Below are 97,871 nucleotides of genomic sequence, written 5' to 3' on the forward strand. Positions count from 1 at the left end.
GGGGAGAGCCAGATCACGTCGGTACCTAAGCTTTTAATGTAATCGAGCTTTTCAATCACACCTTTTAAATCACCGCCGTGGAAGGTGCCGACTTCTTGCTTGCCATCTTTATTGCGGCCATAACTGGTGTCGTTACTCGGGTCTGCGTTGTTGAATCGGTCGACCATTACAAAGTAGATATTCGCGTTGTCGTAGGTAAACGGATGAGTGTGGGGTGCGGTATCCACTGGTTCAAGCAGCACTAAACCGCCACTTGCTTTAGATGGTGTCAGAGTGACACTGCCTTGTTGGACGGTGACCGTTTGGCCGGAATAGGCATCTTTGAGTGTGGTTCCATCCGCAAAGCTATCCCTAAGCTGTAACGTAACCGGGCCATCTGTGTGCTTCTCACATTGCACAACCGGTATTGGCCGCTTAAATGCTTGCTTTGTGCTCTTTTTGGCCTTGCGAGCAATAGACAAGGTGTGATTGTCTTGATCGAAGGCGAAGGAATAGTCACCCGCAAAACGAATTTTTATGTCGAAGTGTGTGTCTTGGTTACAGTTGAGCGAAAGTGGCTTGCGAAACTTCACTTTTTGCTTATCTGGAGCCTGACAGCGTCCAGGCAGGTCGGAAATAGTCAGTTGATAATTTTGTTTGGTTAAAGGAACAACCAAGGGTTGCTGTGCACTTAATGGAAAGTCACGGCTGGTGGTCGTAGTTGAAATGGAAAGCGTCGGTTGTGCTGAGGCAGCAGCACTGGCCAGCAACAACCCGATGGCTGTGGTTAAGGTCTTTTGTTTCACTGGGCGTCCTTGTTTTTATGATATTTCTCTGATCATAAATCGAAGGTAAAGCTTTGACATCATTCCTAATTTCTACGCCCTAAAACTTGTCTTTGTTCACACTTTAACCGCAGGGGAGGAGTGATTAATGTGAGTTATTTCTCTTCTTTTGGGTGCCTTTGAAGAAAAGCGATCATTGCCGCTTCATCCAGGTAACCGTCGGACTTTTTATGCGCTCTCAGATATTGGTAACCTGAAATCAGCATCCGGTGTTGGTCTGGGTCAAGAGGGGATTTACCATACAGATAGCGATAAGCCATCTCGTACGCTTCCATATCTACGACTTCGGCCTGACGGTACAAGTAACCGCAACCAGTAGCTAACCACTCCAGAGAGCAGTTGGCCCGCATCGCGATCTGGTTTGCTTTGGCTAAGCTGGGTTCGCTGCCTTTAAGATATTTTCGGATTAACCCCTCTGAAATATCCACGCGTCTTGCAAAACCACTGACACTTTCTTCACCGATGAGCGTTTTTAGACGTTCTGAAAAACTCATTTTTCGTACTCCAGTTCGAATTTATCGACAGTATACGTTGAGCCTATTCGTAAACAAGCTTAGTGTGTAGGGAGATATTTTAGGAGGTAAAATAATGGTGTCGAAAGTAACCATCGCCCCACAAGGACTGGAGATGTCTGAGCTGGTTCAGGGGTATTGGCGATTAGCCGAGTGGAATATGACTCCACAGCAGCGTTTGTTGTTTTTGAAACAGCATATCGAAATGGGAATCACAACCGTGGACCATGCCGATATTTATGGCAACTACGAATGCGAACAGCTATTTGGGGAGGCTATCAAGCTAGAGCCCTCGATCCGCGATCAAATTGAAATCGTGACGAAGTGTGATATCAAGTTATGCGGTGATAAAACACCAGAGCGTAAGATCAACCACTATGATACGGGCGTCGCTCATATCTACGAGTCGGTCAACAACTCGCTAGAACGTTTAAATATTGATTGTATTGACGTGCTGCTTATTCATCGCCCAGATGCGTTGATGGATGCGGATGAAGTCGCAGAGGCATTCAGTGAACTGCATAAAGTCGGTAAGGTGAAACACTTTGGTGTGTCTAACTTTAGCCCGCGTCAGTTTGAGCTTTTGCAATCACGAGTCTCTAAACCGCTGGTGACCAATCAGGTTGAGATCAACCCAATTAACTTCGATGTGGTGCACGATGGCACGCTAGATCAACTTCAGATGAACCGAGTACGTCCGATGGCGTGGTCGTGCCTTGGTGGTGGTAGCATCTTTACCGGTGAAACTGAGCAAGCCGCGCGTGTTCGTGCTGAGCTAGAATTGATTCGCCAAGAAGTCAGCGCCGAGAGTATCGATCAGGTGATTTATGCCTGGGTACGCCGTTTGCCATCGAAACCGTTGCCTATTATTGGCTCGGGTAAAATTGAACGAGTGGCTGCTGCCGTTGCTGCGCTCGATATTGAGCTGACTCGTGAGCAATGGTATCGCGTTTGGGTTGCGTCAAAAGGCCACGGGGTGCCATAGAAGCAAACTCTTGATAAACGAAAAAGCCAGCACTTAGTGGCTTTTTCGTTCACTTAACTTTTCCAGCGAGGGATAGGCTCAGACAAAGTGAGCGCTTCGTTTGTCATGCGGTGGAATGTCGCTAAGTCGTCGGGTTTAATCGGTTTCGCGTAATAAAACCCTTGGATGTATTTCACGCCCAGTATTTCAAGCTGCTCTATCTGCGCTTCAGTTTCTACCCCCTCTGCGATGATCTTCATATCTAAGTCGTCAGCCAGTTGAATCATGGATTTTAACACGGGTTTAATGTTTGACTCTGTATGCAGGCTTTTGATGAAAACTTGGTCAATCTTTACCACATCGAACTTAATCATCCGCACTAAATTCAGCCCAGAATAACCAGTGCCAAAGTCATCAATCGCAATTGCAAATCCAAGCTCCTGAATCGCCTTTAGGTTCACTAGGGCAATATCAAGCTGCTCACTACACAGTTCCACATTTTCGGTTAGCTCCAACAAAATACGGCCAACGTAGTTTGGGTAGCGGCGTTTATAACGCTCTAAGAACTGTACAAATTCAGGTTGGACAATCTGGTATCGGCTGATGTTGATACTGATGTAACTTTCGTTTAAGTAATCTGGGTTGCTCTTAAGAAAACGCGAGATCTCTTTAAACATGTACTTAGTGATTCTATCTATCGCGCCCAGTTTTTCCGCCAGTGGTATAAATTGCTCTGGTGACATATTCCCTTGAACAGGGTGATTCCAGCGGACTAGGGCTTCACTGCCCACTAACTTACGAGAATGAATATCAACGATTGGCTGCAAATAGAGCTCAATTTGTTCTTCTTTTATCGCCGTCAGCAGTGAATATTCAATCGAAAGCCTCGCTAAGGTTTGATAACGGATGATGACGTACAATAGCGACAGTACCAAGGCAATCAGTGCCGTTTCGCCAAGATTCGAGACATACTGATGTTGATAGGAATCGAAGGTCAGAAAAATAGAAATCGTGAATGGGTAGAGTTTTGATTGGAAGTGGAAGCGATTACTCGTATCAATTTTGGCTTCGTCAGTATTGGATTGAATAACGCTGTTTAAGATCTGAATGTCGTAGCCATATTGCCGGGATTCGAAGCTTGGAGAAACGAGCTCCAAGAACTGCTCCGGATGAAGTAACGCATTAATACCACTCTCTTTGTCGTTGGCCGCGTAAACAAATAGGGTTTGCAGTTTGTTTTTGGATTCTTTGAATGACACTGTGATGCGTTGCGGTGATGCTTGAATTCTCTGCCAAGTGGAGGTGAACAGGCGAATGTTTGTGGGGCCTTCATGACTGGTGCAGTACACGACACCACTTTTATACAGGCCGATTTCTTTCAAGATCCGTGAATTGAAGACTTTAGCTTGTAAGTCTGATTTATCTTGAACGCTGCAATCTCCGCCAACTTCGGCCTCTAATACCTGAAGTTCGTCGGCAATGTTATCGATGTAGTGCTCTAGCTGGCCAATGGCGTTGTTTCCATCAGACAGAACTTGATCGCGCAGTTGGTGATAACTGACCGCTGCACTCAAAAGAAAGATGAGTACGAAGATCCCGATGATCGGAGCAAGATGTGGGAAGTGGATAGAAACTGCTTTGACCACTTTTACCAAGTTTGGATTATTTTGCGTCATTCAGATTTTTTTGTCTTACAGTTTCCTTCACTATAAAAGGTATGTTGGTAAACATGCTAGCGAAATTAATGTGTTAGGCATTAGAACACGCAAAAATAGTGTATTTATAGTGAAATTCTCATTTTTGAGAATAAATATAAAACTTATTTTTTACTAAAAACTCAGTAGCTTAGTGGTGGGAATGCCCATAAATGAGACATGCATATCATTGTGCTCCAGATTCATTGATAGATGGAACAGAATGCATAGATATGCATTTGGACTTTGTTAAGTCCTCTACTGAAGGGGTAAAGAGAACGAAGAAGCCCAACGGGAAAGCCAACGTTGGGCGCTAAACAGAGCGGTTAGCCAATAATGATTTGGCCCAGCACATAGCCAAGGCAGCATGCACCAATAACACCAATAAGACCAACAGACATAAAGGAGTGGTTGAAATACCACTTACCGATTTTGGTGGTGCCTGATGTATCAAAGTTCACGGTGGCAATATCTGACGGGTAATTTGGAATAAAGAAGTAGCCGTATACCGCAGGCATAATACCAATCAACAATGCAGGATCTAATCCTAGCCCTAAGCCGACCGGAAGCATCATACGCGCAGTCGCAGCTTGAGAGTTCACCACCACAGAGACAATAAATAGTGCCAAGGCGAAGGTCCAAGGGTAGTTGGTTACCATCTCGACAATGCCTGTTTTAAATTGAGGCATCGCGTATTGGAAGTAGGTGTCTGACATCCAAGCAATACCAAAGATGGCAATGGCAGCGACCATACCTGACTTAAATACTACTCCATTAGGGACATCACGCGGGTCGGTTTTGGTGGCGAGCAAGATAATACCGCCAAAGCAAAGCATCATCATTTGGATGATGACAGACATCTTAATCGGTTTTTCGCCATCAACAATGGTGCGTATTTCAGGCACCATCGCGATGACAACGATCATAAGAATAGAAGCGATGAAAATCAGCACTGAGTTACGTGCAGAGGTGGGTAACACTTCATCCAGCGAGGTTGCAGTAGTACTTTCGATGCGTTTTTTCCATTCAGGATCTTTTAAGCGCGCTTGATACTCAGGATCGTCGTCCAGCTCTTTACCGCGTTTTAAACTGTAAAGTGACATCAATAGTGTGCCGAACAGCGTGGCAGGCACCGTGACCAAAAGAATGGACAGCAAAGTAATGTCGTGCTGAATATCCGCCAATTGCGCCAAGTAATAAACGACAGCGGCAGAGATTGGCGACGCGGTAATCGCTATCTGGGAAGCCACGGAAGAAGCGGCCATTGGTCTCTCTGGACGAATACCGTTTTTCAGTGCTACGTCACCGATGATCGGCATGATGGAGTAAACCGCGTGACCTGTACCTAAAAGGAACGTCATAGTGTAGGTGACAAAGGGAGCAATAAGCGTCACGCGTTTAGGGTTTCTGCGCAGCAGCCTTTCCGCGACTTGTAACATGTACTTTAGTCCGCCAGCAGCTTCAAGAATCGAGGCACAGGTAACGACGGCTAAAATAACCAGCATTACAGTAATGGGTGGAGAGGTTGGTGGCATCTTAAAAATGAATACCTCGATGACCAAACCAATCCCGGAGACAACCCCCAGGCCAATCCCGCCGTAACGTGATCCGATATAAAGCATGATCAGCAGGAATAGGAATTCAAAATACAGCATAGCAACAATCCCTTTTAAAATATGAAGATAGGATTATTGTCTTAGGTGCAGTTGGAAATTAATGATTGCTACTTCACACATACTCAATGATCAAAAATGGAAAGAAATTATTCTGCAGTAATTCACGAAAACAGCGCTGAAAGTTTCGAAAATGTAGTGGCACGCGATCTTTGAATGTAATCAAAACGTGACGTTTTTGGTGTGCTAGCGCGTGTTTTTTGGGGCATGGGTTGTTGTGGCTTTTAATCTTGAAAATTGACTGCCATATAAAGTTCAAGTTCTGAATTATTCAGGTCATTAAATCGACATATTTCGCTGTCTACAATCATCTCAAACAAGACTTATTTTTGAACGTCAGTTGAGATGTGATAATGAGTAATGCAATAAAAACATCCGTTACCTCCGCGTTGGACTCCATCGGTTTTAGCTCACCTACCAACAGCAGTGCTGAAACACTGAACAGTGAACGGCGCAGGTTAGAAAAAATTGCCGTCTCATCGCAATTCAAAAATGGCAAAGCGATTGCCCGCATGCCCAAGGTGCAAAGCCCAGAAAGCATGTTATCTGTGATGTGGAAGCTGGTATGCGGCCGCAACCGTTTAAAGCCTCAAGTTGAACTTCCTTATCTATCGGTCGACACTTTGACATTGTCGGAACGAAGCCAAGAACCACGTGTAACTTGGCTAGGGCACTCGAGTTTGTTTATCGAGTTGGATAAAACGCGAATCCTTATCGACCCGGTGTTTGAACACGCATCACCATGGATAGCTAAACCTTGGTTTGACCGCAACGTCAGTACGCCAATCAGTCGAGAAAAGTTACCAATGCCCGATGTGATTGTGATTTCCCATGACCATTATGATCACCTTGAAGAGTCGACTGTTAGGTTTTATGCCGAAAAGGGACTGCAGTTTTTTGTTCCTCTAGCGGTCGGGCGCCATTTGGAAAGGTGGGGAGTGGATCCGGATAACATCCTTGAGTTTGACTGGTGGGACGAAGTGACATTTCATGGGGTAAGGTTTGTTGCCACACCCGCTAACCATAACTCTGGCCGCACGGGTTTTGATTCCAACTCAACCCTTTGGTGTTCGTGGGCGTTGAAGAGTCGAAGTGGCTCGCTGTTTTACAGTGGTGACACGGCTTACGATAGCCATTTTAAACAGATAGCCGACAGGCTTGGTCCGTTTGATATGGCTTTTGTTGAGGTGGCCGCCAACGTAAAAAATGGTACTGGTTTTCCAGTTGAAAACTGGGGGCACATGCAGGCAAAGCATACTATTCGTGCATTTCAAGATCTGAATGCAAGGCAGCTTTGCCCGATTCATTGGTCAACTTACGAGTTGTTTTCACATCAATGGGATGCGCCGATGAACGACTTGATTGAAGACGCAGCGGAAAGCAAAGTCGAGTTAGTGACGCCGATGGTAGGCCAAACCATAAAAGTGCATGGCAAGAATATGACGTATCGTTGGTGGGAAGAGGTTGCATCAGAGTCGGCAACTCAAAGCCAACCCGTACTGAGTTCCGTTGCCGTTTCGGACTAGCAAGTCAGACACCAATCTGAATAAGCTGGGAAACATCGACTTATTCAGATTGGTTATCCACGATTAATATTCGTTAGAAACCTGCTGGTGTAGGACGTTAGGTGCCTGAGTTAACGCGCTTTCAACTGGTAATGAGTCAACTTTAATCGTCTGAGTAGGGAAGGCGATTTGAGCGTCATGTTCTTTAATGATTTGCATGATTTGAAGTAGCACATCTTGCTTCACTTTGTGGAAGCGAATCCAATTGACTGTCTTAGTGAAGGTGTAGACCATCAAGTCTAACGATGACGGGCCAAAGCCATTGAAGTTCACGATAAGAGTCTGGTTGGCGTCGATATCTGGGTGTTGCTCTAGCATCGATTTTATTTCACTCACGATGGTGGCCACCTTGGCGCCATCATCGTAACGAATACCAATATTTTCATAAATGCGGCGGTTGAGCATCCGAGATGGGTTTTCCACCACGATATTGCTGAAGATGGAGTTCGGGACATAAAGCGGACGCTTATCAAATGTACGGATGATCGTCATTCGCCAGCCAATACGCTCTACAGTGCCTTCTATCTGGCGATCAGGCGATCGTACCCAGTCACCGACTTTGAATGGGCGGTCAAAATAGATCATCATGCCGCCGAAAAAATTAGACAGTAAATCTTTGGCGGCGAAACCGACAATCAAGCCACCCACACCACCGAAGGTTAGCAGCCCAGATAAGCGCAGCCCAAATGCTTGCATGACCGTCAGTGTGCCAATCACGATAAAGAATAACCGCGCGACTTTAGCAACCGCTTGAATGGTGGTGTCATCGCGGTTCTTTTGCGTTAGCGCGTACTCTTCAATATTGGTGATTAAGCGCATCGTGGCCCAAATGAAAATACCAATCACCAATAACAATTTGAGTGTACTTAACCAGTCGAGTTTAGAGCTAAAGTGATCCTCTAACACAAATCCCAGAGAGACCGTTGCAGGCCAACACCAGATAAAGGTACTGATTGGCGTCTTGATAGCTGCTAAGACCATGTCATCCCAGTGGAAACGCGTCTTCACCACTAAGATCTCTAGTCGGCTGTAGATGAGTCGCCAAGCTAGCCAAGCCAAAAAGCTGGCAATGGTGATAAGTAGAACGTTTGAGTCCCACTTTTCCAGCATAGTTAGAACAGATTCAGGCAAAAAAGAGAGTAACTGATTCATAGTGCTCATCGTGACTTTTGAAATATGAAACCAGTATATACATGGTGCTATCAAGTTTCAGTAGGTGTGGGTGTCTTAGGTCTGAATTTAAGGTAATGGATGAGAAAAGAGTGCGAGCCAGAAAGGAGAGGAAGGGGCTTATTTGCTGCTAAAGTGCTCACTTAATGCAGCACGGCGGTTTTTGGCTCCGCCGTCTTTGACTGAATCTTCGTAGCCCTCTTTTACAAATCGTTGCCTTGGGCTATTGGGTTCCATTCTTTTGAGTTGGGGGGAGTCGAAGGTGCCCGTGATCTGGTAAACCGATGTTCCTTCCCCGGTAGTAACGTACACGTTTTTACCGTCAAACTCGAAATGAGTGGCGATAAGGCGCTCGTTACGCAGGACTCCACTCTCACCCAGTTCCAGTATTTCCGTATTGTACGGTGGAGTACCAATTTCAACCCAGCGACCATAGACGTGTTTGGGGTTGATGTAATCTTGATAACTGAAATAGAGCAGAGAAGAAAAACCGATGGTTAAGGAAATAAAGAGCGTAGTTAACAATAACTTCACGACTTTTGCTTTATCCATGACGACATATTAGACCCGAAAATGAGTACACGTGATGACACACTGTTAGCTAAATGAATAAATTAAGCTTGTAAGAGATTGAGTGGTAACGCAATTAATCATAGGTAGAAGTTTGACCCTTAGTCCAAACTTTCACCCGTATATTCTCACCTTGTCGTACAAAGGCATAACGCGATGCCATGACCAGCAAGCCAGTTTTTTAAGCAAGTTATTGATAACGCTATTGCTCAGTAAAACGAAATACTATAAAAAGTTAGGTCATAATTGGACGTTACCCGAAGGTGGGTACTCATGGAGGAAGTAATGATTAAGGTAAACAGCTATTTTGAAGACAGTGTTAAGTCACTTGGATTTGCGCAAGGTGAAGAGCAATCGAGTGTGGGTGTCATGACAGCAGGTGAGTACACATTCGGCACGGCCGCCCCAGAACGCATGACGGTGGTAAAAGGTGAAATGATCGTGAAGCTTGCGGGTGAAAACGACTGGGTGACTTACCAAGCGGGCGAGTCTTTTAATGTAGAAGGCGACTCTTCTTTTGAACTTCGTCTGCCTGTGACAACAGCTTATCTGTGTGAATATCTCTAAGATTTCATAGATTTTATGCAATGACGCTGCGTGTGAAAAACGCGGCGTTTTTTTTATTTTATCTTCTGAAAACCTGTCGCTGACTTCTTCTTTTCCTTTTGTGCTTTATTCGGAAATGCCGAATGTTAATCCAGTAATTATCAGCTTTATCAACATAACTGTCGGCTATACTTAGATTATCCAGGGAAGCGGATGTAAGGAGATAGCTATGGCAGTGGTCCCCAAACACTCAGATCGTCACACAGGTTATGATCCTAGACAGGACATGACACCTGAGCAGCTTCATCGGTTCGGTAAAGTCGCGCGCAAAGCACAAAAGCGTCGGGATGAAGTGGCGGAAAAAGATTCTATTATCCGAGCAGCTAGGGAAGCCGCATTTAAACCCGTTCTCAGGGTCAAAAGAGAGAAACCTAATACAGTGCGTTACGCAATTTGGCTGGTTGTCGTGATGGTGTTGTCATTATGGCTCATGTACATGGCTGGTTAGATATGGCCAGCCTTGATTCATTGGCAAGGATTGCTTATGAAAAAATCGCCTCTCAAGTGAGAGGCGATTTTGCTTTATTTGGCCACTAATCCGTAAGGCACCCGAGAGAAAATGTGTGGCTGTTCTGTGACAGTTGGGGCTTGGTTTACGCTCTGCCAGTCGAGCAACATAACCGCGAGTACATTGCGATGTTCACCATGGGACAAGTCAAAGTTGCCACTGACAGAAGGAATCATCCCTTTTTCTTTATCGATGGCTTGTTGAATAAATTGGCGTGTTTTTTCAACCACCGGATCATTTTCCAGTCCCGCTAGTAAAAAGCTAATGCCAACTTCGGCAATGATGTCTTCTTTGGCTCTAAGTAAAATGGTATCAATATTGTTGCGGAAATAATCGTAAATCCACTGATACTGCTTTTCGCTGACACGACGCTGGTAATACCCCGAATCGGCAAAAATAATATGAGTTAAACCGTAGAGTTTATTGCCATACTGTTGGTCAGAAAGCGTTTTATCCATCTTGTCCGGATACGTAGCTTGGAATGCCTGAATAAATGGTTCAACCACATCTTGCTCACCAAGCTGGCGCAGCCAGAATACTTGATTGGCCAGTTGAGCCGCCCAGGCTTTTATCATTTCATGGTTGGTGGCGTATTTTTTAAAATCGTAGCGGCGAATGACTTTGCGCAGCTTTTCATCTTCTTTGTGTTTTAGGCCGTATTCATTGGCTCTCGCCATTGAGCCCAGTAGGTCGACGCCAAGGTATAAATACTCTGGCATTTGCTTGGTAATGGCATAACGTCTTTTACTTCGTTCTCCAGTTTCACCGATGTAACCCGCGACTCTTTTTTCTGAATGAAGCGCAATCTGTTTCGGCATGTGTACCTCAGCGGCAAAGTGATTCAGTCGACTCGCGACTCTCGCCATGTCACTCCAAATAGCGGCTTTGTACTTATCATCTAACGTTTGCCTGTACATGCGCAGCCCATAGTGCCCCTCTTTAAAGGCGGACAGTGTATAGAGTTGGGGCTCGTAGGTTTGTTTAATGGTATTTGCGGATTCTTGATAGTTGCTGGTGGCCCAAGCAAAGGGGATAAGCAGTAATCCGAGGATGAAGGCGAGTATTCTTTGGCGCATAATATTTTCCATAACAATCAAGCGAGTTGGAGATTCTTTCTCATAAAGACTCTTTGGGCTCGCCAGTCTCTTTAGATTAGCAAACCGTGAGACTAAGCGAGTAGCGATTCGTTGCAACATAGCAAGTATTTCTTCTAGTGATGTAAACGCGCTGTCAGATAGACGCAAATATTATTGTATGCCATATGAAGGGCGAGGTATCCCGCAGGGCGTGAAGAGGTTAAAGTTTCTAAAGCGTTACGGTCGGGTTTTGTTAATTAATAGTGAAATGGTGAGTGAATTCATGTATTTTCCCAGTGTTGAGCATGGCTATTATCAATCAAATTAACATGTGACAATGGTATTTTTTAAGCTTGTATATTGGACAGATGCGGCGCGGAGTCGTCTGGGGTAGGGATGGGTTATCGTTTAGGTAAACACTGGCGTGTTTTAACCTTTTTCGTTTTACTGACTTGTATTTCGATTGTTTTGGTTGAGTACCTAGAAAGAGGGCAAAAGTCGTTTTTGCGCGACAGCTTACGCGTGCGTGCAAAAGAAGAACTGTCTACCATCCGCTCTCAATTAGAATCCACGGTTGTTTCAGATATCTACGTGGCAAACGCCTTAACAACGTTAATTGCGGTCAACCCTGATGTGGATTTATCCGGTTGGGATTTGATTGCCGCGAACATCATGCGCAAAAGTAACAATATCCGGCTCATCGGTTTAGCGCCTGACAACGTGATTAGCCATGTCTACCCAATGGAAGGGAATGAAAGTGCAGTAGGGCTAGACTATAGAACGGTGCCCGATCAGTGGCGAACGATAGAAAAAGCTACAGATCTACAAGAGATCTATATTGCTGGCCCTGTGGATTTGGTTCAAGGTGGTCGTGCGCTGATTGCGCGTGTGCCTATTTATTTAGACCCGCCCTATAACACCCGTTATTGGGGCGTATGTAGCAGCATCATTGATCTAGATTCTCTTCTTAAAGACGCCGGCGTAGCGGATTTTGAGAGTCGTTACAACTTTGCTATTCGAGGCTTAGATAGTGAAAGTTGGGAAGGTGATTTGTTTTATGGTGCACAGTCAACGTTTGACCAAGCCTTTGGTATTGAATACGTTAATTTCCCCCATGGTGGCTGGGTACTCGCGGTCTCTGAAAAAGATGATCTTCTGCAACACAGTACATGGTATCGAGTCCATACTGCGCGTTTGATCGGCTATCCGATTTTGTTTATTTTGCTGTTCTCTTTTGGCCAAATATATCGTTTGTATACCGTGGCTAACCGCCGTTCCTTGCAAGATGAACTGACCAGAATGCCTAATCGACGTTACTTTATGTATACGATCGAGTCTTATTTCGAATCTGCGAAAAAAGGCCAAAATGACAAAGCAAATTTTGCGTTGCTCAATATTGACCTCGATAAGTTTAAGCAAATTAATGATACCTATGGCCACGCGGCTGGCGACGAGGTACTTAAAGCGACTGCTGAGCGAGCTAAAAGCGTATTGCGTACGTCTGACGTAGTGGCGCGCATTGGTGGTGATGAGTTTTTAATCCTGCTGCCTCGCCCTGGTGACAAATCAGCGGTAGAAGAGATTGCGAAAAAGCTGGAAAAAGCAATCAGTCAGTCCCCCATCTTTTATGAGAGTAACCTCATCAATATTCACGCCAGTGTTGGTTATGTGTTGTATCAATCGCAATTCGACAGTGTCGAAGATATGCTGCACGCGGCGGATATAAAAATGTACGAGATCAAGCATTGTAAGCCTCTGACTGCTTAGCTGAGAGGCTAATTACTGCGCATAAGTTGTCAAAGCATGCTATAGAAAAAGAGAGAGATCTGTTTTGAGGTAGCTATGCGTAATTTAACACAATGGCTCTCAGATTATGGGGAAAGCCACAAACATCCGGTTAACAAGAAAATCCACACCGTTGCTGTGCCTGGTATTTATTTGTCAGTGGTTGGTTTGATTTGGTCAATTCCGTCCGTTTCGGTCTATGGTACTTCGATAAACTGGATTTGGGTCGCCATGATCCCTCTGATGGTGTTCTACTTTAAGCTGTCATTAAGCGTGTTTATGATGATGCTTGGTTTCACCCTAGCTTGTGTGTCACTGATTTGGTCACTGGAGCAACTTCAGTTATCGGTTTTTATGGTGTCGCTTTTTCTGTTTGCCATCTTCTGGTTGTTGCAATTCATCGGACACAAAGTTGAAGGAAACCACCCCTCATTTTTTGATGATTTTACCTATTTGTTGATTGGGCCCATTTGGGTGTTCCGAAAACAGTAGAGTAAGAACCTACCATCTAGAATCAGACACACTTTCACAATAGTGTGCGCGTTGTCACAACCTTTACTCTGTTATAAAACCAATTATTAACAAAATTAAAACTTGTGATGAGTGTCATGGAAAACGTTTTCTTGTTACCGGTAACATATAACTCAACGTTACCGGTAACATATAACAATTAACCGGATCACCAATCAGCTGGTATAAGCTAGATTGAAGACATGAAACAAAAACAAGGACACCCCCTACTATGAAAGCGATGACCAAAACCTTGCTTGCTGCCTCTATCACCGGACTGTTTTCTGTCTCTGCACTTGCGGCTGACTTTAAACTTAAAATTCAGTCTTCCGATCCATCAGGCGACTTGAACTTCCAGGTTCAACAAAACTGGGTAGATCGTGTTGAAAAAATGTCTAACGGCCGAATCGATATTGACTTATTGCCAGTCGGTGCGGTGGTTAAGCACACTGAAACGTTAGGCGCGATCAAGATGGGTATTCTTGATGGTCAAGTCACCGCGACGGGTTACTTCTCAGGTAAAGATCCTGCGTTTGGCTTGATTGGTAACATGGTGGGTGCGTGGTCTGACACAACGCAACTACTGCAATACATGAACTACGGCGGTGGTAACGAGCTGATGACTGAGCTTTACGCGCCTTACGGTGTAAAGTTCGTTGGTGCTTCTACAACAGGCGTAGAATCGTTCATCTCTAAAAAGCCAATCAATGGCGTATCTGACCTTAAAGGCCTAAAATTGCGCGCACCAGAAGGTCTGGTTCAACAAGTGTTTGCGGCAGCTGGCGCAACCCCAGTTAACCTACCTGGTTCTGAAGTATTTACTGGGTTGAGCAAAGGCGTTATCGACGCAGCAGACTACACGGTATTTTCGACCAACCAAAAAGCAGGCATGAACGACATCGCAACGCACCCAGTTCAGCCAGGCTTCCACTCGCTACCGCTTATCGATATCTCTATATCTCAGAAGAAATGGGACAAGATGCCAGAAGACCTGCAGACCATTCTGCAAACGTCAGTACGTGACTTCTCTTACGATATGACCACTCAGCTAAAAATGGCTGACCAAGCAGCGGTAAAAGAAGCGCAGGCTAACCCAGAAATCACTATTCATAACTGGTCTGACGAAGAGCGTAAGAAGTTCCGTGAGATTGCAAAATCACAATGGAAAGAGTTCTCTGAGCGTTCACCAAATGCTAAGAAAGTGTATGACTCAGTAACCACATTCCTAGAAACAAACGGTCTTCTGTAAGCCAACAAGTTCTGTTGAGCTTCTCTTAGGAGGGCGGTGGCCCTCCTTGTTTTTTGGGAAATGATGTAATGACTGATAAAACCCCACACGCTCCTCATGAGCAAGAAGAGCAGCCAAGAAATTTTCTTGATAAAGCGATTATTAAAATCAGTAACGTACTGAGCTGGTTCTTCATTTTTACGGTACTGATTTCTTTTTACGAAGTACTGATGCGATATGTGTTTGATGCACCGACAACATGGGTGCATGAGACGGCTTCCTTTATTGGTGGTGCTCTATTTATTGTTGGCGGTATTTACGCTTTTGCGGCGAACAAACACGTGCGAGTGGTATTGATCTACGACTCGGTTTCCAATCAAACGCGCAAGTACCTTAATCTGGTGCATCACATCGTTGGCTTAGCATTTGCGGGGATGCTAGCGTACGCCTCTTACTCTATGGCGATGGAAGCATGGTTTACTCCTTGGGGCGAATTGCGCCTCGAAACCTCAGGTTCAGTGCTGAATGCGCCTTATCCTGCGCTGCTTAAAGGTCTGATTTTTGTCGTCCTTTGTATTCTTGTTGTTCAGTACGTATTGCACCTAATCCAAGAGATTATGGGTCTAAGGAAGAAAGACGATGTTTGATTTATCTTCTATTGGCATCGCATGGGGTAGTTTACTCATGCTGGTCATGATGATCGGCCTATTACTTACCGGTATGCAGCTGGCATTCGTGACGGGTTTTGTTGCGATTTTCTTCACCCTTTGCTGGTTTGGGCCAGACGCATTACCGCTTATTGCAAGCCGTACCTACAGCTTTGCTTCGGGCTACGTATTCTTAGCCGTACCTATGTTCGTGTTGATGGCGGCGCTTCTAGACCGCTCGGGTATTGCAAAAGACCTGTTTGACGCAATGAAGTCGGTCGGGCGAAAAGTGCGCGGTGGCGTTGCAGTGCAAACTCTATTGGTTGCGGTACTGTTGGCATCAATGTCGGGTGTAATCGGCGGTGAAACAGTGCTACTTGGCATTCTGGCACTGCCACAAATGCTGCGTTTAGGCTACGACCGCAAACTGGCGATCGGTACTACCTGTGCGGGTGGTGCATTGGGTACTATGCTACCGCCAAGTATCGTTCTTATCATCTACGGCATGACGGCGAGCGTGTCTATCGGTGACCTGTTTAAAGCGTCATTTTTGCCGGCGTTTATTCTGGCGGGTTGTTACATCGGTTACGTACTGATTCGTTGTAAGTTGAATCCTGCTCTTGCGCCAATCCCAAGTGACTCTGGCGAAGACGAAGAGCCTCAGGTGAGCTACTTTAAAGCGCTGTTCTTCCCGCTGCTTTCTGTCGCTGTAGTACTTGGCAGTATCTACACGGGTGTGGCGTCAGTGACCGAAGCATCGGCGTTAGGTGTAGTCGGCATCATGATCTCTGCTGTCATTCGTGGCGAGATGAATTTCAAAATGCTCAAAGAGAGTGCCATCGCAACTATGCGTACCTGCGGCATGATCATGTGGATTGGTATCGGTGCGAGTGCGCTGGTGGGGATCTACAACCTAATGGGCGGTATCGATTTTGTTGAAGAGGTCATTCTTGGCCTAAGTGGCGGAAGCGCATTGCTGACTCTACTGATCATGATGGCGATTCTGTTGGTACTGGGTATGTTCCTTGACTGGGTAGGCGTTGCGCTACTGACGATGCCAATCTTTGTACCAATCGTGATTAGCTTGGGCTACGACCCAGTCTGGTTTGGCGTTGTGTTCTGTCTCAACATGCAGGTGTCTTTCTTGTCGCCACCGTTTGGTCCGGCTGCATTCTACCTGAAATCTGTTGCGCCGAAAGACATCAGCCTTGGCGAGATCTTCCAGTCGCTGCTGCCATTTATCGGCCTACAAATCTTTGTGTTAAGCCTAGTGATCATGTTCCCTGAACTGGCCATGTGGTGGAAATAACCACAACCGAATTTTGAATTAGCAACACACCCATTTGGGTCACACAGCCTTCAGTGACAGCTGAAGGCTAAGGATAGTATTGTCCAATGAAAGCGAAAAAAATCTTAGTTATGGGCGTATCAGGCTGCGGTAAAAGCCTGATTGGCAGCGAGATTGCCAAGGCGCTGGGCTTACCTTTTCATGATGGTGATGATTACCATCCTAAAGCGAACGTGGAAAAGATGGCGCAAGGCATTCCGCTCAATGATGATGACCGCATTGGCTGGTTGGAAACGCTCAACCGCATTTATGTGGAGAACGACGCAGCGGTGATCGCGTGTTCGGCACTTAAGCCTGCATACCGCGATATTTTACGACGTGATAATGACGAGTTAGTGATCGTCTATCTGCAAGGTGATTTCGAGACGATTTGGTCGCGACATCAGCAGCGCGCTAACCATTACTTCAACGGTGAGGTAATGCTTAAAAGCCAGTTTGAAGCGCTGATCGAACCAGAGCAAGACGAAGCACTGTTTATTGATATTTCGGCTGATGTACCACAAGTGCTTGCTGCCGCATTAAAAGCGATAGAGGAGTTAGACAATGGCGCAATCTAACATCGCGATGATTGGCTTAGGCGTGATGGGTAAAAGCCTCGCGCTAAACCTGGTTGATCACGGCTTTGATGTGACTGGGTTTGATATTAGCGACAAGCATAGGCAAGCCGCACTTGCTGATGCCAAGGAGCTGATGCAGCAAAGCGAGAAAGGGCAGTTAATCACCGTTGACAGCTTGGTAGAGCTTCTTGGTTCGCTGAGTAAGCCACGAGTGATTGCACTGTCTGTTCCGGCGGGCGAGATTGTCGATAATGTCGTGCAAGACTTACTTAACGCAGGCTTAAGCAGCAAAGATATTGTTATCGATACTGGCAATAGCCTATGGACTGACACCGAGGCTCGTGAGCAACGTTACCAAGGTCAACTGCGCTTTTTTAGTACCGCAGTCTCAGGCGGGGAAGTGGGAGCGCGATTTGGTCCAGCCTTGATGGCAAGCGGAAACCGAGAGGCATGGAACTACATTGAACCGATGTGGCATGCAATCGCAGCGAAAGTGGACACGCAAGGTTTACCAGTCGGTCCGTTTGACCAAGGCGAGCCTTGTGCCGCGTATTTGGGCCCTGCGGGGGCGGGCCATTACGTGAAGATGGTGCACAATGGAATCGAATACGCAGACATGCAATTGATCTGCGAAGCGTATCATTTTATGTCCGACGTATTGGGCATGAGCTCTCATGAAGTCGGTGACACTTTTGCCGAGTGGAATCAAGGCGTACTCAACAGCTATTTGATGGAAATCAGTGCGGATATTTTGCAAACGCCAGATCCAGTGACAGGCAAGCCTTTTGTCGAGGTTGTCTTGGATAAAGCGGGTCAAAAAGGCACTGGTCTTTGGACGGCGGTGAACAGTTTGCAAGAAGGCGCGCCAGCTCCGACTATTGCTCAAGCGGTGTTTGCGCGTGCGCAAAGTGGACAAAAAGCCGTGCGCGTAAAAGCGAGCGCTGTGTTGAAGACTCAATTGGTAAAAGACCACAATCTAGATAAACAGCAAACTCTGGATGATCTGCGAGACGCACTTTATTGCGCCAAGCTCGCGGTATACGCACAAGGGTTTGACTTGATGAAGAGCACTTCTGAAAAAGAAGCGTGGCAGTTAGATTTTGCGCAGATCGCCAAGATCTGGCGTGCAGGCTGCATTATCCGCGCGGCATTTTTGCAAGAAATCACCAGCGCGTATCAAGCGCAGGGTGAATTGGACAATCTGCTGTTTTCGAGCCATTTTGTGCAAGAGGTTGAAAAGCGCTCATTAGGCTGGCGTAAAACGGTCGCGAATTCTGCACTGAGTGGTGTGCCTATGCCGGGTATCAGTTCTGCACTGGGTTACTTCGATGGACTAAGATGCGAGGTGCTGCCAGCGAATCTGTTGCAAGCACAGCGGGATTTCTTTGGCTCCCACACTTATTCAAGAGTGGATGAAGCCGAAGAGCGTAAATTCCATATCACCTGGAGTGAGGAAAAAAGAGCTCAAATTAGCCTATAAATACAAGCGTTCACCTAAGGTGAGCGCTTTTTTGTTATCCACACCAACGAAAATGTTTGTCGTGATAGGTACAATGTTACCAGTAACACAATAAGCAGAATAAAAAACAAACAATGGCCATAAAGAAAAAACGTCCAACGTTGCAAGATATCGCAGACCGGGTAGGGGTGACTAAGATGACAGTCAGTCGTTGCCTACGCGACCCAGCTCAAGTTTCCGAAGCAATCCGAGAAAAAGTAGAACAAGCGGTTGAAGACCTTGGCTACATCCCCAATCGAGCGCCTGATATTCTCTCTAACGCAAAATCGAACGCGATTGGTGTGTTGGTTCCATCGTTAACTAACCAAGTATTCGCTGAAGTGATCCGTGGCATCGAATCGGTGACCACACCTGCTGGCTATCAAACCATGATCGCCCACTACGGCTATAGTGAAGAGCTGGAAGAGCAGAGCATTGCATCACTGCTGTCATACAACGTCGATGCGATCATTCTCTCTGAGAACGTACACACCGATAAAGCACGTAAGATGCTGCAGACCGCGTCTATCCCAGTGGTTGAGATCATGGATTCTTACTCGCCACGTATCGAGCAAGCCGTCGGGTTTGATAACACCCAAGCCGCCAAGGAGATGACTCAAGCGATGCTCGCGCAAGGGCGTGAACATATCGCCTACTTTGCGGCGCGAATGGATGAACGAACGCGGCTGAAAATGGAAGGCTATCGGCAGGCTCTGGAAGAAGTGGGTAAAACCGAGATCACTTTACAAACGGAAGATGCTTCCTCATTCACGCTCGGCTCTAAGCTGTTAGGCGAGGTGCTAGATAAGTATCCGTATGTTGATGGGATCTTCTGTACCAACGATGATTTAGCGATCGGTGCGTTGTACGAGTGTCAGCGCCGCGGAATATCGATCCCTGAACAAATGGCGATTGCAGGCTTCCACGGTCACGACATCAGTCAAGTGATGATCCCTAAATTGGCGACTGTTATCACCCCAAGAGAAGAAATAGGAAAAGTGGCGGCTACACAACTGATCGAGAGATTAAAAGGTCACCAGGATTGGTCTGCATGTATCGATTTGGGCTATCAAATTGAAATTGGTGAAAGCGTGTAGTTTGCATAATGCACAAGCCTGGTTTTAGCAAAATGAAACAAATTTGCAAATTGCAATCGCTCTATGCACTGTGTTTTCATGAAACAGGTGATTAATTGGCCTAAAACCGTCTATTTAGGCCATTTTAAAAGTTGGCACGCGAACTGCATTATATTAATTGACCCTTATTAAGCCGAGGGTCACCTAGCCAACTGACGTTGTTAGTGAACCTTTTTGTTCACAATCAAATACAGCCAATCACGAATATTGTGATTGGCTATTTTTTTACCTATTGATCCCCATCTTCTTGTCCATCCTGACAACCGTTATAGCAACTCGGTTTTCTTGGGCAGACTGCACCACGTGAACAAATCACACGAGCATCTGACTGAATACCACGCTCAATCCAATTGATATTGAGTATCTTCGCGATCGTCGTGAACTCTTTCTGAATATGCCTTGGAATTGCCGCTGTACCACCATTGCCGACACAGAGTGATTTCAGCTCTTCAGCAATTAATCTGGCGTCGCCTCCTTGTGCATCAATCGCTGGGTTTAAATCAATACCCGCACACAGTACGCGATTGTTCCCCGCAGGGTCGATCATGTTGACGGATTCGCAGCAGTAGATCCTGGGTTCATCACCGACGTTGAGAATCGAAATTTGCGCAGAACTACCGTTTTTCGGCTCAGACAATCTTCTGAATACCGCCCAGTGTTGGCAAGGGTCGTTGACTTTGCGCATGTTACCCCAAGGCAGTGGGATACCATTACCACGATAAACCGCTTTGAGCTTATTCTGCCCGTAAGCATCAAAGTAGTGCCAATGCGGGTAGGGTGACACAACTGTCATCCTGCGCATCGCAACAGAAGGTGATACGCCGGCTTTCTTGTGTACATCGATCTCGTAACCGCTTCTGTCTAACAACTGGCGAAATGGCACTTTCGGGCAGAGTAGCGCACCAGCAAAAAAGCTCGACTCAAAATCACGCCATGCTTGGAGTATGTCTTGAGAATTCAACTCAGAGGTCGGATTGGCTTGTGAGTTCTCTTCCCAGCTGTTTGCGTGGCCAACAGAAAGCACGCTCTTAAGGCCTTCTTTGTTGTGCAGAACACAATGGCCGAGGTAAACCGCCAAATCGTATTTCAGACGGGTAGGGTACTGCTTAAGGATTTCGTTCAGATAAATAAAACCCGGTGGCTCAAAGAAAGACGTAACGATCTGTTTTGCACTCACGCCGAGTTCATCAACAATGTCTTGTGGCGGGCGAGATATCCAGCGAATGGTCAGTCCCATGCTGCGGGCGATATCCATCAGATCTTCTGCTGACAGGTTTAAACGCTTTAAACCCACTTCTTCGGCGGCGCGTTCAAGATCAGGGAAATGGTTCTGGTTGCTTTCTTGGTGAGCGCGAATCAATAAGTGCGCAAACTGGCGACCCGTAATCCCAGTTTGTGACAACATTTCAGGAATCGCGATTTGCAGAATATCGTTAGAGAACAAAAAGCTAGGCTCTAACGCCATACCGCTTATTCCGCCGCGATTGCCTTTATCGGGCGTGATGTCAGTTTGCTCGGGTTCGTCATCCAAAAACCACGCGGGATCTTTTTGAAAAACTTCGGCGATCACTTCCAACATATCGATGCTAGGAACGCGTTTTCCGCGCTCGATCATCGATAAGTAAGAAACCGACGGTGCGTACTCAGGGTTGACTCTGATACACCTAGCCGACAGGTCTTCCATCGTTAAGTGATTGCGTTTCCTAAGGTTCCTTATCTTCGTCCCTAAAAAATGGGACTGACGTATTAGACTTTTCGACAGCATCATTTTGTAAAATTCACAGTGTAAAATTTTTGTTGTGAAATTGTATTAAAAAATTCACTAGTATAGAAAGTAAGCAAGGTCACAAAACGAACATGAATAAAACGTAACTGTGAGAAACTTGCTCCAGGACATAAAGTTGTGAAACATCCGCGAGGGAAACGCCATGAACATGCTGACAATCGATAAAACAGAAATCCAAAAACACGACATGCCATTTATCGCTGAAGCAGTCTTCGCGGTAGAGAAAATGGACTCGAAGCAAACTTCAGAGAAGCAAGTAAAAGCGAAACAGCTGCTTGACCGCTTGTTCCCATTGGAAGAAGGCTCTCACCAAGACGTGACTGCATACGTTATTGATTATCGCCACGTAATGGCGTACTTCAAAGATGGTCGTCACAGTGGCTTGAAACACCCGAAACACTTTGTTGCTTTCAGCGGTGAAAAAGAGTCTCCGGCTTCAATCTTGTTTCGTGACGGAACGGGCAGCCACGTAGAGCTAACGTTTGGTAAGCAGAAGGGGACAGGTTGTGTACAATTGGTACAAATTGCCGATATCCAACTAGAAACCTGCACTATGTTCCCACAAGGAGTGTCAGAAGTAGCAGCAATGCGTCACTGGATTAGCCTAGTGAAAGGTGACGAACAAGGTAAACCAAGAGCATGTACCGAAGAAAAAGAGTACACAGCGAAAAACGGTGATGATTACCAGCTAGAGTGTTGCTACACCATGGGTCAGTAAAAGAGCCAAAAACAAAAAAGGATACGCACTGCGTATCCTTTTTTGTTTGTAAATCTGAAATTAAAAGTGCAATTGAATCACCGATGTAACGACTGCACCTGGGCGACGAACGCCTTCGATCTCAACTTTGATTTCGCGCTCAATCTCCAACCCTTTTCGAACAGGCGTTACCTTCGACAGTGTACTAACTGCGCGAACACGGTTGCCCGCTTTTACAGGGTAAGGGAAACGTACTTGATTCAAACCAATATTCACCACCATTTTTGCGGTCGGGAATAGGTTCTGTTCGGGATCAACACTGTCAGTTAGCTTTGGTAGCAAAGCCAGTGTTAAGAAACCGTGCGCAATTGTCGTTTTGAATGGTGATTCAGTTTCAGCACGCTCTGGATCGGTATGGATCCACTGCATATCTTCAGTCACTTGGCCAAATTGGTTGATACGTTCTTGCGATACGTCCAGCCAATCACCAACATGGATCACTTCACCCAGCTTAAGTTGCAGCTCGTCATAAAGCGCTTGAGCTTCCGGCTTAAGCTCAATTGATTTTGGCTTTGCCGCTACTGGCGTGTCTATTTCTGGCTCTTGAAGTTCATCATTCACCGCTGGTTTCTGAAGATCACGCAAACGAGTAAACAAATGGCGGTTGTTTGCTTTAGTCAAAAACTCACCCCAGTACTCACGCATAGTTGGGGATACCCACTGCATGAACTCTGAATGTTGCTTTGAATCTGATTCACCACGATGTTTAAACAAGTCAGCGACTTTCATAAAACCTCTGAAATTTATTATTTATTCCGGTTAGTGACGTAATTTTGAAACACTTCACAATCTTGTGCAATTGTTTTCGGGCGTACACGTGTTGCGTGAACAGTGTTTTTTTAAATACTATCAATTACTTATAAATAAAACACTATTTTATTAGACCATTGCAGATAGAGTTATAACTCTACAAAAATAGGCGTTGTAGCCTGTTGCAAGTATAGAAGTGATTGATATGAATGCTTAGTTTATCGCCACTTGAACAACTCAATGTAAATTAGTGCTTTACAAGATGTGGGTTTAAACCTAATATGCGCCCCGCACCGGAGAGATGGCTGAGTGGTTGAAAGCACCGGTCTTGAAAACCGGCATACGTTAATAGCGTATCTAGGGTTCAAATCCCTATCTCTCCGCCACATTTATGAAGCCCGAGCCCTTATTATATAAAGGCTCGGGCTTTTTCGTCGTGTTAGATTTTTTGGCATGGTACGTACAAGTGATACGATCATGTTTTTACTCAAAGACCGCAACGCTACTTATTACGCTCGTTACTGCTTTTCAAAAAAGCTCATTTCGTTAGGTTTCCCTCAAGAAATACGATTTTCTCTTAGTACTAAAAAGCGTTCAGAGGCAATAGATAGACTTATGTTGATCATGAGCCACATACGCAGCTATATGGCGGATTGCGATACGGAAGAGAATGTTCAACTCGTAATTCAAAATTTAAAGACTGAGCTACAGGCGATCCGCGCAAGTAATTTTACTCCTGTCATACATAAAGCCCCCCAACCTGTAGAGCCTGTATTACCTGTATTGAATGATGTGGTAAAGCCACTGATGAATGAAAGACTGCTAAGTGATTTCATTCATTCTAAGCGGGCAGAGAGCATTCTTCCTCGTACTATTCAACAACTAGAATCGCGGATCAGAGCTTTTTTTAGCTTTTCTAAAGCTGGCATATTACAAGCTACAACAAAACAAGCGATGGAATTCCGAGACGACTTATTAAAGTCGGGTAAATCTGAAAAGTCCGTCATTGAATACCTTGCAGCAGCTCGACAGTTTTATAAATGGCTAAAGCTCCGAGGTGATGTAGAGAAAAACGTATTTGACGGCGTGACGGTGAAAAGAAAACCTTGTAGAGCCTCTGACGAGAGGCAGAGATGGATGGAGGACGACCTACGCAAGCTATTTAAGCATCCTGCGCTGCAAAGCCTTCCTCGTCGTGTAAAGCGTACTCAAAGCCAACATGAAGACTATTGGATCCCTTTGTTACTATTGCATTCGGGAGCGCGTGTATCTGAAGTCTGTCAATTAGATACGGCTGATATAAAGTGTGTTGATGATATCTGGTACATCGATATTAATACAAATGGTCAGGATAAGCGCTTGAAGTCAAGCTCAGCCAAGCGCCGAGTTCCATTGCACCCTAAGTTAATTGAACATGGCTTCCTGCGATACGCGCAAAATAGATATGAGAACAAACAGCAAAAATTATTTAGTTTTAAGCCAATTGGCGCTTATAAAGATTGGTCGAAAACTTTCGTGAATCGCTTTAGTAAGGTACTTGATGATCTGGGCTTCATACCTTCTCGAAGACCCAGTCTCCATAGCTTGCGCCACACATTCATTGATGAGCTGCAACAAAATGGAATCGCTGAGCATCTTGTCGCAGATCTTGTGGGGCACAGGAAAACAAACCTAACGTTCAACCGCTATGGGAAGCAGATTAACCTTTCATTACTTGATCAAGCAGTTAGGAGCCTAGATTTGTGGTGAAAGCTAGCTAAATTTTTAGAGTGATAGTACTGACTTTGTTTTTTGGCTATAAGATGAGCTTGCTTACGTGAACAACTCATTTGTGCCCCATAACTGTTTAGCTAAGGATTCCTGACCACACTCTCATGTCAGGTCTTGACCTACATATACTAATAGCAGATTATGAGTCTAGTTGAGCACTTATAATTATACAGACATGTTCAGCAATTTATGAATGGAAGGAAGAATAAGACCTATAGAACAGTGAACTAATATTTATGCTTGCAAGCAAAGGGATTTGGCATGTCGGTTATACGTCACATTGATATACAAAATTTTAGATCAATTAAAAATCTATCTTGGAATCCAAAGCCTGGACTTAACTGTCTAATCGGACCAGGGGATTCTGGTAAGTCGACAATTTTAGATGCCATTGATTTGGTTCTAGGTGCACGACGCTCTTACTCATTCAACGATGCAGATTTTTACCAACTAGATACTTCATCTCCTTTGACTATCACAGTGACAATTGGCGAGCTTGATGATGAGTTAAAAAATGTTGAACGATACGGTTTTTTTCTTCGAGGCTTTAATTTTGAGACCAAAGAAATCTTTGACGAGCCACAACCAAATTGTGAAACGGTTCTTACCTTCAAGCTCTATGTAGATGCAGACTTAGCACCTGATTGGCGACTATACTCTGATCGTGCCGATGCAGATGGTCTTGAACGTAGATTACCTTGGAAACACCGAGAATTACTGTCTCCAGCCAGACTGGGCACCACATCACATCAAAATCTCGCATGGGGACATCGTTCAGTATTAAACAAACTTTCTGAAGATACCTTAGATGTATCTTCAGTTCTTGCCCAATTAGGACGGCAAACCCGTGAAGCCTTTGCTGCACAACCAGTACAAGGGGTCACAGAGGTTTTGACCCAAGTCCAGCAAATCGCCAACGGACTTGGTGTACCGCTCGGACAACTTAGCGCGCTTCTTGATGTCAATGGAATATCCATGTCCAATGGTGCCATAAGCCTCCACAATAGTGATGGGACACCTCTAAGGCAATTAGGGACTGGATCTTCACGCTTACTCATTAGCGGCCTGCAAAAGGCTACTAGCAGCTCTAGTATTCTGATCGTTGATGAAGCCGAATATGGTCTTGAGCCATACCGTATTAGTAGGCTACTTAACGAACTAGGATCAAAGGACATCGAGCCCCAAAAGCAAGTATTTATAACTACTCACTCACCTTATGTACTTAGAGAGCTACAAGCTGCCCAACTCCATGTTCTAAGAAAACAATCCATAGCTGCTCAGGTATTTGAATTCCCACTTTACTCCCATCACATCTACAGTCTTTTGGGGGGAGAGCAACAACAAGCAACACTAAGAGCTTGTGCAGAAGCATTCTTCAGCAAAGCAATAATTGTCGGTGAAGGAAGCACTGAAGTTGGTTTTATCAGAGGTTTGGATCTTTACAAGCAAGACAATCAACAGCTCGGAATTCAATCTAAAGGAGGGTTTTGTACTGATGGCGGCGGTGGTGATAACTACTTTCAGCGAGCTAAGGTATTTGCGAGTTTAGGTTACCCTGTGGCCTTACTAAAAGATTCCGATATAAATTCTCAGGCACACCAGGCACAGACTGAACAATGTACACAGGCAGGTGTAACAATTTTTGAATGGGGACATGGTATGTCTACCGAAGGTGCAATTTTCAGCTGGTGTAGAGTAGATATTTTGCCACTACTTGTAAAAGTAGCTGCTGACTTAAACGGGCACCAGGAAGTTGACCAGCACATTAAAAATAAGTCGAACAACCAATATGATTTGGCCGCATGTTTATCCAACCCACTGGATGAAATGAGAGGTTCTTTAGCCCTTGCTGCTGGCCACTATAAATGGTTTAAAAACATCACAAAATCTGAAACCATCATCAGGAATGTCGTTGCCCCTAATATGCCATTATTTAACGAACATTTTCAAAGTATCCTCAATGGCTTACTCAATTGGGTAGAAGCTAATGGAGATATTCGATGAACGTGGAAACCGTTCTTGATACTAATAGAGGCGCAATTGTTGCTCCCGCTGGTTGCGGTAAAACCCATATAATCACGGAGACATTATCCGTGAATAATACCAAGCCTATATTGGTGCTAACGCACACCACTGCTGGAGTTTCTGCATTAAAAAAAAGACTGCGAAAGCTATCAGTGCCAACGTCGAACTATGTTATTACTACCATTGATGGATGGGCACTTCGTATTGCCAATAGTTTCCCAATGACCTGCCCTGTTCATCATTCACCTGAAATGCCCCAGCTTTTTTATCCAGAAATTAGACAAACTGTTTTAAGGTTGCTAAATACAGGCAGCATTAGTGACATCCTACAATCATCATATTCACGCCTGCTCGTTGATGAGTATCAAGACTGTGACGTTAATCAGCACAATCTAATTGCTTCACTTTCAAATATTCTCCCGACAGTTATTTTTGGTGACCCTATGCAATGTATTTTTAACTTCGGAGGTCCAATGCCTGATTGGGGCAGCGGAGTTCTGAAGCAATTTCCACTGATAGGTGAATTAAATACACCATGGCGTTGGAACAATGCTGGAGCACCGTTGCTTGGACGGTGGATACTTGAAACAAGGGAGGCACTAAAACAAGGGACAAGAGTTGACCTTAGAACATGTCCTGCCCATGTAATATTGCACCAACTGACAGACGTAGTCCGAACGGACATAACTAATCAGCATAATGCACAACACTCTATTTTAAATCACTACCCAACTGATTCTCTATTGGTAATAGGTAGTTCAATGGATGAACGTTCAAGGCATGGTTATGCTCAGGGTAATTCGCGAATTGAAGTAGTTGAACCAGTTCAACTTGCAAGTGTAACTAGTGCTGCAAGCCAATTTGATGACAATACAGGGGTAGCTCTTTCAGCCTCTATTTTGCAAGTTGCTAGTACTATGATGACCAATGTTGAAATGGCAACCACATCGAAACGAGTAGATAGTATTCTCAATCGTCGAAATAGGACTCCTGCAACAACTACTGAGCAAGCACTTTGCAACGTAGCGATTAATAGTTCTCGCTCCAACATCTTAGCAGCACTACAGCATCTAGAGTTAAAACCTGGTACTCGTGTTTACCGTAAAGGCGCATACAACGCTTTAAAAGACTCTTTAGCTCTTTCAATAACTTCTCCAACAATAAGTATCTTTGAAGCAGCGTCAGCAGTAAGAGAGCGCTTACGTCAGCAAGGAGATCAACGAATACCTAATCGAGCTATTGGTTCAACCCTTTTGCTCAAAGGCCTTGAAGCTGATCATTGCATGATTCTTGATGCGCAAGCTCGAGGAATGAACGCAAATCATTTATATGTAGCACTCTCACGTGGAGCTAAAACTATCACAATATTTTCTCGTGATGTTTATATTCCATGAGGTGATGTTAACTGAGGATAGCAAACACGCCTTTGTCCACCAATGTTTCAGCTTCTCATGACCCCTACTAAATATGACTGCCAAACTTCATGTTGACCAAAAACACTGGAAGGAGGTCATCATGAGAAAGTTATCTTCTGGAAAATGCAGTGGCATCAAAAGACCATTTAAGCTTGAAGAGATCTGGCGGATCAGAACTAGGCTGGAGATTGAAAACGATCTGATGCAGCTCGCACTACTGAACCTAGCTATAGATAGCAAGTTAAGGGCGAGTGATTTACTAAAGCTACACGTTTACGATGTTTCTTCGCAAGGCGTTATCTATGAAAGGGTTCAGTGCATCCAGCAAAAAACGGGCACCGATGTTCACTATGAGATTACTCCGAGAACACAGCAAAGTATTAGCCGATGGATTTTTGCAGCATCCCTAGAGGCAAGCAGTTTTCTATTCCCGAGCAGCCGACGCTCTGGGCAACCTATCAGCTACTCATTCTATCGTTCAATCATCAGGAACTGGGCTGTAAAACTGGGATTGAATGCTGACTACTACGGAACTCATTCCATGCGCCGTACCAAAGCCACCTTAATCTATGCCAGAACAAAAAACATCAGGGCCGTACAGATCTTACTTGGACATTCGAAGCTAGATAACACAATTCGATACCTTGGTGTTGAGCTAGAAGACGCTCTGAGGCTGTCTGAGAAAACAGATTGCTGACAAATAGGAGCCGCTACAGGCTTTTCGTCTGAAAAGCCTGTGCCCCATTGTCATTTTCGCTCATAAAATCGCTTGCTCTTCTAGTTCCAAATTTTCCTCAATAAAATTCATCTGAAAGGAATGCAACTCACTTCGTAGTTGCTAATTAAAAATGATTAATTAGCAATTACCTGTCTGAGGGTATGCTGAAAATGATTTTGAGTCACTTCGGGACAAAAGAGTGACGCTTTGTGTCTACGTCACGGGCTGCTTGTTTGTGTTGCAGCTTCGGCTATTTAAGAAGTCGAGTTGAGTTTTGATCTCCTTCTCTAACTCACCGACATAGATTAATGATGTCTCGATATTAGCGTATTTTCCGCTTCTGCTTGCACTAAACCAATTGAATGACCCCACCGCCATATACCGATCATCAGCAAAAACGCTTTTACTATGGACACCATTTATCACATTGATAACGATACCAAGCTGTTCCAAGGTCGCGCAGCAATGTTGAAACGCTTTTACTTTATTAGTATCCGGGTGGTTTGCGACCGTGGTATTGAAATGTCTGTCGGTGTGTATGGTTATCTGGACACCTTTGTGCAGTGCTGTTTTTAGTAGTTCTAACTGACCAGTTGATTGCAGTTTGTCTAGCAGTAACCAAGGCGAGACGATATCTATTTTTCGTTGTACTTCCCTCAGCAGTTTTGATAAGAACGCATCGTGCTCTTCGGCATTGGTTAGCAGTTTCGGATGGCCGCATATTTGTAATAAATCGGGGCGTTGACCAACACTAAACTCAAGCTCATTTCGCTCGTCAGTGAAGAGATACTTGGCGAGTAATCCTCGTGGAGAAGATGATGGCGCAGCTTCAATGATATCCAAATCACCAAACACCAAGAATGCATCTTTGGCTCGAGAGACAGCGACGTTGAGCATTGACGGATCCATATCGATAAACCCGCCATCGTTGTGTCTGGTGTACACCTGGGAAAAAATAATGATTTTGCGTTCAGCACCTTGAAGAGAGTGAACGGTGCCAACGGTTAGTTGGTCATCCCCCTTGCCTGCTTTGATATCGAACTCACCACACGCGGTCTTGATCTGGTTCACTTGAGCTGAAAATGGAGTAATGATACCCACACACTTGGCCAGTGGCTCGCCGTAGTAATTCTCTATTTCAACCTTATTGGCATGTAGCCATGCAGCGATAGTTTCTGCTTCTAACTTATTGCGTCGGCTGCCGCTAAATGATTCCGCGATACCGTCGACGTGCAAATGACTGAAAGGAGAGTAGAGGCTATCTTCGGTCGCTTGTCCTCGCTTGGGGATCAGGATACCTTGATAGCAAAGGTCATTGCAGTATGAGATTAATTCATCGTAGCAGCGTCTATGTTCTTGCAAAAACATTCCAGGCTCAGCTTCCGGCATATAATGAAAGCGGCTTGCTTGTTGCGCTACATGCATCACACTGCCAGTCACTACACTTCGGCCTTCCTCTTGAATGACTGTGTATTCATCATCAGAGCTGATAACTTTATGCTGCTTTAAATTACCTCGGTCAATTGATGAGCACACATTTCTAATCGGCGGGATTTGGTAAATATCACCAATCACCAACGCTTTTTTGGCTAGTGAGAACGAGGCTGCGGCAACTTCTGGAGCTACTTGGCCTGCTTCATCAACGATCAAAAGGTCGATTTCATTAAGCAGATAGTCAGTTTCAAATTCATTATTTCCAACGTGAGACTGGTAAGTCATATGAGAAGGCAGAGAATGGAACGTTGATACAATGCAAGGAGTAAGCATCATTCGGCGTTGCCAGCGAGGACGAACTGTTTTCAAACCTGTTTTCCGGGCCTGCTTGTTCAACTCTTGACCCAAATCTCGGCAACTGAGCAGCCAGCATGCTTCCCAGTAATGGACCGCTAAGCGGAACATTCGAAAACGGGTCGTGATATCTAAAACCGAATCGATGTCAGTCAGTTGTGGAATAGTTTGCTCTGGAGAGTCTTCAGTAAAGTTATTGATAGAATTAAGCCAATTCAGTTGTGATTGCTCAAACTCTTGATACTGCTCTAGCCAAGATTGATACCGATTTTTTTGATCATCAAAATCGTCTTTTTTACTAGAAAATACTTGCTTGAGTAGGCTCTCAAATCGGTCTGATGACAGATTTTCAATTTGCTCTTCATCGTGCTCAATAAGGTTATACATGAAACTCCTGCGCTGGAGTTCAAGTTTATTCTTAATTGGCGGTAACCACTTAAACAGAGTTAACCATGTAGATTCATTGCCGAGGTAGCTTCGCCACGCAGTTAACTGTTCTTTGGCGTTATCTTTCAATGCTTGCGCATTAGAAACGGCTTGTTGTTGATCTGCCAATGTTTGTTGGGGATTGTTCCCCAGCCGAGAATGGATGTCATTTAGTTGGCGGTTGTAGTGATGCCAATTGTTTTGGATGTGATCTAACTGGTTTTGATGTTGGCGCAATTCGGCAAGGAGATACGCTTTAACTTGCGTTACATCAGCAAAATTCTGTTGTGGAAACGCCTGTTTTGCTCTATCCAAATAATGCGCTTGGGCTTGATCGAGAAAATCCAACTGCTCGACTTTTTCATAGAAATGCTTAGTTTGGTAACTTTTGGCTGCTTCCAATTCTCCATACGCCGATGGCAGGTAGCCACCATAGCTAAAAATGTCGGGCAACCATCGGCCTGATAGTTCGTCGTCGCCTTCATCGAAGTCTTTACCAAAGGCATCAATGATGTTGGTTACTGCTTGATTATTAGTCGATGCCGCAATGATTAGCGGCGGCTGACTCTCTTTTAGCGCAGATTCAATCCACAGTGATGCGACTACAGATAGAACAAACGTTGTTTTACCTGTGCCAGGAGGACCATTTACCGCAAGAATATCGCCTTCTTGCATGGCTAAGGTATGGGTCAAGGCATCGCATTGCGCTTTAGTTAGCGGGAATTGACTATTTGAGTGGCCAAAACGCGAATGCACTGTCTGAGATACTTCAATACATTCATCGTGGTTGGTTACTGTTTTTGCCGCGTAACTATCAAGCAGAGGCAAGGCTGTGCTTGAATTGCTCAGGTTATCGTACAGTTTTAAAATATGCCTTGAAGCTCCCAAGCACTCGCTGATTTTGTTGACTAAGCCACGACTTTCAATGTGTTCGTAGAACTGCTTGATTCGGTTTCTATCGCAGTAATCGGCAAATAGTTTTTGGGTGAGTCCGTAGTAGTTGTGCCAATCTTTTTGATGGTTCTGATACTGTTCTTCTTGTTCGAATTTGGCTGGAATACTTTCAGTAGACTGCGCTGGAATTTCATTTGTTGTTAGGAATTCATCGAGCTTATCGACGTCAGCGATAGTAAAGGTGTCATTTCCTTGAGGAGCAAGCAAATCACGAGGTATGAATGGCGTGGTGTTGGGAAATAGTAGTCCTTCACGATTGACCCATAAAGAGCAGACAATTGGTGTCAGTACACCAGGCATATTGCCGCTGTAATCTTTCCCATGAACTTTCCGAAGATAATAGGTGACCGGTCGATGATGAATTTGTACGGCGGTTAGGGTATCTGCTTCATTGCGAAACAGATCTTCTAGCAATGTAGAATCAGGTTTAAGCTTACCTTCTTTGAACTCGTCGGTTGTCGTTCGCACATAATTTTTCAGGTCTTGCTTTTTTAATGCACCTTTCGCGCTATCGGCATCGGCAAGAGAATTACGCCAATAGTGAATCCAGCCCTGATTATTCATACCCGGTCCTTGAAATTTTTGCGATAAGCATGTGATTTTAGTCGAATATCCCCTTGCCAAGGGAGTGTTTTTTGTTAGAACTTTGAACAATTTCTGACTTGTCGATCTTTTAGTCATTCGGATGATGACTATTCGAGCCGTCGAAGAATTGGGGCAGGGGTATTAAAGTCTATTTCTCCTAATGTTATATGAATTTAATGATTAATTATGTGAATGTTTGGCTGCTGGTGACTTATGCATGTATAAACAACTAAAATGTTGTTTTTATGCTGATGGACAACTTTTAAGTTGTATTGGTGGCTTCTGGAAGTTATCGCAAACATCGCACTTGTTGGGCAGGTCAAATCCAGAGCATTGCTGCGTGATTAGTGCGTGAGGTACACGTTTGTCTGTTCTTCACAGCTAAATCAGAACACTTTTGCATTTATATTCATCTTAGATTTAGGTAATTGATGAAACCGCAATAAAAAACTAATGTGCTTGGAGTAATCGTTAGCTGCAGACCTAACTGATTTCTGTCCAGATTCGTGCTGACGGGCTAGATCACCGTAACGTAATTCTGCCCCATTATGTGTTTCGCTTGACAAACGTTTAAGTCAAACAAGCAAGAATTGACTTACTTTTTATCATACTTATCATAATGTTGCCTATGTGAAAACTGGGGTCGGCATTCATTATACCGTTTCAGGTGTTAATGAGTGGACGCATAACAATGATTGTTTCAGGCAAGAAAATCGAGTAAGTGCTGCCCAAGTTCTGCCCTGAGCTCCCCCCACCTTTATTGAATATTCCAATAAAGCTCTTAAGCCAAGTAAAGAGCCCATGTTGTTTATGGACGGCGTTCAATATTCACTCCCCATCCTAGAGAGAATCATTCGATGTAACATTACCAGAAGTTGCAGACTCGCTGGTGCACAGAGTTACCGATAATTTTCAGCTATTCGAATCTGCATCTTCGAGTTGAAAGGGTATACCACTTACCACGCCTTGAATATCAGCGTTCTATTCTCTTGTTTATCCACATCGCAAAATCCAAAAATTACATTCATAAACTGGAGTGATAGCGATCACCATTATATAAAATATCAATAAGGTAGCTTGGTTTAATAGCCTATTATTGCATACGGAATTTGAATGCAACAAATATCGCACTGAGCAATTTTTCTAATAAATAATTAAGGACAAGATCGGATGAACACACGTTGGTTGTATAACAACAAAACAATGGTGGCTGCGGCAGTCACTGCAGCGTTAATCACGGGTTGTGGTGGAGGTTCTGACGCATCTCCCGACGCAAAAGACCCAACCCCAGCGGCAGACTTTACCGTAACTGCGTTAGACGGCTACTTGCACAAAGCAAGCGTTAAAGTCGATAGCGATAACAATGGTGTATGCGAAACAACCCTTGGCACGACAGACAACAAAGGCCAATTGAAAGTCGATAGCCAATATAAAGGCAAACCTCTTTGTGTTACGGCTACCCCCGGCACTACGGTTGATATAACGCGCGGGCTTGTTGAAAAAGCTTTCACGCTTAAAGCGCCAGCTGGCGCGGTTGTTGTTAACCCACTGACTAACTTAGTCGTAGAGAAGCTAGAAAAAGATCCAACGTTAAACTTAGCTTCAGCGCAAAAAATCGTTATTGACGCTTTAGTTGAAAGTGGCATTCAAGTCGACAATGATGATGCCTTCGGTGACTATCTTTCTGACGCTAACTCGCCACAGGATGCACTGAAAAATAAACAGCTCGAAGTTATTGGCGAAGTACTGGTCGATAACCACGACAAAGCCAATATCAGCCCTGAGTCTAAGCTCACTATCGTTAAGCAAGTCGCGACCGAAGTAAAAGACAAAACCAATGCCGATGAGCTACAAGGTTTTAATCCGATTATCGGCGACATCAAAGAAGACGGCAGTGTCGATCCAATTACCGTTAACCATCGACCAAATAGTGTTGGTGCTAATAACCTAACCTTTAAGACCGAAGTTTCTTCAGATGGCACGACCAGTATCGATCTAGCGTCACAATATCGTTTAGCGTTTCATGATGTAGATAGCGGTGACTCATACACCCTTAAGGTGTCCACCGACTCGGAGTATCAAAATGGTGTGAGCATTAGCAATGAGGGTGTAGTTTCCAATATCAAGCACGATAAAGCGGGTGTCTACACTTTCTATATCTTTGCCATCGACTCCCACGGCGCAAAATCCAACCCTGTGGAGCTAAAAGTTACCTTTACCTCATCAGACCTTGCTCCAAGCGTCGACGAAGAGACCAAAGCCACTTTTGTTCAAACTATTAAAGCCATTGAATTCACAAAAGGGGTCGACTTCCCTGAGCAAACCTTTAGTTTAGATGGCCTGTTTATCGATGAAGACGTCGCGTCACTGACCATCAATGCAGATACTGATGCCGTAGGCATGAGCGCAACGATTCAAGATGGACAGCTCGTGATTAAAGGTAGCCCCACTGTCGATGGCGAGTTTAACTTAGTGGTGTGGGCTCAAGATGCAGTCAACCAAGATCAAGCTAGTGTCAACGTCTTTTACACGATTAAGCCATCAGAGGTTGCGGTTACGCACCCTCTGGAAAACAAAGTATTTTACTCGGTTGATAACAGCGGCCCTAGCGAGCATCCGTCACTGAGTTGTCACGCAGTCAAGTTGGAAAATAATATAGTTTATTTCTCCGATCCGACCATGAACAACGGTTATACCTGTGCAGAGCCTAGTCTAGAAGTGGGCTCCTACAGCGTTGAAGGGGATATAATTAAAACCACAGTTAGTGAAGGCGACTCTAACGCAGTTGACCACATCGCGGTTGTGAAAGCTTATGACTTCAATCAAGGTTACCTCATCAAAGCAACCTCACAAACCAGTCAAACCAACGGTACAGCCACTGTTTGGCTTGCCGATATGTTTACCAGCAGCAAACATGTCGAAAGTACGCTAAACATGCGCGCTTCTGGCGTGATCTACCGTTACTTCCTGTGGCATAACGATCGCTACATCGACCCTGCGGTTGGCGTACAACTCAATGGGCTAAATGCGTTAAATAATAAGCCATTTGCAAGCGTTTCTTTCGCGTCGGCATTGACTTGTAATGATGTTATGAGTATTTACTCTAATTTCTATTTGTCTAATGAAAACCGTGCTACGGCACTATCTCGCGATTGTGTTATCGATAGCGAAACCAGTCAACCTACGGTTCAATTTAACAGTCTCTCCGGTACGGGAGCAGACGACCTAATCAACGGTCAGTTCTACACTATTTCTGCCGATCTAGCACCTGAGTTTACCGATAAAATGGCACCACTAGCAGCACGTATTGAGCATCAAGGAATCCAGTCTTGTATTATGGGTGACGACTCTTGGGGGCAAAACGATACCCCAACGTCTCTATCGAGCCTTGAACAGTATCAAACAGTGCTCTCTGACTGTAAAGCCGCCAGCAATACAACGATGAACATCGAGTCGGCAATGACTACCTTGGTGAGAAACCAACCCTCGAAAAGCTTTACGCTGAAAAAACAGGGTCAAAGCTACGTATTCTACGAGCTGGAAAATGGTGAGCGTAGCGTCAATGTGAAAGAAGACGATCAAAGTGTCGGTATCGGCACGTGGGACTATGTGGATGGCAACATTGTCATTTCTAATGCTAAAGATGCTGATAATACGCCTATTAACCTCAAAGAGACCATCGCGATGACGTCTTGGAGCTACGATAACCTAGGTATTGCAGTCAAAAAACTACTTCAAGAACAACACTACGATTCGCTAGGGCTTGGAGAGTGGACAACACACGGCAGTGTTTCCTCAGACGTTTATGTGATCATTCTAGGTGCAGAGCATTAATTTGGCGTAGCGTTGTGAATGGCGTCATCAAGTAACGCCTTAAACCAAAAATCCGAGTGTTGATAAAGCACTCGGATTTTTCTTTCTCTGGTAAAATAATTACCTTAACTGGGTTAACCTAAAGCCTACTAATTCCATGGTTTACCTCACTAATCTGTCAAACGATAAACAGCTTCTAAGTATGTGAACTTTGCGATGCTACATCATACTTAAGCTTTTATTTAATGCCGTAACAGGGACTGGGCGACTTAGATAAAATCCTTGAGCTTGTTCACAGTCTAACTCCTCAAGAATACACAGCTGTTCAAGGGTCTCTATGCCCTCAGCAACGACTTGAATCCCAAACCCCTTGGCTATATCAACGATGCCGGAAGTAATTGCTCTTGATCGATAGTCAATAGCAATGTCTTTGATGAAGCTACGATCTATCTTGATTTCATCAACGTCTAATTTACTGAATATGCCAAATGAAGTATAGCCAACACCAAAGTCATCAATGGAGAACGTTACGCCAGATTTCTTCAGCTGTTTTACTATAATTGCACATTGATCAATATCCTTTAACGTGGCTGTCTCTGTGATTTCAAAGCATAGGTATTGCGCAAAATCACGATCTTGATTTAAGTAAGTTTCGATTTGGCGCATGTCTTCAACACTATTCAGCTCAGTAGCAGAAATATTCACCGATACGCTTTGAATAGAATGTCCTAGGAGCTGGGTTTCTTTAAGTTGTTTTGATGCTTGCTTGATAACTAGTGCTGTTAAAGCACTACAGAGATTGTTCTCTTCTGCCAGCGTGATAAATACAGCAGGAGATATATCTCCATGTTGGTGGTGTTTCCAGCGAGAGAGCACTTCAACTCCAGTTACTCTCTTATCTTTTAGATGATACTTTGGTTGAAATACGATCTGTATTTGTTCTTTTCGTATTGCGTTACGTAGATCTGCAATCATCTGTTTTCTTTGGAGATCTTGCTCAGCGAGTTTTTTGTCGTGGTACCGGATAGTGTTTTTCGTTATCTTTGCTTGAGCGAGCGCATATTTAGCTGACGTCATGAGCTGTTTAACGCTTTCTCCATCAAATGGATAGAGCGCAACACCAATAGAGCACGTTACATCAATTCCATGACGTTTTGAGTGCTGGCTAAACTGCCTTTGAATACGTGCTAGGTGCCTGTCAATTTGCTTCTCGTCGTGCATGCGAATCAAGCAAGCAAACCCATCAGAATGAGTCCTTGAAGAGAAAAGTGGAGAGACAGTAGAGGAACTAATAGATTGTGCGATGTCTTTTAAAAATTGATTGCTCTTTACAAAGCCGAGTTGATCGGCAATGGGCTTAAAGTTGTCAATATCGAGAAGAAAGAGAACATAATGTTCATTTTCTTTGGCACTACTGAACTTTTGCTCCAAATAGCGAAAAAAGACGTAGGGACTATGCAGGCCTGTCACATAGTCAATGTCATTAGCCCGTTCAATCTCTCGGTTGTTCTTTTTTATCAGCCCCCATAGCAAGAGAGACGTGATCACGATAAATAGCATCCCCTTTAGTGACTGAACCAAGGTATATACTTGTAGATTGTTAGATAGGAGCTCTACCGCTTTATCTGAGAATAAAACCCACAGTGACGCGAATACAAAGTAAGTAAAAACGAGTTTAGCGGAGGTGAGGGAGTTTTTGTTCATATAGACCACAGTATTACTCGTGTACTGCCCATGACTAAAGTCATAATTATATGATTAACCTATCATTACATCGAATATCAAGCTAGTGACACATCACTTAAACTGTTTAAAATGCTACATTAAACATATGGTTTTACTACGTAAACTAATGTTTAGTCGCATCAAGCCCCTCTAAGTATAAGTTTTACTTTCTTGAACCCTTCAAGTATCGGCTAGCATTTTGATCTTGATGTTTGTTTTTTGGTCAGATACTGACTCTATTTTCTATCTATGTCGGCCATATCAGTTTCAAAATAGATATAAGCCAGTATAAGAGTTTCATATTTCATGCAGAACTGTCAAAATCTACTAAAACTTGATTTAACACATGTGCAGTAGCACGTACTATTACTTCGAATAAACCAATGGATGACTTAATTTATGGAATATGTGGGTGAATCAAAACGGATGAAAGACAAGTTGAATTTGAGGCAACTTATCCTGATTCTAAGCATCTTTAGTGTATTGGTCACTCTTCTGAACGCTTTTTACTCCATATATCGTGTCCAACATGACCTCATTGTCACCAACACCATTGAATCCAATCGTGTTTACGCTGAAAAAATGGCCGAAATGACGGACACTTTCATTGAATCAGCTTTGTCTCAATTGGAGTATAGTGCACTTACGCTTGGGAGTAGGATGGGTGATTCAGATGCGTTGCAAGAAGAAGTAGATCGATTAAGAACCCAAACTGACTCTTTTAACTCTGTAGTCATCGTCAATGCGAAAGGGGTCATCATTTCCGTTTCACCAGAAACAATACAAGTGAAAGGTGTCCAGTTAACAACAGAAAGTTCGCTACAATCGTTGAACGCTAAGGCTCCAATCGTCACTAATCCGTTCGTATCCCCGGCAGGTAATTATCTAATAAGTATTTCGTACCCTATCTTCTCCGCACAAAAAGAGTATTTAGGTTACGTTAGCGGGAGCATTTATCTCGATAAGAAAAACATATTAATGAGCATACTTGGGCACCATGGCTACAGAGATGGGTCATACCTCTATGTTGTGGATAAAAATCGGACATTGATTTATCACCCTAATAAACAACGAGTGGGAGAAGTCATTGTCAATAATGAAGCGATAAATGAGGTGACTCAGGGAGAGAAAGGTGGGAAAGCTATCATTAACTCTCAGGGTATTGATATGCTTGCTGGGTACGCACCAGTCAATTATTCTGGTTGGGGGATAGTTGCTGAGAAATCGGAAAGCCTCACTCTGTCAGTGCTTAATGACCAAATGTGGAGTGTATTTGTGGCAACGCTTCCAATTGTTGCTCTCACGCTTTTAGTTATTTGGATATCTTCGGTTTTTATCTCAAAACCATTATGGCAATTAGCGAGTGTCGTCAAAAACTTTGAAAGCCACACTTCGACTAAACGAGACTTAAATGAAGTGAAACCTTGGTATTTTGAAGCGTCACACCTAAAACGTTCATTCCTCAGTACATTCAATATTGTATCCAACACGATTGATCAACTGCATCTCGATACCTTAACCGATTCAATGACTGGGTTGTTAAACCGCAGAGGTTTAGATAAAGCCATTGATAATTTGCGTATACAAAATATTCCATTTTCTGTTCTCGCTCTGGATGTTGATTACTTCAAAAAAGTGAACGATACCTTTGGTCATGATGTCGGTGATACTTTACTCATCAGTGTGGCAAATATGATCAAGGCACAGGCGCGAGAGGTGGATATTGTCTGTCGATCTGGCGGAGAAGAATTCATGGTTTTTTTAGTTAATACAGACATACGTCAGGCTGAATACGTTGCTGAGAGAATCAGAAAATCCATTGAATCCAATGAGTTTAATGTCGTAGATCACGTGACGATTTCTATCGGAGTGTCTCAATGGTTAGCAGAAAGAGAACCGATTAGTGCCGTTCTTAAAGGTGCTGATGATGCTCTTTACCAAGCGAAACATAACGGTAGAAATAGAACTGAGGTACATAAGTTCAGATGATAAAATAGATGGATACTGATCTGAACATTCATCTAAGCGAGTTTTGTCATACTTTAGATAATTTGTGCTTTGTCAAATTGGTAATTGCGCTAAAACGGTTTTGTCCAATGTTGAGCTAGTGACCGTAGCAAGCTCGGTTCTGCCCCATTCGGTGTTATATCCCACCCTTCCTGTTATTAGACAAGCAGATATTGACTCAATTTGTCTAATCCTTGGTGCAGTCAAATCCTAGAGAATGGGATTAAAGATTCATTACCCTAAAAAATAATCCTCCCACTACGACACCCAATGTCGCACCCACCTTTATTATCTAGCCATGAGAATGTTAAAGGTGGTTGAGCATGTTTTTACCAGAGCAATTGCATCGTATTGCTGTCTTGGGCGTAGGTTGTTGTGGACACAACGCAGTTAATTACTTAGCTCCAGATTTATCTGATGAAGTTGATTTATGGGTTTTTGATACTGATGCAAGAGGAATGAAAAGTAATGAACGGGTCAAAAGATTCGCTATTGGTAGTGAAGTTACTAATGGGCTGAGCGCTGGTGCTATTCCTGAAATGGGAAAAAAAGCGGTTGAGCAAGACAAACACTATATTGTGCAGTCATTGCAAGATTATGATCTAGTTTTCGTTACAGGAGGTTTGGGTGGAGGTACCGCAACTGGTGCAATTCCTCTTATTTGTGATTGGATGAGCGAAACTAACACAGTGGTTGTTACAATAGTCACCACGCCGTTTGAATTTGAAGGCATGAAAAAAACGCGACTGTCGCAGTTGGCATTGGATAGAATTAATATTACGGCTGATGCGACTATTGTCGTTGCAAACCAAAAGCTTTTATCAACACTTCCTAAATCTTGCACTCTGATTTCAGCATTTGAAGCCTCTAATCAGGTGCTTAAGCGTTCACTTATCGGAATTTACTCGCTGATATCAACTACTGGATACATCAATCTCGACTTTGCGGATTTACGTACGGTACTGCATCAAGCTGGCCCAACAGTTATTGGTTACGGCGAGGGAGTTGGCGAAGATAGAATCCAGAAAGCAGTAGAGGCCGCACTTGAAAATCCGCTCCTTGATGAGTTTGATATCGCTACAGCAAAGGCGGTACTTATCAATATAACCGCTGACCAATCTCTTGGCTTGGAAGAAATACACAGTGTAGGCGAAATGCTTACTGAGCAAATCCAAAGCGAAATTCCGATTATTATTGGTAATGTCGTGGCGACTACAAAGTACGACGAAGTCAAAATCTATGCGATATTTAGTGGTGTTCATTCTTTGGGGCCAAACGACACAGTGCAACCGAGGGCGTTATGGAAGTAATCGCTGAAGAAAAAACAGTGCATGAAGCTAATGATGGCGATTATGTGCAGTACCTAATAGTGTCCAATCATCACCACCCACTATCAAATTCAATAATGAGTTCGATCAGTAGAGTACAATTTCGTAGGATAGATAAAGTTACTCCCGACGATATACATGCGGCAGATTTAGTGTTTATTGTCGACAACGGATTTGATGAAGTCGAATTTTGCAATTTCAATAAGAAGCTAGTGCAGAAACGCGATCAGTTCAGATTAGCTTTCTGCCTGTGCCATAGCCACAGAAATCGATGGTATACCAGCGTAGATAGCGTATTTCTCACAAAAGGTGATGCTGAGCAACGTAATATCATTAACGGCTTGATAGAAAGTATTGAATTACAAGGTATGATATGTGTTGATTTTGCTGATATTTACTCCGTTTTTTGCAATATGAAGCGAAGTTTTTATTATCATGGGATTAGCGAGGGTAAATGGCGTTCAGTAGGAGCTATTGATGACGCGATAGAAAAACGGAGTTTTGAATGTAAAACGGCAATGGTGATCTTGCTGTCGGGACTTGAATTCACCTTAGATGACTTTGAGATGGCCGCCAATTACTTTTCGACGAAAATACCAGAAGATACTTGCTGTGTTTTTGCTCATAGGCTTGATCCTGACCGTTTGTACGAAGATCGATTTGAAGTAATGATATTCATTAATGAGTAAGGCAAAATCAGTAAACATGACAAATTCAACTAGCACCGTTACTCGCTTGTTTGAACTCTATCGAAAAATACCGTCTATGCATGGGGCTGGAGTATCAACCAAAGTACTGCATCAATACTTGCTTGAAGAGGGTTTTACGGTTTCCAAGCGAACTGTAGAGCGGGATCTGCTCAAGTTGCAAGAGATAACAAGCATATACGCCGAGCACACAGAAGATGGAAACCTATGGCGAAACTGCGCCAACAATATTGATTTGTTACCGACGATGCAACCGACCGAGGCGCTGTTGTTGGTTGCGGCAGAGCGTTTACTGCGCCATGCCATGCCACCTGAATCCATGTCACTGCTTGACCAGCGTTTGAATAAAGCAAAGCGAACACTCGATAAATCGAACCGCCTAGGTAAGTGGGAAAATAAACTGTATGTCATTGAAGGGCAGATACCTCATACTACTTATCCGCTAGACCGTGATATTTTACAGACGGTTTATGAGAGCGTTCTCGATGAAATCAAGCTCACTTTACACTACAAAAAACTTGGAGCTGAGAAAGCGAGTTGTTACCTACTTAATCCACTCGCCATTATTGTGCGTGAACACGCTCATTATCTGGTTGCAACGAAATCAGAGTCCCCTGATAGGCCACAGTTGTTTAACTTTAGCCGTATCGAATCTGCTGAATCACAGCTAAACACACTTGTACGCCCAAATGGATTTGATTTAACTGATTACATTGCATCTAATCCAACAGGTTGGCTGCAAGATAAAAATGTCCATACTATTGTAATGCGCGTGCGGTGGTTTGCTTATGACTGGCTGTGTTTTAACCAACTGCATCCAAGTCAGACCCTGACAGAGGTTGAGGATGAATGGTATCGACTCACTCTCTCTACCCATATTACCTACGATATAGTGGGGTGGGTATTAAGATTTTCGACTGATGTTATCGTTGAGTCGCCAACTTTGCTTGTCAATGAAGTGAAGGCACGTTTGGTCGAAATGATCGGGTTGTATGAGGATTGATAATGGCAACAAAAATTAAAACACCAAATGATGTTAGGCATTTATTGAGCCTAGCTAAGCATTATAAATCTAGCCTGATGGTGGAAGAAGGTTATAACCTTTTTAAAGTACTGCGTAGCCCTAGTGACGAAGTACGCTTGCATTCTCGATTTCTGGGTGACATTCTCAATGTAAGTGGGTTACATGGTTTGGGTGTTAAGCCATTAAAGCTTTTGTTTGAAATACTCGGCGTAATTCCAATTAATGATAATTTCAACTTCGAAATGCATGTTGAGCATAAGAATATTGATTTGTACTTAGTAAACAATACGACTAAACAAGCGTTAATAATAGAAAACAAAATTTATGCATTAGATCAGGAGCAACAGCTATTCCGCTACTATAATACTGCGATATCTGAAGGGTATACAGATGTGACGATAGTTTACTTGACGCTATATGGTAGTGAGCCTTCGCCATACTCGCTGAAAGGTGATAATGGTGTACTAGAACATCCTATAGTGCTTTTGAGCTATAAAAATGACATACGTAAATTCATTCAAAATCTAGTTGGCCAATCAGCACAGTTCCCATCTCTAAGAGAATCACTTATTCAATATCTCGAGATTATCAAAGGATTAACAGGCATGAGCACTAATGCTTTATACATAAAAGAACTAAAACAACTACTCCTTGATACTCGTACGGTGGATGTTGTGGATCCTTTGCAAGAAGCACTACAAGAGCTTAAATATGATGCAATATCTGGTTTTTTTTCCATGCTAGCTACGAAGGTAGAGTCAAGGATTGGAACACTTGCTTTTGATAGCGTTGTTGATTATGAGAGTGCATGCAAAGTTGTAACTTCTTATTTTACTCGCGGAGGTGCTCGAAAAGTTGCAGTGTCTTACCCCTTAGCGGATTACCCAGGCTGTGAATTAGCTATACAGCTTGAAGGTGGTGAACAATTGTTCTTTGGTATAACAAACGATCCAGAAAACAAAAATGAAAGGTTGAGGTCAATAGTTCCAGTCAGTGGCTATAAAAGTGACGAACTGTGGTGGCCTGTATACAAATACGTAAACTTTGAAGGGTATTGGAATCTAAATACTCTATCTTCTTCAGAGGTAATGAAGCTACATGATCAGAATTTCCTTGAAGAGTTCACAGACTATATCGTTCAAGAAATGGAGCTTTTAAAAGTACATTTTGCAGTGAATAAGAGTAAGTGGCTTAGTGAATTTGGCCATTTAATTTGATGGTTTGCAATACCTAGAATTATCCGTGCGATGCTAGTTTAGCAAGCTCACTGACACGTTTCTGTCCATCAATGTGTTAAAAACTTAAATGAAATGCTGCGTTTAAAGATAGTACTTAGTACTGACACAAGCTTGCACAGTAAATAACATTACATTGTCACCGTTATTTTGGTTCATCAACTCACCAGAAGGCTAGAAGCACTTTTAGGTAGATTTTTGGCCTGCGCCATCATGCTTGTAGCTGCTTGGCTACGTATCTGTTCAGAGGCAAGCTTAGAGGTAGCCTTGGCAAAATCTGTGTCCTTTATCCTACTGTGGCTTGCTGAAACATTGATGTTTTGACTAAATAAGTTGTTTGAGGCCTTTTCTAACCGGTTCATAGTAGACCCAAGCTCCGCACGGTACGAGTCAATCATTTTCAACAAACCATCACAGTGTGAGGGGCGAGAGTGATCAAACTTACTCGGTTCAGTGCGCAAATACCGATCCAAATTTGGATTTATTCCAACTACACTATCTCTCAGTGTAAAAGAACTAAGAACAATGGGCGCTAACGGATTAGACCCTAAAGGCAAAACGTACCCATCTTCGCCTTCAGCAGTTTTGAAGGGTTCAAGTCCATAACCTATTATCTTCAAACTGCCATCTTGCGCCCATACCGCCTGAGAATAACCAACATAAACTCCCTTATTGCCTTTGCTATCTTCCCCGTTGGCCAACGTAAACCTATTAGACTCAAACGGTAACTCTTTATTTAACTTATCAACTACACCTTCTAAATCCATTCCAGCCTCGAATTCTATTTTTTTAATGCCGGTATCCCTTGTTAAAATTTCGATATAGTTATTTTCAGTTGTTCGCCAATCTTGGGGAACAACCATTGAAAACATAAAGCCGACAACAGAAGATTGGTGGCGATAAGAACTACTCAAATTTAAGCTTGGCAGTATTATTGACTCGCCGGAGTTAGCACCAACTTGGGCTTTAACCTCATCCTCTGAGCCATTTAACAAGCTTTTTCCAGCAAATGTCGTCGCTTCAACGATTCGATCCATCTCATCGAGCAAATCTTTCATTTCGATTCGCATTGCCGCCCGATCTTCTTCCGTGTTGGATCCATTCAACGTTTGAAGAGATAGATCTTTAATTCTTAGGATTATATTGCTGTACTCTTCTAGTGAGCCATCAGTGACCTGTAGCAAAGAGAGCGCATCGTTAACATTCCGTGAGGCTACATCCAAACCCCTACTTTGTGTAGACAGCCTATTCGAGATCTGTAAGCCTGCCGCGTCATCACTGGCTGAATTTATCTGACTACCTGAACTTAAGGCAGTCATTGTCTTCTGTGCTTGAGAATTTACGTCCCCCAGCTTTTTCTGAATCGATAAAGCGGTGGGGTTTGATAGTATTGTTAGCGCCATCTGTGATTTCTTTTACGGTTACACTTCTGTATGCCTAGCAATTCATATACCACTTGTTTTAGTGTCCATTGTTAAACTTAGAGGGGCGTCAGGTAAGTTGAAGGGCAATACTATGCCGCACGCGGCAACAAACCATTGAAAAAAGGCACCATAAAAGAATTTTTCATATAGGTGCCCTAATATGATCTGCCTACAGAAAATATGATAAGGTTTAGGAGGGTGAGTGGTTAAAGTTGTTTGTTAGTTCTCAAACTTGCTCGATTTTGATTGTAACGAGCCACGTTAAACCCATTTTTAAAATCGTCTGAAGCCTCAGTAATGCAGTCCGACCACACTCAATATTGCGAAACACAAAGAGAAAACATGAATAAGTATTCTGTATCTGTATCTCCTTTCATTAAATTAACTTTATCTTGCTATTTGTCCCTTCGAGTGTTGGGTATTAAACGGATAATTGTCTGAAGTAATAACCCCATGCCACAGATACTCAATGGTGAGCTAGCGTTTAGACCTGCGTTATTCTTTGACTTTGACCAAGGATATGAGAAATAGCTGGCAGCATTTCGAGTGTTTACTGATCAATTTCAGAATATAAAGACTTGTATAAAGATATCTCCGAAATCTTGTATCGACAGTTGACCTTAGTCGCAGGTAATAACAATGTTGTTCATCGTAAAGATCACAGCCAGTTTAAAGATATTGGTAATCACAGGCAAAATTACTGAATAAATTTGCAGATTTACCTTATGGCTTGAAGCTAGATCATCTAGATGACTGTTGGTATCAGATTTAGAATGAAGCAATTAATAACTAGCTGAGTAACTCAATTGATAACCTATTAGTCTAAAAAAGAAGGAATTAAGCAAGAGAAAGCTGCTTAACGCTGAATGTAAATGCGTACCTTCAGAGATGGGGAGCACAAATGCATTGAATCGTCCCACAATTCCTTAATGGTTTCATTAGTGCCTTTGATGTTAAGAACCAATAGTTTGCCAGATAGGTGGCAAACTATTGGTTCTTTTATTACATCCTAGAACGGTAGGCAACAACGATGTTATAAGCAATGTGAGCGGCAATTTGGCTGACGACTTCTTCATTGCCTCGTTCAATGTTAGTTTTTTCAAGTCGCCATTGACAAATACGCTCATACAGCTCCCATTCTATAGACTGTTCTAACCACTCAGCGTCCATGGAAATATTCAGGTAACGTGCATCTTCGTCTAAATGCTTCTTTACTTTAGTTCTAATTTTTTGGTTAAAAAAGAATGGAGTCTCGTCAATGTTCATAGCATTTTTCTTAAACTTACAAATTACATCCTAAGGATGCAAAATTTATTTTTGACCTGATTCTTTAGCCTACTGTCTCCTGACTTAGACTCGATATTACACGCAAGCCGATCGAGAAGCTTATGCAGTTGATCAACTTCATTACTTTCCAACGCTAAAGGATCAAGTTTCAGCTTTTCTACTTCTCTCAAGATTCGATTTAATTGTCGGGTCATTTGTTTTTTGTCATATACGGAAAAGGCTCTGAGCCATTTTTCCGCTTGCCCTAGTACTCGGGATGTAAAACGACAGAGTTCCTGTTGGCTGTGGAATAAATGTTCATATTCACGCGCTGCTTTCACTTTCCAAGATGGTGCCCTTTTTTTCGCTTGGCCTAGGTAAGGTTTATGTGTTGTGTGAGAAGAGTGGGCTATCCCCATTTCTTCTAACACCGCTTGGTTAAAAGCATTCTTTATCTGGGACAAAACCATTTTGCGTTGTAGATCTCTAAGATAGTGCCCATCTTCGGTAAATTTACCGATAAGCAAATGTAAGTGGTCACCAGAGCCTTTTGTTTCTGTATTTTGTTCTTGTTGATGTATGACCGCACGGGTTATCGGAGCGAGTTCCTTTGTATGGATGTTTAAAGACTTGGCGATCTCGTTCAACACGGTGCGTAACATGAGCCGCCATTGTTTAGCACTTGGTCTAATACCTTTTGGAAGCGTGAGTACAAACTCCATTGCAGGTGTGGGAGGTCGCCCTCCTCTACGGTTTTGGGCTTGTTTGAACTTATACTTTTCGCAGAAATGAATCATGTTCAGAGATTGTTTTTCATCACCATATAAGTTGATGATTTGCTGGGTATAACGATGGTTTTTGTGGTTTAAGTCTTTTAAATACCTTTCCCGAGCGACAACACTTTTTGTCGCTTCAGCGATGACAGTCCAGTTTTTGAGCATACCGTTTATTTATAAGATACAAATAAAATCCAGCAATACAAAACTCTACCTTTAGTCGACTTGTAGTCAAGATAGGCAAACCTTCCACGAACTCCGTACGCCTTAGGTTTGCCTACTTGTAAGAGGGGTACCCTCTTAACTCCCTTGGAGTATCCGATGGAGCCAGCCAACTAAAAAATTTTAAGTAGGCACTTGATTTTCTGTTTTGGATAAATGAACTTTGTTTAAAACAAAATAAAAAAATGAAACACAATCATTTATCTACCTCTTCTACGGAAGAGCATCATACGCAACTATTGTTGCCAGAAATAGAAACTGTAAATCAGGTTGCTACTGCAAATAAAACAAAGGAGAAAGCGGAAAAAGAGATGCGTTCGCAACAGAACGACCCTGCTCAGCTCGAACTGGAACTCGATTTCGAGACGGATACAGGCAATACAGGCAATACAGGCAATACAGGGATGTGGCGCTTACCCATACCATTGAGTGAAATCAATTTACCTGAAGTAATGCAACTTCGCGATGAAATGCTCCCCCGTGCGATACAAAAATTTGTTCGAGAGAAGTCTTTCAGTATCGATAATATGGCGCCAGACTTTCTAGCCGTGTCACTTATTGTAATGGGGGCTGGAATTATTGGCAGTAATGTAGAGATCGAACCGAAGAAAAATGATACGTGGCGAATAGCTGCTACTATTTGGTCATTACTCGTAGGTAAAGCCTCCGCAAGAAAAACGCCAGCTTTAAGCTCTGCCAATTCTTTCGTAGACAGGGTTAAAAAAGAAGTTATTTCTCCGCAGGTAAAAAAGCAAGAAAGCGTCTACAAGATCAAAAAGAAACGGTTTGATCAGATGCAGTCCACATTAGAAAAGGATCTAGAGCAAGCACTAGAGCAAGGCGATGATACGAGAATATCTAAAATTGCCGATAGTCTCGCTGCACTAGTTGAACCTACCTCTGTCGATCGTCGAGATATCTATATAAACGATAGTACGATTGAGGCTCTTACCATTTGCGCACAATCTAACCCTAGTGGACTTACCGTGGTTAGAGATGAGCTTAGCGGGCTGCTGAATATATTTAACCAACCAAACCGTTCTCACGAGCGAAGCGTATACCTAGAAGCGTTTAACGGTAAGCGAAATTCTTACGTTATTAGGCGAGTAGGACGAGAAGATGTCACTCTCGAACAACTGTTTGTTGGTCTCCTCGGCGGTATTCAGCCTGACATGTTAAAACCACTCATCACTTCTGCTATGAATGGACAAGCCGCTGATGGATTTTTAGAGCGTTGTCTACAAATGTCGGTTTACCCGACTTCAAACCAGCGAAAAGTCACTGATTGCAAGGTTTCAGAGCGTGCATCTAACGATGTATTCCACACTTTTTCAAAACTCGCCGAGTTAAATACCCCGAGAGAGCCTATCGTACTCAAGTTCGACTACGAAGCACAAAAAAAATGGAGTAAGTGGTCAGAAGAAGCACTGAGAGACGAACTCACATCTCCAACAGAGCTGGAGTCGTATCATGTAAAAAGACTAGAACACTGCGCAAAACTAGCCATGACATTTCATTTGCTCGACGAGGCATTCAAAACTTCACCCGATGGCGAATTTATGCCTCAAACGACTGTTGGTATAGAGAGCCTAAATAGAGCAATGGTTTGGATGCGCTATCTACGTTCTCATGCATACCGCATCATTGCATCGGCAAAAAATAGTAGTAGTGAAAACAGCCCTGCGTCAGTTTTGTTGTCTCGCCTAAACAAACTCAATGGACAGTTTACGATGTCCCAACTGTCCACTAAAGGTTGGAAAAACCTTACAAAAGCTGAAGAACGTCATGAGGCTATCGAAACTCTCCTTGCTCACGGTTACATAAAAGAGGCTCGGATTTTGATAGGCTCCTCGGCTAAATCAGTTAAGGGTTTCGTCATTCACCCTCACTATCAACAATAAAATGAAATAAGAAGCTTTTTAGACAGGTGGAGCTAACTTTCTCCTGTCTAAATTTTGTTCGAACTGCTTGTTTGTGTTGCACGTTTAAAACACTGTGTATCAACAGTTGATCAAAAAACACTGATTTTTCAACTAAATTTGCTCTGGCAGTATTTCAACTTTTAAAGTCGTCTCGTCACCAAACGATAGAGGCCGACGTAATGACTATAAAACGCGTAACACGAATTTCGGTAAAGACTGCTGTTAACTGTTTCCGTAAAGTAATTGAGCTTGATTCAAATCTAGCTAAAACGACGAAAGCTGCTTATCGCAGCAATTTAAATCTAGTAACCAAATTTCTAGGCAAGAAACTCCTTAAAGACGTTACCGCACATGATCTAGAGGAATTTCTGAATGAGATCCTACCGAATATTCCTCACAGACGAGGTGATGGATACAATACTAAAATGCGTAAAAACATCAAAACGGTGTTGAAGATATTGTTCTCTCACTACATAAAAATTGGTGAGTTACGCCGGAATCCGTTCGAGAATGGGATCAAGCTATACGCCAAGGATGATCTTAATTTCGTACTTCCCTATACGAAGGAAGAACTAAGAGCACTTGCAGCAGTTGCAGATGGCAGTGGCGTTGTTGAAGCAGTGTTATTTGCAGCTCGAGAGGGACTACGCCCTTGTGAGCTAATCGCCCTAACTGAAAGCTCTTACAGTCAAGATGATTCAAGACTCCAAGTCAAACAGTCCATGGCTTTAGGTCATATGAAATCGCCGAAGACAAATAGTTCTAAGAGGAACTTAGCAATAACGTCTCGATCGGAAGAAGTGTTGATTCAAATGATTCAAAAACCAAATAGGAAAGATGTTACCTACTGCCTTAATAACAACAGCATTACAGAGAAGTTCATCTTCACGAACCCGGAAGGGGAGTGTTGGGGTGATGCTAAGAAACTATCTCTCGCCCTCGTTCCTTATTTCGAGAAAGCAGGAGTTAAACCAAGGGGAGTTGCTCCAGCACGTCATTCTTTCATAACCAATAGCATTGAAAGCGGTATGTCATTTGAAGAAACCGCAGAATATGTCGGTCACAACAACACTACAACTATCAAAGAGTATTACCTACATTGGAAAGACTATTCTCGAGGAGTCAAATCGCTGCAACAGCGTAATGCAGAAAGTACTTTTTAAGATAAGTGTTCGAGATAAATCAAGCGCCCAAAGCTGGGCGCTTTTTTTGTTGTAAATAAAATTGCCGCTGTCACGATCTTTTGATACATTCAAGGCAGAATTTGTCAATTAACCCTCATGCCAACAAATCATAACACATTGTTAGTAAAGGACTTTGGCTTAAAGTAAATGTACGTCAGATAGTTTTCAAATCCCTATCTCTCCGCCACATTCGAAAAGCCCGCTGAGTAATCAGCGGGCTTTTTTCGTTATTGTGCCTAAACTAGACCATTTCTGCCATCTGATCTGGGTTTGTCCTATTAGAGATCAAGGTAGATGCAGATGATGGAGTTAGCTTAGAACTGGTAGTCAGCAACAATACCGAACGTACGCGGGTTACCCACTTCATACATACTGTTCTTATGTCGTATTACGTAATCTGAATCGGCTGCGTTTTTAACGTACCCACGCACAGTAAAGTTATCGACAGCATAGCCCGCATTCAGGTTTAACACGGTATAGTTTCCAGCAGTCTTACTCTCTGTATTGACTAAGTCAGTGTAGTAGTCAGAGACACGATTAACGCGCGCACCAAAGAACAGCCCCGAGTCTAAATGTTGAGTAAAGCCTAGCCCTACAGAGAGGTCGGGCGCATAGCTAAACTCTTTTCCTTTCAGTTCTTCAATGGTTCCTGAAGGCCCTTGGGTGATTTCTGTCCTTAATAGACCCGCGAATGCGAAAACGTCTAATCCTGAATCGAAGCCATAGGTTGTCTCGATTTCTGCGCCGTATGTTTTTCCTTCAGGAATATTGTCGATGTAGTTGTCAAAGCGATTACCACTGTCGCCGTATACGACGGTTTGGTAGTTTTCGTAGTCGTTATAGAAGACGTTTGCGGTAACGCCTAGCTTATTATCGATAAAGGTTGAGCGAGAGCTAAGCTCATAAGTCCACACTTCTTCTTGGTCAAATACAAACACATCTTGTTGGAATTCGTTATAACCAAGCCCGCCAGCGTTGTAGCCCTTACGTGCTGTTAAGCCGAGCATTGAGTTGTCAGAGACTTCAAATGTCAGGCCTACTTTAGGTAGTAAAATGGTATTGCGCTCGTCAGCTTTGAAATCAAGTGGTAATCGAGAGTGGTCAAAATCGCGTTCAAGCTCATCGATTTCATAGCGAGCCCCGAGTAAAAGTCCTACACGATTGGTGAGTTGAAGTTTTGAATCAAAGTAAACGGCGTGAGTTTGTACGTCATCTTTTCGATCCATTGAATCAGTTTTGGTGTTCTGATCTTTTAGATAGCTAGCGATACCCAAAGTAGCACTGTAGCGTTCATCCAGAGAGTCATAAGACAATTTGGCTTCTGCGGTATAGTTCTTCTCGTCTACATCACCCCACCAGGTAATACGGGGGTAGGCTTCAAACTCGGTTGAATAATCGCGTCTTGCTAACAAAACATCGAGAGCGAATTCGTCATTAATCAGATAAGCGATATCCAGATTTACGTTCCAACTACTGGTTTTCTGTCGTCGTGTACCGCTTCGGTCCGTGTATTCAAATGTCCCTTCCTTTGACACTAGGTTTGTATATTGACCTTCCTCGTTACGACTCCCAACGGTCAGCTTCGCGGTGAGAGTATCGTCATTCAAAGGTTTAAACAGCAATTTACCTCTTACATTGTGAGACTCGATATCCGAAGGATTCCATGGATATTGATCGTTATTAGGGAGGGAGTAATCAATCGGTGTATTGCCTTTTGTCCCTTCTGCTGCAAGTCGGAAAGCGAGCTTGTTATCGACAATCGGAGCGGAGAACGCCCCAGCTAAATGGTATTTGTTGTCTTCATTCTCATAGCCAGCACGAACTTTACTCTCGGTATAGAACGTTGGATCTTTTGTTTTGATCACCACGGCGCCACTGATGCTGTTTCTGCCTTGGTTGGTAGATTGTGGGCCTTTATAGATTTCTATTTGTTCGGTATCCCAAAGGCCTGCTTTGCCAAATGCTTCACCAGTCCAAGATTCGGATACACCGTCCACGGTTGTGTTTACGCGAGGCGTTGCACCCGTCATGAACGTTAGGAAACCTTCACCAGGCCCGCGACCATCAACTCCGCGTATATGAGGAACCCCAGATGGCGCGTTCAGAACGTTGGGCACACGATCCAGTAAGTCGTAGTAGGTCCGATCCTCACCGTTGTCCGCTTCTTCGGTAAATACCGTCACCGAACTGGTGTTTTCCGCCAGAGTTCCTCCTAGTCTTTCACCAGTCACGACGATTGTATCTAGACTCGTCACCTTGCTGTCTTCGCGCTCTTGGGCGTAGGCCATCGTGTTCAACCCTAAACATGCTGTACCAATAAGTACTGCAAGTTTAGTTTTGTTGGTGCGACAAATAGGAGTACTGCTTAAATCCATGGGCTTCATGACCTGAAAAATCCTTAATCAAAATGAAGAAAAGTCATCGGCATTGTAATGACAACTACGTGTGAATCGGCATGGATCTTAATGATAATTGTTTTCATTTTCAATGATGGTTAGAATTGTTTAATGTGATTTGTTTCATATTGAGAGAAGATAATGAGGTGGGATAGGCACTTGTCGGAAGTTGTTAAAACCAAAGAGAAAACAAGCCGTACTAGCATTGATAGCATCCTTGCAAGAACGGATTGCAGGGTTGGTGATAAAAAATGGTGGTCAATCATACAGTTTGAAGGCATACCAGTTACGCTCTCAGTTGATGGAGATGACGCGCAAGTCGCGTTTTTGTGGCGCGATTCTTTAGTCGATGGCATCTCTCAAGTGGAACACGTGTATATCGACATCAACGGGGTGACCGATCATCACAGCTTTAATATGGCTAGACTGACTCGTATAGAAGGGACGGATGTATGGTTCTACATTGCCAGACTCAAGCTGACTTGGAGAGGGGGATACGCGTTTATACCCGTGTCTGAACAACAGGCTCAGCCAGAATACACAGGGAGTGAGGAAGAGAAAAAAGCTCAGCATCGTGACTGGCTAAGAGCGATTTTTCCTCTCAGTTGCCGAGACAAGTTAAACCCTGCAGGGCTGCACCATTGTGATTGGGGCAAGGTAACCAGCCCTTTGTGTATGCCACAAGCGCTTGCGCAAGCAGACTGGCAACCATTTGATAACGCCGCAGGACAAAGCAAGCACAAGGCGGATCATGTTATTCAATGGCACAGTAATCTGCTAGACACAACACGTGAGATTTGGGTCTATTCGACGGCCTCTGGTTTCCCTGAACATCCACTGCCTCTAGTGTTAGTGCTTGATGGGCGTTTTTGGTCGCACTCGTTACCAATCTATGATGCGCTTTCATGTGCAACGCAAAAAGCAAGACTGCCTCAAGCCGTTTATGTCTTGATTGATGAAGTGAGCGGGCAGCAGCGGCGCAAAGACTTAAGCTGTAATCCTCAGTTTTGGCAGGCAATAACCAATGAGCTGCTTCCGTTGATTGAAGAGAAATTTTTGATCACTCAAGAGCCCGCGCGCACCGCCATTGTCGGGCAAAGCCTAGGTGGTTTAGCTGCTATGTATGCTGCGTTGAATTGGCCTGACCGTTTTGGCCTAGTGGTGTGTCAGTCGGGTTCATTTTGGTGGCCGGATGTTTCTCTTATTAAACCACCGAGTGAGTACTCTCCACCTTTAACCCCCGATTTGCTCAGTGAAATGAGCCAGAATATCCACGATGGGCTAGGTTCTAACGTGTGCTTAAACATCTTTATGGAGGTGGGAAGTGGTGAAGACATCATGATCGACTTAAATCAAGATGTATACAATCAGCTTGCGAGGCAGCAGCACCAGATTAATTACCGCGTTTTTGATGGTGGCCATGACCGACTATGTTGGAGAGGCGGAATCATTGATGGGCTGTCTTACGTGTTATCTGACTTTTTGTAGTGCCTGATCTCTTAAAATAGGGCACAAGTATGCGATGAGAACTATTAATTGACTAGACGCAGAAAATTATGGTTCAAAGTGTTTTATCAAGCGAATATAAAATAAGGGGTGAGTTATATTTTTACGAAAAATAAAAAATTTTATTTAAACAACTAAGAGGGAAATTGGTTTCCCATTATTTAAACTGTTGTAAATATTTTAATATTTTGAATTATAGAGATTTTACTTATGTTGAAATATTGGTTTTTGATGAGTTAATAATATGGGTCAATTTTGACTCATATTGATTTTCATCCAAGAGTTAATAAATGTTTATATAATTAAATTTAGAGTAAAAATACTATTTTAGGAACTGGACTCATATTTTTTATGATACTTATTTCATTAAATTTATATTGAGGAATATAAATACCGCTCACGTTATTTTTATAATCAATGAGTGTTGTTATGTCTCATACCTATTTTTTCCCACGTCACCGGTTAGCGCTGGCTTGTATGCTAGCGAGTGTTTCTGGCTTTTCGTTTGCTCAAAATCAGTGCGAGATTGCTGATCTTCAACAAACAAGTGATTTAGTCGTTTCCGTCTCTGGGGCTGAGAATAATTGTTACCACGCTTGGTTCTCTGCCCCGGCGGAGACACTCAACGATATCTATAGCGAAGCGAGTTTAAGCCTCATTCAAGTCGCTCTCGATCAAGAAATCGCTCACTACCGAGGTGAAGCTGAACAAGCCCGTATTTTGGAAAATCTAGGTGAGTTTGTTCGCGCCGCTTATTACGTACGCTATAACGCTGGTGTGGGTACTCCAGAGTTTTCCGAGGCACTAAGCCAACGTTTCGCTCAGTCGATCAATCTATTCCTTAATAATCCTCATGCATTAGCTCAGGGACGTGAGCAAGTTGGCGCCATGAAGAGCCTGACTTTAATGGTCGACAACGTTAAACAACTGCCACTGACGATGGATGCCATGATGGCAACCTTGCTGCATTTTAACCGTGAAACCGCGCAAGATAGCCAGTGGGTAGATGGTTTGAACAACTTATTCCGTTCAATGGCCGGCCATGTATCGAATGATGCGTTTTACCGTTACTTAGCCAACAATACTCAGCATATTGATACGTTAGCGCGATTTGCTGTCGACAATGAGTGGGCATTAGATACCGATGCAAACTTTATCGTCTTCAACGCGGTACGCGAAACGGGCCGTTTACTTGCTAGCCCAGATCAAGCAACCAAGCAAAAAGCACTGCGCGTAATGCAACAAGTGATTGAGCGTCACCCGTTGGGCAGCGAGCACGACAAACTGTGGTTAGCGGCCGTTGAGATGATGAGTTTTTATGCACAAGATGGCCTCAATGGTTTAGACATCGAGCAAGCAAAACAAGATCTGGCTGCACGTGTGATGCCAAATCGTTATGAGTGCCAAGGCCCCGCGATCATTCGCTCTGAAGATTTAAGTCAGGCTCAAGCGGAAAAAGCGTGTGAGGTGCTTGCAGCGAAAGAAACGGATTTCCATCAAGTGGTGAATACCGGCTATCAACCTGTCGCAGACGACTTGAATGAGCGCGTTGAAGTGGCTGTTTTTGCGAGTAACAGCAGCTACGTAGATTACTCTTCATTTCTGTTTGGTAACACAACCGACAATGGAGGCCAATACTTAGAGGGCAATCCATCAAAAGCAGATAATATTGCTCGTTTCGTCGCGTATCGCTACGCAAATGGCGAAGATCTTTCTATTTTGAATCTAGAACACGAATACATGCACTACCTAGATGCGCGTTTTAATCAATACGGTACGTTCAGCGATAACCTTGCTCATGGCCATATTGTTTGGTGGCTAGAGGGTCTCGCTGAATATATGCACTATAAACAAGGCTACAAAGCAGCCATTGATTTGATTGCGAAGGGTAAAGTAAGCCTTTCTACTATTTTTGAAACCACTTATTCGCACGATACAAATCGTATTTATCGTTGGGGTTATCTGGCCGTTCGGTTCATGCTAGAAAATCATCCTCAAGATGTTGAAAGCCTATTAGTATTGTCGCGCTCCGGTCAGTTTGCACAGTGGGCACAACAGGTAAAACAGCTTGGGCAACAATACGATGCCGAATTTGCTCGTTGGCTGGACACGTTAGAAGTCGAACCTGAGCAACCGGGTACCAATCCAGGTGATCGAGACCCTAATGTTACTGAGCTGGTAGCGAACCAAAGTATTCAACTGAGTGGGGAAACTTATAGCGAGAAACTGTTTTTTGTTGATGTGCCAGCGAATACCACGCAGTTTAAAGTGACGATAGAAGGGACAGGCGATGCTGATCTTTACATGAGTTACAACAAAGTCGCACACTATTACGATTATGAAGTGAGCCATAATATAGCTGGCAGTAATGAAGAGATTCAATTTGAGCCAGAACACACGGGTTACATTAAAGCTGGGCGTTACTACATTAGTCTCTCAGGTCGCGATAGCTACGACTCGCTTAACCTACTGGCTTCAGTAGAAGCGCAAGATCATACCTCAACGACGCGAGAGCAGGATGACTTGGCTCCCATAATGCTTGAGTCAGGTAAAGCGCAAGTTCTTACGGTGAATCAGCAGCGTTACGCAGCCGTTTATGTGCCTGAAGGCGTGAAAGAAGTGCGTGTTTGGATGTCGAGTCAATCCGATGCCAACGACCCATACGGGGCAGGGAATGTGGATTTGTACGCGAGCCGTGAACACTGGCCGACGATCGAGCAGCATGAATACGCGTCGGAGTATTCGGGCAGCAATGAGTACTTAGTTATTCCTGTCAATAAAACGGGCTACGTGCATTTTTCGCTTCAAGCTTCTCAGCAAGGTGATGATGTTGAAATGTTAGTGTATTTACACTAAATACTGGCAAATAACCTAACCAAAGACGCCACGGAAATGTGGCGTTTTTTTGTATACAGTAGTGTCGGGAATAGGGGGTGATAATCTCAGTTTTTGCGTCGTTTGTTGGTAAAAATACGTCGATTTATACATTTTTCCGAACGAGCTAAGCTAGTTATTTACAGCGTTTGAGATAATGCTTGTAAGACATAGTTTCTGGTTTAGAAACTATGCGTGTATATTCAAACACGCGGCCATCAGTAAGAATGCCAACCGATGAGATACACATTAGTGGCTTGTTCTTTTCGACTTCTAATGTCTCACACATATGTTGGGTGGGCAGTATGGCCTCAAAGTCTTGAAAGGCACCATCAATCTCAAAACCGAGCTCGTTTTCTAGGTAGGCGTATTTAGAGCCTTCCAGCGACATCACATTCATTTTGGGATACATCGCCATCGGCATGTATGAGTCTTCATAGACAGAAGGCACGCCATTGATCAGTTTAAAACGACGGATGAAGTAGACTTTTTCACCACGTTCAATCTGCAGGATCTTGGCAAGATCGTCGTCGGCATCAATGAAAGCAAACTCAATAATTTTGTACTCAAGACTGCTACTTGTATCGGTAAAGTATTCACTTGTACTTTTTAATTCCAGCATGGAGCCGACCATGGTTTTACCAATGATGGTTGTCCCTGCCCCTTGGCGCTTTTCCACTAAACCTAATTTAACTAACTCTTCAATCGCTTTTCTGATGGTGATACGGCTGACAGAGTACTGTTCAACCAACGCTTTTTCTGTGGGAAGCGTATCACCAATCGCGAATTCATCTGAATCAATACGGTTTTTCAACTCCTGCATGACTTGTTTATAAAGCATACGTTACCTCTCTAATTTCTGATGAAATTATCACATCATAAACAGTACAAATCAATGACCTTTGTTGTTGTGCATCGCAATTACAAGCTTTTAAAGCACGAAATATACGTGTAAAGGTTGTATATATGTCCTGTTTTGTGAGCTAAAACTCAAAAGTGTCTTTTATTTGTATCCGATCACGTTTCGCTTGTATTTAATTTGTCTCTTTGGGGGAGTGGGAGTAACTTGACTGTGTCGAAAGACGGAACACTGTGAAGATGAATAAATAACAAATTAAGGATTCCTGCCATGTTGAGTGCGATACAACGTTTAGGCGGAGCAATGTTTACCCCAGTTTTACTCTTTCCGTTTGTCGGGATATTAGTAGGGCTCACCATTGTTCTTAAAAACCCGGTTTTTGTTGGTGATTTGGCCGATAAAAGTGGCCTGTATTATCAAGTGTTACAAGTTATAGAAGAAGGTGGCTGGACCATCTTTCGAAATATGGCGCTACTGTTTGCTGTTGGACTACCGATTGGCTTAGCGAAAACTGCCCATGCCAGAGCCGCCATGGTCGTGATGGTTTCATACTTAGCCTTCAACTACTTTATTGGTGCAATGGGAGGTTTCTGGGGAGAGTTTTTTGGTGTCGACTTTTCTCAACCTATCGGCGGAACTTCAGGGTTAACCGAAATTGCAGGTATTAAAACCATCGATACTGGTATTTTTGGTGCCATTATAATCTCTGCTTTGGTTACCTGGATTCATAACCGTACCTTTGAAAAACAGCTACCCGCATACTTAGGCATTTTCCAAGGTGCTTCTTTCGTAGCGATGCTCTCGTTCTTCGCTATGCTTCCTTCTGCTTGGTTAACCTTATATGTGTGGCCTTCGATTCAACATGGGATTTTAAATTTACAGCACTTCATGGTTGAGTCTGGCTCGTTTGGTGTTTGGCTCTATACCTTTCTTGAACGCATCTTAATCCCAACAGGTTTACATCACTTTGTGTATGCCCCATTTGTGTTCGGTAATGTGGCGACGCCAAATGGGATTGCAGTGGACTGGTTTACTAACCTAGAAGTGTTCACTCAATCTAGTCAAGCGATGCAAGACCTTTTCCCAGCTGGTGGCTTTGCATTGCACGGTAACTCCAAGATCTTTGGCTGTACAGGTATTGCACTCGCGATGTACCACACCGCGAAAGCAGAAAACCGTAAAAAGGTTGCCGCGTTACTTATACCAGCCACATTAACTGCGGTCATGGTTGGTATTACTGAGCCACTGGAATTTACTTTTCTCTTTATTGCCCCATGGCTATTTGCCATTCACGCATTGCTTGCCGGCACCATGGCGATGGTGATGTACAGCTTCGGTGTCGTAGGCAATATGGGGGGCGGTTTAATTGAATTTGCAACGGGTACCTGGATTCCATTGCTTGGTAACCATACCAGCATGGTGGTGACGCAAGTTACGATTGGCCTATGTTTCACCACGCTTTACTACTTCGTATTTAAGTACTTAATCGTCAAGTTCGATGTGCCAATTGCGGGCCGAGGCGAGGGCGAGATGAAACTGCACACCAAAGAAGATTTCAATAAAAAACACGGGATTACGGGTAAGGGCAATCAAAGTGCCAGCCCACTTCAAATTCAAGCACTTGAGACCATTCATGGCTTAGGTGGGGTCGAAAACATTGCAGACTTAAGCAACTGTGCGACTCGCTTACGCGTGACCGTGAAAGATGCAGATAAAGTCGAGTCTGCTGAATACTTTATGAGTACAGGCGCGGTGAACTTAGTAAAAAGTGGCCAGGCCGTGCAAGTCATCATTGGTTTGAGTGTGCCCCAGCTACGTGAGGAGTGCGAAAAAATTGTTAACGAATATGAGCCAGAACAACAAGCGGAAGGATTAACATTTAGCCCGGCTCGTTAAACCCCAAATATTAAGCAAAGAATTTTAAACAAGTATTGTAGGGGCGGCGGAGGCGTCGCCCGAAAAAAGAGAGGCATATTATGAAAAAAGAATTCTCAGTTGTTATTGCAGGCGGCGGTTCAACATTTACTCCTGGCATTGTAATGATGCTATTAGAAAACCAGGAGCGTTTTCCTATCCGTAAACTGAAATTCTACGATAACTTTGCGGCGCGCCAAGAAACCGTTGCTGAAGCTTGTAAAATCTTGCTTCAAGAGCGCGCACCACATATCGAGTTTTCTTACACAACCGATCCAGAAGAAGCGTTTAGTGATGTTGATTTCTGTATGGCTCACATCCGAGCGGGTCTGTATGCGATGCGTGAGCAAGACGAGAAAATCCCACTTCGTCACGGCTGTGTAGGACAAGAAACATGTGGCGCTGGTGGTATGGCTTATGGCTTACGATCTATCCCGGCTGTCATCGAGTTGATTGATTACATGGAGAAGTACTCGCCAAATGCTTGGATGTTGAACTACTCAAACCCAGCCGCAATTGTTGCCGAAGCGTGCCGTGTTATGCGTCCAAACTCAAAAGTCCTGAATATTTGTGACATGCCAATTGGTATCGAAACTCGCATTGCAGAGATCCTAGGTTACGACGATCGCAAACAGTTCGATATTATGTACTACGGCCTTAACCACTTTGGTTGGTGGAAAGAGTTCAAAGACGCGGCAACAGGTGAAGATCTTATGCCGCGCATCAAAGAGTACATCACAGAGTATGGCTATTTACCGCCGAGTGCGATGAACGGCGCTCAGCACACCGATGAGTCCTGGAAAGAGACCTTCATTAAAGTGCGTGATGTGTATGCACTTGATCCTGAAACCATTCCAAACACGTACTTGAAATACTACATGTACCCTGATTACGTAGTAGAACACTCTAACAAAGAGTTCACCCGTGCAAACGAAGTAATGGAAGGCCGTGAGAAGGAAGTGTTTACTGAGTGTCATCGCATTATTGCCAATGGTACTGCGACGGATACAACCATTGAAGTGGAAGAGCATGCGTCATACATTGTGGACCTAGCGACAGCTATCGCGTTTAACACCAAGGAGCGTATGCTGCTGATTGTGTCTAACAATGGCGCGATTAGTAACTTTGACCCAACTGCAATGGTTGAGATCCCATGTATTGTCGACAATACGGGCGCTAAACCTCTGCAAATTGGTGAAATCCCTGAGTTCCAAAAAGGCATGATGAACCAGCAAGTATCGGTAGAAAAACTGGTTGTGCAAGCACATGTAGAAGGTTCTAAACAAAAACTGTGGCAAGCGCTGACTCTGTCCGCAACCATTCCAAGTGCCAAAGTCGCTAAAGATATTTTAGAAGATTTACTTGAAGCGAATAAAGAGTTCTGGGTTGAAATGAAATAACTGATAGTAACCAATCATGCCCTGCCAGTGCAGGGCATTTTTTATAGGTAAAAATTGATGATTGATATCACTATTCTTGGCTATATTGCGGCATTGTGTACGACGTGTTCATTTGTTCCACAAGTACTGTATATTCTAAAAACGAGAGATACCGCCTCTATCTCTTTAGCAATGTACAGCTGTTTTGTCTTTGGAGTGTTTCTTTGGTTTGTATATGGAATCGCTGTGCTAGATTGGCCCGTCATCATTGCCAATGCGATGACCTTGTTACTCTCGAGTATTATTTTGTCTCTCAAAGTGCGTGATGTCATGAGAGAGCGAAAGTCATCTGTGCGCTGCCAACAGTAAGTCCATCTTCCTTTTACTCTGTTTTGTGTCTTTTTTGTTAAAAATATGTATTTTCTCTTTGGTGATAGAGATGTAATTACTCTATGCTACTCACTCAGTTTCGCATCGTGGTGTAAAAGCTAATTGCCATGAAGCTGAGTGTATTGTTTTACGTCAAGAGCACGGATTAAGGATAAAAACAAAATGAAAAGGATTCTGAAATGAAAAAAATATTGTTTACGTTGTTGGTTTGCTTAGGCTTAACGAGTAATGCCATGGCCAAAGAGTGGAAAACGGTCCGCTTTATGGTCGAAGGTGCTTACCCTCCCTTCAACTGGACATCAGAAGACGGGGAGCTAGTGGGGTTTGATGTCGACTTAGCAAACGCCCTGTGTGAAGAGTTGCAAGTTAAGTGCGTTATCGGTAAACAGGATTGGGACGGCATTATTCCTGCGCTATTAGCGAGAAAAAGTGACGCGATTATAGCCGCCATGACGATCACCCCGGCAAGGGAGAAAAAAGTCGCGTTTACGGAACCATATGCGCTTGTCCCTCAGCGCTTTGTGATGAGTAAAGACCGCGAGATTGACCCAAGTGAAGCAGGAATGGATGGGATTGTTGTCGGTGTTCAGCGCGCGACGGTTGGCGATCAGTACCTAAGCCACGCGTACCCAGATATTGAGCTGCGTCGATACAATACGTTTGATGAAGCATTTACCGATCTCATTAACGGCCGTTTAGATACGGTGTTCGGCGGCGCAATTGGTCTACGAAGCGGATTTCTGGATACGGATCAAGGCAAAGACTTTCACTTTACAGGTCCTGCTTATTCTGAGCCAAAGTGGTTTGGCAAAGGGGTAGGCATTGCCGTTCGTAAACAAGACAAGGACTTGCAAGCACTGCTTAACAAAGGCCTTGCTGCTTTGATCGCAAATGGAAAACATAAGTCTATTGCGAGTAAGTATTTCCCTTACGACATTTACAATGTGGAAAGCATGTAATATCGAGTTAACAAGCCTTGGTACGTTTATGTGCCAGGGCGTTTGACTGTCACCTTATCCTCCTTTTCCTTCGAACCTTCGTTTACTGCTATCAGTAAATTCATCCATTTAAGGTAAGAGTTCCATTAAAGACTAGACGACTGGTCTAATCGGATCTATCATTGTCGCCATGAACGCAAAAACGAATGATACACGCCAGCACATTTTAGAAGTCGGTTACGAGCTTATCGTTACTAAGGGCTTTACCAGTGTTGGCCTTTCTGAACTGTTAAAAACGGCGAACGTGCCGAAGGGCTCTTTTTATCATTACTTTAAGTCTAAAGAGCACTTTGGTGAGTCGTTGATCCAAGACTATTTTACTCACTACTTGGTCAATATCGCTGAACTGTTTGAGAATCCCGCTAAAACGGGTTACCAGTCTCTGATGGAGTATTTTGAGCGCTGGCTAGATGTTGATAATGGCAGCTGCAACGCCAATAAATGCTTGGTTGTAAAACTAAGCGCAGAAGTGTCTGATTTGTCAGAGCCTATGCGTTTGGCGCTTAGAAGTGGTGCTGATAAGATCATTACCGCGATTGCTCAATGCATTGACAAAGGTATTGCTGATGGATCTATCAAGGTCAAAGACAGTGACAAAGCCGCACATCAAATCTATTACGTTTGGGTGGGTGCGAGTTTGTTGAACAAATTGTACCAAGATCAATCTGGGCTAAAACAGTGCTTAGATAATACGAAACTGCTATTGAAAGGGCAGTAAATACTGCTCGTGAACGACCGCCGATTTGTTTGGCGGTTTTTTTGAAAAGATAACTAGACGACTGGTCTAATTGCCCGGTCTATAACAAGGGGAAATATCCTATGTCACCTTCACAAACTAACCGTCGTATTGTATTGGCCTCTCGTCCTCATGGCGCACCCGAGGCAGAAAACTTTAGACTTGAAACAGTAGAGAAGCCCACTCCGCAAGACGGTGAAATGCTATTGCGTAGCGTTTATCTGTCTTTAGACCCTTACATGCGTGGCCGTATGAGTGACGCAAAATCGTACGCAGAGCCAGTTGCCATTGATGATGTCATGGTTGGCGGCACAGTGTGTCAGGTTGAAGTATCTCGTCACCCAGAGTTTGAGGTTGGCGAGTGGGTATTAGCGTACACAGGCTGGCAAGATTACGGCATTTCCAATGGTGAAGGTTTAATCAAGCTTGGCAAAAATCCTGAGCAGCCATCTTATGCATTGGGCGTTATGGGGATGCCAGGCTTTACTGCGTACATGGGGTTGTTAGATATCGGCCAACCAAAAGCAGGCGAAACGCTTGTTGTGGCCGCCGCTACTGGACCCGTTGGCGCGACCGTTGGGCAGATAGGCAAAATTAAAGGTTGTCGAGTCGTTGGTGTTGCGGGTGGTGAAGAAAAGTGCCGCTACGCAAAAGAAGTATTGGGTTTTGACGAATGTCTTGACCACCATGCGGAAGATTTTGCTCAGCAACTGGCGGAAGCTTGTGACAAAGGTATTGACGTCTACTTTGAAAACGTGGGCGGTAAGGTGTTTGATGCTGTCATGCCACTACTTAACAGCAGCGCACGCGTTCCGCTGTGTGGTTTGGTATCACAATACAACGCTACCTCATTGCCAGAAGGCCCTGATCGCCTGTCGCTATTGATGGGTCAACTGTTGGTGAAACGCATCAAGATGCAAGGTTTCATTATTTTTGATGACTACGCGCACCGTTACAGTGAATTCGCTGCAGACATGATGAAATGGCTGGCGGAAGGCCGTATTCAGTATAAAGAGCAAGTGATCGAAGGGCTGGAAAATGCACCGCAAGCATTTAAAGGTCTGCTTGAAGGCAAAAACTTTGGCAAGCTTGTGATTAAAACGAACGAACCGCTATAAGAGCGAATAAGGAAATACAATGATCAAACTTCATCACTTAAACCAATCGCGCTCTAAGCGAATTATTTGGCTACTGGAAGAGCTTGGACTGGACTACGAAGTCGTTGCCTATCAACGTGATAGCGTTACGTTTCTTGCGCCACCAGAACTAAAAAGTGTGCACCCTTTGGGTAAGTCACCCGTCATTGAAGATAACGGCCAGGTGATTACCGAATCAGGCGCGATCACTGAATACCTGATTGAACAATATGGTGCAGAAAAACTTGCCCCACAGCGCGGGACTCAAGCGTACGTTGAGTACCTGCAATGGATGCACTTTGCGGAAAGCTCAGCGATTCTACCACTATTGCTGAAGGTCTTTGTTGCCAAAGATGGCGCGGAAATGAACTTCCTGGATGGTTACGCTGATGTAGAAACGCAGAAAGTAATGAGTTATTTCAATCAATGTTTGGAAGGGAAAACTTACTTGGTTGAAGAACGTCTCACTGGCGCCGATATCATGATGTCGTTCATTGCTGAAATGTTGCATAAATTTGGTTTGCTAGCACAATTTGAAAATATCCAGCGTTATGCCGCGCTGTTGGCTGAGCATCCTGCTTATCAGAAAGCCAACATGCTTGAAGCAGAATATGATTCAACTGTTACCCACTAACGCCTTGTAAGACGTTTACTATTGATGTTAAAGCCGCTGAGTAATTAGCGGCTTTTTTGATGCGGTCACATTTCACATTGTTTAGCTTTTTTATTCCCATCGAGCACATCAGATACGCAAGGTCTCATTGAGCATCATTTCGTCAGTTCTCACTTAGCTGCCAGTTCGTTACGCCAAGTGTAGGTATTGAGTGTGACCGCTGTATCTATATTCCAAATTTAACTTGATGCATAACAGCAAGATACGTACTGTAATTGCGATAAATTACAATATGTTACATAAAGGTTGGAATACATGTTTAAACGCAGTTGGTTATCAGTGGCTATTGCGGCTTTGGCTGTTTCTGGTTGCTCTGCCACATACGAATCGGCAGAAGAGTCCTACCAAGAGGGGAACGTGGCAGAGGCTCGCGAAGCATGGCAAGAGTTGGCAACAAATGGTGATGCCAGATCAATGCATCGCTTATATACGTCAACCAATCGTCCATCTGAAGATGATCTGTCTTGGCTTAAGCAAGCTGCCGATGCGGGCCTAACTCAAGCACAATATGATTATGGAATGGTTCTGTTTAAAAAAGAACAATTCAAAGACGCCCATTCCTACTTAACATCGGCTTCCGATGGCGACTTAGTGGCTGCTAAACAGTTCTTACAAGAGAACGAGAAATTGTTCCCACTATGGATAAAATCTGAAAGTGGTGATGCCGCCGCGACAAAGAAAGTAGCGGAACATTATTGGAATAAAAAAGAGTATAAAAATGCGACCAAATGGTTTGAGCGCTGTTCGAACCGATATAGGAGTTGTTCTTTTTACATTGGGCTATCTTACGATCAAGGTTATGGCGTAACTGAAGATAATGCTAAAGCCATTGAATGGTATACAAAATCAGCTGAGAACAATGGTTATACAGCTGCAGCTAGGAATTTAGCTTGGATGTATGAGAATGGTGAAGGTACCGCGATTGATAAGAAAAAAGCGTTCTACTGGATGTCTCAAGCGGAAAAAAGCCAACTCATTAAAGGCGTTACTACTGCAGAGTTAGGGCGTTATTACCTATACGGTATCGGTACGGAAAAAAACACCAAAAAAGCTTATGACTTGCTCAATAGAGTAGCGAAATCAAATGAATATGCTGCTTACAATCTGGCAAAGATGTATTACTTCGGTGACGGAGTTAAACGCGATTACAACAAGTCCTACGAATGGTTTTTGGTAGCAAGTAAAAAAGGTCATAGGGCGTCTGAATATTACGTTGGAAACCATCATTACCATGGGTATGGCAGAGATAAGAACTTGTTGGAAGCTTACCAGTGGTTTAAAAAATCTGCCGATAAAGGGTACGTTGATGCTCAGTTCCGTTTGGGCTGGATGCTAAGTAGCAGCGAAGGTGTGGCGAAAAACTACCGCGAAGCGTTTAAGTGGTACCAAAAAGCAGCAGACCAGGGTTCTAGTACTGCTCAGAATAACCTCGGATACATGTACGATAATGGCCAAGGTACAGAGAAAAACAAAACGATGGCGTTTGAGTGGTACCAAAAGGCGGCGAGACTTGGAAGTGACGTAGGGCAGTATAACGTTGGTCAATCGTACAAAGTTGGGTCAGGTGTTCGTAAAAGTGACCAACTAGCAGCGTACTGGCTTGCCAAAGCAGCTCAACAAAATTACAAAAGTGCTCAATCCAGTCTGGAGCAAGTTTTACCTAAGCTCAGAAGAATGAGAGTAAACGTTAAAGAGACAGAGGTTTATTCAAAACAGAGCTTTGATAGTCAGCCTAAAATGAGCCTAGGTAGAGGTACGAACGTTTACTTATTGTCCCAAGGCAGCAAGTGGACAGAGATCTACTACCCTAAAAATCACACGATTGGCTATATCAATAACACGCATTTGTACTAGGTGAAATAAAATGAAAAAGCTACTTTTGTCATTACTGCTAATGAGCAACGCAGTTTGGGCGAACCCAACGGTATTTGGTTTAACCATTGGTGAAACATCTGTAGATCAGCTAAAGAGCAAATATACGGTAAATCATACTGGCACCAACAAATACAGCCACGGCGATATGTACAATATCTCTCGAGATCAAATCAATTTTGAAGGGATTAGTGATGTAACAACGGTATTTGATACTTCAGGAAAATTGGTCGCGGTATTAACTGAACTGCCAAAAAACAAATTTGATTATTTGCACGGTGTGCTTGGGAATAAGTATCAGCTAGTTAGTCAGAAGGTTCCATTTGTAGGTAATAAGTCTGCAACTTACAAAGATGGTCAAACAGAAATCACGCTGAATGCTCCTCATATGAGCTTTCAGTTGTCTATGAACTATATCCATTCGGATCTGATGAAAGCATTTAATAACCAATCCAAGAAAGAGAAACAGCAAAAAGAACAGCGCGAAAGCTCCATGCTTTAAAGTACTGAAACATGCACCCATCAAAGAATCAGGTGATGGGTGCTTTTCTATCCCACCATAAATCCAATCCTTCAATACCACATCAGTATATCGTTCTCTAAAATATTTTAAGGTAGAAGAAAAAGTTATAATTGCAACTATCATTATAACTGACTCCTCATGTTAGCCTGTGCTCGATCGCATTTGAGTACGCGAATGTATAACAAGTAAATTTCGTCGGGTTAGATATTATTAATGAATAAAGTACAAGCAGGGTGGGCTTTAGGCGTCACGCTTACAACATTGATTATTGGTGGGATGTTTCTGGAAGACGCATCCCTTTACCTAAGGCTACTTATGGGGCTAGGGCTTGGGTTTGCGCTGACCAAGGGGACGCTGGGTTTTGCTGGTAGTGTCAATCGCGCGTATCGTCGGGGTTCAACGCAGCTACTTCAAACGTTGATGTTTATGTTTGTTGTTACTGCCGTTATTAATGCAGGTTTATTATTTAATACTCAAGCAGGCGATTATGACCTGTGGGTGAACCCGATCAATATGGGCCTTCTTGTTGGCGGCGTTATGTTTGGTGCAGGGATGAGCCTGTCGAGTTGTTGCGCCAGCGGTGTAATGGTTGAAATGGTGGGGGATATTCCACGCGCGTTAACCACGCTGGTATTTTTTGGTGCTGGTGTATTCTTGGGCTTTCCATTGCAGGCGACTCAAGGTTGGATCCAGCAAACCGTTATCTCGACATCAAGTTATGATGGCAAAGGCGTATTCTTGCCCGATCTCTTTAGTTGGGGGCCGCTCAATGGCTACCTAATGTCTGTGTTATTAACCATTGTACTTGCTCTTGTTGTTGTTCAACTTGCTAAAAAATACCAATCTAAACGTCAGCAAGAGGGGACATTCCACGGAGTGGAAGGCGAAACATTGCGTGAAGTGCTAGCACGAGAGCCGAAGCTTCAGAATCAAGGGTTTTGGAGCAAAGAAAGTTATCAGCGTTGGTTTGGCAACGTATGGCAAATGCGTACCTCTGCACTTGTTATTGCCTTGATTTGTGGCGTGATGCTGGTATCGACGGGGGCAGGTTGGGGAGCTTCAACGCCCTTTGGTATTTGGTTCGGTAAAGCTTTGATTCTGCTTGGCGCAAACCCAGCCGATGTGTCGGCTTTTACACATCGACCTGAAGCCCTCTTTACTCTTCCGTTCTTCAGCCACAGCGTGAGCGTGCAAAACTTTGCGATTATGCTGGGAACCTTAGTTGCTGTATTGATGTTAGGTAAGTTTTCGTTCTCACTCAAAAAAGGCTACACCCTACGTCATTACTCTTTGTTTGCTGTGGGTGGTTTGCTCATGGGGTTTGGTACTCGCTTTGCGAATGGATGTAACGTCGGAGCTCTGTTCACACCGATTGTGAACTTTTCGCTCTCTGGTTGGGTGTTCCTAGCTGTACTTATAGTCGGCGGAATTTTAGGGAATCGCTTTCAAGCCGCAGTGTTGAAGACGTGTTAAGCTGATAACGATTTTACGCTTTATATAAAAAACGGCATCCGAGTGACCCCGGATGCCGTTTTTATTACCTGTGAATATAAATCAATATTACTCAGTAGCAAAAGCTGCGCGTTGAAGTTTTGCTTCGTCTTTTTTCAGCTTGAATGGAGCGTAGATAAGAGCACCCACAAGGAATAGACCTAAGTAACCGATCAGCGGGTAGAATACCGCTACCAGCTTAGTGAAGCCTGCAAAACTTGCCACAAAACCAACCGCTAACGTTGCGAAGATGAACTTGTTCGCTTGTGCGGTTTTCATTGGTACGAAACGAGCCGCAAATGCGTAGAACATACTTACAGCAGTGTTAAAGATCATACCGAGCAGGATGAATGTCATAAACGTTGATAGTGCCGGTGAAATCATATCGATGATTTTCAGTAGCGGCATTGGGTAATCTGCAACCACTTCAATTTTAGAGAACAGCGCCAGGTGGCTAAGTACGATTAGGACACCAACGCCTGCGCCACCAAGAAGGCCACCAAGCTTAGCCACTTTAGGGTTTGTTTCTGCACCACCCATTACGAGCGCCATCGCAGCACCAACTGCTAGGTTGAAAGATACGTAGTTGACAGCTGAAATAAACCAGTGTGGTAGTGTTGATTCTACGCTTTCGGCAATAGGTGCTAGAGAATCAAACGACTGGTCCATAGTGATGATGCTGTATGCACAAATCACGACTAGGGCAATAATCAGGAAAGGAGTGATACTACCAATGACTGCCACTACACGGTTAACGTTCATCATGGCCGTTAGACCGATAAGTACAGTAAGAATAATACTTCCAGCGTAAGACGGCAGATCAAACTGTTGGTTTAACAGTGAGCCTGCACCCGCAATCATGACAACGCCCACACCAAATAAAGTGAAGATGATAACGTAGTCTACGATGATACCAACCCAGCGGCCGCTGATCTGGTAGATAACTTTTTTGTGAGACATTGTTTTCGTTTTCGAACCCAGCATCGTCAGCATCATACCCAAGTAGGCAAATAGTGCGGTCGCGACGACTGCCGCTGCTGTTCCCCAATGTCCAAAGCTAGTGAAGTATTGCAGGACTTCTTGCCCTGAAGCAAAACCAGCTCCGACAATGATTCCAATAAACGCACTCGCGATTTTAAGAATGTTCCACATGGTAGGCTAATCTCCTTGTTGATTATGAATCAACTTATGTAGTTTTTATTTTTGTATTTGTAAGGTTCTAGAGTATTTGGTGTTAATCGATGTGATAACAACGCGCTAATAAGTATCACATTTGTTAATAGAGGCGCATATTGTGTTGTGTTATATGTGATCGATAATGGAAGGTTGCTAAAGAGTTGTAAAATTGCTTGAAAATGCAATTTTTAAAGTATAGCAATTTTTTGCTGTTTATTTGTGCTAAATAATAGTTGGTAAAAAAGTAAGGGAATAAAAAATATCTAATGCATATCAATGGTTTATCGTTATTGTCACTTGCTTTTCTCTGAGTGGTTTTAGTTTTTCTAAAATCAGGCTTTTCTTATTCTATTCACTAGTTATTCACTTTTCATATACAACTAAAAAAGCTTCTGTAACGGATATTTATCTATTTTTTTGCTTCATGATTAGGAACTTGATAGGCGATATTACAGCAGCATTATTAGTGGATGACCCCTGGTAGCATAGCGTCGTTGATAACTGATAACTTGGTTTCGCTTTTCATCGGTAACTCGGAGAAAGGGTGAGAGAACTACTGAGTCCGTCACAATACGCTTTTGGAGGGGTACAAAGTGAAATACGGGGAAGGCTTGAAAAATGGCAGCCGTATAGTTGGCTGCCATATTGTTGTTACTTAGAGAAACTGTGTCGCCTTTATAGGACAATGCCGACGGACTTTTCCTCTTCCTTAGGTTTTGCATGGCTTTTCGGCTTATACGTCGCTCTTTTTTTCTTTGGAGCTCGGTACGCGGATTTACGGGCAATACTGTTGTTCTTGATTTCGCTAGTATTCCCTTTCACCACAGAGACGTACGCAAATTTAGGAAGGACCTTAGTTACTTTGACAGTCGCAACTTTCATTTCGTCGTGACCTAAGCTTTCTTTTGTTACCGGGTCGATAAATTTTTCGCCTAGGCTGAATACATCAAAATACTGGCCTCGTTTCACCGTTTCGCCACCAGAGTTAAGAACCAGAGAGCCATTATCGCCAACTAGGACAACCATTGGGTAGATATTATCTTTTAGCTGGTCAAAGACTTTCTTCGATGCGATATCAACAAGTAAGCTCAGGTTATTTCTGCCTGATGTTGTTGGAATTGTAGCAGACCATTTAACTTGGTTGTTTACGATGTCTACAATACGGTACTCGACTAAGACCTTTGAACTGTAGTAGGTTTTTACATCCTTAATTCTTTCGCCTGTTAGTTCCACAGTACGTGATTTATCAACGACACGTTTGTTTGTTGCCGCTGTAATCACCTTACCAGTGACGAGGTACTGCAAACTAGGATCATTAGGGTTATCCAAAACTTTAAACTTTCGATCCTGAACTAGGTATTTCAGGACTTTCTTTCCGATCGTTTTTCCTTTTGGTCCAGTGAACTGGCCTACGGCGATGGTTCTGCGATTGGAGTTTTGATCCTTAATCTTATCGCGAGGGTCTACTTTTACACTCACTTCCAATTTGACGTTGCAGAAATCGTTTAGGCATTGCTCATGCAAAATGCGGTATTTAACATCACCTTTAGAGGTGATCTGTGTACCGTCTATCATGGCGTCTTTGACTTTGCTTTTTTCACCATCGGATACATACGTTGTCGAAGAGATACGACCGCTGTCTATGGAAACGCCTGAAACCTGTTCAACGGCACGACGTAAGCCAACGTCAATCGCTTGGTCTAAGGTTTCCCCTTGACCTGTGGTAATCACTTTCTCGTAGCTTGCTGCTTGCACCATCAAAGGGGTAAACATCAGCAGAGCTGTAAAAATAATCTTATTCATCATTAAAAATCCGCTGCATCAAACATGTTTTCTGATTCGGCAGAGTTCGTTGAACCGCCATTTCCTTGTAGCTCTAGGTCGAGTTGCGCTTCAGTTTTACCACTCGCTATGTTTTTCGCGGTAGTAATTTTCTTAGGGTGCCAAACAAGCACGGAACCCACCATCTCGTGACCAGTAACCGGGTGCTTGCGACGCCATTCATATTCTGTACTCACACCAGTCATGTTCTGGATAGAAGAATGCATAGCAGCACGTTCTTGCATGCTTTCTATCAAGTTCTGCGTTAAGCCTGAAGATGTTGAACGGACGGAATCAACGATAAGTTCGAACTTCTCACTTTCTGATACTTGTTTTTCGCTGGATGTTTTGTTTTCCAGGTCACCATTTAAGTTGTACGTACGTGATAGGTTTGCCCAAGCGTTGTTGGTTGCAAAATTTTGAGCCACTTTACGTTCAATTTTTTTCTTAGCTGAAGAGCTTGAGAATGTAACACCTGACTGACCATAAGCAATGATCATTGGGTAACCTTCTGAATCGTAAGCAACTTGAGTGCCTGATTTTAGATACAGGCTATCTTTTTGCGCCAACAACATTGCGTGGATAGAAGAGAATCTTTTGTTCGCTTTATCAGCTTGTGGAGAGACTTGTCCATCAGAGTCAATCATAGCTTTTACTTGTGCACGCTTGCTCGCTGATAGCGCCATTGCTACACCAATAGTGCCCTGGCCAGATTCTTTGATTTCCTCGAACACTTTGATAACCATCATGCCTGATAGATCACCGTAAGAAGTGCGGACAGTTTGATCGACAACTGACTCTTTAAACAGATCACGCTTAATCGCTGGTGGCGCGGCCTCGAACTGTTTAGGGTCGATGCCCATTTCACTCAGTTCGCTGTCTAATTTACCTTCCAATACCGCAACAGCTTTATCTAAGAAACCCACCATCTTAGAGTCTGTTTTGAAATCATCAGCCGTTGGCGCTGGTAGGCCGTTGCTGTATGCCATAGAGGTGATGGTATTGTTGGTTACACTGGTATTTAGCGTTTCCAAGTATGACTTACGAGCGTTAAGTACTGCTTGTTCGAGAGTTCTTTCACGGAATTTGGCCCAGTTAGGGTCATTTCTGTCTACGTCCAGCTCAGCGGTTCCGCTGAATATGAAGACTTTATGCAGTTTCCCTTGCTGTTCTAAGCTCTTTTTCACTTTCGCGACATACGAATCCAATTTTGATTCTACCGCATCTGTTGTGTCTACATCTGCCTTTGCTTGAACAACGTCTTTATCTGATTGCTCGCCAGCAACTTGTTGAGGGATCTCTGCCGCTTGTTTAGTATCTACTAATTGCTCTTCAGCCACCACTGGCATCGCTAGTCCAGCTACTAACATTGCAGCCAACAGTTTGTTCATTTTCATAACTTTACCTAATTATTCTTATTGGAAAAGAATTGGGCAGTGAAGACTGCCCAATTTTTATTACCAGCTAACGCTTGAACCGTCAGAAACTTTACCGACGACACGTTCACCTTCCCAGTACGCTAGACCGTTTTCGATATTGGTCAGTGTCATTTGGAAGTAGTACTCAATGCGTGTGTCACCGTTGTCCAGAGATGAGTTACGCTGAAGGATTTTGCCTGACAGGCTGAAATCAGGTGCCAGTACTTGGTTGTCTCCTTTAACGCTTGATTTCTTAACCATCTTAGAGTCTTTTAACTGGCGCATTTTTTGAGTTGCGTCATCTTCACCAAATGCGGTTGTGACCAAGAACTTACCAGACTGCAAAAGTTTTACTCGTAGAGATTTAGTTAGCTGGTCCGTATCAAGGCGTTGCATTGTGTCATTTTCGATATCGTTAACATAAACGATGTAGCGACCACCAACATCTGCTTGAGGATGCGTCATGAGTTTGTTGTTTGTGATGTCATCTGCCATTTCATTCGCTGCTTTTGAAAAGTCGGCATATGATAGGGCTGCGACTACGTTGGTTGATGTGTCTGATGCATCGATATATGCAGTAGTAGTTTTACAACCAGACAGAGTTGCCAAAGCAATCGTTGTAGCAATAGCGAGTTTTTTCATTGTGTTTCCTTAGATATTTACGACTTTTACAGTTGGAGCGATGACCGGAGAAACCGCTTTGACATAAATGATATGCTTATCAGCATCTTTGCTGAGTTCAACAGGTAGCGTGAAGTTGCCAGCCTTAATTTGAACTTTCTTATTTTTTGCTTCTACGCGTACGGCTTGGTATTGGCTAGGAAGCGCGGAGAACGAACGAATATCTGCACCAGTCGTCGCTAGCTGCAGTACTGCAAATGCGTCACCAAGTAGAGCGTTTTGATCTTTCACTTGCTTCTGGGCAATGGTTTTCAACGTGACGCGTGTAATTTCACGGGCAAGAATGTATGGGAATTCTTGGTCAAACTCTGCGCTGATGATTTTGTCCATATCTGCAACAGTTTCTGTTTTCGCACCGTTTGCTGTGATGTTGGAGAAAGCAACACCGCGCTGGCTGAGCCTTGGAATTGCGATACCAGCGTATGAGACGTTGTCGGATAGCAAGAAGATTGGCAGGTCTACACGCTTTTCTTCTTTTACCGTTGATTTACCGTTTTCGAAAATAACCCAGACTTGGTTTTTCAGCTTAGACTTTTTGTTTGAACGAGCCATAGAACGAGCTAGTTCATAGTCTGCTTTAACCGCTTTAGAACCCGTCATAGAATAGACGCGTTTAAACGAGTCAGATGCTTTTTGGAAGTCCGATTTACTTTTACCTGTTAGCAGTAAATTAAGGCCGTATGTATAAGTAGTAAAAGGGTTTACGTAGCCATCGTAAGGTTTCCACTGGCCATACTCGATGCCGGCTTGTGAAAGTGCACTTTTAGTGGCTTTAGATTCCATTGTTTGTTTAACAAGAAAACCTGACTCACCAGCCTCTTCTTCAAGTTCGGCTTTTCGCTCCTTAATGATATCGGCAAAGTGCTGAGCCGCACGGCGTTGTCGTTCTTCAGCTCGGTTTAGCTCTACGCGAGCATTCTGGTAGTCATTCTGAGAGAGGAAATTCCAAGCTTTGATGGTGTTGGTCATGATCCCATCATAATGAGCTTGCTCGTAATCAAGCATAGCGTCGTTACCAATCATGGAACCAACTAGTTCACCAGTTTCTGAAACCGTACCTTCAGTATCTTCACTTTTCATCATCTTTTCAGATGCATCTAAAAGTTTTGTTGAAAGTTCGTAGTCGCCGGAATAGTTCAATGTCGCGCCAGCTTGTAGCGTCCACAACAAATCATCTGTTTCGCCTGATTCCTGATCGTATCCAGCATTATCTAACGCTAGCTCGGATGCGCCAAGAAAATCGCCACTTTCCAATTTTCCATTGAAATTGTCGAAGTCCTTTTTTTGCATCATGCTTGTACAGCCTGATAGCATAACAATGCTTATTACACTGCTAATTATTTTTAATTTCATACGTTTATAGACTCATATTAAAGTTTAGTTATTGTTTTATAGTTATAATCGCTCGGTTTTATACAGCATTAGTTAATATGCCTCTATGACCATGGTCATAAAAATGCATAAGCGTGAATATTTATAGAAGCTGATTGTATAAATTTGATGCGAATTAATTGAAGTGTGTCTATATGTTGAGCCATTTATTTACGCTTAAGGGATGACTCCAATTACTAGCTAATTATTCAATGTTTACCTTTCAACGTTTAATCTCAGATAAGAGCTCTTGGATTAAATATCGTCATGAGGTGAGCAGTAATGACTAGTACTTATCTATTAGCCTTCGATTGGGGTATAAAAAGTGGGAGGAGCTGAATATGGTTTATGAAGGCAATGTGAGCAGGTCAAAAAGAGTCAGACTCACACCTTTATTTTCACGGGTTCCTTTTGTAGTCTTCAACTTGTTTGTTTCTAAGTTTGTTCTCCGTTGCGACAACTTCAATAAACCCTTAGAATTCGCGTTCACTCACTCTGACTCACCCTTAAGGAAGTCAAATGAACGCTAACCAAGCTGCTGCGACGTATTCTGCTGAAATGGCGATTTCACCAAAACGTGAAGTTGTTATTCGCGAAATCACTTCGCTAGCAAAAATGGCCTCTTTATTGGCGGTTCCATTTTTGCTGCTATCTCTGGCTTGGATATAAATCCAGAGCACACCACACAAGGAAGTGTGCTTATTCATTAGCAGTACAAGGAAAGTATGTTCGATAATCCAGTCTATATATTTATCATTGTTTTGATACTTGGTTACGTAGCGGAATTCATTCTGTCTTCAAAGAAAAGAAAGGCCATAAAAAAAGAGCACGAGTTTTTTGAGGATCTTTTGCTATGGCCCCAAGGTTCTCCCGCTTGTTGGCAAGCCCGTGTTAAATATGGACAGGGGACAATTGGCGTTTACACGGAAGATGATGGGCCAATCAAAGGCTATAGAGAGCCTACGGCTTCGGAAGAGGCTTTTTGCAAAAATACTCTTGCTAAGCCAAGCGAATTGTACAAAAGAGCCTTACCTGCGATTCATGAAGCATGGGAAAGTTTGGGTAATGAAACTGCTCTACCAGAAAATTGGCAGGATGAATTTACGCTTGATGGTTTTTCTGTGCCAGTTGATTGCAATACCAGCACTTATTGGGGTGTTTCATATTCTTCAAAAAGCGCAAAGCACTACATCTCTATCGGTTTTCACAAAGGCGTTCCAGTACTTGAATCAGTCGATGAGTGGGAGTAATAAATAGATTAGAGTTGGCCAAAAACACATCACGGTTTTTGGCCAATGAGTTTAGCCAGCTAGCCCACCTTCTGCGAGCTTAGCTGGGTCTAAAAGGCGTTCAAGTGTTGCTCTATCAAGGTCGGTTTCTTGCTCTGCGACATCAATGATCGCTTTCCCTTCTTTATAGGCTTTCTTTGCGATTTCTGCTGCTTTTAGATAACCGATTACGGGGTTTAAAGCGGTCACCAGTATTGGGTTTCTGGCTAAAGCTTTTTGTAAATTATCGTCACGGACATTAAAGGTAGCAATCGCTTTATCTGCCAATGCGACGGCGCTGTTAGAGAGTAACTCTATGCTCTCTAGAATGTTGTGCGCGATGACAGGCAGCATAACATTGAGCTGGAAGTTGCCTGACTGCCCAGCGACAGTGATGGTTGTGTCGTTGCCAATCACTTGAGCGGCAGCCATTGCGGCCGCTTCTGGTATCACAGGATTGACTTTGCCTGGCATGATGGAAGAGCCTGGCTGCAAGCCCTGAAGTTCGATTTCTCCTAGCCCAGCCAAGGGGCCGGAGTTCATCCAACGCAAATCATTAGCGATCTTCATCATAGCAACAGCAGCTGTTTTGAGCTGTCCTGAGAGCGCAACCATGGCATCTTGGCTGCTGAGGTTGTAGAAAAAGTTGTCGCTGGACGTGAAGGATACTTTAGTCGTCTGGGCTAAGTTATCCGAGAAGGCGCTAGCAAACCTAGGATCAGCGTTGATGCCTGTCCCAACGGCCGTGCCGCCTTGAGCAAGTGCTTTTACTACGTGCAGGCTTTGCTCAATGGCCGCTTTGGCTTGTTCAATCTGAAACTGCCAACCGCCCAGTTCTTGATCAAAGGTGACGGGCATGGCATCCATAAGGTGGGTTCGGCCTGTTTTTACCGCATCGCCTATTTCTTGTCGCTTGAGTTGAAGTGTTGCGATTAAGTGCGAGAGTGCAGGAATGAGTTCCCTTTCAATCGATAATGCAGAACTCACTTGAATGGCGGTCGGCACAACGTCGTTACTGCTTTGGCCCATATTAACATGGTCATTGGGGCTGACATCTCCACCTAAAATCTCACTGGCGAGTGTGGCGATCACTTCATTGGCGTTCATGTTGGAGCTGGTGCCAGATCCCGTCTGGAAGACATCGATAGGAAATTGCTTTTGGTGCTCGCCATCTATGATGGTTTGCGCTGCGTCTGCAATCGCATTAGCAATATCGCCTTCTAGCAGGCCTAACTGTGCATTAGTAAGTGCAGCGGTTTGCTTGATGTACGCTAACGCCTGAATAAAGGCGGCAGGCATAGTATGGCAACTGAAGTGGAAGTTATCGATCGCGCGTTGAGTTTGCGCTTGGTACAAAGCATCGGCGGGAACATTAACTTCGCCCATGCTGTCTTTTTCTATTCTGTACTGGGGTTGGGTTGAGGCTTGGGTCATGTGGCTACCTTTTGTTATCTAATAATGCTTAATCCACCTGCGGTAAATTAAGTAATGATAATTATTATCATTACAGTAAGGTAAATCAAGCTTGTTTTGATTAAGGGTAGGACATGACTTTTATCATCACCTCTTAGCTAGCCATATTAACCATTAGAAACCCTCGACTCAGACGTTTGGTTCATTTTATAAAATTCGACCAATTCGGTCGGCTTTTGTGGTCGAGAGAAGTAGTAACCTTGAATGTGTTCACAACCCATGGCGTAAAGTTTATCTAAGGCGAGTTTACTCTCCACCCCTTCTGCAATCAGTTCGACATTGAGCTGTTTGGCGAGCTGAGTGATTAACCATACAACTCGTTCAGCGGTTTTACTCGAAATCATGTTGCGAATGAAAGTGGCATCCACTTTGATGTAATCGATCGGGTAGCTATGAATGTAATTTAGGCTTGAGTAGCCTGTACCGAAGTCATCAAGGGCGATGGAAAAACCGAGAAGCCGTAAGTTATCCAAGGTTTTGCGTACTTCACTGGTTTTTGAAAGCAGTACCGTTTCCGTTAGCTCGATAGTAAAATCGCAAGGGCTAAACCCATAGCCTTGGATCGTGTCTAACAAATTATGAAGATAGTGGCTGGAGTTTTGTATTTCATATGCAGAGCAATTAATACTCAGTCTAACTTTGTACCCTAAGCCTTGCTCAATTTTTTGTTTAGCTAGGCAAGCCAGTTGCAGAATACGCTCTCCGAGTTCGATGATCAGGCCAGACTGTTCTGCAGCATGAATGAACTCGATAGGTGACACATTGCCTAGTGTTTCACTGTGCCATCGAGCCAAAATTTCGAAGTAATCCCACTTGTTTGAGTCGTGTGCCACGATCGGTTGTACAACGACATAGACTTCACTTTGAGTGATGTCTTTGTCTAGTTCGTTCCTGAGTGCATCTATCACCATGGCGCGTCGGTAATATTGAACGCTCAAATGTGTGTCATAGCATTGTATGTAATGCTGGCGAGACTGTTTACATTCTTTGAGCGCTAAACTGGCGTTAAGGATGATCTGATCCGCGGTAAGGTGCTGCGCACTGTTGCTGGCTAAGCCAATGCTCACTCGGATTTTAATGGTGTGCGCGGAGTCTTGGTAGCCGGATTCCACTTTGCTGATGATACGATTACAAACCTCAAACGGATCCTCAGCCAAGGAAATAAAGGCGAACTCGTCTCCGGCAATGCGGTAAGCCAGTTGCGAATCTTCGACGGAATCTTTGATCGCGTTCGCCACAAACTTAATCACTTCATCGCCAATGTAATTACCATAAATGTCGTTAATCGATTTGAAGTTATCAATATCGATATAGGCGAGGGTAAAAGACTGAACATTGTTTTCTGTCAGTTGATCCAGTTTACTGGATAAGCATGTTCGATTGAGTAAGCCAGTGAGGTTGTCGTGGGAGACTTCAAAACTCAGCTGATGCACTAGCATTTTGGATTTATCAGCCAGCCATTTTTCACGTAAGCAATGGACGATCAGCCGGGCAAACAACTGGTGGTAATAAATGAGATCTTCGGTTTCATCCAGTGGAGAGGCAAACGAAGATTGTAAAACCCCCAGCACTTCTCCTGACGATGATTTGAGCGGTATCCCTATGTACGCTTGCGCTCCAGCTTCTTGAAGAAAACGGAAGTCGGAAAAGGTCTCGCTAAAATTTTTCTCATATAAAATATAGTCTTGCTTGGAGTCTTGAAAAATTGCGCAGGGCGTATCGGCCAGAGAGTACTCCACTGGTGGCTTAAGCTCGTTTTGGCAAGCGTATGAAAGCGTTCTTACCTTAGTATTGATGCAATTAAACTCAACCAAACAGGTACAAATAGAGCCAAATTGCTGATGCAACACTAGGGTTACTTTTTCCAGCAATTCGGTATCGTCTAAACCTAACGTGTCGTAGATAACATCCAAGTACGTCAACGACTTATTCATCATATTCCTAGCCATAGTGAGAACCTAAATTTTATAAACATCCAAATGTAATTAGTCAGGGCTCACATTAAATATGGCGTACGTTGCATAGATAGGCAAATACTGAGTGCAAATAATTAGTCGTAGCTCGGTTTATATGTGCTCTTGAGCCAGTCGCTCTTTAAGGTAATCGAGAAAAAGTTTCGTTCGGGTATGCTGGTAATCGAGCTTAGGATAGTAAGCATACACTGTTGCTTCATCCGCCGTGATATCTGGTAGGATGCGTTTTAATGTCCCTGCTTTGAGTTCGTCTTTGATCATAAAATCATTGGTTATCAGGACGCCCATACCGCTTTTGGCTGCGTAGAACAGTGCTTCCGGGTTAGTAGTTGTGAAGTTTCCTGTCAGTACCACGCGTTGTCCTTTAGAGAGTTTAACTTCCCGCTGAGGCTTTTCTCCCCATACCAAAGCATTGTGTTCTTTTAACTCGGTGGCATTTTGGGGTTCGCCAAAGCGCTCAATGTAATCGGGAGAGGCGTAGAACCCCGCCTTGTGCTCAAATAGTGCGGTTGCTTTGAAGCTTAATGAGTTCAGTTGTTCTAACTCGCGACTAATAAAGAGATCCAAGCTCAGTTCAGGCAGTTGCCCCGGGGTGGTCGTGATCAGTTGAATGCGAATATCTGGGTACATGTGGAGAAAATCATTCAGATAGCGCACTAAGAATTTAGAACCTACCGCCAGTGTTGCGCCAATTTTTAGCAGCCCAGCAGGAGTTTGGCTAACAGAACGCGTCTCATCCACAATGGATTGCCAACTTTCTATCTGGACTTTAGCTCGCTCGTAGAAGAGAGCACCTGCCTCTGTTTGGGTCACGGAACGAGTGGTGCGCTTGAGCAATTGCACCCCGATCCGCTCTTCTAGCCAGTGAATACGTTTACTAATAGCAGAGCTGGTGGTGTTCATCTTACGTGCCGCACCACTGAAGCTTCCTTCGTCGACCACTCGTATGTAGCTATGAACACTTTGAATCCAATCCATTTACTGGCCCTTATTTATTCTTATCAGGCATTAATTAGCCTTTTAAATTGGTTATTATTTTTAAATCGTATCCAATCTACACCTATTTAGTGATGGCTTAAAGGGGCGTGTAAAAGAGAACGTTTATATTCAAGGTTGAAAAACTTGTGCGAATGTTGAGCATACGGTGAGCCAAAGAGTTTGCTTGAAAGCCACTAGGTGATTGATACAATGCGCGCAGAAATATTCCATCCATTGAGGACAAAAGCATGGAACAGAAAGAATTTGAACAGTTGGTTAAAGCACTGTGCGAGAAAGAGAGTCTTCCACAAGCATTAGAAATGCTGAAAACCAGCGAAGATGAAGAGGTTGCAGCCGCCGCTGAGTCTCTTACTGGTCAGTTTGCTCTTGCAGAAGTTGAAGGTGAAAAACGTATTTACCACGTTACGCTACAAGAAAATGAGCAAGGGGAAGAGCAAGAGTTCATCGAGCATGTGATGAACGAAGGTGATGATGTGATTCGCTTTGTTGCTTGGTTCTTTGATGCGATGTTTGAAGTGAAACGTAAAGACACCTATCAAGCCGCTGGAAAAACCTATCAGCAACCTAAACGTGTGAAATAATGTGATTTAGATCTTGTTTTTGTTTTATTTGTGATTAAAATCACACTCCTGATATCGAGGAGATAAACATGAATCACGAACTAGGCAATGCATATCTTGGTCAAATGATCGCGAAACAAGCGATGTATGAAGCACTGAATAAGCCTAAAGCGAAGAAAGCCTCTTTCTTTAAGCGTATGATGAAGAAAGTCGCGAAGTAAACGTAGCCGCTGAATTTAAAACAAAGCCCCCAAATTTGGGGGCTTTGTTGTATTAGCTTGATTGATATCTTTGTGTTGGCTAACCAAGGTTGACGACGTTATCAGGTACTTTATTTAATCCCTTCTTATTTAACCAAGTATCAAGATTGTCTGCGCCGCCAATATATTGGCCATCCATCCAGATCTGAGGAACCGTAACAGGTGTTTTTTCACCAATGATGGCTTTGACCTCTGGAATCATGCGGTAAAGAGCAGCGCTGTCTTTCACCACATCATAATATTGATATTCAACCCCTGCTTCGTCGAGCATTTTTTTCGCTTTAATGCAGTATGGACAGGTCTCTTTACCGTAAACAATGTTGCCTTTTAATGTATCGCGTTTTGTCCATTCTTGGATCACCGCTTGTACCAGCATGCCACGGTTCAGAGCCTCACCCTGGCTGATTACCTTACCTTCCACCATGACGATTGGCGCGTGCCAAGCCCCAACTTTGAGTGGTTCCCACCAGTGTGACAACCAGTCCTTTACCTCTAGTTTGATAGGTACGCCAAAGAGTTCATTCTCAAAGGTGTCACTAAGAATGTCTGTAGTCAATGTACACTCACCGCATGGGATCTTGACGCTAAATGGGCCCCAACTGCCTGCCCAACGGTAGAGCGTGATTTTGATTGGGTCTGTCATAGAATGCTCTCCTGAAGCTCTTTCCTTAATAGAAAGAGTTTCGCCGTGGTTTATTTCAGTAGCTTAGACTTTTTTGACTCCCACTGGGTGATAAAAGCCACAGAAGCAATGATGATCGCCGCCCCTAACCACAAGCGACCCGGAGGAACCCAGCCAAAGACCATCCAGCCTGCGAGTACATTGAGTGGCAATTTCGCATGGTCAAATGGCTGAACAAAAGACGCGTCGGCAACCGAGTACGCTTTTACAATGGCCCATTGTGCTAACGCGGTAATCGCCCCAGCAGCAATCAATACCATCCAGATCGTGCCACCCGTTGGTAGTTGCCAGTCTGGTAATGCGAGTAAAATATTGAATGGAGTAATCAAAATAAGTAAGTAAACGACCATCGTCGAAGGGGAGTCATCTGACGATAATTTCTTCACCATTAACGAGTAACATGCCCAGAAAAACGCGGCTCCTACAGGCAGTAAAGAAGCCCAATTGAAGTCTTCAGCCCAAGGCTCAAGGATAATCATTGCGCCAGCAAAGCCTGTCAGTGTTGCAAACCAGCGAGCAACGCCCACTTTTTCTTTCAACAATAATCCAGAACCAACGGTTGCAAAAAGTGGTGACGTCATCAGCAATGCGATGCCTTGCCAGATAGGAACAGGGTAAGCCAGTGCCCACAACCATAGCTGGATACCAATCACGGAAAGGAATACACGAAATACGTGCATACCTAAATGCTCAGTCTTGAGAGACTTTCTGATGCCGAGCGTTTTCAAGTACGGGAGGATAACAATAAGCGCAATCGCGTATTGAATGAGTGCCACTGTGGTGGATGATAAGCCAAAGTTGATACTAGCGACTTGAGCAAGGCTATTCACGACGGCAAAAGCAAGGCCTGCTGTGAGCATCCAGCTTGCGCCTTGTAGTGGGAGGTGGGATCGTTTTGTCATGGTTTTTGTTAGAGAAAAATGGTAGGCAGAATAATACGTGTTTATCGGGCGGTCGTCATCTGTCTATCTTGTTGTTGATGCTCAAAAAATTAGTACTATTAACCTTGGTTTTTATAGGTGATAAAAAGCGACTCCTCCGCACAAGATGATTTCAATACTCTTTTACGGAGGAGTCGCTGATCTGAAAAGATATTCGCCGCGAAGTAGAAGTTAAAGTCGCGTGAGCTTATCTTCGACCTGCTTGAGTGCTTGCTGGTACATGAACCATGCGCTAATACCCGCAAGGATATTACCCAGTAGCGCGCCGTAGAATATTCCTTTCAATCCCAACAGCTGTGAGCCGATCCATAAACAAGGTAAGAAAAATGCAAACAGGCGCAGCGCAGATATGGTTAAAGCTGTGTATGACTTGCCGAGTGCATTTGAGATAGAAACCATCAACATACAGATCCCAAGTGGCCCCAGACTCAGTGGTACGATCAGCAAATGCCAGTTCAGAATGTCAGTCACGCTACTTTCGCTAGTCATCAACTCGGCCAGAGGTGTCGCAAATAACCAAGTCAGTAGCGCAATCAGAAGTTGAAAACCCAACACGAACTGACACGCCAAGAGCACCAATTTTCGGATATCTTGTAAATCGCGTGAGCCAAGTAATCGTCCAACCATCGGAGGCATAGACATAGTGAGTGCCAAAACCGCGACAATAGCAAAGAATTCATAACGTGAACCCAGCGCCCATGCAGCAACGGCGGCCGTGCCGTAGCTTGCGAGCAGTTTCGTGGCCAACATGGAGGATAATGGGGGAAGCAATTGGCTGATCATGGCTGGGCCCATGATATTGGTGATAGAGCGAACGCTTTTCACCACATTTAAGTCATCCCAGTCAAAGCTAAGCCAATGGTTTTTATTTACCTTGGGTGCAACGACGAGAATCCCGATGCCAAACGACAGAATCGTGGCTATGGCTGCGCCATTAATGCCTAAGTCGAGCGTAAAGATAAAAATAGGGTCGAGCACCATATTGAGTACGCTGGTCACCATCATCATAGTGCCGGGTAACATGGTGTTTCCGTTCGCTCGGCAAATACTGTAGAAAAAGTATAAAAATGCCCCTGTCCACGCACTGATCAACCACACGATCCAGTAGCTTTCAACGATCGGAAAAACTGTGTCTGGCGCACTTAGCAGTAGCAAAATAAAATCTCTGATCAAATAAATCAGAACCGCTACGACAGCGACTCCGATGCTACCGATGGTAATAATCAGCCCACCCAGTTGTTTTGCATACTGAGTTTGCTTTGCCCCTAGTGCTTTTGAAATCACAGCAGTGGTAGCAATGCCAAGACCAACTTGAATACCAATAATGACCATTTGTATCGGCAGCGTGAAACCTTGCGCCGCAAGAGGCAGCACACCAAGTTGACCGATAAATGCACTGTCAATCAGTTGGAAACTCATCAGAGACAAAACACCAAACATCATGGGCCATGTCATTTGAAAAAGCTGACGAGCTAAAGAAGGGGAGGATCCCCGCGTTGTTGATGTCATATTAACCTTTGTTTCGGTTGGAAGTGAGTGGCATGTCGTTATCCACTGTTGTAAATCTTGGTTAAAAGGTGCAATTTCAAGCGCTAAACGGAAAAGATTCTAGCAATGGTGAATTTAGTTATCTTAAGTCCGAAATTAAGACAGTAATTCGACCAGTTCATCAAGCTGTTTCACCACAACCGAAGCATGTGCGTGAAATAAAGAGTCCTTGCCATTGGTGACTAGACAAGAGGGCATGCAAGCATTAAATGCTGCTTGCAGATCATAGAGGTAGTCACCCACGTATAAGACTTGATGAGGCTTCAGCGCCCACTCATTAGCCAAAGCAAGCAATGAATCGGGGGCGGGTTTCGGCGGGAAATGCTCGCGAGTGATAATACGAGAGATATTGAGTCGATTGTGCGTTACTTTTCTTAAAGCTGCCATTTCACAGTTACGAGTGATAATTGCAGTATGTAGGTCATTTTTTTCAATAAAGCTCAATAGTGTCAGGCAACCAGGCATAGGGGCAGAATGGGCCGCGTCATCCATTTCGTGCTGCAGTATGAGTTCGGTGGCTTTAGCACTTTGCTGCGGGCATTGAATGTCATCCACATAGGAAAGCAAATCATGCTCTTGTGGGCATCCTACTTGCTCACGTAGCCATTGAAAGTTCATGTTGGAGCTGACGAGGGTATTGTCCAAGTCAAAAACAATGGCTTTAATGTCCGACGTGTCGAGTTGTACAGCTGGCATAAAACGGACCTCAATTAACGAATACCAACCTGACAGCGTGGTCGGCTTAGCTTCGCCGACATCGGATTAATCAGATTGGCATCCATATGGGATATTAAGCGAACTCTTGCTCTAAATAAGCCACGATGTCTGATGATTCGTACATCCACTCGACTTGGCCATCTTTTTCGATTCTTAGGCAAGGCACTTTGACCTTACCACCGCCAGATTCAAGTTCACTGCGATGCTGCGGATTACTTTTCGCATCACGCAGTTCAATGTTGACGGATTGGCGCTTTATCGCGCGACGTACTTTCACACAAAATGGACAAGCTTCGAACTGATAAAGCGCCATGTTTTGTGCTTTGTTGTCGGCTTCTTTTTGCGATTCTTCTGAGCGCTTTACTCCCTTTGGAGAGAATACAAAGTTGAGCAGCAGGATAATGCGGCCCAAAAACCAACGAATAAACTTCATAACATTCCTTTAATTATAGATTTTGCTAGTGACTTTACGATATGAAAGAGCCGTTGAGCGTTGGCTCTTGCATTGACGTGGGCATTGTAGCTAAGTTGACCGTTAGAGTGTACTTATCTTGTGGTTCTTAGTGACAGTAATCCCCAATCTTTTCGCTAGTCTGGTTAAGTTTGCACGGTCTGTTTTTAACTCGCGTGCGGCTTGAGCCCAGTTAAAGTTCGCACTTGTCAGTACGGTTGTAATGATGTTTCTTTGGTATTCATCAGTGGCTTCGCGCAGCCCCATAGACCAGTCAGGGCGAGGGAGCACTTCCTTAGACTTGGAAGAGGAATCTGACGACAGCTGAGCTAATGGCTGTAATTCGCCAATATCGTTAGTTGAGACGGTAATCAATTTACCATTAGTACCGCGTGCGCGCGCTTTTAATGCGGCGCGGTTTATCACGTGTTCAAGCTCTCGCACGTTACCTGGCCAGTTATAGTTATTCAGTTGTTGCTGCGCTTCTTTACCCAACTTGATTTGCACAATGCCGAGCTTGCGCCTCGCTTGTTCTAGAAAGAATCCCGCCAGCAGAGCTACATCACCTTGGCGATCTCTCAAAGGCGGTACATCAATCGGGTAAACACTGAGTCGGTGATACAAGTCTGAACGGAAATGACCGTCTTCCACTTCTTGCTTCAAATCTCGATTGGTCGCTGCTAGTACCCGAACGTCTATGTTCTCTACTTTGTCTTGACCGACGGGTTGAATTTCGTTGTTTTGCAGTGCGCGTAAGATTTTACTCTGTGCTGCTAAAGGCAGCTCACCAATCTCGTCGAGAAAAAGTGTTCCGCCGTCTGCTAAGGCAAATTTACCCATGCGCGACTTCTCTGCGCCCGTAAACGCCCCTTTGACGTGACCAAATAGCTCACTTTCGACTAAATTTTCCGGAATCGCGGCGCAGTTTACGTAAACTAGGGGTTGCTTACGGCGATGTGACAAGTGATGAATACTTCTGGCGACCAACTCTTTACCCACGCCTGTTTCACCGTGGATCAGAATATTGAAGTTTGATGGCGCAACGACTTCGATATCAGCTCTGAGTGACTCCATTGAAATGCTTGAGCCGATAATTTCACCGCCATCGCGCTCCCACGCTTCTTCATTCAGCTCTTCGAATCGTTGCTGAGTTTGCTTTGCTTGCTGCTCAAGTTGGCTGACGGTTAATGCGACTTTTAAGGTTGAAGCTGCAATAGCGGAAAGGGCTTCAAGGCTGCGGGCTGGGATATGGTTGAAAAGATTCGGCGTCATACTATCGAGTGTGAGCACGCCCAATAGCTTGTCTGCGTAGATTAATGGTAACCCCATACATGAATGCATCGGTAGATCACCCTCGTAATCGAGCAATAAATTGTCAAATGGGTCCGGCAGCGCGCAGTCAGAATCAAATCGTACTGCGGTTTTCGATTCGCAGATCGCTTTAAAGCGAGGATGTTCCTCGACCTTAAAACGCCGACCCATGGTATCGCGTGTTAATCCTTGCATCGATAACGGCACCAAAGTATCGCCTTGCAAGGACAGCAACGCGACACAGTCGCACTGAATGGCTTTACGGATGGCATCCAGAAGTTTACTGAACCTTTCATGATCGTTGTCGCCTGCTGCAAGGCCGATGGTCATGTCGATAAGGGTTGATACAGAAATATCTTGCATCTCTTTAACCAAGTCTCTGTTTTAGAGCGTAATCTTAACTGTATGAGATTGCGCCAATGGATGTGAGTTATACTGATATTTTAGAGTCATTTAGACTCAATTGAAAGATGTCAAATTGACATTTTATAGTGCTGTTTGGGCGTCTAACCTTAGTGATAGCCTGATTTTATTAAGTTGGCACTGATCGTGCTCTGTCTAGTGAAAAACTATAAAACACTATAATCTAATCAGGAGAAGTCCATGCTCAACAATCACCATATTGAAGTCGTAAAGAGCACCATTCCACTACTTGAAAGTGCTGGCCCTGCCTTAACTCAGCATTTTTATCAGCGCATGTTTTCACATAACCCGGAACTTAAAGACATCTTCAATATGTCGCATCAGAAAACGGGTCGTCAGAGCGTGGCTCTATTTGAAGCCGTTGCGGCATATGCAAAAAATATTGAAAACTTAGAAGCATTGACTGCTGCAGTCGAACGTATTGCACACAAGCACACTAGCTTTAACATCCAGGCGGAACATTACCAAATCGTTGGTCATCACCTGATTGAAACATTGCGTGAACTCGCGCCGGAGGCTTTTACTCAAGAAGTCGAAGAAGCTTGGACAGCCGCCTACCTATTTTTAGCTCAGATCTTTATCGACCGCGAGGGTGCGTTGTATAAGGAACGTAAACAAGCAGCGGGGGGCTGGGAAAATGCTCGTGAGTTTAAAGTGGCAGAGAAGACACCAGAGTCTGAATATGTCACCAGCTTTGTGTTAGAGCCGATTGATGGTGGACAAGTGATCGACTATCGCCCAGGTCAGTACCTAGGGATTGAAGTTCAACCCACCCACGCTGAAAACGTTGAAATTCGTCAATACTCGCTTTCTCATAAGCCAAACGGTCAGAGTTATCGTATTTCAGTTAAACGCGAAGTGGGTGAGCACAACGGTTTGGTTTCTAACTTTATGCACGATGAAGTGGAGCAAGGAGACGTTGTGAAACTGTATCCACCAGCAGGCGATTTTTACTATCAAGAAAAGCAAAAGCCTGTCGTACTTATGTCTGCAGGTGTGGGTGCGACGCCAATCCAATCTATGCTTCATTCTTTGGCTCAAGATGGGAAGCAAGAAGTGAGCTACTTGTATGCGTGTAATGGCGAACAGCAGCATACCTTTAAGCAAGAAACATCAGAGCTTGTTGAGCAGCAGGGCTGGAAGCAGTTTGCTTGGTATCTGAATGAACAGGCAGATTTCGCAGGTAACATGGACATCACTCAAGTGGTCGATGAGTTACCAATCAACGAGGCGGATTTTTATATTTGTGGTCCGGTGCCGTTTATGGAAAGCGTGGTTAAGCAGCTAGAAGGGCACAGTGTAGGGCGTGAACGCATCCACTATGAAGTGTTTGGTCCTCACACTTATCTATAAAACTGCATGTGTAAAAGGCTTCCGGTTGGAAGCCTTTTCTTGTCTTTTGCCATTCACTTTCGTTATGAATTGAAGAATGACTTTAACCAGTCAAGGATTGGGTGACGCTTTTTCTCAATAGGAGAGAGCTCAATCCCCTGATAATAACTACCAAGAAACTCGGTGCGCAGTGTATTGCTGTCCAACCCTGAAATCTGCGTGATGGTTTTTGCTGTTTGTTCGGCATGATCGTTTGCGAGGCTAAAATCCATTTGTAGGTAGCCTTGCAGATAGAGCCAAAGGTGAGTAACGAAGATAAGCTGTTTTTGACTCTGGTTCTCAAAACGGGACGCGTGTTCCTCACCGAGATTATCTTTGAGTACTTTTTCCATATCACTCATCGACTCTTGGTGAGTGTGGATAAGCGTTTGTGCTTCGATATGGGCTTTGGTTAACACCCCTAATAGATGATGCGTTGCAGAGGTATTGGGCTTGTTTTGATTTACTTTGTTAAACAAAGGCTCATATTGCTCGCAAAATACATCCCACTCGGGTTTCACATTATGTGAATCCAGCAAGACATTGGCGTGTATGTTCTGTAACGCACCTTCCAGATTATTCATTAGAGTACAGCGTCTCAATTTGGATTTCGAATGAGCCTTGAGCGCTATCGACAAACACACTCTCGCCAGTAATCATCACTGAGAGGTCCATCCCGCGTTCTACTACCTGAGATAAAGCTTCGATAGCTTGCCAATTAAATCGATAAATATTGGCATTGTACTGAGGGACTTTGTTCTTAATTTGCTCCCACCATACATCGGATTTACTGTTGAAGCTGAAGACATCGACGCTTGGTGATAGGCGAGTGGCTTTCTTGATTCGATCCAGAGAAGGCTCACCGATCTCAATCCAGTGCTGAATTTGGTCGTCTAGAGATTTTACCCACAAGTCGGGCTCTTCAGTAGTTGAAAGCCCTTTGGTAAAAGAAAGATCAGGTTGGTATTTTACGCAGAAAGCCAAAATGCGGGCCATCATTCGTTCAATGGTTTCGGACGGATGTTGGGCAATCGTCAGTTGCGCTGAATCGTAGATATCTCGGTTTGTGTCAGAAAGAGAGATACGGAATTTATAAATAGTGGGTTTAAGTGCCATAACAGATATAAAAATAGCCAGCAAAAATGCTGGCTATTGTAAACTTTATTTAGCTACAAGTTAAACAGCTTTGATGTGTTCAGCTTGAGGGCCTTTTTGGCCTTGAGTGATAACGAACTCAACTTTTTGACCTTCAGCAAGAGTACGGAAACCGTCGCCTTCGATTGCTGAGAAGTGTGCAAAAACGTCAGGACCGTTTTCTTGTTTGATGAAACCGAAACCTTTAGTTTCGTTGAACCATTTAACTGTACCAGTAACAGTGTTAGACATAATGTATATCCTTGAAAAATCTTTTATAAAGCCATGACGGCACCTATAGCGTGGAAAAGGAGATTGCTATTGCGCACGACGTTACGGAAGATATACAAGAAATCCAACGAAACGGCGAATTGAACAAGAACCGTTTTCTAGCTGAGGTCAAGTTTAAAGCGAAGTACGTTTAAGTCAATCAAAATAGATAGGATTATTCGTCTATCAGTGGGGTTTTCATAAGAAACTTGCGCTAGGTATAGTTTCGAAAAAAATACCAGCAGAACTAGAATTAGTGTAATATTCTAGCAACTGCCTTATTGAGTTGTAACTCTATATCAATACGTTGCAAATTACATCTTGTAGCAGTCGATTGTAGTTAAAAATCAGGAGGGGATGATGCCCAAAAGTAATCGAAAATCAGGCGATTACCAAAACTCACTTCAGTTAGAACTTGAAGTAGGTAGAGGTAAAGTGAAAGACAATGCGTTAAAAGCGGTCGTGACAAGCCAACTGTTTAAAGTAAGAGTCGAGAAAGCGAAGAAAGGTAAAGGAAGTTTCAGCCGCAAAATGAAACACAAAGGGAAAGAGCCCTATTCAAAAGCCGCTTAGCAAGCGAAGTTTGAATAGGGCTCTTTCTTTTTACTGATAAAGCTTTTTAGTGTTCAATTTTCGGTGAGTAAATGGAGTACGCAGTGACTTGGCCAGCCACAATGGCTGAAAACATAAATAGCGCAGAAAGGCCAATGCTTGGAATCGGTAAAATGGATTGTTCAAAAACGGATTGACCCGCACTGACCAAGACTCGGCTTCCGGGAACCAAAATGATAATCCCTTGTACAATATAGATAGCTCCGGTGAGCTCCAGTTTTTTTGCTAACCAAGTACCATAGAGCGTGATTAATACCGTTGTTACCCAAGTGCCGACGACCCAGCCACTCTCAAACCCAAGATAAAATGGCCCCCACATGCCGAGTACCGCGACAGGAAGACCTAGCAGAATATCTTTGGTGCGGGCGTTAAAAATCACTCCAAGAGAAATCGACAGTAGGAATAGCCCCGCGATATGCAGCCACAGAGGCACTTCATTAACGTATTTGGTTGCTTCAGCTTGGCCCCAAATAGATTCTCCAATATTCAGCCCCATCACAATACCGACAAATAGTTTAATCAATGTAAGCGCGCTTTGCCCCAGTAAGCTTGTTCCTGAAACTAAGTCGTTGAATGCAAGGCATTCGAGTGAGTTTGCTATTGATAAACCCGGGACAAAAAGAATGACAGAGGCAATACACAGAGCCCAAACGGGTATAGCGGCGTCTGTGCTTGCGAAAAAGGCGACAAGTACCCCAGTTAATAACGCGGCAATGAACTCGACGGCTATGGCTCTTCTGGCTTTGCATACTTGCTGACTAAGCCAAATCACAAACCCCAAGAATATCGAGATATAAATCGCGTCTAGTGTGCTTCCTACCAGCATTAAATATGCAGGTGGGATGCCCATATTAGCCAAAGCAATAATCCACTTGGGATAACCGACAGGCTCTGGAATGGGTTCATTACTGGGCTGATTGATCCTGATGATCGTATTTGCCAGCAAACTCAGGTTAATAGATGCAGGTTGATGGCGCTTCATGATGACAGCGTTGTTGTCATCTGGAAACTGATAGTTAACGGTTGTTGGCGTTGCCTGAATCATGACATCAACGCCGTGTTTGCGAGCATAAAACTTGGTGAATTTTTCCAACTTATAAGGGGCACACCCTGTGCGGTGAAGGGTGTCCCCAATCTCGACGATTTTATTAATGCGGTACTCTGAAAGCATGGAAATGAAAGCCTAAAAATTTGTGACGCAAATGTAGCAGAGGTGTTGAATTGAGACGAGTTGAAATAAATTGAACAGTGGTAAAGTTCACATAAATTTACAGATTGCCGTAAATAAAAAGTGCCACTTTTGAAAACTTAAGTTTTGTTTCGCTTTAAAGCCCGGTTTTGACATCTTCTCAGCGGTGAAATGTCACAAAACCACAAAGTTATTTGTTGTCAATAATGTTGCAAATTTGTGTTGGTCTGGGGTGGTGTTAGCTTGGATTTACTTAAAGTTCAAATAGTTAAATGGCTTTTTAAAACCAGACGTTTAACTGTATATTAACATTTATGTAAGGTGTTATTTTGTATGAAAAATATACATGCATTACCCTTGATCTTTCTATTAGAAAGGGGAAAATATGAGAAAAATGAGTTTCCATAAATGAAAAGATGCTTTTTGACAGAAAAGCGAGGCAGAGTATGAAATTATTTCTTATATTGATGGTGTCAGTAACCGCGGGTGTTGCGTCGGCAGAGCATCTGCACTCTTTTCTTCTAGGTTTGTATATTTCCACTATGGCGGTGGGCGCGTGCTATTGGTTCGCTTTCCGAAGCAGCCGCTTTCCTCAATTGGCGTTGGCACTACTAATTTGCGGTTTGTTCGCGAAGATCGCAGTCACCATTGCAGGAGTCAGTTGGGGTGTCAGCCAAGGATTGATTGGTTCACCATTGGTTTTTGCTCTTTCCTACTTGTTCTTCTCTATTGTCGCGACCTATGTTTGGTTTACTTACAAAGATCGTTTAATGATGAAACGCTTGCAGCAAAGCGTCGCGTAAACCACTCTTTTTGACTTATTTATCAAAGCCAGTACTGAGAAGTGCTGGCTTTTTTGTTGAGAAAAAGAGGCGTGTTTCCCAATTATTGCGATAAATCTTCAAGAACCGTAACGAGTGATTGCAAATACGCTGAAACGAAACTTGGCTTGTTTATACTGGTGTAAGTGGTCTTAACTTGGAAGCTTGCAGCATTACTATGAAAAATACGACTCTTGCTCTTACTCTTTGTACTTTATCTTTTAGCGCTATTTCTGCACCAACTATTGTTCCCGACCCTCCACTTCTTGGAGCGAAAGGTTACATTCTGATGGATTACAATACGGGCAGTGTGTTGGTTGAAAAAAATGCTGACGATACGCTAAACCCGGCGAGTTTAACAAAACTGATGACCGCCTATGTGGCAGGTCAAGAGGTTCAGACAGGGAATATCTCACTAGAAGATCAGGTCACGATCAGCCAAAACGCTTGGGCGAAAAACTTCCCAGATTCGTCAAAGATGTTTATTGAAGTGGGGACGCAGGTCTCGCTCAGCGATTTGTATCGAGGGCTCGTTGTTCAATCTGGCAACGATGCAAGTGTGGCAATTGCAGAACATGTTGCTGGCAGTGAAGATGCCTTTGTTAGCCTAATGAATAGTTGGGCAAGCAAACTTGGCCTGACAAACACGGCTTTTGCTAATCCGCATGGATTGGATAGTGATGACTTGTATTCTACTCCAAGAGATATCGCGAAATTGAGCCAAGCAATCATACGAGACTTGCCTGCTATCTTCCCCATGTATAGTGAGCGCTCATTTACTTATAACGGTATTACGCAATATAACCGTAATGGTTTGTTACGAGACCGCAGTCTGAATGTCGATGGAATGAAAACCGGATATACCAGTGGAGCCGGTTATAGCCTCGCAACCTCTGCAACTAGTGGTGACATGCGCCTTATCAGTGTCGTGATGGGGTCGAGTAGTGAAAAAAGCAGAGAGTCGGAGAGCAAGCAACTGCTCAGTTATGGATTCCGCTTTTTCGAAACAGTCACCCCAACCAAAGCGGGAGACACACTGAGCGAAGTTAAAGTATGGATGGGAGAAAAAGACGATCTGAAAACGGGTGTGAGTGAAGACGTCTATTTAACCTTGAGTAAAGGTGACTTGCCAAAATTAAAAGCGCAAATCGAGATTGGAGATGAGCTGACTGCGCCAATTACTGCGGGCAGTAAAATTGGCGATGTCATCTATATGGCGGACGAAAACGAAGTGGCGCGAGTCGACTTGGTTGCCTTAGAGGATGTTGAGCAGGGGAGTCTGTTCAAACGTCTTTGGGACTGGGTTAAACGGCTAGTCTTCAGCTGGTTTTAACCACATAAAAACGGATGCCAACGGTGTCCGTTTTTTCATTCTCACACGACTTTACTATGAAGAGGCGCAGCTCGAGCCTCTAGACCAAACCTTTATATTGCCCTAACTATACGCTGACATGGTTCTGCAATAAAAGACTGACAATTTATGTCAACACTTATACAGGGAATCATCATGGAATTTACACAGCAAGATAGAGAAGCACTTTATAACACTTGGATGTCACAAAAATCGAAAATGCGACTGACTCAGATGGAGTTTGCGAAAAAGCTGGGTATGAATCAGCTGACTTTTTCACAAATGCTTCGTGGTGAGCAGCCTTTAAACATGTCTTTCGTTAGCCACTTTTGTCGCTTGCTGCGCCTAGAACCCAAGCAAGTAGTACCATCCTTACAAGAGCAATCGGATAATGGCCCTAAGGTCGTGTATCTGCAAAGCCGAATGAGTGTGGATGGTGAAATTCAAAATGCTTACATCGACGGCAACCAAGTTGTTGTTGAGTATGCTCACGTTGTTAAGCAGTCATAACCCTCTATTCTCTTGCTTCCCTTTGAGTGCTTAACTGCAGCGTAAGACTATTGCTAGCTATGTTTTAGTGCTACGCTTTCGGGCAGTTAAAACACTCGATATGACACCATGCTTGAAAAACAAAATTTGATAAAATTAGCGACAATGCAGATGCCGTTTGGTAAATACGCAGGTCGTATACTGATTGACCTGCCTGAAGAGTATTTACTGTGGTTCGATAAAAAGGGCTGGCCGTCTGGAGAGTTAGGGGATTTGCTCAAGTTGTGTTTAGCGCTCAAAATTGAAGGTTTAGATAGTGTCGTGAAGCCTTTGAAGCGGATGTGACCTGCCACAGAAACGCCCAATTTTTAATGAAAAGACTTATTATGAATTTTGATATCGATGCACTGAAACATCACCAATTGGTCGAAGATGGTAAACTAGAGGGATACTACATTCATCAGCCTGCTCAAGGTAGTCAGCAAGATGACAAAGCTGTTTTGGCAGAACGCCAAGCGTTGGAAAATATGGGGTATAAGGTAATACAGGTTAAAGCTAAAGGCGGGACAACAACGTTTGCCGAGGCAATGCAAAAGCTTGCGAAGAAGACGGGTCACCAGCCCAAGGAGTAAGCGAGTGTAACCTGCCACAGCCTCCTAAGTTCTTCCACGATACCATGTGCTTTCAATCAAAAGAGCCAGACCTTCAGGCTGACTCTTTTTTGCCCTGTTCTTTACTAGGGAAACAGCTTGTCAGTTAACCTCAGCATTTTGAAGCTAGGAGTCGGCTCCGTTCAATTTCCCGATTTCAAATGACTGAATAAGTTTCAGTCCATTCGGGTAATAAAGGTTTGCTCGTCATCCACAAAAGCCACAAAGCCGCCGTGATAGATAAACACCCGACCACGCCCCTCAACCAGACAGGCAAGCTGTGGGTTCAAATCTTCTTCGTTATCTTGGCTTTGAAATGTTCCGGTATCAGTGATTACGCCGCTGAGTGTAGGCAAATATCCATAAGCCCGCTTGGCTTGATCAATCAGGTTCAATTCACTGGCAGCAGAGAAGTAAGAGGGGATTGCACCGGCTTCTTCAATAAATAGAGGTTTCAGTTCTTCAAAAGCTGTAATCACCAGCCAGTCGATGCCGTTAACATGATGGATAAACATAGAGTTTCTCGGTAATTCTGGAGCAGAGATTTTATCACTACCAAGGGAGAACGTAGTAGAGGTTTAGCTGCTAAAGGCGGTAATTCTGTGTCATTTCCGACATTCACTAGGCCAACTTGAAACGCGTCTTTGCCTGAAGGCGTTTCAGTCGGCACTTTCTAAGTCAGAAGT

At 43.7% G+C, this 97,871-nt stretch carries 83 protein-coding genes and 1 tRNA gene (1 of these 84 only partly in view); 49 read left to right on the forward strand and 35 right to left on the reverse strand.

The window, feature by feature from the left end:
• A protein-coding gene (locus VNE01S_RS11400; RefSeq protein ID WP_053394436.1) for an alpha-amylase crosses the window boundary here: on the reverse strand, positions 1 to 785 show its beginning. Its footprint begins 1,273 nt before the window's first position; only the first 785 of its 2,058 coding nucleotides appear in the window; it begins with the start codon at positions 783 to 785; its stop codon lies off the left edge, out of view.
• A gap of 134 nt (positions 786 to 919) precedes the next feature.
• Complete coding sequence (locus tag VNE01S_RS11405) at positions 920 to 1,318, reverse strand: helix-turn-helix domain-containing protein (RefSeq protein WP_053394437.1); 399 nt, start codon at positions 1,316 to 1,318, stop codon at positions 920 to 922.
• Between the two features lie 94 nt (positions 1,319 to 1,412).
• Between VNE01S_RS11405 and VNE01S_RS11410 the strand changes: the two genes are divergently transcribed.
• Positions 1,413 to 2,321, forward strand: a complete 909-nt coding sequence (locus VNE01S_RS11410; protein ID WP_053394438.1) for an aldo/keto reductase — start codon at positions 1,413 to 1,415, stop codon at positions 2,319 to 2,321.
• A 53-nt stretch (positions 2,322 to 2,374) separates the two neighbouring features.
• Here the strand turns inward: VNE01S_RS11410 and VNE01S_RS11415 are convergent, their stop codons facing one another.
• Both VNE01S_RS11415 and VNE01S_RS11420 read right to left on the reverse strand, forming a co-directional pair.
• Complete coding sequence (locus VNE01S_RS11415) at positions 2,375 to 3,976, reverse strand: EAL domain-containing protein (RefSeq protein ID WP_053394439.1); 1,602 nt, start codon at positions 3,974 to 3,976, stop codon at positions 2,375 to 2,377.
• A 344-nt stretch (positions 3,977 to 4,320) separates the two neighbouring features.
• Positions 4,321 to 5,649 (reverse strand): anaerobic C4-dicarboxylate transporter, encoded by a 1,329-nt coding sequence (locus VNE01S_RS11420; protein WP_053394440.1) that lies wholly within the window; start codon positions 5,647 to 5,649, stop codon positions 4,321 to 4,323.
• Between the two features lie 371 nt (positions 5,650 to 6,020).
• Here VNE01S_RS11420 and VNE01S_RS11425 point away from each other — a divergent pair, with 371 nt between their 5' ends.
• Positions 6,021 to 7,193: an MBL fold metallo-hydrolase gene (locus tag VNE01S_RS11425; RefSeq protein ID WP_053394441.1), complete on the forward strand. Its 1,173-nt coding sequence runs from the start codon at positions 6,021 to 6,023 to the stop codon at positions 7,191 to 7,193.
• A gap of 63 nt (positions 7,194 to 7,256) precedes the next feature.
• Here the strand turns inward: VNE01S_RS11425 and VNE01S_RS11430 are convergent, their stop codons facing one another.
• The gene (locus VNE01S_RS11430; protein ID WP_053394442.1) at positions 7,257 to 8,384 is read right to left on the reverse strand and encodes a mechanosensitive ion channel family protein; all 1,128 of its coding nucleotides are present in this window, start codon (positions 8,382 to 8,384) and stop codon (positions 7,257 to 7,259) included.
• A gap of 138 nt (positions 8,385 to 8,522) precedes the next feature.
• The gene (locus VNE01S_RS11435) at positions 8,523 to 8,954 is read right to left on the reverse strand and encodes a DUF2850 domain-containing protein (protein WP_053394443.1); all 432 of its coding nucleotides are present in this window, start codon (positions 8,952 to 8,954) and stop codon (positions 8,523 to 8,525) included.
• 303 nt (positions 8,955 to 9,257) lie between these two features.
• Between VNE01S_RS11435 and ppnP the strand changes: the two genes are divergently transcribed.
• The gene (ppnP, locus tag VNE01S_RS11440; protein WP_053394516.1) at positions 9,258 to 9,539 is read left to right on the forward strand and encodes a pyrimidine/purine nucleoside phosphorylase; all 282 of its coding nucleotides are present in this window, start codon (positions 9,258 to 9,260) and stop codon (positions 9,537 to 9,539) included.
• A gap of 208 nt (positions 9,540 to 9,747) precedes the next feature.
• Positions 9,748 to 10,026, forward strand: a complete 279-nt coding sequence (locus VNE01S_RS11445) for a hypothetical protein (RefSeq protein WP_053394444.1) — start codon at positions 9,748 to 9,750, stop codon at positions 10,024 to 10,026.
• 74 nt (positions 10,027 to 10,100) lie between these two features.
• Here VNE01S_RS11445 and VNE01S_RS11450 read toward each other — a convergent pair whose 3' ends face one another.
• Positions 10,101 to 11,162, reverse strand: coding sequence for a DUF3541 domain-containing protein (locus tag VNE01S_RS11450; protein WP_053394445.1), 1,062 nt, complete (start codon positions 11,160 to 11,162; stop codon positions 10,101 to 10,103).
• A gap of 396 nt (positions 11,163 to 11,558) precedes the next feature.
• Here VNE01S_RS11450 and VNE01S_RS11455 point away from each other — a divergent pair, with 396 nt between their 5' ends.
• The 8 genes from VNE01S_RS11455 to gntR all read left to right on the forward strand — a co-directional run bounded on the left by VNE01S_RS11455 (position 11,559) and on the right by gntR (position 19,832).
• Complete coding sequence (locus tag VNE01S_RS11455) at positions 11,559 to 12,929, forward strand: diguanylate cyclase (protein ID WP_053394446.1); 1,371 nt, start codon at positions 11,559 to 11,561, stop codon at positions 12,927 to 12,929.
• 75 nt (positions 12,930 to 13,004) lie between these two features.
• Positions 13,005 to 13,439: an Mpo1 family 2-hydroxy fatty acid dioxygenase gene (locus tag VNE01S_RS11460; RefSeq protein WP_053394447.1), complete on the forward strand. Its 435-nt coding sequence runs from the start codon at positions 13,005 to 13,007 to the stop codon at positions 13,437 to 13,439.
• Between the two features lie 250 nt (positions 13,440 to 13,689).
• Positions 13,690 to 14,706: a TRAP transporter substrate-binding protein gene (locus VNE01S_RS11465; RefSeq protein ID WP_053394448.1), complete on the forward strand. Its 1,017-nt coding sequence runs from the start codon at positions 13,690 to 13,692 to the stop codon at positions 14,704 to 14,706.
• Between the two features lie 68 nt (positions 14,707 to 14,774).
• Positions 14,775 to 15,332 (forward strand): TRAP transporter small permease subunit, encoded by a 558-nt coding sequence (locus VNE01S_RS11470; protein ID WP_053394449.1) that lies wholly within the window; start codon positions 14,775 to 14,777, stop codon positions 15,330 to 15,332.
• A complete protein-coding gene (locus tag VNE01S_RS11475) occupies positions 15,325 to 16,641 on the forward strand; it encodes a TRAP transporter large permease (protein WP_053394450.1) in 1,317 nt (438 codons plus the stop codon). The genes VNE01S_RS11470 and VNE01S_RS11475 overlap by 8 nt, the downstream gene beginning before the upstream one ends.
• Before the next feature lie 86 nt (positions 16,642 to 16,727).
• Complete coding sequence (locus VNE01S_RS11480) at positions 16,728 to 17,237, forward strand: gluconokinase (RefSeq protein ID WP_053394451.1); 510 nt, start codon at positions 16,728 to 16,730, stop codon at positions 17,235 to 17,237.
• A complete protein-coding gene (gnd, locus tag VNE01S_RS11485; protein WP_053394452.1) occupies positions 17,224 to 18,717 on the forward strand; it encodes an NADP-dependent phosphogluconate dehydrogenase in 1,494 nt (497 codons plus the stop codon). Before VNE01S_RS11480 ends, gnd begins: the two co-directional genes overlap by 14 nt.
• 113 nt (positions 18,718 to 18,830) lie before the next feature.
• Entirely contained in the window at positions 18,831 to 19,832 is a 1,002-nt protein-coding gene (gene gntR, locus VNE01S_RS11490) for a gluconate operon transcriptional repressor GntR (RefSeq protein WP_082331640.1), read from the forward strand.
• Between the two features lie 268 nt (positions 19,833 to 20,100).
• Here gntR and VNE01S_RS11495 read toward each other — a convergent pair whose 3' ends face one another.
• Positions 20,101 to 21,639 (reverse strand): DUF3612 domain-containing protein, encoded by a 1,539-nt coding sequence (locus tag VNE01S_RS11495; protein WP_053394454.1) that lies wholly within the window; start codon positions 21,637 to 21,639, stop codon positions 20,101 to 20,103.
• 160 nt (positions 21,640 to 21,799) lie between these two features.
• Here VNE01S_RS11495 and VNE01S_RS11500 point away from each other — a divergent pair, with 160 nt between their 5' ends.
• The gene (locus VNE01S_RS11500; RefSeq protein ID WP_053394455.1) at positions 21,800 to 22,375 is read left to right on the forward strand and encodes an aldolase/citrate lyase/malate synthase family protein; all 576 of its coding nucleotides are present in this window, start codon (positions 21,800 to 21,802) and stop codon (positions 22,373 to 22,375) included.
• A 60-nt stretch (positions 22,376 to 22,435) separates the two neighbouring features.
• Here the strand turns inward: VNE01S_RS11500 and VNE01S_RS11505 are convergent, their stop codons facing one another.
• The gene (locus VNE01S_RS11505; protein ID WP_053394456.1) at positions 22,436 to 23,143 is read right to left on the reverse strand and encodes a MaoC family dehydratase; all 708 of its coding nucleotides are present in this window, start codon (positions 23,141 to 23,143) and stop codon (positions 22,436 to 22,438) included.
• 316 nt (positions 23,144 to 23,459) lie between these two features.
• Between VNE01S_RS11505 and VNE01S_RS11510 the strand changes: the two genes are divergently transcribed.
• The 5 genes from VNE01S_RS11510 (at position 23,460) to VNE01S_RS11530 (ending at position 29,071) form a co-directional block, all read left to right on the forward strand.
• Positions 23,460 to 23,550: transfer RNA gene (locus tag VNE01S_RS11510), tRNA-Ser, on the forward strand.
• A 91-nt stretch (positions 23,551 to 23,641) separates the two neighbouring features.
• Complete coding sequence (locus VNE01S_RS11515; protein WP_053394457.1) at positions 23,642 to 24,913, forward strand: tyrosine-type recombinase/integrase; 1,272 nt, start codon at positions 23,642 to 23,644, stop codon at positions 24,911 to 24,913.
• Positions 24,914 to 25,195: 282 nt separating this feature from the next.
• Positions 25,196 to 26,938 carry an ATP-dependent nuclease gene (locus VNE01S_RS11520; RefSeq protein ID WP_053394458.1) on the forward strand — a complete coding sequence of 581 codons (1,743 nt, stop codon included), beginning with the start codon at positions 25,196 to 25,198 and terminating at the stop codon, positions 26,936 to 26,938.
• Positions 26,935 to 28,353, forward strand: a complete 1,419-nt coding sequence (locus VNE01S_RS11525; RefSeq protein WP_053394459.1) for a UvrD-helicase domain-containing protein — start codon at positions 26,935 to 26,937, stop codon at positions 28,351 to 28,353. Before VNE01S_RS11520 ends, VNE01S_RS11525 begins: the two co-directional genes overlap by 4 nt.
• A 121-nt stretch (positions 28,354 to 28,474) precedes the next feature.
• A complete protein-coding gene (locus tag VNE01S_RS11530; RefSeq protein WP_053394460.1) occupies positions 28,475 to 29,071 on the forward strand; it encodes a tyrosine-type recombinase/integrase in 597 nt (198 codons plus the stop codon).
• Positions 29,072 to 29,305: 234 nt separating this feature from the next.
• Here VNE01S_RS11530 and VNE01S_RS11535 read toward each other — a convergent pair whose 3' ends face one another.
• Complete coding sequence (locus tag VNE01S_RS11535; protein WP_053300659.1) at positions 29,306 to 32,824, reverse strand: AAA domain-containing protein; 3,519 nt, start codon at positions 32,822 to 32,824, stop codon at positions 29,306 to 29,308.
• 1,191 nt (positions 32,825 to 34,015) lie between these two features.
• Here VNE01S_RS11535 and VNE01S_RS11540 point away from each other — a divergent pair.
• On the forward strand, positions 34,016 to 36,679 hold the full coding sequence (locus VNE01S_RS11540; protein ID WP_053394461.1) for a hypothetical protein: 2,664 nt from the start codon (positions 34,016 to 34,018) through the stop codon (positions 36,677 to 36,679).
• A 198-nt stretch (positions 36,680 to 36,877) separates the two neighbouring features.
• On the opposite strand, the gene VNE01S_RS11545 is transcribed toward VNE01S_RS11540, so the two are convergent.
• Complete coding sequence (locus tag VNE01S_RS11545) at positions 36,878 to 38,362, reverse strand: putative bifunctional diguanylate cyclase/phosphodiesterase (protein ID WP_053394462.1); 1,485 nt, start codon at positions 38,360 to 38,362, stop codon at positions 36,878 to 36,880.
• A 447-nt stretch (positions 38,363 to 38,809) separates the two neighbouring features.
• Here VNE01S_RS11545 and VNE01S_RS11550 point away from each other — a divergent pair, with 447 nt between their 5' ends.
• The 5 genes from VNE01S_RS11550 (at position 38,810) to VNE01S_RS11570 (ending at position 44,666) form a co-directional block, all read left to right on the forward strand.
• Positions 38,810 to 40,372 carry a sensor domain-containing diguanylate cyclase gene (locus tag VNE01S_RS11550; protein ID WP_053394517.1) on the forward strand — a complete coding sequence of 521 codons (1,563 nt, stop codon included), beginning with the start codon at positions 38,810 to 38,812 and terminating at the stop codon, positions 40,370 to 40,372.
• Positions 40,373 to 40,713: 341 nt separating this feature from the next.
• Positions 40,714 to 41,700 carry a cell division protein FtsZ gene (locus VNE01S_RS11555; RefSeq protein ID WP_053394463.1) on the forward strand — a complete coding sequence of 329 codons (987 nt, stop codon included), beginning with the start codon at positions 40,714 to 40,716 and terminating at the stop codon, positions 41,698 to 41,700.
• Positions 41,691 to 42,407 carry an FtsZ/tubulin family protein gene (locus tag VNE01S_RS11560; protein ID WP_053394464.1) on the forward strand — a complete coding sequence of 239 codons (717 nt, stop codon included), beginning with the start codon at positions 41,691 to 41,693 and terminating at the stop codon, positions 42,405 to 42,407. The genes VNE01S_RS11555 and VNE01S_RS11560 overlap by 10 nt, the downstream gene beginning before the upstream one ends.
• A gap of 16 nt (positions 42,408 to 42,423) precedes the next feature.
• Complete coding sequence (locus VNE01S_RS11565; RefSeq protein ID WP_162208407.1) at positions 42,424 to 43,428, forward strand: helix-turn-helix transcriptional regulator; 1,005 nt, start codon at positions 42,424 to 42,426, stop codon at positions 43,426 to 43,428.
• 2 nt (positions 43,429 to 43,430) lie between these two features.
• Positions 43,431 to 44,666, forward strand: a complete 1,236-nt coding sequence (locus VNE01S_RS11570) for a PDDEXK-like family protein (RefSeq protein ID WP_053394466.1) — start codon at positions 43,431 to 43,433, stop codon at positions 44,664 to 44,666.
• A gap of 176 nt (positions 44,667 to 44,842) precedes the next feature.
• Here the strand turns inward: VNE01S_RS11570 and VNE01S_RS11575 are convergent, their stop codons facing one another.
• From VNE01S_RS11575 to VNE01S_RS11585, 3 genes are all read right to left on the reverse strand, one after another.
• Positions 44,843 to 46,087, reverse strand: coding sequence for a flagellin N-terminal helical domain-containing protein (locus tag VNE01S_RS11575; protein ID WP_053394467.1), 1,245 nt, complete (start codon positions 46,085 to 46,087; stop codon positions 44,843 to 44,845).
• A 1,023-nt stretch (positions 46,088 to 47,110) separates the two neighbouring features.
• Positions 47,111 to 47,374, reverse strand: coding sequence for a hypothetical protein (locus VNE01S_RS11580; protein WP_053394468.1), 264 nt, complete (start codon positions 47,372 to 47,374; stop codon positions 47,111 to 47,113).
• A 23-nt stretch (positions 47,375 to 47,397) separates the two neighbouring features.
• Positions 47,398 to 48,315 (reverse strand): hypothetical protein, encoded by a 918-nt coding sequence (locus VNE01S_RS11585; RefSeq protein WP_053394469.1) that lies wholly within the window; start codon positions 48,313 to 48,315, stop codon positions 47,398 to 47,400.
• Positions 48,316 to 48,557: 242 nt separating this feature from the next.
• Here VNE01S_RS11585 and VNE01S_RS11590 point away from each other — a divergent pair, with 242 nt between their 5' ends.
• Both VNE01S_RS11590 and VNE01S_RS11595 read left to right on the forward strand, forming a co-directional pair.
• Positions 48,558 to 50,273, forward strand: coding sequence for a DUF3987 domain-containing protein (locus VNE01S_RS11590; protein ID WP_053394470.1), 1,716 nt, complete (start codon positions 48,558 to 48,560; stop codon positions 50,271 to 50,273).
• Between the two features lie 200 nt (positions 50,274 to 50,473).
• Entirely contained in the window at positions 50,474 to 51,457 is a 984-nt protein-coding gene (locus tag VNE01S_RS11595) for a tyrosine-type recombinase/integrase (protein ID WP_053394471.1), read from the forward strand.
• A gap of 335 nt (positions 51,458 to 51,792) precedes the next feature.
• Here VNE01S_RS11595 and VNE01S_RS11600 read toward each other — a convergent pair whose 3' ends face one another.
• Positions 51,793 to 53,766: a TonB-dependent receptor gene (locus tag VNE01S_RS11600; RefSeq protein WP_373278550.1), complete on the reverse strand. Its 1,974-nt coding sequence runs from the start codon at positions 53,764 to 53,766 to the stop codon at positions 51,793 to 51,795.
• Between the two features lie 267 nt (positions 53,767 to 54,033).
• Here VNE01S_RS11600 and fes point away from each other — a divergent pair, with 267 nt between their 5' ends.
• On the forward strand, positions 54,034 to 55,362 hold the full coding sequence (gene fes / locus VNE01S_RS11605; protein ID WP_053394473.1) for an enterochelin esterase: 1,329 nt from the start codon (positions 54,034 to 54,036) through the stop codon (positions 55,360 to 55,362).
• Positions 55,363 to 55,809: 447 nt separating this feature from the next.
• Positions 55,810 to 58,236, forward strand: a complete 2,427-nt coding sequence (locus tag VNE01S_RS11610) for a M9 family metallopeptidase (protein ID WP_053394474.1) — start codon at positions 55,810 to 55,812, stop codon at positions 58,234 to 58,236.
• A 154-nt stretch (positions 58,237 to 58,390) separates the two neighbouring features.
• Here VNE01S_RS11610 and VNE01S_RS11615 read toward each other — a convergent pair whose 3' ends face one another.
• Positions 58,391 to 59,095 (reverse strand): GntR family transcriptional regulator, encoded by a 705-nt coding sequence (locus VNE01S_RS11615; RefSeq protein WP_053394475.1) that lies wholly within the window; start codon positions 59,093 to 59,095, stop codon positions 58,391 to 58,393.
• Between the two features lie 288 nt (positions 59,096 to 59,383).
• Here VNE01S_RS11615 and VNE01S_RS11620 point away from each other — a divergent pair, with 288 nt between their 5' ends.
• The 10 genes from VNE01S_RS11620 (at position 59,384) to VNE01S_RS11665 (ending at position 70,207) form a co-directional block, all read left to right on the forward strand.
• A complete protein-coding gene (locus VNE01S_RS11620) occupies positions 59,384 to 61,009 on the forward strand; it encodes an alpha-glucoside-specific PTS transporter subunit IIBC (RefSeq protein ID WP_053394476.1) in 1,626 nt (541 codons plus the stop codon).
• Between the two features lie 80 nt (positions 61,010 to 61,089).
• On the forward strand, positions 61,090 to 62,427 hold the full coding sequence (locus tag VNE01S_RS11625) for a 6-phospho-alpha-glucosidase (RefSeq protein WP_053394477.1): 1,338 nt from the start codon (positions 61,090 to 61,092) through the stop codon (positions 62,425 to 62,427).
• Positions 62,428 to 62,484: 57 nt separating this feature from the next.
• Positions 62,485 to 62,775 carry a SemiSWEET transporter gene (locus VNE01S_RS11630; RefSeq protein ID WP_053394478.1) on the forward strand — a complete coding sequence of 97 codons (291 nt, stop codon included), beginning with the start codon at positions 62,485 to 62,487 and terminating at the stop codon, positions 62,773 to 62,775.
• 200 nt (positions 62,776 to 62,975) lie between these two features.
• The gene (locus VNE01S_RS11635; RefSeq protein WP_053394479.1) at positions 62,976 to 63,755 is read left to right on the forward strand and encodes a transporter substrate-binding domain-containing protein; all 780 of its coding nucleotides are present in this window, start codon (positions 62,976 to 62,978) and stop codon (positions 63,753 to 63,755) included.
• Between the two features lie 169 nt (positions 63,756 to 63,924).
• Entirely contained in the window at positions 63,925 to 64,512 is a 588-nt protein-coding gene (locus VNE01S_RS11640; RefSeq protein ID WP_053394480.1) for a TetR/AcrR family transcriptional regulator, read from the forward strand.
• A gap of 101 nt (positions 64,513 to 64,613) precedes the next feature.
• Complete coding sequence (curA, locus tag VNE01S_RS11645) at positions 64,614 to 65,648, forward strand: NADPH-dependent curcumin/dihydrocurcumin reductase (RefSeq protein WP_053394481.1); 1,035 nt, start codon at positions 64,614 to 64,616, stop codon at positions 65,646 to 65,648.
• A 19-nt stretch (positions 65,649 to 65,667) separates the two neighbouring features.
• Positions 65,668 to 66,300: a glutathione S-transferase family protein gene (locus VNE01S_RS11650; protein WP_053394482.1), complete on the forward strand. Its 633-nt coding sequence runs from the start codon at positions 65,668 to 65,670 to the stop codon at positions 66,298 to 66,300.
• Between the two features lie 294 nt (positions 66,301 to 66,594).
• On the forward strand, positions 66,595 to 68,193 hold the full coding sequence (locus VNE01S_RS11655; RefSeq protein ID WP_053394483.1) for a tetratricopeptide repeat protein: 1,599 nt from the start codon (positions 66,595 to 66,597) through the stop codon (positions 68,191 to 68,193).
• Between the two features lie 10 nt (positions 68,194 to 68,203).
• Positions 68,204 to 68,713 (forward strand): hypothetical protein, encoded by a 510-nt coding sequence (locus tag VNE01S_RS11660; RefSeq protein ID WP_053394484.1) that lies wholly within the window; start codon positions 68,204 to 68,206, stop codon positions 68,711 to 68,713.
• A 234-nt stretch (positions 68,714 to 68,947) separates the two neighbouring features.
• Positions 68,948 to 70,207, forward strand: coding sequence for a YeeE/YedE family protein (locus VNE01S_RS11665; protein WP_053394485.1), 1,260 nt, complete (start codon positions 68,948 to 68,950; stop codon positions 70,205 to 70,207).
• 87 nt (positions 70,208 to 70,294) lie between these two features.
• Here the strand turns inward: VNE01S_RS11665 and VNE01S_RS11670 are convergent, their stop codons facing one another.
• The 5 genes from VNE01S_RS11670 to VNE01S_RS11690 all read right to left on the reverse strand — a co-directional run bounded on the left by VNE01S_RS11670 (position 70,295) and on the right by VNE01S_RS11690 (position 76,614).
• Positions 70,295 to 71,377, reverse strand: coding sequence for a YkvI family membrane protein (locus VNE01S_RS11670; RefSeq protein WP_053394486.1), 1,083 nt, complete (start codon positions 71,375 to 71,377; stop codon positions 70,295 to 70,297).
• Between the two features lie 699 nt (positions 71,378 to 72,076).
• Complete coding sequence (locus VNE01S_RS11675) at positions 72,077 to 73,207, reverse strand: PQQ-binding-like beta-propeller repeat protein (RefSeq protein ID WP_156309783.1); 1,131 nt, start codon at positions 73,205 to 73,207, stop codon at positions 72,077 to 72,079.
• Positions 73,207 to 74,619 (reverse strand): DUF6844 domain-containing protein, encoded by a 1,413-nt coding sequence (locus VNE01S_RS11680; protein WP_053394487.1) that lies wholly within the window; start codon positions 74,617 to 74,619, stop codon positions 73,207 to 73,209. Before VNE01S_RS11680 ends, VNE01S_RS11675 begins: the two co-directional genes overlap by 1 nt.
• Before the next feature lie 60 nt (positions 74,620 to 74,679).
• Complete coding sequence (lpoB, locus tag VNE01S_RS11685; protein WP_053394488.1) at positions 74,680 to 75,282, reverse strand: penicillin-binding protein activator LpoB; 603 nt, start codon at positions 75,280 to 75,282, stop codon at positions 74,680 to 74,682.
• 9 nt (positions 75,283 to 75,291) lie between these two features.
• Positions 75,292 to 76,614, reverse strand: coding sequence for a COG3014 family protein (locus tag VNE01S_RS11690; protein WP_245649888.1), 1,323 nt, complete (start codon positions 76,612 to 76,614; stop codon positions 75,292 to 75,294).
• Between the two features lie 597 nt (positions 76,615 to 77,211).
• Here VNE01S_RS11690 and VNE01S_RS19460 point away from each other — a divergent pair.
• Together VNE01S_RS19460 and VNE01S_RS11695 are read left to right on the forward strand one after the other, a co-directional pair.
• Positions 77,212 to 77,361, forward strand: coding sequence for a hypothetical protein (locus VNE01S_RS19460; RefSeq protein ID WP_053394490.1), 150 nt, complete (start codon positions 77,212 to 77,214; stop codon positions 77,359 to 77,361).
• A gap of 56 nt (positions 77,362 to 77,417) precedes the next feature.
• Complete coding sequence (locus tag VNE01S_RS11695; RefSeq protein WP_053394491.1) at positions 77,418 to 77,942, forward strand: hypothetical protein; 525 nt, start codon at positions 77,418 to 77,420, stop codon at positions 77,940 to 77,942.
• Positions 77,943 to 77,993: 51 nt separating this feature from the next.
• On the opposite strand, the gene VNE01S_RS11700 is transcribed toward VNE01S_RS11695, so the two are convergent.
• The 3 genes from VNE01S_RS11700 to VNE01S_RS11710 all read right to left on the reverse strand — a co-directional run bounded on the left by VNE01S_RS11700 (position 77,994) and on the right by VNE01S_RS11710 (position 82,384).
• The gene (locus VNE01S_RS11700; protein ID WP_053394492.1) at positions 77,994 to 79,394 is read right to left on the reverse strand and encodes a class II fumarate hydratase; all 1,401 of its coding nucleotides are present in this window, start codon (positions 79,392 to 79,394) and stop codon (positions 77,994 to 77,996) included.
• Between the two features lie 146 nt (positions 79,395 to 79,540).
• The gene (locus VNE01S_RS11705; protein WP_053394493.1) at positions 79,541 to 81,382 is read right to left on the reverse strand and encodes a putative bifunctional diguanylate cyclase/phosphodiesterase; all 1,842 of its coding nucleotides are present in this window, start codon (positions 81,380 to 81,382) and stop codon (positions 79,541 to 79,543) included.
• Between the two features lie 117 nt (positions 81,383 to 81,499).
• Positions 81,500 to 82,384 (reverse strand): LysR family transcriptional regulator, encoded by an 885-nt coding sequence (locus tag VNE01S_RS11710; RefSeq protein WP_053394494.1) that lies wholly within the window; start codon positions 82,382 to 82,384, stop codon positions 81,500 to 81,502.
• A 248-nt stretch (positions 82,385 to 82,632) separates the two neighbouring features.
• Here VNE01S_RS11710 and VNE01S_RS11715 point away from each other — a divergent pair, with 248 nt between their 5' ends.
• Complete coding sequence (locus tag VNE01S_RS11715; protein WP_053394495.1) at positions 82,633 to 82,986, forward strand: hypothetical protein; 354 nt, start codon at positions 82,633 to 82,635, stop codon at positions 82,984 to 82,986.
• Positions 82,987 to 83,054: 68 nt separating this feature from the next.
• Positions 83,055 to 83,186: a hypothetical protein gene (locus VNE01S_RS19715; protein ID WP_281178098.1), complete on the forward strand. Its 132-nt coding sequence runs from the start codon at positions 83,055 to 83,057 to the stop codon at positions 83,184 to 83,186.
• Positions 83,187 to 83,265: 79 nt separating this feature from the next.
• Here the strand turns inward: VNE01S_RS19715 and VNE01S_RS11720 are convergent, their stop codons facing one another.
• From VNE01S_RS11720 to norR, 6 genes are all read right to left on the reverse strand, one after another.
• Entirely contained in the window at positions 83,266 to 83,868 is a 603-nt protein-coding gene (locus VNE01S_RS11720; RefSeq protein WP_053394496.1) for a glutaredoxin domain-containing protein, read from the reverse strand.
• 50 nt (positions 83,869 to 83,918) lie between these two features.
• Positions 83,919 to 84,809, reverse strand: coding sequence for a DMT family transporter (locus VNE01S_RS11725; RefSeq protein WP_053394497.1), 891 nt, complete (start codon positions 84,807 to 84,809; stop codon positions 83,919 to 83,921).
• 210 nt (positions 84,810 to 85,019) lie between these two features.
• The gene (locus VNE01S_RS11730; RefSeq protein WP_053394498.1) at positions 85,020 to 86,357 is read right to left on the reverse strand and encodes an MATE family efflux transporter; all 1,338 of its coding nucleotides are present in this window, start codon (positions 86,355 to 86,357) and stop codon (positions 85,020 to 85,022) included.
• A 135-nt stretch (positions 86,358 to 86,492) separates the two neighbouring features.
• Positions 86,493 to 87,092, reverse strand: coding sequence for an HAD family hydrolase (locus VNE01S_RS11735; protein ID WP_053394499.1), 600 nt, complete (start codon positions 87,090 to 87,092; stop codon positions 86,493 to 86,495).
• A gap of 94 nt (positions 87,093 to 87,186) precedes the next feature.
• Positions 87,187 to 87,546: a glutaredoxin family protein gene (locus VNE01S_RS11740; protein WP_053394500.1), complete on the reverse strand. Its 360-nt coding sequence runs from the start codon at positions 87,544 to 87,546 to the stop codon at positions 87,187 to 87,189.
• A gap of 102 nt (positions 87,547 to 87,648) precedes the next feature.
• Entirely contained in the window at positions 87,649 to 89,238 is a 1,590-nt protein-coding gene (norR, locus tag VNE01S_RS11745) for a nitric oxide reductase transcriptional regulator NorR (RefSeq protein WP_053394501.1), read from the reverse strand.
• A 240-nt stretch (positions 89,239 to 89,478) separates the two neighbouring features.
• On the opposite strand from norR, the gene hmpA reads away from it, so the two are divergent.
• The gene (gene hmpA / locus VNE01S_RS11750) at positions 89,479 to 90,651 is read left to right on the forward strand and encodes an NO-inducible flavohemoprotein (RefSeq protein WP_053394502.1); all 1,173 of its coding nucleotides are present in this window, start codon (positions 89,479 to 89,481) and stop codon (positions 90,649 to 90,651) included.
• A gap of 62 nt (positions 90,652 to 90,713) precedes the next feature.
• On the opposite strand, the gene VNE01S_RS11755 is transcribed toward hmpA, so the two are convergent.
• From VNE01S_RS11755 to VNE01S_RS11765, 3 genes are read right to left on the reverse strand one after another with little or no spacing between them, the layout of a single operon-like run.
• Positions 90,714 to 91,253 (reverse strand): hypothetical protein, encoded by a 540-nt coding sequence (locus VNE01S_RS11755; protein ID WP_053394503.1) that lies wholly within the window; start codon positions 91,251 to 91,253, stop codon positions 90,714 to 90,716.
• A complete protein-coding gene (locus VNE01S_RS11760; RefSeq protein WP_053394504.1) occupies positions 91,246 to 91,785 on the reverse strand; it encodes a YaeQ family protein in 540 nt (179 codons plus the stop codon). Before VNE01S_RS11760 ends, VNE01S_RS11755 begins: the two co-directional genes overlap by 8 nt.
• Before the next feature lie 60 nt (positions 91,786 to 91,845).
• Complete coding sequence (locus VNE01S_RS11765; protein WP_053394505.1) at positions 91,846 to 92,055, reverse strand: cold-shock protein; 210 nt, start codon at positions 92,053 to 92,055, stop codon at positions 91,846 to 91,848.
• 378 nt (positions 92,056 to 92,433) lie between these two features.
• On the opposite strand from VNE01S_RS11765, the gene VNE01S_RS11770 reads away from it, so the two are divergent.
• Positions 92,434 to 92,646, forward strand: a complete 213-nt coding sequence (locus tag VNE01S_RS11770; protein WP_053394506.1) for an alternative ribosome-rescue factor A — start codon at positions 92,434 to 92,436, stop codon at positions 92,644 to 92,646.
• Positions 92,647 to 92,692: 46 nt separating this feature from the next.
• Here the strand turns inward: VNE01S_RS11770 and VNE01S_RS11775 are convergent, their stop codons facing one another.
• On the reverse strand, positions 92,693 to 93,856 hold the full coding sequence (locus VNE01S_RS11775; protein ID WP_053394507.1) for a threonine/serine exporter family protein: 1,164 nt from the start codon (positions 93,854 to 93,856) through the stop codon (positions 92,693 to 92,695).
• 464 nt (positions 93,857 to 94,320) lie between these two features.
• Here VNE01S_RS11775 and VNE01S_RS11780 point away from each other — a divergent pair, with 464 nt between their 5' ends.
• From VNE01S_RS11780 to VNE01S_RS11800, 5 genes are all read left to right on the forward strand, one after another.
• Positions 94,321 to 94,677 carry a hypothetical protein gene (locus VNE01S_RS11780; RefSeq protein ID WP_053394508.1) on the forward strand — a complete coding sequence of 119 codons (357 nt, stop codon included), beginning with the start codon at positions 94,321 to 94,323 and terminating at the stop codon, positions 94,675 to 94,677.
• Positions 94,678 to 94,873: 196 nt separating this feature from the next.
• Positions 94,874 to 96,028: a D-alanyl-D-alanine carboxypeptidase family protein gene (locus tag VNE01S_RS11785; protein ID WP_053394509.1), complete on the forward strand. Its 1,155-nt coding sequence runs from the start codon at positions 94,874 to 94,876 to the stop codon at positions 96,026 to 96,028.
• Between the two features lie 174 nt (positions 96,029 to 96,202).
• The gene (locus VNE01S_RS11790) at positions 96,203 to 96,556 is read left to right on the forward strand and encodes a helix-turn-helix domain-containing protein (protein ID WP_053394510.1); all 354 of its coding nucleotides are present in this window, start codon (positions 96,203 to 96,205) and stop codon (positions 96,554 to 96,556) included.
• A 108-nt stretch (positions 96,557 to 96,664) separates the two neighbouring features.
• A complete protein-coding gene (locus VNE01S_RS11795) occupies positions 96,665 to 96,880 on the forward strand; it encodes a DUF3820 family protein (RefSeq protein WP_053394511.1) in 216 nt (71 codons plus the stop codon).
• Between the two features lie 41 nt (positions 96,881 to 96,921).
• Complete coding sequence (locus VNE01S_RS11800) at positions 96,922 to 97,167, forward strand: hypothetical protein (RefSeq protein ID WP_053394512.1); 246 nt, start codon at positions 96,922 to 96,924, stop codon at positions 97,165 to 97,167.
• Positions 97,168 to 97,361: 194 nt separating this feature from the next.
• Here VNE01S_RS11800 and VNE01S_RS11805 read toward each other — a convergent pair whose 3' ends face one another.
• The gene (locus VNE01S_RS11805; RefSeq protein ID WP_053394513.1) at positions 97,362 to 97,700 is read right to left on the reverse strand and encodes a hypothetical protein; all 339 of its coding nucleotides are present in this window, start codon (positions 97,698 to 97,700) and stop codon (positions 97,362 to 97,364) included.
• Positions 97,701 to 97,871: the final 171 nt, after the last annotated feature.

It is taken from the genome of Vibrio nereis NBRC 15637 (genome assembly GCF_001591105.1).
In the GTDB taxonomy this organism is placed as follows: Bacteria; Pseudomonadota; Gammaproteobacteria; order Enterobacterales; family Vibrionaceae; genus Vibrio; species Vibrio nereis.

Coding starts and splice junctions, on each gene's coding strand:
- VNE01S_RS11405 (WP_053394437.1), bottom strand. CDS start 1,318: ATGAGTTTTTCAGAACGTCTAAAAACGCTCATCGGTGAAGAAAGTGTC.
- VNE01S_RS11410 (WP_053394438.1), top strand. CDS start 1,413: ATGGTGTCGAAAGTAACCATCGCCCCACAAGGACTGGAGATGTCTGAG.
- VNE01S_RS11415 (WP_053394439.1), bottom strand. CDS start 3,976: ATGACGCAAAATAATCCAAACTTGGTAAAAGTGGTCAAAGCAGTTTCT.
- VNE01S_RS11420 (WP_053394440.1), bottom strand. CDS start 5,649: ATGCTGTATTTTGAATTCCTATTCCTGCTGATCATGCTTTATATCGGA.
- VNE01S_RS11425 (WP_053394441.1), top strand. CDS start 6,021: ATGAGTAATGCAATAAAAACATCCGTTACCTCCGCGTTGGACTCCATC.
- VNE01S_RS11430 (WP_053394442.1), bottom strand. CDS start 8,384: ATGAATCAGTTACTCTCTTTTTTGCCTGAATCTGTTCTAACTATGCTG.
- VNE01S_RS11435 (WP_053394443.1), bottom strand. CDS start 8,954: ATGGATAAAGCAAAAGTCGTGAAGTTATTGTTAACTACGCTCTTTATT.
- ppnP (WP_053394516.1), top strand. CDS start 9,258: ATGATTAAGGTAAACAGCTATTTTGAAGACAGTGTTAAGTCACTTGGA.
- VNE01S_RS11445 (WP_053394444.1), top strand. CDS start 9,748: ATGGCAGTGGTCCCCAAACACTCAGATCGTCACACAGGTTATGATCCT.
- VNE01S_RS11450 (WP_053394445.1), bottom strand. CDS start 11,162: ATGCGCCAAAGAATACTCGCCTTCATCCTCGGATTACTGCTTATCCCC.
- VNE01S_RS11455 (WP_053394446.1), top strand. CDS start 11,559: ATGGGTTATCGTTTAGGTAAACACTGGCGTGTTTTAACCTTTTTCGTT.
- VNE01S_RS11460 (WP_053394447.1), top strand. CDS start 13,005: ATGCGTAATTTAACACAATGGCTCTCAGATTATGGGGAAAGCCACAAA.
- VNE01S_RS11465 (WP_053394448.1), top strand. CDS start 13,690: ATGAAAGCGATGACCAAAACCTTGCTTGCTGCCTCTATCACCGGACTG.
- VNE01S_RS11470 (WP_053394449.1), top strand. CDS start 14,775: ATGACTGATAAAACCCCACACGCTCCTCATGAGCAAGAAGAGCAGCCA.
- VNE01S_RS11475 (WP_053394450.1), top strand. CDS start 15,325: ATGTTTGATTTATCTTCTATTGGCATCGCATGGGGTAGTTTACTCATG.
- VNE01S_RS11480 (WP_053394451.1), top strand. CDS start 16,728: ATGAAAGCGAAAAAAATCTTAGTTATGGGCGTATCAGGCTGCGGTAAA.
- gnd (WP_053394452.1), top strand. CDS start 17,224: ATGGCGCAATCTAACATCGCGATGATTGGCTTAGGCGTGATGGGTAAA.
- gntR (WP_082331640.1), top strand. CDS start 18,831: ATGGCCATAAAGAAAAAACGTCCAACGTTGCAAGATATCGCAGACCGG.
- VNE01S_RS11495 (WP_053394454.1), bottom strand. CDS start 21,639: ATGATGCTGTCGAAAAGTCTAATACGTCAGTCCCATTTTTTAGGGACG.
- VNE01S_RS11500 (WP_053394455.1), top strand. CDS start 21,800: ATGAACATGCTGACAATCGATAAAACAGAAATCCAAAAACACGACATG.
- VNE01S_RS11505 (WP_053394456.1), bottom strand. CDS start 23,143: ATGAAAGTCGCTGACTTGTTTAAACATCGTGGTGAATCAGATTCAAAG.
- VNE01S_RS11515 (WP_053394457.1), top strand. CDS start 23,642: ATGTTTTTACTCAAAGACCGCAACGCTACTTATTACGCTCGTTACTGC.
- VNE01S_RS11520 (WP_053394458.1), top strand. CDS start 25,196: ATGTCGGTTATACGTCACATTGATATACAAAATTTTAGATCAATTAAA.
- VNE01S_RS11525 (WP_053394459.1), top strand. CDS start 26,935: ATGAACGTGGAAACCGTTCTTGATACTAATAGAGGCGCAATTGTTGCT.
- VNE01S_RS11530 (WP_053394460.1), top strand. CDS start 28,475: ATGAGAAAGTTATCTTCTGGAAAATGCAGTGGCATCAAAAGACCATTT.
- VNE01S_RS11535 (WP_053300659.1), bottom strand. CDS start 32,824: ATGAATAATCAGGGCTGGATTCACTATTGGCGTAATTCTCTTGCCGAT.
- VNE01S_RS11540 (WP_053394461.1), top strand. CDS start 34,016: ATGAACACACGTTGGTTGTATAACAACAAAACAATGGTGGCTGCGGCA.
- VNE01S_RS11545 (WP_053394462.1), bottom strand. CDS start 38,362: ATGAACAAAAACTCCCTCACCTCCGCTAAACTCGTTTTTACTTACTTT.
- VNE01S_RS11550 (WP_053394517.1), top strand. CDS start 38,810: ATGAAAGACAAGTTGAATTTGAGGCAACTTATCCTGATTCTAAGCATC.
- VNE01S_RS11555 (WP_053394463.1), top strand. CDS start 40,714: ATGTTTTTACCAGAGCAATTGCATCGTATTGCTGTCTTGGGCGTAGGT.
- VNE01S_RS11560 (WP_053394464.1), top strand. CDS start 41,691: ATGGAAGTAATCGCTGAAGAAAAAACAGTGCATGAAGCTAATGATGGC.
- VNE01S_RS11565 (WP_162208407.1), top strand. CDS start 42,424: ATGACAAATTCAACTAGCACCGTTACTCGCTTGTTTGAACTCTATCGA.
- VNE01S_RS11570 (WP_053394466.1), top strand. CDS start 43,431: ATGGCAACAAAAATTAAAACACCAAATGATGTTAGGCATTTATTGAGC.
- VNE01S_RS11575 (WP_053394467.1), bottom strand. CDS start 46,087: ATGGCGCTAACAATACTATCAAACCCCACCGCTTTATCGATTCAGAAA.
- VNE01S_RS11580 (WP_053394468.1), bottom strand. CDS start 47,374: ATGAACATTGACGAGACTCCATTCTTTTTTAACCAAAAAATTAGAACT.
- VNE01S_RS11585 (WP_053394469.1), bottom strand. CDS start 48,315: ATGCTCAAAAACTGGACTGTCATCGCTGAAGCGACAAAAAGTGTTGTC.
- VNE01S_RS11590 (WP_053394470.1), top strand. CDS start 48,558: ATGAAACACAATCATTTATCTACCTCTTCTACGGAAGAGCATCATACG.
- VNE01S_RS11595 (WP_053394471.1), top strand. CDS start 50,474: ATGACTATAAAACGCGTAACACGAATTTCGGTAAAGACTGCTGTTAAC.
- VNE01S_RS11600 (WP_373278550.1), bottom strand. CDS start 53,766: ATGGCCTACGCCCAAGAGCGCGAAGACAGCAAGGTGACGAGTCTAGAT.
- VNE01S_RS11610 (WP_053394474.1), top strand. CDS start 55,810: ATGTCTCATACCTATTTTTTCCCACGTCACCGGTTAGCGCTGGCTTGT.
- VNE01S_RS11615 (WP_053394475.1), bottom strand. CDS start 59,095: ATGCTTTATAAACAAGTCATGCAGGAGTTGAAAAACCGTATTGATTCA.
- VNE01S_RS11620 (WP_053394476.1), top strand. CDS start 59,384: ATGTTGAGTGCGATACAACGTTTAGGCGGAGCAATGTTTACCCCAGTT.
- VNE01S_RS11625 (WP_053394477.1), top strand. CDS start 61,090: ATGAAAAAAGAATTCTCAGTTGTTATTGCAGGCGGCGGTTCAACATTT.
- VNE01S_RS11630 (WP_053394478.1), top strand. CDS start 62,485: ATGATTGATATCACTATTCTTGGCTATATTGCGGCATTGTGTACGACG.
- VNE01S_RS11635 (WP_053394479.1), top strand. CDS start 62,976: ATGAAAAAAATATTGTTTACGTTGTTGGTTTGCTTAGGCTTAACGAGT.
- VNE01S_RS11640 (WP_053394480.1), top strand. CDS start 63,925: ATGAACGCAAAAACGAATGATACACGCCAGCACATTTTAGAAGTCGGT.
- curA (WP_053394481.1), top strand. CDS start 64,614: ATGTCACCTTCACAAACTAACCGTCGTATTGTATTGGCCTCTCGTCCT.
- VNE01S_RS11650 (WP_053394482.1), top strand. CDS start 65,668: ATGATCAAACTTCATCACTTAAACCAATCGCGCTCTAAGCGAATTATT.
- VNE01S_RS11655 (WP_053394483.1), top strand. CDS start 66,595: ATGTTTAAACGCAGTTGGTTATCAGTGGCTATTGCGGCTTTGGCTGTT.
- VNE01S_RS11660 (WP_053394484.1), top strand. CDS start 68,204: ATGAAAAAGCTACTTTTGTCATTACTGCTAATGAGCAACGCAGTTTGG.
- VNE01S_RS11665 (WP_053394485.1), top strand. CDS start 68,948: ATGAATAAAGTACAAGCAGGGTGGGCTTTAGGCGTCACGCTTACAACA.
- VNE01S_RS11670 (WP_053394486.1), bottom strand. CDS start 71,377: ATGTGGAACATTCTTAAAATCGCGAGTGCGTTTATTGGAATCATTGTC.
- VNE01S_RS11675 (WP_156309783.1), bottom strand. CDS start 73,207: ATGATGAATAAGATTATTTTTACAGCTCTGCTGATGTTTACCCCTTTG.
- VNE01S_RS11680 (WP_053394487.1), bottom strand. CDS start 74,619: ATGAAAATGAACAAACTGTTGGCTGCAATGTTAGTAGCTGGACTAGCG.
- lpoB (WP_053394488.1), bottom strand. CDS start 75,282: ATGAAAAAACTCGCTATTGCTACAACGATTGCTTTGGCAACTCTGTCT.
- VNE01S_RS11690 (WP_245649888.1), bottom strand. CDS start 76,614: ATGATGCAAAAAAAGGACTTCGACAATTTCAATGGAAAATTGGAAAGT.
- VNE01S_RS19460 (WP_053394490.1), top strand. CDS start 77,212: ATGAACGCTAACCAAGCTGCTGCGACGTATTCTGCTGAAATGGCGATT.
- VNE01S_RS11695 (WP_053394491.1), top strand. CDS start 77,418: ATGTTCGATAATCCAGTCTATATATTTATCATTGTTTTGATACTTGGT.
- VNE01S_RS11700 (WP_053394492.1), bottom strand. CDS start 79,394: ATGACCCAAGCCTCAACCCAACCCCAGTACAGAATAGAAAAAGACAGC.
- VNE01S_RS11705 (WP_053394493.1), bottom strand. CDS start 81,382: ATGGCTAGGAATATGATGAATAAGTCGTTGACGTACTTGGATGTTATC.
- VNE01S_RS11710 (WP_053394494.1), bottom strand. CDS start 82,384: ATGGATTGGATTCAAAGTGTTCATAGCTACATACGAGTGGTCGACGAA.
- VNE01S_RS11715 (WP_053394495.1), top strand. CDS start 82,633: ATGGAACAGAAAGAATTTGAACAGTTGGTTAAAGCACTGTGCGAGAAA.
- VNE01S_RS19715 (WP_281178098.1), top strand. CDS start 83,055: ATGAATCACGAACTAGGCAATGCATATCTTGGTCAAATGATCGCGAAA.
- VNE01S_RS11720 (WP_053394496.1), bottom strand. CDS start 83,868: ATGACAGACCCAATCAAAATCACGCTCTACCGTTGGGCAGGCAGTTGG.
- VNE01S_RS11725 (WP_053394497.1), bottom strand. CDS start 84,809: ATGACAAAACGATCCCACCTCCCACTACAAGGCGCAAGCTGGATGCTC.
- VNE01S_RS11730 (WP_053394498.1), bottom strand. CDS start 86,357: ATGACATCAACAACGCGGGGATCCTCCCCTTCTTTAGCTCGTCAGCTT.
- VNE01S_RS11735 (WP_053394499.1), bottom strand. CDS start 87,092: ATGCCAGCTGTACAACTCGACACGTCGGACATTAAAGCCATTGTTTTT.
- VNE01S_RS11740 (WP_053394500.1), bottom strand. CDS start 87,546: ATGAAGTTTATTCGTTGGTTTTTGGGCCGCATTATCCTGCTGCTCAAC.
- norR (WP_053394501.1), bottom strand. CDS start 89,238: ATGCAAGATATTTCTGTATCAACCCTTATCGACATGACCATCGGCCTT.
- hmpA (WP_053394502.1), top strand. CDS start 89,479: ATGCTCAACAATCACCATATTGAAGTCGTAAAGAGCACCATTCCACTA.
- VNE01S_RS11755 (WP_053394503.1), bottom strand. CDS start 91,253: ATGAATAATCTGGAAGGTGCGTTACAGAACATACACGCCAATGTCTTG.
- VNE01S_RS11760 (WP_053394504.1), bottom strand. CDS start 91,785: ATGGCACTTAAACCCACTATTTATAAATTCCGTATCTCTCTTTCTGAC.
- VNE01S_RS11765 (WP_053394505.1), bottom strand. CDS start 92,055: ATGTCTAACACTGTTACTGGTACAGTTAAATGGTTCAACGAAACTAAA.
- VNE01S_RS11770 (WP_053394506.1), top strand. CDS start 92,434: ATGCCCAAAAGTAATCGAAAATCAGGCGATTACCAAAACTCACTTCAG.
- VNE01S_RS11775 (WP_053394507.1), bottom strand. CDS start 93,856: ATGCTTTCAGAGTACCGCATTAATAAAATCGTCGAGATTGGGGACACC.
- VNE01S_RS11780 (WP_053394508.1), top strand. CDS start 94,321: ATGAAATTATTTCTTATATTGATGGTGTCAGTAACCGCGGGTGTTGCG.
- VNE01S_RS11785 (WP_053394509.1), top strand. CDS start 94,874: ATGAAAAATACGACTCTTGCTCTTACTCTTTGTACTTTATCTTTTAGC.
- VNE01S_RS11790 (WP_053394510.1), top strand. CDS start 96,203: ATGGAATTTACACAGCAAGATAGAGAAGCACTTTATAACACTTGGATG.
- VNE01S_RS11795 (WP_053394511.1), top strand. CDS start 96,665: ATGCTTGAAAAACAAAATTTGATAAAATTAGCGACAATGCAGATGCCG.
- VNE01S_RS11800 (WP_053394512.1), top strand. CDS start 96,922: ATGAATTTTGATATCGATGCACTGAAACATCACCAATTGGTCGAAGAT.
- VNE01S_RS11805 (WP_053394513.1), bottom strand. CDS start 97,700: ATGTTTATCCATCATGTTAACGGCATCGACTGGCTGGTGATTACAGCT.